We start from the raw sequence: 80,914 nt of genomic DNA on the forward strand, positions 1-80,914 counted from the left end.
TCCAGAGCCCCATCGCCTTCGAGCGAAAGGCCCGGGAAGTGAGCTAAACGCTCTCCACCAAAGCCGGGCAAGTCCAGGCTGACCCTGAGGTGACACGGAGCATTATGGCCAAGGCAACGACACCGGAGCAATGCCTGGAATGCGCGCGCCAGCGGATCGCCTGGCACAACTCGAACTGGAACACGCTTGGCTACGGCGTCTGGGCACTTCGTGCGAAGCTACCGGATGGTTTGTCGTCGGAACCGATCATAGGCTGGTGTGGCCTGACCTCTACATCGCACGGGTCGACGCCGGAAATCCTCTACGGCTTCGCGCGAAGCCATTGGGGTGGTGGACTGGCAACCGAGGCCGCACGCGCGACGATAGGCTGGGCCTTCGAACGCGCGATTTGTGACGGCATAGATGCGGTGATCTTCGGCCCTCTCAATCCGGGATCCTCCGCAGTCGTCGCCAAACTTGGCATGACGCGGACCGGCATGATGAAGTTCGAGGAGTTTCTACCCGACGAGCAACTTGGACGAGATGTTCTTGATTACGAAATCTGGCGGCTGGGAAATGGCGCCTGTCTGAGCTTTAGGTCGCTATTGTTCCAAGCACCATTCAAGGCCGGTCTTCTGGTGAGCGCCCGTGTTGCAGGCGAAGCCGCCACTCTGTCAGCCCTGCGGGATGCGGCACGCAGGCATCCTGATCGCGACGATACCGACGATGCCGAGATTGACCGCCTTGTTTCGGATGCGTTCGCGCGCGGTCTCAAGAACAGCGCGCTTGATGTTTTTCACATCTCCCGCTCGGACTGGAGCGAAGGACGAGGCAGACCGTAAGGGGTGCGGCTGAACACGAAATCCAGGCGTGTTCTCCGGGTAAAAGCAGGCATCAGGGCGACTTCAGGCTTTTTCCAGCTCAAACGCATCGTGGAGGGCCTGAACCGCAAGTTCCATGTACTTGCGGTCGATCAGCACCGAGACCTTGATCTCGGACGTGGCGATGACCTTGATGTTGATGTTCTCGGCGGCCAGCGCCTTGAACATCTTTGCAGCGATGCCCGACTGAGAGCGCATGCCAATGCCCACGACCGAAACCTTGGCGGTCTCGGTATCGACGACCAGATCATCGTAGTTGATCGACCCGGCAGCGCGGGCATCTTCCATCGCCTTCTTGGCGCGGGCGACCTGGTTCGTGGGGCAGGAGAAGGTCATGTCGGTCACCGCCATCGTGTGACCCTCATAGTTCTTTTCCGAGATGTTCTGGACGATCATGTCCACATTGATCCCGGCCTCGGCCAGCGGGCCGAAGATCGCGGCGGCGATGCCGGGGCGGTCCTCGACCGTCACCAGCGTGATCTTGGCTTCGTCGCGGCTATAGGCGACGCCAGAGACGGCTTTTGATTCCACGATTTCCTCCTCGTCGCAGACCAGGGTTCCGGAGTTTTCGTCGGTATCCTCGAACGAGGACAGGACCCGCAGGCGGACCTTGTAGCGCATCGCCAGTTCGACCGAGCGGGTCTGCAGGACCTTGGCACCCAGCGAGGCCAGTTCCAGCATTTCCTCGAATGCGATCTTCTCAAGCTTGCGGGCCTTCGAGGTGATGCGGGGATCGGTCGTATAGATCCCGTCCACATCGGTGTAGATGTCGCAGCGTTCCGCGTCAAAGGCCGCGGCGAAGGCGACGGCGGTGGTGTCCGAGCCACCCCGGCCGAGCGTGGTGATGCGGCCCTCTTCCGAGACGCCCTGAAAGCCCGCGACGACGGCAACCTTGAAGCCTTCGGCGAACTTGGCGTCGATATTCTCGCGCGGGATCGAAACGAAGCGGGCGGCCGAATGGGCCGAAGTCGTGTTGATCGGCACCTGCCAGCCCTGCCAGCTGCGGGCGGGCACGTCCATTTCCTGCAGGCGAAGCGCCATGAGACCGGCGGTCACGTTCTCACCGCTCGCCACTACGGCATCGTATTCGCGCGCGTCATAAAGGTGCGAGGTTTCCTCGACCCAGCCCACCAGCTCATTGGTCTTGCCGGACATGGCGGAGACGATGACGATCACGTCATAGCCACGCTCAACCTCGCGTTTGACCTTTTCGGCGGCATTGGCGATGCGGTCGAGATCGGCCACCGAGGTGCCGCCGAATTTCATCACGAGAAGCGGCATTCCGGCCCCCCTGTCGCGCCCGAGTCAAAGTCCGGCGCTTCTTATGCGGGCGGGGGGACGAGGGCAAGGGGCGATGGCGACCGCGCTACTCTTCGGCCAATGGCGGGTCGTCGGCCACGAGGCAGCAATGACTGATGCGCCAGCCATCGGCTTCGCGCCGAAGAATACTCAGCGATTTTCCGTCACCGGTCATGTCGCCTTCGGAATAAGTCACGAGGCACCAGCCGGTGTCACCCTCGCAGCCCGCCTCGATCACGGTCAGGGTCTTGCCGTTGCCGCCATCGCCGGTCCAGTCCCGGTGCAGCTCCTCGATGGCGGCCCGCCCCCGGGCCTCGGGCGCATAGGGCGAGAGAAGCCGGGCATCATCGGTGAAGCAGTCCGCGCAGCCCGCCGCGTCACCGGCGCGATAGGCCGATGCCATGCGGTCAAACAGGGCCTGCGCTTCGTCCTGAAATGCCATGCTTCACCGTCCTTTGCCCCAAGGTTTCAGAACGGGATAGCACGGCCTGCATAATCTTCAAAACAGCCGGTCGTGGCCGGGCTGAGCGCATCGAACCGGGCCATGAGGCCGCTGGCCGAGGTCTCCATGTCGATATCGGCGCCCGAACCGCCCATATCCGTGCGGACCCAGCCCGGATGGTAGATGCCGACGGCGATGCCGTCGGGTTTCAGGTCCACGGCCAGATTGCGGCCGAGATTGAGCGCCGCGGCCTTTGAGGCGCGGTAGATGTAGCTGCCGCCGGGCGCGCGGGTATCGGAGGCCATGATGGAAGAGAGGATGGCGATCCTGCCCTTTGCAATGCGCAGGTTCGGCAGCAATGCCTGCACGGTCAGGAACACCCCCGTGACATTGGCTGCGAAGGTGGCGGCCCACATGTCCGCAGGATAGCCCGAAGGCAGGGGCTGCCCCTTGTCGAGATAGACCCCGGCATTGCAGACGAGAAGGTCGAGCGGTGCGGGTCCGACCGCATCGGCCATCGCGCGCACGGAATCCGGATCGGTGACATCCAGCGGCAGGAGCCCGCCAGTCTTGCGTGCCGTGCCCGTGACCGCATCACCGCGCGCGCTGTAGGCATCGAAAAGCGCCCGTCCGATCCCCCGGTTCGCGCCGGTGATGAGAATACGCATGGTCGCCTCCACTTTCTGTCGGAAAATACTCTCGGGGGTGAGCCCCGGATTTTATCCGGGGCGAGGGGGCAGAAAGCCCCCTTACTGTCAGTTCGCCTTGCGCGCAGGCAGGAATGGCAGGGGGGCGACCGGGATGCCGTCCTCGATCAGGCTTTTCGCCTCTTCGATCTTCGCCTCGCCATAGATCGAGCGTTCGGGGGCATCACCTGCATGCATCGCGCGGGCCTCGGCGGCGAAGTTCAGGCCGACATAATCGGAATTCGCCTCGATCTGGCGGCGCATCTGGGCGACGGCCTCTTCCATCTTGTTGGCGGGTTTCGTGATCGTGGGCGCCTCGGGCTTCGCTGCCTTGCGCGCGGGCCGGACCGAGGGCGCCATCAGCGTCTTGGTCACCTTTCCCGATCCGCAGACCGCGCAGGCCACATGGCCGGCCGACTGGAGCCGGTCGAAGGCCTCGGCCGACTGGAACCAGCTTTCAAAGCCATGCCCATCGGCGCAGTTGAGCGTGTAGCGGATCATCGGGTCACCCTACGGAATCATCGCTCTATGTGGTCAGTTTACAGGAAAAATCAAGCTTTTCCGGGGCGCGGGCAGTTCAATTTCGTCGGATCGAAGCTGGCCAGAAGATCCTGCAATTCGGGTTCATCCACCCGGGCTGCCGCCTTTTTCGGCGAGAACCACTTGAGTTTTCGCTGGCCCTTTTCGGGGAAGTCGGAGACGAGCTTGGCGACTTCCATCGGAAAGACCGAGACGACGACCGGCTGCTTTGAGCCGTCATCCATCACTTTGTCATAGGTGAAAAGACCTGCGCAGTCGGGGCAGAGATAACCCTTGGCTCCAGCTTCCTCGAAGGCTTCGATTTCGGCCGCTTCGGCGTCGGTCTTGCCCTTCATCGGCCAGCCTTTGGGGATCACCCAGCGCCCGGTGTCGCGGCTGGTGATCAGAAGGATTCTGGCGCCTTCCTTTTTTGTCACCCTGTAGCAAAGGGCGGCGAACTGTGTCGCGGCCTTGCCCGAGGCATGGGTCTTGTCGTCGAGTTCTTTCATGGACTGCCCGGGGCCTGTTCGTTCCCCGGTCCCTTTGTCGAAACCTGCCATACATTCCCATTCTTTCGAGGGAACTGGGCCAAATTTAGCACGGAAAGTGGCGACATGCCAGTTTCAGGGCAAGGGGGTCTCGCCCGTGAGGATCGCGGCGAACTTGCCGCTGTCGATATTGCCGCCCGAAAGGATCAGGCCGACCCGTTTTCCGGCCATCCGGTCGCGTTCGGACATGAGCGCAGCGAGACCGGCCGCGCCGGCACCCTCGGCTACGTTGTGGGTGTCGGCGAAGTAGGAGCGGACGGCTTCGGCGATCCCGGTCTCGCTGACGGTGACAATGCGCGCCGCGCCGGGTCCGTAGATGGCAAGGGCCTCGGCCACGGGAACGCGCACCGCCATGCCATCGGCAAAGGTCGCGGCCGAGTTGGTGGCGACCGGGCGGCCCGCTTCGACGGAAAGCTTCGCGCCGGGGGCCGTCTCCGCCACGACGCCGATCGCTTCGAACGACAGCCCCAGCGCGTCACGTGCCGCGATCACACCGCAGATGCCCGAGCCACAGCCGATCGGTACGTAAACCGCATCGAGAGGCGGGGCGGCGCGGAAGAACTCCAAGCCATAGGTCGCGACACCGCGCACGAGTTCGCGGTGGAAGGGCGGCACGGGGAAGAGGCCCTCGGATGTCGCGACACGCATCGCTTCGTCCTTGGCCGCATCGAAATCCTCGCCATGCTCGCGCAGGTCGGCGCCAAAGGCCCGCATTGCCGCATTCTTCTCGACCGAGTTGCCGCGTGGCACATAGACTACCGCCCGCAGCCCGGCTCTTGTCGCGGCTCGCGCCTGTGCCTGCCCGTGATTGCCACGCGTCGCGGTGATGATGCCGGGGCAATCGGGATGGGCGCGTTTCAGCCAGTCTATGAAAGTGATCGCGCCGCGCGCCTTGAAAGCGCCGATGGGGCCGTGATTTTCGTGCTTCACCCAGACCTCGGCCCCGGTGCGGGCCGCAAGTTGCGGCCAGGCATATTGCGGGGTGGGCGCCATGTGGCGGTGGACAAGTTCCGCTGCGGCGTCGAGTTCGGGAAGGGTGAATTGCATGGTGACTCCGGTCAGCCCGCAAGGTCCGGCAGACCGATGGCGCGGGCGAGGTCGGTGTAGAAAGGATCAAGGCTGGCGTCCGCCGCAAGCCCGGCCAGAGCGCCGGTCGCGCGATGGGCAAGATCCGCCTGCCTGTCAGGAGCGGTGAGGCTCAGGATGGCCGCGGTCAGGTCCTCCGCCGTCTTCACCTCCACCGACCCGCCTGCCTGTCGCAGAGCGTCATAGGCCGGGGCGGAGTTTGCGGTGTGGGGACCGTGCAGGATCGCCGAGCCATGGGCGGCGGGTTCAAAGGGCGTGTGGCCGCCATGATCGACGAGTGAACCGCCGACAAGTGTCATGCCGGCCGCGGCGTACCAGCGGTCCATTTCGCCCATCGTGTCAGCGTGGTAGATGACCGTCACGGGTGTCGGCGCGTCACCCCGCGAACGGGTCGCGTGAGAGAGGCCGGACGCGGCGATCAGGCGCTCTACCTGATCCCGGCGGCGGGGATGGCGGGGGGCGAGGATGAGGCGCAGGTCAGGGCGTTCGGCATGGGCTTTGGCGAACGCCGTAAGAACGACTTCTTCCTCGCCCTCATGGGTCGAGGCAGCCAGGAGGGTCGTCGCGCGGGGGAAGGGCAGGCCCGCCTCAGCGTTTGCGGCTTTTGCGGCGGATTTCAGATTGGCGACGGGGCCGATGCGGTCGGACCGAAGACCAAGTGCGCGGAACCTTGCCTCGGAGGCCGCGTCCTGGGCCGAGAGGAAGTGGATGCTCTGCATGACCTGCCTGGCGAGGCCGGGCACGCGCCCCCAGTTCCGCGCGCTGCCGGCCGACATCCTGGCGCCAATGACGAAGACCGGTATGCCGCGCGCTGCGCAGGCGGTCAGCCGCTCGGGCCAGAGCTCGTTCTCGACGACGATCAGCGCAGCGGGGCGCATGGTGTCAAGGAAGCGGTGGACGGGGCCGGGCATGTCGACCGGCGCGAGGATCGCGTCGTGCCCCCAGTTCTGGGCCAGCGCCCGGGCGGTATCGCTGTTGGTGGTGATCAGAAGGCGCAGCTCCGGCGCGCGGGCCTTTAGCGTCTCGATTACTGTGCGCGCCGAAGTCAGTTCGCCATTCGAGGCGGCATGCAACCAGAGGAGCGGTCCAGCCCCGTCGCGCGCGGCCAGTCGCCCCATCCGTTCGGCATATGCAGTCCACCGGGCCGAGATGGCCAGCCGGAGCGCATAGGCGGAGAGCAGGATCCGGGCGAGGAGGCGGTAGAAAAACACGAGAGTGCCGGGTCAGTTGCGGTTGGCAGCGACCAGACCAGAAGGGGCGTGCTGAAGCAAGGGGGGCGGGTCCCGGCGGTTTAACGGGTGGACCGCATGTCCGGGCTCCTTCCTTTAGGGCTGTGGGTTCGGGCTTCGCCCCGGCTTGCGCCGGGGCGATCCGCCGGGGGCTTTGCCCCCGGACCCCCAGAGTATTTTCGGACAGAAAGTGAAGGGATCAGGTTCCGAGGATCGTCGGGAGTTTGAGCCCGTGTTCCCTCGCGCAGTCCTTTGCAATGTCATAGCCCGCGTCGGCATGGCGCCAGACGCCGGAAGCGGGGTCGTTCCAGAGAACGCGTTCGAGGCGTTTGGCGGCTTCGGGTGTTCCGTCGGCGACGATGACGACGCCTGAATGCTGGCTGAACCCCATGCCGACGCCGCCACCGTGATGGAGGCTGACCCAGGTGGCGCCCGAGGCGGTGTTGACGAGGGCGTTCAGGAGCGGCCAGTCGGAGACGGCGTCGGAGCCGTCCTTCATGGCCTCGGTCTCGCGGTTGGGGCTGGCGACGGAGCCGCTGTCGAGGTGGTCGCGGCCGATGACGATCGGGGCCTTGAGTTCACCACTTGCGACCATCTCGTTGAACATCAGCCCGGCGCGGTGCCGGTCGCCGAGGCCGATCCAGCAGATGCGGGCGGGGAGACCCTGAAAGGCGATGCGTTCGGCCGCCATGTCGAGCCAGCGGTGGAGGTGATGGTTCTCGGGGAAGAGTTTCTTCATCGCGGCATCGGTTTTCGCGATGTCCTCCGGGTCACCGGAAAGCGCCACCCAGCGGAAGGGGCCGATGCCCTTGCAGAAAAGGGGGCGGATATAGGCGGGGACGAAGCCGGGGAAGGCGAAGGCGTTGTGGAGTCCTTCTTCTTTGGCGACTTGCCGGATGTTGTTGCCATAGTCGACCGTGGGCACGCCTACCTCGTGGAATTCGACCATCGCGGCCACGTGTTTCTTCATCGACGCGCGGGCTTCGCGTTCGACGCGCTTCGGATCACTTTCCTGCGCCGCGCGCCATTCGGCGACGGTCCAGCCCAAGGGCAGATAGCCGTGGACCGGATCATGGGCCGAGGTCTGGTCGGTGACGATATCAGGACGCGGACCGCCTGCCTTCATGCGGGCGGCGAGTTCGGGAACGATATCGGCGGCGTTGCCGAGAAGGCCAACCGACTTCGCCTCGCCCGCCTTTGTCCATTTGTCGATCAGCGCGAGGGCCTCGTCGAGGGTGCGCGCCTTTTCGTCGAGGTACTTTGTGCGCAGTCGGAAATCGATCCGGGTTTCGTCGCATTCCACGGCGAGGCAGGAGGCGCCGGCGAAGACGGCGGCCAGCGGCTGGGCTCCGCCCATACCGCCGAGGCCTGCGGTGAGGATCCACTTGCCCTTCAGGTCGCCGCCATAGTGCTGGCGTCCGGCTTCGGCGAAGGTCTCATAAGTGCCCTGAACGATGCCCTGCGTGCCGATATAGATCCACGATCCGGCCGTCATCTGGCCGTACATCATCAAGCCCTTGCGATCGAGCTCGTTGAAATGTTCCCAGGTGGCCCAATGCGGCACAAGGTTGGAATTGGCGATGAGCACGCGGGGGGCATCGGCATGGGTCTTCACGACTGCGACGGGGCGGCCGGACTGGACCAGCAGGGTCTCATCCGCCTCAAGCTCTTTCAGGCTCGCGACGATGCGGTCGAAATCGCCCCATGACCGCGCGGCGCGGCCGATGCCGCCATAGACGACAAGCTCATGCGGGTTCTCGGCTACGTCCGGATGCAGGTTGTTCATCAGCATCCGGAGGGGGGCCTCCGTCAGCCAGCTCTTGGCGTTCAGCTCGGTGCCGGTGGGCGGGAAGATGTCGCGGGTGTTCTTGCGGTCGAGGTCGAGCATGTGGCCTCCTTCAGGTCAGCGCGTCGGAGCGGGCGAGGTGGTCGAGGTTTTTCAGGATCTTTGCGAGGACCGTGCGAGTGGGCGCGGCCGTGGCGGGGTCATAGGCCCATGGCGCGGCCTCAGTCGCCAGGTAGGCGCGCTGGGCGAGTTCCATCTGGATCGCGTGGATGCCGGTTTCGGGCTTGCCGTAGTGGCGTGTGGTCCAGCCACCCTTGAAGCGGCCATTGACAACGGCGTCCATGCCGTGAGCGTTCAGGCAGGGATCGGCGGTCAGGCATTGGACGCGGGCGGCGCAGGTCTGGCCGTCATTGGTGCCGATGGAGAAGACCGGGAGCGTGCCGTCGAAGAGGAAGGGGATGTTGGACCGGATCGAGTGGCAGTCGTAGAGGATCGCCACGCCGTGGCGGGCCTTCACCCGTTCGATCTCATCGGCCAATGCCGTGTGATAGGGCAGGTGGAAGGTGTCGCGGCGGGCGAGGATTTCGTCTTCGCCGGGTTCCTGCCCGTCCTCCCAGATCGGATTGCCGTCGAAATCGGTCACGGGGCAGAGGCCCGTCGTGTTCTGGCCGGGATAGAGAGAGAGGCCCGCCGGGTCGCGGTTGGCGTCGATGGCGTAGCGGTGGACATTGGAGCGGACCACTGTCGCACCGTCGAGGAGTCCATCATAGAGCCGTGTGATGTGCCAGTCGGTGTCGGCGAGCTTGCGGCCGTTGTCGTTCAGACGCGCGGTCAAAGAGTCGGGGAGCCAAGTCCCGCCATGGGGCTGGCCGAGGATGACAGGGCTGTCTCCCGTCGTGACGTCGAAGGTGTTCATGCCGCGACCCCGGGCAGGGTCATCGCAGTGGCTTCAGCGATTTCACCCGTGGCGATGAGGCGGGCGGCGGCTTCCAGATCGGGGGCGAGATAGCGGTCCTCGGCCAGCGGCGCGATCTCGGACCGCAGGCGGGAAAGGACGTTCTGGAGGGGTGCCGAGGTTTTCAGCGGCGCGCGGAATTCGATGCCCTGCGCGGCGCAAAGCAGTTCGACGCCCAGGATGCGGTTAAGGTTGTCGACCATGCGGCCAAGGCGGCGGGCGCCGTGGGCGGCCATGCTGACATGGTCCTCCTGATTGGCGCTGGTGGGCGTCGAATCCGTCACAGTCGGATGGGCGAGGTGCTTGTTCTCGCTCATAAGCGCGGCCGTCGTGACCTCGGCGATCATGTAGCCCGAATTCAGGCCGGGATCCGGGGTCAGGAACGGCGGCAGGTCATGGGACAGCGTCGGGTCGACCATCAGCGCGATGCGGCGTTGGGCGATGGCACCGATCTCGGCCAGCGCGAGCGCGATCATGTCGGCGGCGAAGCCCACGGGTTCGGCGTGGAAGTTGCCGCCCGAGACGATGAGGCCGGCCTCGGTCAGCACAAGGGGGTTGTCGGTGGCGGCATTGGCCTCCACCTCCAGCGTGCGGGCGGCCTGCCGCATGACGTCCATCGCGGCGCCCGTCACCTGCGGCTGGCAGCGGATGCAGTAGGGGTCCTGCACGCGCGTGTCGCCTTCGCGGTGGCTTTCGCGGATTTCCGAACCGTCGAGAAGCGCGCGGAGGAAAGCTGCGGATTCAATCTGGCCTGCATGGCCGCGGAGCGTATGGATCTCCTGTTGCAGCGGGGCGGTGGAGCCCATGATGGCGTCGGTCGAAAGTGCGGAGGTGACAAGTGCCGCCTGTGCTGCGCGCCAGCCGTCGAAGAGGCCCGCAAGTGCGAAGGCCGTGGAGAACTGGGTGCCGTTGATCAGCGCCAACCCCTCCTTTGGGCCAAGCACGACCGGCGTGAGGCCCGCGCGGGCAAGGGCCTCGGCGCCGGGCAGGGTTTCGCCGCCGAATTCCGCCTCGCCCGCGCCGATCATCACGGCGGTCATATGGGCGAGGGGCGCGAGGTCGCCGGAGGCGCCGACGGAGCCTTGCGCGGGGATGATCGGGGTGACACCCTTTTCCAGCATCCCTTCGATCAGTTCGATCACCTCCCACCGCACGCCGGATGCACCGCGCCCGAGTGAAAGGAGTTTCAGCGCCATCATCAGACGCGCATGGGCGCGTGGGATCGGCGCGCCGACACCGCAGCAATGGCTGAGGATCAGGTTGCGTTGCAGCGTCGCGGTGTCCTTCGGCGCGACCCGCACCGAGGCGAGTTTGCCGAAGCCTGTGTTGACGCCGTAAACGGGCACGTCCCCGGCGGCGGCCTTGGCGATTGCGGCGGCGGCGCGTTCCACGGCGGGTTTGGCCGCGCGGTCGAGCTTTGCGGAAAGCCCTTCGGTATAAAGCCGGGCAAGGTCGTCCAGCGTGACGGCGCCGGGCTTAAGCGAGAGGGATGTCAATCCAGCCTCCGATGATGCGCTGGTGCAGCGGGTTGAAGCCGAAGCGATAGCTGAGTTCGGCCGGGTGTTCGGCATTCCAGACGGCGAAATCGGCGCGGTGTTCAGGGGCGATCATGCCACGGTCGGTGAGTCCGAGGGTGCGCGCGGCGTTGCGCGTGGTGCCGGCCAGTGCTTCTTCCGGTGTCATACGGAAAAGCGTGCAGGCCATGTTCATCGCCAGAAGCAGCGAGTTCATCGGCGAGGAGCCGGGATTGAGGTCAGTCGCCACCGCCATCGGCACGCCGTACTTGCGGAAGAGGTCGATGGGCGGGACTTGCGTTTCGCGGATCGCGTAAAAGGCGCCGGGCAGGATCGTGGCGACGCTGCCGGCCCTGGCCATGGCCTGAACGCCGGGTTCGTCGAGATATTCCAGGTGATCCACCGACAGCGCACCGTAAGAGGCCGCCATCGCCGCACCGCCGAGATTGGAGAGTTGTTCGGCGTGGAGTTTAACGGGCAAGCCGAGCACCTTCGCGACGTCGAAGACACGGGCGATCTGGGCAGGGGTAAAGGCGATACCTTCGGAAAAGCCGTCAACCGCGTCGACCAGCCCTTCTTCATGCGCGGCCTTCAGCGCCGGGATGCAGACATCATCGAGGTAGTCATCGGCGCGGTCCTTGAACTCGGCTGGCACAGCATGGGCGCCGAGAAAGGTCGTATGAACCTCAACGGGTCGCAGCGCGGCCAGACGGCGCGCGGCGCGGAGCATCTTAAGCTCGGTGTCGATGTCGAGCCCGTAGCCGGACTTGATCTCCACCGTGGACACACCCTCGGCAATCAGCGTGTCAATCCGGGGCAGGGCGGCGGCGATCAGGTCTTCCTCGCTTGCCTCGCGTGTGGCGCGGACGGTGGAGATGATGCCGCCTCCGGCCTTCGCGACCTCTTCATAGCTCGCGCCGTTCAGCCGCATCTCGAACTCACCCGCACGGTTGCCGCCGTGGACGAGATGGGTGTGGCAGTCGATCAGCGCAGGGGTCACCAGCCGCCCGCCAAGGTCATGGCGCGGGTAGTGCGCGACGGCGGCGGGAATGTCGGTCTCCGGTCCCGTCCAGAGGATGCCGTCAGGGGTGACCGCGATGGCGGCCTCCTTGATCAGACCATAGGGCGCGTCACCCGCCATCGTCGCGGCGTGGCAGTTCACGAATAGTGCGTTCGGCTGGCGCATCTTGTCCTTCGGGGAAGAATTCGGTTGCTTCGATGCTTTGTACGGGAGTATGAGTTTTATGTCTAGACATAATGGAGCCCAGAAATGATTTTCGCGACGCGTGCGCTGCTGCCGGAGGGCTGGGCCGGAAATGTGCGGCTGGAGATCGTAGAGGGGCGCATTGCCTCGCTCGCGACCGGCGCGCCGCCCGAGGCCGGTGACACCCGCGTCGATACGCTGCTGCCCGCGCTGTCGAACCTCCATTCCCACAGCTTTCAGCGGGCAATGGCCGGGATGACAGAATACCGCGCGGCGGGGCGGGAAAGTTTCTGGACCTGGCGGGAACTGATGTACCGCTTCCTCAACCGACTGACGCCCGAACAGGTGGAGGCTATCGCGGCGATGGTGTTCCTGGAGATGCAGGAGGCGGGCTATGCGGCGGTGGGTGAGTTCCATTATGTCCACCACCAGCCGGGTGGCGCGCCCTATGATAACATCGCCGAACTCAGCACCCGCATCTTCGCGGCGGCAGAGGAGACGGGGATCGGGCTTACCCATCTGCCGGTGCTCTATACCTATGGCGGGGCAGGTGAGAGGCCGCTTGCGGGCGGGCAGCTCAGATTCGGCAATGATGTGGAGCGGTTCGGTTCACTGGTCACGGCGGCACGCGGTGCGGCAAAGGCGCTGCCTGAGGATACGCGCGTCGGCATCGCCCCGCATTCGCTGCGCGCCACGTCACCCGGCGATCTGGCAGCCGTCATGCCGCTGGCGGCGGGGGGACCCATTCATATCCATGTCGCCGAGCAGCCACAGGAAGTGGCCGATATTTCGGACTGGCTCGGGGCGCGGCCGGTGGAATGGCTTATGGCCAATGCGCCCCTTGGCCCGGACTGGTGCGCGATCCATGCGACCCATATGACGGCGGAGGAAACCGAGGGTCTCGCGCGGTCCGGCACGGTGGCGGGGCTTTGCCCGATCACCGAGGCCAATCTTGGCGACGGTCCGTTCAACGGGCCGGGCTGGCTGGCGGCGGGCGGGGCCTTTGGGGTCGGCTCGGATTCAAACGTCCGCATCTCGCTGGTCGAGGAGTTGCGGACATTGGAGTATTCCCAGCGGCTCAGGGACGTGCAGCGCAATGTGCTGGTGACGGGTCCGGGTTCGGTCGGTACCGCGCTTTATACCGGCGCGGCGGCGGGCGGTGCCCGGGCGCTGGGACGTGACGCCGGGGCGATTGCAACGGGGCATCTGGCCGATCTTGTCGCCATCGACAGCACCCACCCGGCGCTATGCGCGCTGAACGGGGCGCAGCTTCTCGACGGTCTGGTCTTTGCCGCGCCGGACGGGCTTGTCACCGACCTCTGGTCGGCGGGGCGGCATGCCGTCCAGGGCGGTCGGCATATCGCGCGGGATCGCGTGGTCCCGGCGTATCGCCGTGCGGTCGAGGAGTTGGTAGCAGGGCTTTAGTCGGAGGCCGCTTGAAGCGAGATGTAAAGACCGGTCGCGCCGGGCTCCGCTTTCGGCGCAGGCGATCCCGGGTCCAGCAACACGACTGCGCCCGGGCCAATCTCATCGTCTGGCAGACGGAACCGGCCGGAGAGACAAAAGAGGGCAGCGGTTTTACCTTCCTGCAGAGGGTGCGCGGCGTCCACCAGCCGCACCGCACCGTCGATCAGCGCCGGGTCGTAGATGAGGTTCAGATCGCGCACTTTGCCGCCGATCAGCCGGGCATGGACCGGCAGGCTGCCGGGAAACAGCACCGGGTCAAGCGGATGGGCGGCAATCGGCCCGCCGGGCGTTTCGAGAATCAGGCCCGCGCCTTCGATCACCGTGAGGATGCGGGCAAGGCCGGGGAAGGCGGAGAACGGCCCGTCAGAGGCGACCTCGGCCAGCGACAAACGCCAGTGCAGGTGGCCGTCGAATTCCACCCGCGCGATCTCAAACGTGACACCGCCGCCATTCTTCCAGGGCTGGCGGTGGAACTCTTCCGGCCGGATCACGATATGCACGATCTTTTCCTCAGGCAAAAAGCCGATATGCTTAAGCAAATAGGAAAGGCGACAAGAAGTCCATGAACGATACGCGGCGCCCCGATCTGACCAGCTACCGCGAGGTGAAGACCGAGATCCTGCGCCGGATCACCGAAGGCGACTGGGCGCCGGGAACGCTTCTGCCGGGTGAGGTGGAACTGGCCGAGGTGTTTGGCGTGGCCCGCGCAACCGTGAACCGGGCGATGCGGGAACTGACGGATGAGGGGCTTCTGGAGCGTCGCCGCAAGGCGGGAACACGCGTAAGACCGTCGCCCCGTCGGTCGGCCCGGTTCGAAATTCCGCTGGTGCGGGAAGAGATCGAGGCCACGGGTGCGCGGTATCGCTATGCGCTTCTGGGGCGCGAGGTGGTTCCCGCGCCGGACTGGCTGCGCGCGCGAATGGGGCTTGGAGGGGCGGCAAGAGTCCTGCACCTCTCCTGCTTGCATGCCGCTGATGGCGCGCCCTATCAGTTCGAGGATCGCTGGATAAACCTCGACGCCCTGCCGCGTGCAAAAGATGCGGATTTTTCGGCGGACGGCCCGAATGAGTGGTTGGTCAAGGCGGTGCCGTTTTCGGAGGTGGAGATCAGCTTTCTGGCGACCGCTGCGGACGCGCGCACGGCCGACTACCTGTCGATGAGCCCGGGCGAGCCGGTTTTTACCGTCGAGCGCACGACCTGGTGGGAGGGGCAGGCGATCACCCATGTGCGCCTTTATTTCGCACGCGGTCACCGGATGACGACCCGCTATTGACGATCCCCGGGCAGGGCGCGAGGGTGCCCGGAAACAGGGAGGGCACGATGGCGGTCACGGTGACGGAAGATATGGTCGCAGCCTATCGGCGCGACGGGGCGGTGCTCGTCAAGGGGCTCTGGTCCGACTGGGTCGATGTGATTGCGGCAGGGATTGAACGCAACATGGCCGAGCCGGGGCCTTATGCCGCCGAGAACCTGAAACCGGGTGAGGGTGGGCGGTTCTTCGACGATTACTGCAACTGGCAGCGTATCCCCGAGTTTCAGGAAGTGATCGCGAAGTCCGACGTGGCGGAGGTCGCGGCGCGGCTGATGGGGTCGGACACAGTGCAGATTTTTCACGACCATGTGCTGGTCAAGGAACCAGGCACGACCAAACCCACGCCCTGGCATCAGGACGGGCCCTATTATTTCGTTGGCGGGCAGCAGACCGTCAGCTTCTGGTCCCCGGTCGACCCGGTAAAGGAGGCGACGCTGCGGCTCGTCGCCGGATCGCATCTGTGGGACAAGGAAGTCCTGCCGACGCGATGGCTGTCGGAGGAAAACTTCTATCCCGATCCCGAGGCCTACATGCCGGTGCCCGATCCCGATGCCGAGGGTATGCGGGTGCTGGAATGGCAGATGGAACCGGGCGATGCGGTGGCCTTCGATTTCCGCACCCTGCACGGTGCGCGCGGCAATACCGCGACGGCGCGGCGGCGGGCGTTTTCGCTAAGGCTGGTCGGTGAGGATGCCCGTTATGTCGAACGTCCCGGCCGCACTTCGCCGCCCTTTCCGGGTCATGATATGAGGCCGGGAGAACGGTTGCGCGAAGACTGGTTTCCCTATCTGAAACGCGCCGACGCATGAGTGATGCCCGCACGCCGTTCGCCACCACCGGGTCGGGTGGGTTGGTCGAGCGGGTGGAACTGTCGGCAGGTGCCCTGCGGGTTGCAGTGCTGACCTATGGCGCGATCCTGCAGGATCTGCGGTTCGGCGATCTGCCCTACAGCCTGACGCTCGGCTCCGACCGGCTGGCGGATTACGAGGGCGCGATGCGTTGGCATGGTGCGCTGATCGCGCCGGTGGCCAACCGGCTGGGCGCGGGGCGGGCGTGGCTTCGGGGAAACGAGATTGTTCCGGAGCGTGCATCGGGGGATCGGCATCTGCTGCATTCCGGGGCCGCTGGTACGCATGCCAAGCTTTGGAGGGTCGAGGGCCTTGCTCCGGACCGCGTGACCCTTGCCGTTGATCTGGCGCATGGCGAGGGCGGCTTTCCCGGCAATCGCCAGGTTCGGGCGGAGTATTCCGTGACGCCCTCCTCCCTGCGGCTGCGGGTAACGGCGCGGACGGATCGCCCGACGCTCTTCAACGCGGCCAATCACAGCTACTGGAACCTCGACGGGTCGGAAAGCTGGGCGGGCCATCGGCTTCATGTCGCGGCGGACCGGGTTCTGGCCGTGACGGATGAGGTCGTGCCGACTGGTGAGATCCCGGCGGTTGCCGGGACGGCATTAGATTTCCGGGCAGCGCGAGACATTGCGCCGGGCGATCCGGCGCTCGATACATGTTTCTGCCTCTCTGACGAACGGCGGACCCTACGGCCGGTTCTTTGGCTGCGCGGACAGTCAGGGGTGACGATGCAGGTCGCCACGACAGAGCCCGGTGTGCAGGTCTATGACGGGCGCGATGCCGTTCGGCCGGGCCGGGCGGCCTATGAGGGTCTGGCCATCGAAGCGCAGGGATGGCCCGATGCGCCGAACCATCCCGGCTTTCCGTCGATTGAACTGATGCCCGGTGAGCCCGGCGAACAGATCACCGAATGGCGATTTGCCGGAGGCTGAAGGCGCTGGCCGGACACCCGTGCGGCCGGTAATGGACTTGGAGCAATCCAAGCGAAAGGTGCGAACCGATCGCCTGCGGTTTCAGAACCGCTCGCGGTAAAGCGACAGCATGCTTTGGACGCTGTGATCGGACGCGAATGCTTCAGGATGACGGTCGAGCATTTCGAGCACGAAATCGCGGCGCGCGCGGTCGGCTTCTTGTTCGGCTTCGGTTGCGGGCGGTGTTGCCGGGCGCGCTGTGCTGGAAAACCGCAGCCATCCGGCAAAATCAAAAAGTGGCGATGCTAAGGTGGTCATCTCGGGTTCTCCCCTGCGCTCGTTCTGTCCTGACGTTACCTCGCTCTCTATTTCGCTGGTATCGGTGCTGTCGTTGTGTTGTTCTTCATTTATGAAGAACGCTTTTCGCGACTGGTCTAATGTCCGCTACTTTCTCGCGGTCTTCCGCGAGGGTTCGACATTGGCCGCATCGCGCAAGCTGGGCGCGGCGCAGCCGACGGTCGCGCGGCGCATCGATGCGCTGGAGCGCGAATTGGGACTGGTCCTGTTCGAGCGCGAGACACGGGGGTTTCGCCCGACAGCACTGGCGCGGGCACTTTTGCCGCAGGCTGAGGCCATCGAGAAAGCGGCAGAGGGTTTTGAGGAAAAAGCCGCGGATCTGACGCGGTCACGGCCGATCCGCATCACAGCGCCGGGAGCCAATTTCTCGCCCCGCATGCAGCGGATAATCTACGATTTCACCGTGGCCAATCCCGGTGTCGGATTTGAGTTCATCCAGACGACGAAAGTTCTGGACCTTGCCGCCGGCGAGGCCGACGTTGCACTCAGGCTTACGACAAAGGCGCCCGAACCCGATCTTATCTGCCGCAAGATAAGCGTCGCACGATACGCGGTTTACGGATCGCGTGCCTACGCCGCAAAAAGGCGTTTGCCGATGAGCGAGGCCGATTTGAAGGGCCATCGCTTCGTGGTCTATCGGCCCGATCCGACGCCGCGTCCAAACGAAGCGTGGCTGCTGCAATTCATCACACCGGACCAGATCGTTGGCGCGTTTGCAGAGTTCGCTCTTATGCGGGAAGCGGTCACCAATGGACAGGGACTGGGCCTTCTGAACGTCAAGCATTCAGAACCGGACGACAACCTGATCCGCTGCTTCGATCCGGTCGAGGCGCTTACGCAGGATCACCTTCTGCTGGTGTCGCCGGAAGCGTACCGACGCCCGGAAGTGAAGAAGTTCATCAAGTTTTTTGCCCCGCGTTATGCGTCGATTTTCAAGTGATTGCAGCCGCGGCTAGCCATCGCCCCGTGTGACGCCGCGATACCAGGCGACGATCTTGGCGCGTTCCGCAGGCTCGATGAACGAGGCATTCGCGGGCGGCATGGCGTGGCTGACCCCGGCCTGAAGGTAAATCTCGCGCGCCTGCGTTGCGATCTGTTCGCGGGTTTCGAGGATCACGCCCTTCGGCGCCCATGGAATACCCTCGAAGAAGGGTTCCGAAGCGTGGCACATAGAGCAGCGGCCAAGGACGATGCTTTCGACCTCTTCGAAATCTCCCGCCGCCGCAAAGCGCTGGGCGGTGTGGCTGAGTTTCGCCTCGCCCTCGGCCTCGGCGCGGAAGAGGGGTGCGGTGGAGAGCCATGCGATGAGGAGGAAGAGCAGCACAGTCGCGATCCAGGTCCAGGTCGGGCTGCCTGCACGCGCATGCTGGGTGTTGAACCAGTGCCGGATCGTGACCCCCATCAGGAAGACGAGACTGGCGATCAGCCAGTTGTTCTCGGTGGCAAAGGCCAGCGGATAGTGGTTCGACAGCATCATGAAGATGACGGGCAGGGTCAGGTAGTTGTTGTGGGTCGAGCGCAGCTTGGCGATCTTGCCGTATTTCGGGTCGGGCGTGCGGCCGGCGATCAGGTCCGCGACCACGACCTTCTGGTTCGGGATAATCACCATGAACACGTTCGCCGACATGATCGTCGCGGTGATCGCGCCGAGGTGCAGAAGTGCCGCGCGGCCCGAAAAGACCTGCGTGTAGAACCACGCCAGCGCCACGAGGATGATGTAGAGGAGCACCATTAACGTGGTGGGACTCTCGCCGAGTTTCGACTTGCAGAGCGTGTCATAGATCAGCCAGCCCACCGCCAGCGAAGCGAGTGAGATGAGGATCGCCTGCCAGACCGGGATGTCGAGCACGTTTGGATCGACCAGATAAAGGTCGGCCCCGAGGTAGTAGACGAGGCACAGCAGCGCGAAGCCCGAAAGCCAGGTCGCATAGCTTTCCCATTTGAACCAGATCAGGTCGCCCGGCATCTTCTCGGGCGCCACGAGGTATTTCTGGATGTGGTAGAAGCCGCCGCCATGGACCTGCCATTCCTCGCCGTCCGCGCCGCTCTCCAGATTGCGGTCGCGGTGCAGACCAAGGTCGAGCGCGATGAAATAAAACGACGAGCCGATCCATGCGATCGCGGTGATCACATGTAGCCAGCGCACGGCGAATTCCAGCCAGTCGGCCAGCACGATGAAGTCGTACATCCCGCTCTCTCCCTCACGGTCCCAGTGCAGATGACGCTATACCGAAGCGCATTCCCCTGATAATCCTTAGAATAACTGAAAACTTTCAATCATTGCCGAATAATGTCGGGTGAGGGGACGGCGATGGCCTATGTGAACAATATCAAGATGTTCGTGCGGGTCTTCGAGCTTGGCTCCATGTCGGCAGCCGCGCGGGATCAGCGTACATCGCCGGCCGTCGCCTCGGCTCGGATCGCGGAACTGGAGAAACATCTCGGTGTCAGGCTGTTCAACCGCACGACGCGGCGCCTTCAGCCGACGGAGAACGGTCGGCTTTTCTATGAAGGCGCACGCAAGGTGCTGGAGGCGATCGACGATGCCGAAGCGGCGGTCATGGCCTCCACGCAGAACCTGCGGGGGACTGTGTTCGTTGCTGCGCCCCTGGGTGTGGGGCGCCGGTTCATCGCGCCGCATGTGCCGGAGTTCAAGGACGCCTATCCCCAGATCGACGTGCGCCTGCGCCTGTCGGACCGCAAGATCGACGTGATCGGCGAGGGGCTCGACATGGCGTTCCATCTCGGACTGCTGGAGGATTCGACACTGAAGATGCGTCTGATCGCCGAATGCCCGCGTATCCTTTGCGCGGCGCCTGCCTATATCGCGGCGCGGGGCGATCCGGAGACGGGCGAGCGGTTGATTGGCGAGAAGCACGACTGCCTGAACCTGCGCTTTCCCGGTGCGCCGGAATTCCAATGGGCCCTGCTGACACCGGACGGGCTGAAACGATTCGAGGTCGCGGGGCCATTCGAGACCGATGACGGCGATGTGCTGACCGGCTGGGCGCTCGACGGGCGCGGCATCGTGATGAAGCCGATATTTGAGGTCGCCGACTATCTGCGTGACGGTCGGCTGGTGCCGGTCGTGCGGGATACGCCGCCTGTGCCGGTGCAACTGACATGCCTGACGCAGCATCGCCGTTTGCGCGACCCAAAGATCCGCGCCTTCACCGATTTCATCATCGAGAAATGCCGTGCGGAACTGACCAAGGCGATGCAGGGGATCACGCTCACTGACCTTTCGGTCAAACCCACGTGAAACCGCCCGAATCCCGGTTGCTCACGCGCCCGCTCCGTTGAACTGTACGCTCCGTCCCAAAAGCCGGGACGATCCCGGAGGGCATGATGGACATTCTCAACGACATTCTCGATACGCTCGATCTGCGCGGTGCCCTCTATTTCCGTACCGATTTCACCGGACCCTGGGCGGTCAGGGTGCCGGAATTCGGGTCGGCCGCGCGTTTCCATCTGGTCATGCAGGGGCAGTTGCATGTGAAGACCGCTTGCGGGGCGGAACTGACGCTCGGTCCCGGTGATCTGGTCATGATCCCGAAGGGCTGGTCCCACGTGCTGGCCGATGCGCCGGGGCGGCGTGCGCCGGAGCTGGAGACGGTGTTGGAGGCCGTGGGCTATGACGGGCAGGGGGTTTTGCGCGTCGGTGACGGTGATCCCACAGCCTCGACCCAGATGCTCTGCGGCCATTTTACTTTCCGCGAACGGGCCGATCACCCGATCCTGCGGGCGCTGCCCGACCACATCCTGATCACTGCCGCGATGAGGCTTCGTGAGCCCCTGCTGGACGAAATGCTGCGGCTTGCAGCGCGCCGCGCCTTTGCCGACCGGCTGGGATCGGAGGCGGCGATCACGCGGCTCTCCGAGATCGTCTTCATCGAGGTGCTTCGCGCGGGGATCGGCCAGTCGCCCGAACTCATGGGCCTTATGGAGGCGTTCCGCGACCGGCAGATCGGCAAGGCGCTGGAACTGATCCACCGCGACCCCGACAAGGGCTGGACTGTGGAGAGCCTCGCCTCCGAGGTGGCGATGTCGCGCTCGCGCTTTGCCGAAAGGTTCAGCCAGCTCGTCGGGGTGGGGCCGATGACCTATCTTTCGGACTGGCGGCTGCAAAAGGCGCTGGCGCTGCTGGAACGCTCGCAGTCCACGGTGCAGGAAATTGCGGGCAAGGCGGGCTATTCGTCGCCCGCAGCCTTCACACGAGCCTTCGCCGGAAAGTTCGGGCTGGCACCCACGGAGTATCGCCGCCGGGCAGCCTGACCTGCTTACGTCAGCAGCAGCGCCGCGATTTCCTTCGCCCGCTCGGCGGCCTTCAGATCGCGCGAGACATGAGCCGTGGCCATTGCACCCTCGAACAAGATCTGCAGTTTCTGTCCGACATCCTTGGGATTGGACACCTTCGCCGCACGGGCAAGATCTTCGTAGAACGCGGCGACCAGCCGTTTGTGCGTTGCTGCGTGCTGGAAGACCGGGTTCATCACGCCGCCGGTTTCGGGATATTCGGCGGCGGCGGCAACGAATGGGCAGCCGAAGAAAGTGTCGGCCCTGATCCATTCGCCCAAGAGGTCGAAGGTCGCGAGGATCTTATCGCTTGGCGTGCCATTGGTGGCCTCTGCGCGGGTGCGGAGCGCATCGCGTTCCTCTTCATCGACAGCATCGAGCACAGCGACGATCAGGTCTTCTTTCGATTTGAAGTGGCGGTAAAGCGTTGTCTTCGCGACGCCCGTCTCGGCGACGATCTGGTCGATCCCGGTGGCGTGGCAGCCGTTGCGGTTGAACAACTCTTCCGCGACGGAAAGGATATGGGCCCGTATGTTGCTGCGCTTCACGTCTCTTCCTCTATCGCTACAGATTCGTTTCTGTCGGTTTCGTCGTCTGTTTGTAAACAACTACTTTTGGGAATAGAAAAAAGTCCAATAGTTTTCAGTAAAATACACGCGTTTGCGAGAAATGTTGACTTCGATACAGATCTGTATCATTAGATAAAACGATACCGACCTGTGTCTTCAATTCAGTAGGTCGGAACCTTATCAACCCTCTCGCCGGAGAGTGCATGATGCGCTTCAGATCGTTTTTTCGGAAAAGCCTCGTCGACGTGGTTGTCGTCATTGCCCTGTTCGCGATCGTCGAAACCGTGGCCTCTGTGATTCTGTTCTCGCGGCCGGCTTCGGCCGGTTCCACTCATGCTCTGTCGTCGATCTTTGCGGATCGTCCCGGAGTGTTTGCATCGGGTCCCGCAATACCCCCGTCCCCTTGATCGAGGGTCCCGAAGCGCTCAGGGTTTCTCTGTCGCGGGTTGCAGCAAGTTCCGCGACAGAGAAACCCTAACTTCAGGAGATCACGATGATCCGTCAAACCATGTTCGCCGTCGCGCTTGCGGCGGTTACCCCGGCTATTGCCCAAGACCAGATGAACGACCTTCAGATCGCCCACACCGCCTATACGGCAGGGCAGCTTGATATCCGCTATGCGCACCTCGCTCTGGCCATTTCCGAAAACGACGCCGTGCGCGCCTTTGCCGAGACGATGATCCGCGACCACACGGCGGTGAACGAGTCGGCTGTTGCGCTGATCACCGAACTGAACGTCACGCCCGAGGACAACGACCTGAGCCGCGCGCTGGTCGAGGGCGCTGCCGCCAAGCGGGCGGAATTCATGGCTTTGTCCGGCAATGACTTCGACTGTGCCTATGCCGCGAATGAGCTTGGCTACCATCAGGTCGTCAATCAGACGGTTGAGGGAAAGTTCATCCCATGGGCGACGGTTGAGCCGCTGAAGGCGCTTCTGTCGGATGCGCTGGTGACCTTCAAGGTGCATGAAGGCCATGCCGAAGAGATGGTCGCGGGGCTGCAATGCGCGTCCTGAGCGACGCAACCCGGCGCCGGTTCGGCCTCCTGATGGGGGCCGGGCTGGTGGCGCCTCTGGTGGTGCGGAAGGCCGCAGCACATGACGGGCCGCATATGATCGAAGCTGGGATCGAGGGCTTCGCCTTCGTTCCCGACCGGCTGGAGATCCGCGCGGGCGATACCGTGCGTTGGACCAACCACGACATCGCGCCCCATACAGCGACGGACAAGGCAGGCGGCTGGGATACCGGCCGGATCGCAAAGGGTGAGAGCGCCGAAGTCACTTTCGAAGCACCGGGTGCCTACACGGTCTTCTGTCGTTATCATCCGAACATGGTCGCCGAAATCGTGGTTGAAGCCACGTGACCTACGGAAAATCCCGCCCGGCAATGGGCGGGATCAGATCGCCCCGGACCAGCCGTGACAGGAGAGCGGGCATCGGCGGTATGTGCGACAGCGGCACCAGAAGATGATCGCGGATCAGAGGTGGGACGCTGCTGTCGGACTGATATTGCGGAGTCAATCCCCGGCTCATCGCCTGATAGAGGCGCACATGCCAGCGGCGCATGGCGCCGTATGCGGCCAGGGGGTTGTCGGCGTCCGAAGCGAGAGCCTCAGACAAGGCCAGTGCATCCAGAAGGGCCATGTTCGCGCCCTGCCCGAGCTGGGGCGAGGCACGGTGGGCGGCGTCCCCGATATGAACGATACCCTCACCCCACGACTGCCGGAGCGTTCCATGGGAATACCGGGCAGGCACCATGTCGTCGTGGTTCCGGATCGTTTCGAGGAACGGCGCGAAATCGGGCCAGAACGCTGTGACTTCCGCCTTCCAGTCCGCAAGCGGACGCTCGCGCCATGTCTGAAGATCGCGCCGCGGCAGCGACCAGAATATTGCGGCGAGTGGCCGGTCCTGTCCGGGCAGGTGGCCGAGCGGCATGATTCCGGCCATCTTTTCGGCGCGCAGATAGCGTTGACTGAGCCGGTCTGCCGGCAGGTTGGTCTTTGGCCACGGCACCGTACCCCAGATCGCACCATAGGGCAGCGGTTTTGCCGTGAGGGGCGAGAGTGCGGATCCCGCACCCGCCGCGTCGACCACCAGCGCGAAGGGGCCGAAGCGGCGACGATCCGTCGTCACCAGTTCGCGCCCGGACGTGCCCCCCGGTGCTTCGGCGATTGCAGCCGATGTCACGATCGGAACACCTTGTGCCCGCGTCGCCTCATGGAGCGCGTGAAAGAGGCTCGCCCGGTGAATGGCGAGCCCGAACAGATCGCCACCTTCCTGCCCATAGCGCACGTCGAGGATCGCCTTGCCGCTTCGCGCTTCGTGGCCAAGCATGCGCCAGATTGGCGCGCCATGCGTCCGGGCGGCGCTGCCCACGCCGATCCGGTCGAGAACGGCAAGGCCGACGGGCTGGATCACCAACCCCGACCCAACCGGGCGCGGCGCCTCGAACCGGTCGAAAATCGTGACCTTTGGGCCGCGGGAGGCGAGCAGGGCTGCCGCGGCCAGCCCGCCGATCCCCGCGCCGACGATGGCGATGGGGCCGCAGACGGTCACCGCAGCTTCGGGATGCCGCCCGGCAAGGTTTCGCGTTCGACGACGCCGTAACGCAGGCCGCGGCCGATCCGGTGGGCGAGGGCGGACCATGCCGCGGCGGTTTCGGGCCGGAGTTCGCGCTTCAGCACGGAATCGAAGAGCCCGAGCCAGGGGTCGAACATGCCGGGACGGACATTGCCGGCCCGCTGATGAACCTCAAGCGGATTGCCGTCATAGCTCCGCTCGTACAGGATCGCATTGCGCCAGAAGCCCGCGATCTTTGCCTCATGAGAGGTCCAGTCGGTGACATGAGCGGCGAAGACCGGGCCGAGCCCGGGGTGTTCGCGGATCGCCGCATAGAAGGTCGCGACGACGCGGTCGATTTCCTCCGGTGTCACCTCAAAACGCGGGGGCAATGTGGTCATCGCGGCTCCTTTCGCCCGATCCTTGCGGCACAGGCCGGGGCGATGCAAGCGACGGGATGCCGCGCCAACCGGAATGTGGCCCAAGGGCCTTGCGTTTGGAGATGTGGCGATGACCGGCTACCATGGCCGAAGGAGGACTTCCCGGGGTTACCTTCAGTATTTGGCGCGGCACCGGGAAATGCTGACGCCAAAGCAGAAGGGGAACGGCTATGACGGATATCTCAGTCATCGGATTGGGGGCGATGGGATCGGCGCTGGCGCGCGCGCAGTTGAAGGCGGGCCGGTCGGTCACGGTCTGGAACCGGAGCCCGGAAAAGGCGGCGCCGCTTGGGGCGGATGGCGCCGTCGTCGCCGACACTGCCGCCGAGGCCATCGCGGCGAGCCCGGTCACGATCACCTGCGTGAAGTCGCATCCCCAGACCATCGACGTGTTGCGAAACGCCTCGAACGCACTGCCGGGCAGGACAATCATCGAACTGTCGACCGGCGGTGCGGAGGAAGCCGAGGAACTGGCGCGGTTCCTTGAAGGCGCGGGCGCCGAATGGATGGTGGGCATCATCAACGCATACCCGCACATGATCGGTGGCGAAGAGACCGTGCTTTCGGTGGTCGGCACCGAGGCGCAGTGGAAGGCGCATGGCCCGATCATCAAGGCCATGGGCGGTGCGTCGGTCCATGTGGGTGATCAGGCGGGCATGCTCGCGGCTTTGTTTGCGGCCCTCTTCACCGTGCGTCAGGGCTTTATGTGGGGCATGATCTATGGCGCGCTGGCCTGCAATAAGGCGGGCATTACGATGCAGATGTTTTCCGATCTGGTGCCGATCTCGATGGGCATGATGAAGCCCTATTACGACTACTTCGCAACGACCGCGCCCGGCGCCAATTACGACGACCCACCCGCCACGATGCGCACCTATGCTGCGGCTTTGGAGGATGTGCTGTCGAGCTTCGAGGCGCTCGGCGCCCGCGATGAACTGCCGCGGCTTTTCGTCGACATGGCCCATAAGGGCATAGCGGCGGGGCTGGAGGACAAGGCGCTGACCGCTGTAATTGATGTTCTCGACAAAGACGGCCCTGACTGAACTCCAACGACCGATTCCGAACCGCCGCCTTCATTCGTCGTAAAGGCGGTTTTCTTCGTTGCCACGCATTGCCGCTTCCATATCGTCCAGTGACCGATCCAGCTTCGCGTGTTCGATCAGCGCCTCGGCATAGGTCGGAAGCCCTTCTCCCGACACCGCCTTTTCCGGTTGCCAAAGACCCGAGCGGATGACCGCCTTGCCGCAGTGATAGAACGCCTCCTCCACTCCGACGAGGATCGCGAATTCCGGCACCCGCCCGTTGATCGTCATCGTCTCGCGCAGGGCCAGGTCCCGCACGATCCGGGCGGAACCGTTGACCCGCACCACTTCGCGCCGGTTCGGCACCATGAACATCAGCGCGATGCGGCCCGTCTCGAGAATGTTGGCGAAGGTGTCGAATCGGTGGTTGCCGGGCCGGTCGGGAATCGCGAGTGTCTTTTCGTCCACGACCTTCACGAAGCCCGCCGGGTCCCCCTTCGGTGCAACATCGGCGTGGCCGTGGCGGTCATGGGTGCCGATCGTCACGAAGGGTGAACGCTCGATCCATGCCCGTACGAGCGGGTCGATATGGTCGATGATCTTGCCGGTCTGGGAGGCAAATTCGTCGGGGATGACCGCCCGGACCTCGTCCACGCTCGTGATGACGTCTGTGGGTTCGTAAGGGGTCATGCGGACACCTCCTTTACCTCCGGGCGTATGGGAATTATAGCACGGGCGCATGATGTGTCTGCACCACGGGATACGAATTACGAACCCGGCGCTCTGAGAAGAGACGCCGGGCAAAGGTGTTCGAGATTTCGCACCGCCCCTCGATCAGAATTGACCTTCCGAAGGACCGCCAGAAATGTGCGCCGATACGACAGACACGACCCCCGACTACCGTAACACCGTTTTCCTGCCCGAAACTGATTTCCCGATGCGTGCGGGGCTTCCGCAGCGCGAGCCGGAATGGCTTGCCCGCTGGGAAAGGATCGGCATCTATGACCGCCTGCGCGAAAAGCAGGGTCGTGCACCCTTCACGCTGCATGATGGACCGCCCTATGCCAACGGCCACCTTCATATCGGCCACGCGCTGAACAAGGTGCTGAAGGACATGGTTGTCCGCAGCCAGCAGATGATGGGCAAGGACGCCCGTTACGTGCCGGGCTGGGATTGCCACGGCCTGCCCATCGAATGGAAAATCGAGGAGCAGTACCGCCAGAAGGGCCTGAACAAGGACGACGTCGATGTCGTTGCCTTCCGCCAGGAATGCCGCAAGTTCGCCGAGGGCTGGATCGACATCCAGCGCGAGGAGTTCAAGCGCCTTGGCGTGACCGGCAACTGGCCCGATCCGTACCTGACGATGGACTACCACGCCGAGGCGGTCATCGCGGGCGAGTTCCTGAAATTCCTGATGAACGGCACGCTCTATCAGGGATCGAAGCCCGTGATGTGGTCGCCGGTCGAAAAGACCGCGCTCGCCGAGGCCGAGGTCGAGTATCACGACCATACGAGCCATACGATCTGGGTGCGGTTTCCGGTTCAGAGCTTAACGCAAAAGAGCTTGGTGCTTGTGCCTAAGCCTGGAGATGGTAATCGCCCGTTCCAGCTTCTCGAAAAAGCTTCAGTTGTAATCTGGACAACGACCCCTTGGACAATTCCGCAGAACCGTGCGGTCGCGTTTAACCCGGAACTCGCCTACTCTCTGTACGAGATCGAAGAAGTTCTTGAAGGCAGTAACTGTGAAGTCGGCGAGGTTGTCATCCTCTCGAGTTCTAGAGCGCAGGATGCGTTCGCGGCGGCAAAGGTGACAAAGGCTAGTGAGTTGGCGACTGTTACCGAGGGAACTCTTGAGGGCATGACCCTCGCCCACCCCCTCCGCGGCGTCGACGGCGCGAACGGCGAATGGGATTACGACGTTCCGATGCTGCCCGGCGACCACGTCACTGACGAAGCGGGCACCGGTTTTGTCCATACCGCCCCGAGCCATGGTGACGACGACTATCAGCTTGGCCTGAAATACGGGCTGCCCATGACCTACAACGTCATGGAGGATGGTTCTTACCGCAAGGATCTACCCATCTTCGGCGGTGAGGCGATCATCAATGCCGATGGCAAGGAAGGCCCGGCCAATGTCTCGGTGATCAAGAACCTCGCCTGGGCGGGTAAGCTTTTTGCCAAGGGCAAGGTCAAGCACAGCTACCCCCATAGCTGGCGCTCCAAGGCGCCGCTGATCTACCGCAACACGCCGCAATGGTTTGTGGCCATCGACGCAAAGCTTGACGACGGCATGGGCGACTATGGCGACACGATCCGCGCCCGCGCGCTCAAGTCAATCGACGAGTTGGTCACCTGGACACCGAAGACCGGCCGCAACCGCCTGCATTCGATGATCGAGGCGCGGCCCGACTGGGTTCTGTCGCGCCAGCGCGCCTGGGGTGTGCCGCTGACCTGTTTCGTGAAGAAGGGGGCAAAGCCCACCGACGAGGGCTTCCTCCTCCGCGATCCGGCCGTCAATGCCCGCATCGTCGCCGCCTTCGAGGAAGAGGGCGCGGACGTCTGGTACAAGGACGGGTTCAAGGCGCGGGTTCTGGGCAATGACTATGACCCCGAGGCCTATGAACAGGTCTTCGACGTTCTGGATGTCTGGTTCGATTCAGGCTCCACCCATGCCTTCGTCCTGCGCGACCGCAAAGACGGGACCAAGGACGGCATCGCCGATCTTTACCTTGAAGGCACCGACCAGCATCGGGGTTGGTTCCATTCGTCGATGCTGCAGGCCTGCGGCACCAAGGGCCGCGCGCCCTATCATGGCGTCCTGACCCATGGTTTCACGCTGGACGAGAAGGGCATGAAGATGTCCAAATCGCTCGGCAACACCATCGTGCCCGAGGAGGTCGTCAAACAATACGGCGCCGATATCCTCAGGCTCTGGGTGGCGCAGACCGACTATACGGTCGACCAGCGGATCGGGCCCGAGATTCTGAAGGGGACGGCGGACAGCTACCGCCGGTTGCGCAATACGATGCGCTTCCTGCTGGGCAACCTCGCCGGGTTCAGCGACGCTGAAAAGGTCGCGCCTGCCGGCATGCCGGAACTGGAACGCTGGGTGCTGCACCGTCTGGCCGAACTCGACCATACGGTTCGCAAGGGCTATGCGAAATACGATTTCCAAGGTGTGTTCCAGACCCTCTTCACCTTCTGCACCGTGGACCTGTCGGCCATCTATTTCGACATCCGCAAGGACGCGCTTTACTGTGATGCCGAAGGCAGCCTGACGCGCCGGTCGGCGCGGACGGTGCTGGATCTTCTCTTCCACCGGCTCGCAACATGGCTCGCGCCGATCCTCGTCTTCACGATGGAGGACGTGTGGCTGTCGCGCTTCCCCGGTGATGCGTCCTCGGTCCATCTGGAGGATATGCCTGAGACGCCGGGCGACTGGCTGGATGAACCGCTTGCCCAGAAATGGGAGAAGATCCGCCGCGTCCGCCGGGTGGTGACGGCGGCTTTGGAGGTGCAGCGCACCGCCAAGGTCATTGGTGCCTCGCTGGAAGCGGCCCCTGTGGTGCATGTCGAGGATGCCGACACGCTGAAGGCCCTGCAATCGGTGCCCTTCGCCGATATCTGCATCACCTCCGGTATCAGCCTGACCGGCGATCCGGTGCCGAACGAGGCGTTCCGCCTGCCCGAAGTGCCGGGCGTCGGCGTAGTGTTCGAAACCGCCGAGGGCGAGAAATGCCAGCGCTGCTGGAAGATCCTGCCCGATGTCGGATCGCACGGCCACGCGGGCACATGCCACCGCTGCGACGAGGCGCTTGGCTGACACGCGTCGGATATCCGGATCGGTCCTTCGGCCGGTCCGGATACCCCTTGAACCTGTGCCCGGACGGAGGCACCTTCATGCCATGCCAGACCTCAGTGTCGACACACCCTATGGCCGCCTGACTCTCACCGAGGAGAACGGCGAACTCGCGCGCGTCCGCTGGGGCGGCGAGGGCGGCGACAGGACCGATGTCCTCACCGACGCGGCGGCCCAGCTTGCGGACTACTTCGCCGGCAGCCGCCGGACCTTTGACCTGCCCATCGCCATCCGTCCGGGCCTTCAGGGCGAGGTCATGCGGGCGATGGTCGCCATCCCCTTCGGTGAAACGCGGACCTATGGCGATCTGGCCAAGGCGCTGGCTGTGCCCGCGCAGGCTATTGGACAGGCCTGTGGCGCCAACCCGATCCCGGTCATCGTGCCCTGCCATCGCATCCTCGGCGCGACCGGCTTGGGAGGGTTTTCCGCACCCGGCGGGGTCGAGACAAAGGTGGCGTTGCTCCGGCATGAGGGGGCAGCGTCCCTGCTTCTCTGACCGCCCGTTTCACCACTTCGGAACTTGGGCACCTGAAGCCGCTTTCGTAGGCAGCGCGCGGGTTTTGGCCGGGTCGGCTATGCTGCCGGTGACGTTCAACGTGATTGATGGCCCCTTCGTTTCGGCGACGGACGGCAGGAACCGGACGCTTTGCCGATACCTTGCCCGGGCTGGGCAACGTGATTGTTCGTCAGACGTCGCGCTCTTCCGTATACAGAAGGGCCCTTGCTCCAACGGCAACTTCACTCTGATCGAGTTCGGCGGTCATCCTTCATCCAGGAACCCGGCATCTGGGAACGCTTGGCCGATATGGTGACGTGACGCGTGGTACGGCGGCGCGCTGCCTCAAACTGGCTGGCGTTTCAAAGCGCCTCGCGCGGGATGTGACAGCGGATGGCGTGGCCGTGTCCGTCGTCCTGCCATGGCGGCGTCTCGGTGTCGCATTGCGGGCCGATCTTGCGCGGACAACGGCGCTGGAACGGGCAGCCGCGGGCCGGCGGCGACAGCTCCACGATGTCGGCGGCCGAGAGGGTGGGTACGGTGTCCGGGTCGGGTTCCAGCACCGCGCCGAGCAGGACCTCCGTATAGGGATGCGACGGTGCCGCATAGACAGCGGCGGCCGGCCCGATCTCGCAAAGACGTCCCTGATAAAGGACGGCGACACGGTCAGACAGGGCGCGCACCACTGCGAGGTCGTGACTGACGAAGACATAGGCCGTGTTGCGGCTGCGCCGGAGTTGATCGAGAAGATCGAGCACCGCCGCCTGAACCGAAACATCCAGCGCGGACGTCACCTCGTCGCACAGCACAAGGTCCGGTTCCGCTGCAAAGGCGCGGGCCACGGCAACGCGTTGCTTTTCCCCTCCTGACAACTGGCTCGGTAACCTGTCCATGTAATGAGCACCCAGACGAACGCTTTCCAGAAGGTCTTCGATACGCTGACGCAGCGCCTCTCCGGACAGGCCGAAGTAAAGCTTCAGCGGTTGCGCGAGGATCTCGGCGATGGTCTGGCGCGGGTTGAGACTTTCGTCAGGGTTCTGGAAGATAAGCTGCACGCGACGCAACTGATCGGGGCGGCGGGTATCGACGAGTGGCGGCAGCACCCCGTCGCCTGCCAGTTCGATGCGCCCGCCTGCAGGCGGCAACAGACCGGCCACCGCCTTCAGGATCGTGGATTTTCCTGATCCGCTTTCGCCGACAAGGCCAAGCGTTTCGCCCTTTTCCAGTTCGATGGTGATTCCGTCCACTGTTGGTGTCGTGGCAGGTTTTCGGCCAAGGATCTGATCGAGAAAACCCGGACGCGCATAGCTTATCGACAGATCGCCCAGCGACAGGATGGCGTCCTCGGCAATCACACGCGGATCGGCATCGGCAGGCGACCGGGTGGGCAGGCTGTCCGCCCGGTCGGCATGGTGGCACCTGACGCGGGCACCGGAGGGCACCGTCGCGAGCGCGGGGCGGGACGTGCGGCAAACGTCGGTTGCGATCGCGCAGCGGTCGACAAAGGCGCACCCGTCGCCGGCCTTCCCGGGCGGTGGCGGACGGCCTTCGAGCGCCATCGGCAGGCGCGCGTCCGTCAGTTTCGGAATCGACGCGAGCAGACCCCGTGCATAGGGATGTGCGGGATTGCGCAGGACCTCGCGCACCGGGCCTTCCAGCACGGCCTCCCCCGCATACATCACAACCACCCTGTCGCAGACCCGTGCAATGGCGCCAAGGTCGTGGCTGACATAGACCATCGCCATCCCGGTCTCGGCGGCAAGGTCGCGCAGAAGTTCAAGGATATGCGCCTGCGTTGTGACATCGAGGCCGGTCGTGGGCTCGTCGAGCAAGAGCGCCTCAGGTTCGCCCGCGAGAGCCATCGCGATCGCTGCGCGCTGCTGTTGACCGCCCGAAAGCTCGTGCGGATAGCGCCCTGCGATGGCCGAGGGATCGGGCAGGCGTACCTGCTCGAGCAACTGGACGACGCGGGCAGAATGTTCGGCTTCCGGAAGTTTGGAATGAAGCCTCAACGCCTCGGACAACTGCGCGCCGATCTTCAGCGTCGGGGTCAGGGACTGGCCGGAATTTTGCGGGATGAGTGCGAGGCGGCCACCGCGTATCCCCTCCAGTTCCTTTCGGCTCAGCGTGAACATGTCGAGACCGGCAAAGTGCGTCCCGCCGCCAATCACCCGCAGCCCCCGCTTCAGATAGCCCATCATGGCGAGTGCCAGCGTCGACTTGCCCGAACCGCTTTCCCCGACGAGGCCAAGGCTTTCGCCGCGCCGCACCGCGAGGTCGATGTTGCGCAATACGGGCAGCGTATGGCCAGCGCGGCCGGTAAAACCGACGGAAAGGTCACGGACCTGGATGAGGGGCTCTTTAGTCACCATATCCTTCATCACACCGGGGCTTTCTGTGCGCGGTCGATGCCAAGCGCCTTGGCCAGCGCGTCGGCTGTCAGATTGATGCCGATGATCAGCGAGGAGAGCCCGATTACCGGTGCCAGCACACCCCAGGGCGCGAAGGACATGAAGCCACGCGCATCGGCGATCATCAGCCCCCAGTCCGGTGTCGGTGGCGAGACGCCGAAGCCGAGGAACGACAGCGATGAGAAGGCGAGCAGCATCCAAGACCAGCGCATCGCGCCCTCGACGAGAAGCGCGTCGCGAACATTGGGCAGAAGCTCGCGCTGGATGATCGTCATGCGCCCGTGGCCCCGCGCCCGGGCGGCCTGAATAAAGTCGCGGGCGACCACATCATGGGTCGCCGCGCGGGCGATACGGATCACGGGAATGCCGTAGAAGAAGGCGAGCGTCGGGATCAGCACCTCGATCCCGGTGCCGAACGTGACGATCAGCACCAGCATCTTGAGAATCCACGGCAGCGACAGGAAGGCATCGACGACCCGCATCAGCACGTCGTCGAGCCGCCCGCCGACGAGCCCGAAAAAGATGCCAACGAACCCGCCCCAAAGCACGGCAATGGGCGTCGCGATGCCGGTGACAAGGATCGCCTCGCGACCGCCGAGAAGCGTGCGGCTGAACGTGTCACGGCCCAGATGGTCGGTGCCGAACCAATGGGCGCCGGACGGCGCCTGCATCATCAGGTTCGCATCCACCGCCTTGTAATCATAGGGCGCGAGCCACGGCCCGAAGATCGCGAGGAACAGGTGGAACGTCACCAGCGCGAGGCCGATCGCGCCCGAGGGCCGCGAAGTGATATCGGCGATCACGCCAAGGAAACGTGACGCGACGGAGGGACGGGCATTGGTGGATGCAACGGCCATCAGCCCTTCCTCATGTGCAATGTCCGCAGCCGGGGATTGGCGATCATGGTCAGAAGGTCGGCGGCGAGGTTCACGCCGACATAGACCGAGGCGATGATCAGGGCGATCGCCTGCGTCACCGGCAGGTCACGGTCAGAGATGGAGTCGATCATCATCCTGCCCAGACCCGGATAGTTGAACACAGTCTCGATCACGACGACACCGCCCAGAAGCCAGGCGATGGTCAGCGCCACGACGTTGATCGCGGGCAAAAGCGCATTGGGCAGGACATGCCGGAAGACGATGCGCCAGTACGGCACGCCCTTCAGTGTCGCCATCTGTGCGTAATCCGATGCCATCGCTTCGATCACCGAGGACCGCACCGTGCGCAGGATATGCGCGGTCATGACGAAGGTCAGGACCATCATCGGCAGGAAAATTTCCGGAAAGAATTCCGATATCGGGGCGTTGGCCGAGGTCAGGACAATGCCAGGTATCCAGCCAAGCCAGACCGAGAAGATCAGGATGAGGAGCGTGGCTGAAACAAATTCCGGGATCGTCATCGCACCGATCGCGATCGTGGAGATCGTCAGGTCGACCATCCGGTCGCGCCAGAGCGCGGCGACCACACCGAGAAAGAGCGCGAGCGGGATGCCTGCGAGCATGGCGCAGGAGGCGAGAAGCAGAGTGTTGCGAAGGCGATAGCCGACCAGTTCGGTGATCTGTTTCTGCCCATTGGCGGACACGCCGAGATCGCCGGTTACGGCACCGGCGGCCCATTCAAGATAGCGCTCGGTCGCGGGCCGGTTCAGTCCCAGTTCCTGTCGGCAGTTTTCCAGAAGCTGCCCCTGCGCCTCGCGTTCAAGGAAGGCCGTGCAGGCATCGCCCGGCAGGATTTCGACCCCGGCGAAGATGATGAGCGACACGAGAAAGACAGTGATCGCCCCCAGCGCCAGCCGCCGGATGAGCATTCTGAGCATCGGGATATCTCCGCATGACAAGGCCGGAGCGCGGTTCGACACGCCCCGGCCATTGAAGCTGTCAGGCCGTCATTCGTCCACGGTGATCTTGTACCAGCGGATCGACATGTTCTCGACCGGGTCGAGGTTCTTTACCCGCGACGTTGCACCGATGAGCTTGGTCACGTGATAGGGGATGAGCGTGCCTGCGGTTTCCTGCAGATGCTCCTGCGCCTTCACATAGATCGCCCTGCGCTTGTCGAAGTCGAGCTCGCGCCGCGCCTCCGCCAGCATAGCGTCGAAGCCGTCATCCTTGTAGTAGCTCTCGTTCCACTTGGCGGTCGAAAGGTAGATTTCGTGCAACGCCTGATCCGCCGGCCGCTCGTTCCAGCGGGTCATCACCGCGTCCTTTTTCATCCAGACTTCGGACCAGAAGCCGTCGGTCGGAACCTGCACGATGTTGACGCGGATGCCAGCCTCGGCTGCCTGCGCCTGATAGGCTTCGGCCATTGCCGGCCATGTCGCCTCCAGCGTCGCAACGTGGACATCGACGTCGATCCCGTCAGGGAAGCCCGCCTCTGCCAGAAGCGCCTTCGCACCTTCGATATCTTGCGGGCAAGACAGGTCGGCCCGGTACTGATCGGCAGGTCCGACCGGCGTATCGCAGGCGACGGTGCCGTTGCCGCCTTCAACCAGCGCAAGCAGACCGTCGCGGTCGGCGGCCATACGCATGGCTTTTCGGACTCGCGGATCGGAGAAGGGTTCCACATCCGTCCGGAAGACGATGCCGCGCCAGTTCCCGGTCGGGACTTCCTGAATGTAGAACTTGTCCGAGCCATCAAACATCACACGCTGCTGCGGGGTGATCCCGCTTTCCATGTCGATCTGACCGCCAAGCAGCGCCTGAAGCCGCGCCTGTGCGTCAGGAATGCCGATGATTTCCATCCGCTCGACGCCCGGCGGGCCTTCGAAGTAGTCCGTGTTGGCGACGACGACGGTCGTGCCCTGCGGATCGAATTTCTCCAGCTTAAAGGGGCCCGTTCCGATGCCCGTCGTCGCGATGGTGTCGCCCGAGCCATCGGGGATCATCCGCAGCCGGTAGTCCATGAGCTGGAGCGGCATGTCGGCAAAGGGCGTGTCGAGCGTCAGTTTCACCGTCATCGGATCGACGGCCTCGACTCCAGTAATCATCTTCACGGCCGAGCGGGCAGGGCTGTCGCCATCAGGGTCGAGTACCCGGTTCAGCGAATAAACCACATCGGCCGCATCGAAGTCCGATCCGTCATGGAACTTCACACCCTCGCGCAGCGTCAATGTCCAGACCGTCGCGTCCTCATTCGCCTCCCAGCTTGTTGCCAGATCAGGTGAAGGCTTGCCCTCCATGTCCGGCCGTACAAGGCGGCTCATCAGCTTCTCGGTGATCTGGAAGATGCGGCCCTTGGAAATCGGGTCGAGGCTTGACTGATCGCCGAAGCCATATTCATGCGCCTGCCGGAACGTGCCCTTCGGCTCGGCAAGTGCCGTTCCGGTCAGAGCAAGAGCGGCCACGCATGCCGATGCCAGTAGTCTTTTCATTCGGTCCTCCTCCCTGTTTTCGACCAGCCTTTCCGGCCAGCCACCGGACGCGCCGGTTTGGACGAATGCTCCCCGCCGCGCACCCAAGGTGACAAGCGACAAAAATCCGGATCATGGATAAAGAAAATGTCATGTGAAACGGATTGAAAGAGTATCAGCGGACAGCGTCGTTCCGGCAAATAGCATTCCTTCACCGAAGCATTTGCAAAAGCTATGGTCCGGGGCGAAACCGGCAATGTATGAAACGGCATGCAGACGGGTCAGATCAAAGCAGTGCTGTCCGGCGGGGGCGGCGTCACGCACGGGACCGACCCGGCGCTGGAGGCGTTCCTTGTTTCCCTGCTCGGCGACAGGCCCTGCATCGGCTATCTGGGAACCGCGAATGGGGACAACCCTGAAAGGCTCGATCGCGTGTACCGCCGCTTTGACAAGTTGGGCGCGGAGGTCAGGCACCTTCCGTTACGGGCTACGGCGGATGAGGCCGGGCAATGGGCGCGCGGTCTCGACGCAATCTATGTCGGTGGCGGTCAAACCGAACGGATGCTGCGAACCTGGCGCGAGACCGGGATCGACCGGGTTCTCAGCGATGCAGCCAAGCGTGGTATCGTCATGAGCGGTGTCAGCGCGGGTGCGGTTTGTTGGTTCGACTACGCATTTTGGGATGGGGCGGGAACGGGGTTCCGACCGCTTGAAGGCCTGGGTGTCATTGCTGGCAGTTGCTGCCCGCACTTCACGACCGAGCCGGAACGCGCGGCCGCCTATCGGGCGCATGTCGCGGATGGTCGAATCCCGGCGGGCTATGCGATCGGGGATGGTGCCGCGCTGGTCCTGTCGGGCGTGAACGTCGCCAAAGCCTGCATTGCCCGGCCGGGTTCAGGTGTCTGGAAAGCCGAGCGCGTGGCAGGCGATGCCCGGTTGACGCCGCTATCGTCAGCCTGACTGCATCGCGGCCGCCTCTGCCACGATCCAGTCGCAGACAGCCCGGATTTCAGGCGTCTGTCGCGCGTTGGGGCGGGTCAGAAGGTGATAGGCCCGCTCAGGATGCAGATCTGTTTCAAATGGCCGGGCCAGTCGCCCCGCATCGATATCCGATTGCATGAAGGGAAAAATCCCAAGTGCAACGCCCTGACCTTCGAGTGCGGCCTGCGCCACGACATTACTGTCGGTGACAATCGTTTCTTCGAGGAACTTCAGGCCCGGAACACCGGCCAGCTTCAGCCATACCTGCCACTCTCCACGGTCCTGCTGGTGAATGACCGGATAGCGGGCGAGATCGGCGGGGTCATTAAGCCCACCGAACCGTTCGATGAGCGTCGGCGCGGCAATCGGCGCATAGGTGATACGGAAGAGGGATCGCGCCTCAACTCCAGGCCAGTCGCCCACACCCCAGTCTATTGCAACCTGCGAGGGCATGCTTTCGATTCCGGTAATACGGGGGGCGTGCTGAAGAACGAGTTCGATCTTTGGGTTCTGCGCCCTGAACCTTCCCAGCCTCGGGATCAGCCAGCGTGCACCAAAGATAGGACCGACCGCTAGCGCGACCGACTTTGTCGGAGTCTGGATATGCGCATCGATCTCGTCCCGGATTTCGGAAAAGGCACGTGCAAGCACGCCCGCCAGCGAACGGCCGGCATCGGTCAGGACGACGGCGCGTGTTTTTCGCACGAAAAGCTGCACACCCCAGTCGCGTTCAAGCTGGCGGATCTGGTTGGACACGGTCGTGGCGCTGACGCAAAGCTCATCGGCTGCGTCTTTGAAACTCAATCGCCGTGCCGCCGCCTCGAAAGTGCGCAATGCAGTCAGCGGCAGGCGGCGGGTGGGAATGGCCACGTCAATCCTCCGTAGATGAAGCAAGATTATTTTATCCATGCGGGTTTGAATAGTCACTTGTCGCGATCCCGGACCGCAGGAAATGCTGGATGCAAATGATGCGCGTTCGGGGTCCGGGTTTTGCAGAACGATATTGCCGATAGCGAAATGAGGGCCGCGCGCCGCGCACGGCGAGGGCGCGACAGCGCACCGCGCGTGCGGGCATCGACCGAGGTTGACGGGGGCAGATACAAGCCGCTGTCGAACGCAGATATCGAACGGATCCATCTTGCCACGCTCGACATTCTCGCCAATGTCGGTATGTCGGAAGCCCCTGATATCGTGTCAGAAACCGTCGTCGCAGCGGGCGGCGCCATTGCGGCGGACGGGCGGCTTGTTTTCCCGCCCGCCCTGGTCACAGCAGCACTTGATGATCTCAACCGGCCCCTGACACTGCCCGCCCGCAATACTGCCGACGACCTGTGCCTGTCAGGCCGTCGGGTCTATGTCGGCTCGGGTGGCGCGGCTCCGTTGATTGTCGATCTGGAGACCGATACCTACCGGCCATCCACTCTCCGAGATCTCTTTGACGCCGCGCGCATGGTGGATGCTCTGGAAAACGTCCATTTCTTCTCACGCTCGGTCGTGGCGCGCGACGTGGAGGGGCTTGAGGCGCTCGACATCAACACGGCTTTTGCCTCGCTCGCCGGGACGTCGAAACATGTGATGGTCGCGGCGCACGATCCCGCGCATGTCCGTGCCATCGGGCGCATGTGCCACCTGATTGCCGGATCGGAGGAAGCGTTTCGGGCACGCCCCTTCCTGTCGCTGAACATCAACCATGTCGTACCGCCGCTGCGCTACTCTGAAGAGGCCTGCGCCGTCCTGGCGGAGGCTGTGCGGCAGGGTATCCCGGCCCATGTCAACACTTTCGGCCAGATGGGCGCGTCCAGCCCAGTGACGATCGCCGGTTGCGTCGCCCAGACCGTTGCTGAAACACTGGCGGGTGTGATCTTTGCCTGGGCGCTCGACCCATCCGCCAAGGTCGTGTTCGGGGTGCGACCCATGGTGACCGACCTGCGCACCGGCGGCATGGCTGGGGGTGCGGGGGAACAGGCTTTGCTGACCGCGGCGGTTGTGCAGATGGTTCAGCACTATGGCCTGCCGAATTCGACCATCGCTGGCGCGACCGACAGCAAGATATCCGACGCGCAGAGCGGCTATGAGAAATGCCTCTCGGTGAACCTCGCGGCGCAGACCGGCGCCAACATGATCACCCAGGCCTGCGGCATGCAGGCCGGGCTGATGGGATGTTCGTTCGAGAGCTATGTCATCGACAATGAGATGCTCGGGGCGATCCTTCGCTCTATGGCGCCGATCGAGGTCAGCGCAGCCACCCTGTCGCCCGAGATGATCGGCGAGGTCGTGCGCGGAGAGGGGCATTTCCTCGGCCATTCCGACACGCTTGCGCGGATGCAGACCGACTTTCTGTACCCCCGGCTCGCCGACCGGCGCGACCCTGAGGAATGGCAGGCGGCGGGTGCTCCGGAGATCCGGCAACCCGCGAAGGCGCGGGCCCGGGAAATTCTCGACACACACTTCCCCTCGCCGATACCGGCCGATATCGAGGCTGCGATCCGGGCAGAGTTCGATATTCGCCTTCCCGAAAGCACCATGAGGCCGAAATGAAGATCTCCATCATCGGCGCAGGCGCTATGGGGTCGGTCTATGCCGCGCTTTTCGCCGAGGCGGAGCACGACGTTGTTGTCGTAGACCCCTGGCGGGACCACGTGGACGCGATCAACCGCGATGGATTGCGGCTGTCGGGGGCAAGTGGCGACCGCATGATCCACGGAATTCGCGCTACGGGCGATGCGGCAGAGACCGAAGGGTCGGGATTGTTTGTCCTCGCCACAAAGGCGAGCGCCGTGGGCGAAGCCGCCCGGACGATCAAACCCCACGCAGGCGGCGCCGTAATCCTGACAATCCAGAATGGATTGGGTGCCGCCGAACGGATCGGCGCGCATATGGACACCACCAACGTGTTGCTCGGCGTCGCCGATGGGTTCGGGGCGTCGATGAAGGGGCCGGGTCACGCCCATCATAATGCGATGAAACTGATCCGCGTCGGCGAGATCGGTGGCGGGCTCACGCAGCGGTTGGAACATTTGGCTGGGATCTGGCGCGGCGCGGGGTTCAACGTGAAAGCGTATCCCGACATCCGCCAGCTGATCTGGGAAAAGTTCCTGTGCAATGTGACGTTCTCGGCCCCCTGCGCGGTCTTCGACCGGACGCTGGGCGAGTTGATGTCGGAGCCCGACCTTTGGGCTATCGCGACCGGTTGCACGAGAGAGGCGCATGAAGCGGGGATTGCCGAGGGCGTTGCATTCACCTTCGACGACCCTGTTGCCTATGTCACGGCGTTTGGTCAATCCATGCCCGAGGCGCGCCCCTCGCTGGCGCTTGACCACCGGGCGGGCAAACTCTCAGAAATCGACGCCATCAATGGGATGGTTCCTGTGGTGGCGGCCCGTCACGGGTTGACAGCCCCCTATAATCAGACGCTTTCCGCCGTCATCCGGGCGCGCGAAGCTGAATTCGGCAAGGTCGGGCCGTGACCTTGGAAATGCCGAAGGCCGCGGTAACACCAACGAGATCTAAACTGGAGTTCCGTGGTGCGCATCTCAGCCTCCCGGCAGATGACGCCACAGCGCGGCTTGAGGGCATTTTCCGGGCGCTCGGCTCCACCGAGCATATCGCAGAAGAGGTGGCGGCGCATCTTGTCGATGCGAATCTTTGTGGCGTCGAAAGTCATGGTGTCGTGCGCGCGCTGCAATATGCGGGACAGTTTCGTTCGGGCTACATGCGAGCAGGTGTCGAGCCCATTGTTAAGGAGAGTGGAGCAGGCAGGCGCGAGGTCGACGGACAGGGCGGAATCGGCATCCCGGCGATGCAGATGGCCTTTGACGAAGGGTGCAGGCTGGCGCGTGCAACGGGCGTTGCCGCGCTCGCCGTCAGGAATGTGGGTCACACGGGTCGGCACGGCGCCTTTGCCGAAGCGGCGGCAAATGAGGGGATGCTGACCTTCCTGATGGGCGGCGGCAACCGTCAGACCTGGCGGCAGGTCGCACCGCATGGTGGCCGCAAGGCGCTGTTGCCGACAAATCCGTGGTGCATCGGTATTCCGGGCGGGGCGCGGGGACCCGTCGTGCTCGATTTTGCGACGTCCAAAATCGCCGGTGGCTGGATATACGCGGCACACTCTGCGGGCGCTCTCTTGCCTGAGGGATGTGTGATCGACCGTGACGGCAACCCGACCCGCGATCCGGAGGATTATTTCGCTGGCGGCGCGATCCTGCCTTCTGGGGAACATAAGGGCTACGGCCTTGCTCTCATGGCGGAACTGATCGCCGAAGCAATGCTGGGCCCGGTGACCGCTGAGGCGAACTGGCTGCTGATCGTGATTGATGCGACGCGCTTTCGCGACACGCTCGGGATGGCCCGGACGGCAGAAGAAATCCTTGCCGAACTGCGTCACTGCCCGCCCGCGCCGGGGTTTTCCTCAGTGGATATTCCTGGCGAAAGGGAGCGTGCCCATCACGCGACGTCGAAAGGACGGATATCGGTGCCCGAAGCCACCTGGGCACAGATTGGCGATCTCGCCCGATCTCTCGGTCTTGCTTGGGAAGACCGAAATTCGACTGAGGCATATCCGCCCATGCCGGACGCGCCAGACATTACGAAGGAATAACGATGAAGATTGCGAGCTTCCTTTTCGAAGATGAACCCCAGTACGGGCTCGTCGATGGGGACAGATTGCATCCGGTATCCGGCAATTTCCGGCAGCGATTTCCGTCCTTGCGCGCGGTTCTTGCTGCCGGACGGCTGGACGAACTTTCCGCCGACGCGAGACGACAGAAGGCGCTTTCCTTCGAGGCGGTCACCTTTCTGCCACCGCTGCCGGATGCCGCGCGCGTGATCTGCGTCGGCATCAATTATCCCAAACGCTATCCGCTTGATGCGAATGTGGGTCGGCCGGAAAACATTATCCTGTTCGCGAAGCTGCCGGGAACCCTTCTTGGACACGGCGACACGCTGGACATCCCGCAAGGCGAGGCCGCAGAGACGTTTGACTATGAAGGCGAAATCGCCGTCGTTATCGGCCGACAGGGGCGTCACATTTCAGCCGATAAGGCGCACGAATACATTGCTGGCTTCACTGCCTTCAACGATGGTTCGGTGCGCGGGTGGCAGAAGCATTCTGTCCATGCCGGAAAGAACTTTGCCGGTTCCGGCGCCTGCGGCCCGTGGATTGTGACAGCCGATGAGATTGACGTGCCCGAGGCGATGACGGTGACAACGCGCCTCAATGGTCAGGTTGTCCAACACGCTCCGGCAACCGAGATGTTCTTCTCGATCCCCGAGGTCATCGCCTACGTCTCGCATCTGACGCCAATCGAACCCGGAGATATCATCGCGATGGGATCGCCGGACGGGTCCGGCGGCAGCCGGGTTCCTCCGCGATTCCTAAGGGATGGTGACGTATTGGAGATTGAAGTTTCGGGCGTCGGCACGCTCGTGAACAGGATCGGCACGGGACAGGAGAAAGTTGCTGCCGGATGGCAGACCGACATTGCCGGAAAGGGTTGCTGACCCTCACTCCCGATATATAGCCTTCTCAAATACATTCGACCGATGCATTCTGCTTTCGCAATTGAAACGAGGATCAGGATGAACATCCGTCAACTGGAAGCGTTCCGCGCGACCATGCAGTGCGGCTCAATCACCGCCGCGGCAGAGGCCCTGCACATTTCGCAGCCGAGCGTCAGCCGACTGATTGCCGATCTCGAACACTCCGTCGGTTTTGCGCTGTTTCTGAGAACCGGCCGGGGTCTGACACCAACAGACGAGGCGCATCGTTTCCATCAATCGGTCGAAGGCATGTTCATCGGCGTGTCTCGTCTGCGGGAAACGGCGGAAGCTATCCGCACTACGACCGGAGGTATGATCTCCATCGGCGTGATCCAGTCCATTGCCACGCTGGAGCTTCCCAAGGCCGTGCGTGCCATCCATGAGCGATATGACGATGCCCGCTTCATGATCCAGAGTCGCAATACTCCGGCGATCCTCGACGCGCTTCAGGCACATCAGCTCGACCTAGGTGTCGTCGGCCGACAGCCGCCCTATGTCGGGGTCGAAGTGATCGCCGAAACGGCGGCGCCCTATGTATGCCTTTTGCCCGAAGACCACCCGCTGCGCGATGCGCAAGGACCACTTGATCTTGAAGATCTGACTGAGACCGAGACATTCATTACCACGGGCGACGCTTACCCGGACGAGATGATGGGGATCGACCGGGCGCTGTTCCGCCGCCTGAAGGCGCGGTCGCGGATTTCAGCCGCGAACCTGCCCGTCGCTGCGGCTCTGGTCCGCGAAACCGGCGCGATCGCCATCGCGGATCCGTTCTCTGCCGAACAGGCCGTGCGCATGGGGGGCGTCGTGTTCAGACCGATCCGGCAGGCGTTGAGTTATCATATTGCCATCGTGTGTCGGGCACGCGACCGGTTACCGCGACCTGCGCGTGAGTTCGTCGAGGTCCTGAGCAAACAGATTCAGGAGCGCAGCGAAGCAGTCGCGCGATACGCGGAACGCTGAAGCGGCGAAGGAACCTCCATAGCTTTTTCGGATGATCGGTGCCGATTATTGCATTGGAGGCAATCCATGCGCGCATCTTAGACTTTGAAGCAGCGGATGCGGATGGATGGTCCTTCGTTAAGATGACAGGCTTCTCTGGCAAGGCAAAGGGATCGCGCATTCACTGCGCCGCCGACGCCCGCCGACTTGCTCAGCTGAGACTGCCAAGGCTTGTGTTTGATTTTGTTGACGGCGCAACCGGGCGCGAAGTCGGCGCGCACAAGAATGCGACGGCCTTCGACCAGATCGAGCTGACGCCTAGGGTCATGGTGCCGACAGATGGCCGCAATCTCTCGACGGAGATTTTCGGACGGACCTTCAACTGCCCATTCGGAATAGCCCCGATGGGCATGTGCAACCTCATCTGGCCCGGAGCGGATGGGATGCTTGCCCGCCTGGCAAAGAGCCGCGACATCCCGCTCGGCGTGTCGTTCGCCTCTTCCACCACGCTTGAAGAAATGCGGGATTGGGCAGGCCCCAATGCCTGGTTCCAGCTCTATGTGCAAGGTGAGGCGGATGCCGCCCTTGCCATGGCCGAACGCGCATCAAAAGCGGGCTACGAGGTGCTGGTCCTGACCGTCGATGTGCCGCAAGTGTCGCGCCGGGTCAGGGACCTGAACAACGGGTTCACTGTGCCTTTCCGGATCGGCGCGCGGCAGTTCCTCGATTTTGCGGCTCACCCTCGCTGGGCTCTGGCCACATTGCGGCACGGGTCGCCTGTGCCGCAGAATTTTCGGGGGAGCACAGGCTTTGATCGAACTGCAAGCCGCGCCGGAGCTGATTGGACCTTCCTGAAGCGTCTTCGTGACGCATGGCCGGGCACGCTTGTAGTCAAGGGCGTGATGTCGGCCGAAGATGCTCTGCGTATTCGCAACGCAGGGGCAGATGCTGTATGGGTGTCCAACCACGGCGGTCGGCAACTGGATGCGGCACCCCCGGCGATCTCGGTACTGCCCCACATCCGCAGAGCGGTCGGACCTGACTATCCGCTTATCTTCGACAGCGGAATCCGTCAGGGCGAGGATGTCGTCAGGGCGCTGGCGCTAGGCGCAAATTTTGTAATGCTCGGCCGACCCGTCCTCTATGCAATCGGCGCAGAGGGCGAAGCTGGCCTGACCGCTTATCTCGACGCGCTCCAAGACGAGCTAGAAATCGCGATGGCCCAGCTTGGCCTTTCGGATGTCAACCAGATCAACCGGGCAGTGATTGCCGATACTGATGAAACACCGTCTGATCGGGCACCAACAGGCCTAAAGCTCGCGGCGCGCACATAACAAGAAGAGGCAGCTTTGATGGCGACAGAGACGAAGCTGAGGGGGGGCGCGCTATTGGCGCGGGCGCTCAAGGAGAAGGGGGCGGAGCATGTCTTCACACTCGCCGGAGGGTTCTGCAACCCGGCGCTGGAAGGCTTCATGGAATGCCAGATGCCGGTCATCAACTGCCCGCACGAACAGGTCGCCGGACATCTTGCCGATGGACACACACGCATCACGCGGAAACCCGCGATCTGTCTGGTCGGGCCGGAAGGCTTCGCCAATGCCGTGCCCGCAATGCTCGAGGCGATGGGTGAACGCAGCCCGGTGATCTTCGTCACGGGGTCTTCGACGCTGAAACGGCAGGGTGCGGGCGGGTTCAAGGAAATCGACGACGTCGCGATCGCGGCACCCCTCTGCAAATACTCGGCCCGGATCACCGATGGCACCCGGATTGGTGAGTTCGTGGACCGCGCCTGGACGGCGGCAACCACGGGCTATCCCGGCCCGGTGCACCTGTCTCTGCCGGTCGACATAATGTTCTCGTCCTACCCGGAGGATGCAGGGCGCGAGGAACGCCCGTTCCGGCGCGACGCGCGTCCGTTGCCCCGGGCGTGGCCCGACCCGACCGGATTGGCGCGGGTTCTGGACTTTGTAGGAAGGGCCGAGCGGCCGGTGATCATCGGCGGCCACGGTGTCTGGTGGTCGCGCGGCGAGGCGAAACTTGCCGAGGTCGCGGCAAAACTCCGCATTCCGGTCTTCAACGTGCCTTATCACACAAAACTGTTGGGGGAAGACTGCGAGGCGATGATGGGTCTCGCTGATTTCCACCAGTACCACCCCTCCAAGCCAGCCATTCACGAGGCCGATCTGGTTCTTATGATCGGCGGACGGCTCGACAATCAGATGAACTTCGGCAATCCCCCCTTCTTTCCGGCTGGCCAGACGCTTATCTGCGTGAACGGAAGCCATGAGGAGCTTGAATACAACCGCGCCGCCGATGACGTCCTTTTGTCTGATCCCGGCGCCTTTCTGGAGGCACTGGCGGGCGTCGGGCGGTCATGGCCGGACTGGTTCGACCTGCAAAAGAAACGGCGCTCGGACTGGGTCTCTGAATGGTCGAACCACATCGCCGGTGAGACCCGCCAGGACGAGGCCGAAGGCAACAAGATGCACCCGCTTCAGATGTCACTCGACGTTCAGGCGGCGATGGCGGATGGCGACTGGCTGGTCTTCGATGGTGGCAATACGCATTTCTGGTCCGAGATCGCCGTCAACATAGCGGGTGCAAGGGGGCGACGGTTGGGCGGCATCCTGCATCCGGGCAATTATTCGCTGCTCGGCGTCGGCGTCAGCTTTGCGCTGTCGGCCAAGGCCACGCATCCCGACCGGAATGTGGTGCTGATCACCGGGGACGGCGCATTCCTGTCCGGCGGCCTGTCGATCGAGGCGGCATTTCAGGAACAGTTGCCGATCACGGTGGTGGTCGACAACAACGGCGGGCTCGACTGCATCAGCCAGCAGCAGGAACGGCTCTTCGCCTCGGGCAAGCATTTCGCCACGGATTTCCGCGACATTCCGTTTCATACGATGTTCGAGGGACTCGGTGGCCATGGTGAACTTGTGACCCGACGCTCGGAACTGGCCCCGGCACTGGCGCGGGCGATGGCGTCGGGCAAGACCGCCTGCGTCAACGTGAAATGCAGAGGTGTGATCAGTCCGATCGTGGCGGCCACGTCGGACAAGCGGGACAAGGCATCCATCGAATGACAGCCACGATTTCCACTCATGTTCTGAACGGGGCGGATGGCACCCATTCAAGCGGCGTCGCCGTTCGGCTGATCAATCTGACGACGGGCGCAACCCTCTTCGAAGAGAAGACCGATAGCGGCGGGCGACTGTCGCACCAGGTCGATTTGACTGGCCTCAACTCAATGGACCGCTACGAGCTGAGTTTCGCGACGCGCGCGGGAGCCATGGAGGAGATCGCACTGCGCTTCGTCATGCCAGATCCCGAGGGCCGCTACCACATGCCAGTGATCCTGTCGCCCAATGCCGCTTCCTTCTGGTGGTCTGTTCCGGAGTGATCCCATGACCGACGGTCTGAACTTCTCCCGCCGCCTGCGCCGCACACCCTATACCGGACGTGCCGAAGCCGCCGGGGTGCGCGGCTTTTCCGTCGTCAATCACATGCTGCTGCCCAAGGCCTACGCCCGGTCGGTCGAGGAGGATTACTGGCATCTGCGCGAGCATGTGCAGATCTGGGACGTTGCCTGCCAGAGGCAGGTTCAGATCGAAGGGCCGGACGCCACCCGGCTTGTGCAATGGATGACCCCGCGCGACATCGGGCGGGCGAAGGTCGGCGATTGCCTTTACGTACCGATTACCGACGAGTCTTCGGGACTGATCAACGACCCGGTTCTCCTGAAGCTCGCGGAGGACCGGTTCTGGCTCTCCATCGCAGACAGCGACCTCCTGCTCTACGCCAAGGGACTGGCGATCGGGCGCGGCATGAACGTCCGGATCGAGGAACCGGATGTATCGCCGCTCGCCGTTCAGGGGCCGAAGGCGGAGGCAGTGATGGCGGACCTCTTCGGCGAACACATCCGCGAGATCGGTTTCTTCAAGTTCGCCTGGGTCGAGTTCAAAGGCACGCGCCAACTGATCGCGCGGTCCGGCTATTCAAGGCAGGGCGGGTTCGAGATCTACCTGCAGGGCGCCCACTTTGGCCCCGCACTCTGGGACGCCATCTGGGAGGCGGGACAACTATACGACATCGCGCCAGGCTGCCCGAACCTTATCGAGCGGATCGAGGGTGGGCTGCTCTCTTACGGCAACGAGATGACACGCGAGAACAATCCGCTCGAGATCGGATTGAGCAAGTACTGCACACTTGACGAATCCATCGAGTATATAGGCCGGGATGCGCTTCAGCGCATTGCCGCCCAAGGCATTACCCGCAAAATTCGGGGTGTTGTTTTCGATGGTGGTCGCTGTCCGACCTGCGCGGAACCGTGGCCGTTGATGTCGGACGGTCGCCAGATTGGTCAAATCACGTCGGCAGTCTGGTCACCGAGGCGGGATGCGAACGTTTCACTGGCGATGGTAAATCACGGATTCTGGGACCATGGCCAGATGATTACGGTTCAGGTCAGCGATGGTTCACACCGAAATGGTTGGATCGCGAACCTTCCGATGTAAACACAACTGCGCAAGGCGCGGACCGGACCACTTTCAATTCGGATATCTTGTTCAGGCAACACGACGATCCGTGCCACGCCGTTTAGCTGTTCGACCTCCGGACCCGAATGGAGCCCGTACCATCCACCCGGGTGGAACGGACGTGCGGACGGCCGGAGCCGGAACTCAATCACAAAAATCGCGTAGAATCCTCCGCTGCACCTGCCCAGATTGTGGGTGCGCATAGTTTCACGGACTAGATACTTGATTTTGGTGGTGAGCCCGACAGGATTCGAACCTGTGACCCACTGATTAAAAGTCAGTTGCTCTACCAACTGAGCTACGGGCCCATCACAGGGCGCCTCTTTAGGAAGCTCGCCAGAGGCGGTCAAGAGCAAAAGCAAGCGCCACTGGCAAAAACCTTTGCCCGGGCGTATATGGCACGCCATGAAGGACAATCGCCCCTCTGACGGCCTTGCATTCATGAAGATGCATGGTGCCGGCAATGACTTCGTGGTCATCGACTCACGGGGGCGTTCGCCTGTGACCACGGCCGCACTGGCGGCGGCACTTGGCGACCGGCACCGGGGAGTGGGTTTCGACCAGCTGGCCGAGATTCGCGATGCAGATGGAGCCGACTTCGCTCTCGATTTCTGGAATTCAGATGGCAGCCGGGCGGGGGCGTGTGGTAATGCCTCGCGCTGCGTGGCCGATCACGTGATGGCGGGGCTAGGCCTCGATGCCGTCAGCTTCGTGACCGAGCGCGGGCGGCTGGGCGCGGTGCGCCGCGCCGACGGGCTGGTCAGCGTCAATATGGGTGCGCCGATCCTCGACTGGCAGGGTGTGCCGCTGGCTGAAGAAGCCGACCTTCTGCATTTGCCGGTTCCGGGCGATCCGGCGGCGGTTGGCATGGGCAATCCGCATTGCGTGTTCTTCGTCGCCGATGCCGAGGCAGTTGATCTTCCGAAAGAGGGTTCGGCGATGGAACACCATCCGCTGTTCCCGAAGGCAACGAATGTCGAATATGCGAGTGTGACCGGCACCGACCGCCTGCGCATGCGGGTCTGGGAACGCGGCGCGGGTATCACGCTGGCCTGCGGATCGGGCGCCTGCGCCACCGCCGTTGCGGCGCATCTGCGTGGCCTGACGGGCCGCCATGTGGTCCTCGATCTCGACGGCGGTACGCTGGAGATCGACTGGCGCGAGGATGGAGTCTGGATGACCGGCCCTGCGGCGCATGTGTTCGATGGCTGGCTGACGCCTGATTTCATCGCCGCCCATCCATGAAGCCACCGGTCTTTTCCACCCTCGGCTGCCGTCTCAACGCCTACGAGACGGAAGCGATGAAGGAACTGGCGGCGAAAGCCGGAATCGAGGGCGCGGTCGTGGTGAATACCTGCGCCGTGACGGCCGAAGCTGTGCGCAAGGCCAAGCAGGAGATCCGCAGGCTCCGCCGCGAAAATCCGGATGCGACGCTCATCGTGACCGGGTGCGCCGCGCAGACTGAACCTGAAACCTTCGCGGCCATGCCGGAGGTCACGAAGGTCGTCGGCAATACCGAGAAGATGCAGGCGCAAACATGGGCCGCGCTCCGGGCGCCCGATCTGATCGGCGAGACCGAGCGTGTCATGGTCGACGACATCATGTCCGTCACCGAAACCGCCGGGCATCTCATCGACGGTTTCGGCCGCCACCGCGCCTATGTGCAGGTCCAGAACGGCTGCGATCACCGCTGCACCTTCTGCATCATTCCTTACGGGCGCGGCAATTCCCGCTCCGTTCCTGCCGGGGTCGTGGTCGACCAGATCAAAAGGCTGGTGGACAAGGGGTTCCTCGAGGTTGTCCTGACCGGGGTTGACCTGACCTCATGGGGGGCAGACCTGCCCAGCCAGCCGCGCCTCGGCGATCTTGTCCTGCGCATCCTGCGGCTGGTGCCGGACCTCGCGCGGCTCCGCATCTCCTCGATCGATTCGATCGAAGCGGATGAGAACCTGATGCAGGCCATCGCGACCGAGCCGCGCCTGATGCCGCATCTTCACCTCTCGCTTCAGCACGGCGACGACCTGATCCTGAAGCGTATGAAGCGCCGCCACCTGCGCGATGACGCGATCCGTTTCTGCGAAGAGGCGCGGCGCCTTCGCCCCGACATGGTCTTCGGCGCCGATATCATCGCCGGTTTTCCGACCGAGACCGAGGCGATGTTCGACAATTCCCTGAAGCTTGTAGAGGATTGCGGCCTCACCTTCCTCCATGTCTTCCCCTATTCCCGGCGCGACGGCACGCCCGCCGCCCGCATGCCGCAGGTCAGGGGACCCGCTGTCAAGGACCGCGCGGCCCGCCTCCGCGCCGCAGGAGAGACGGCCCTTGCCCGCCACCTCGACGCACAACAGGGCCTGAGCCACTGCATCCTCACGGAAGGCCCCCGCCTAGGCCGGACCGAGCAATTCACCGAAGTTTCATTCGCCAGCGATCAACCGGAAGGCACGCTCGTCACAGCCACGATTATGGGCCATGACGGTATTCGGCTGACCGCCTGATTTAGGTCATCCCGGCTGATTTGAATCAGAATCACGCCTCCGGAAGCGTGTCACGATCTCCTTGGAAACCGGTCGCTCATAAGGGGGAGAGCATCATGTCTAGAGTTGCTGAAATCGTGTCCGTTATCACCGCACTTGGATTAACCGCCGGTATCGCGGCGGCGCAGGACGCAGAGATTGGGAAAACGCTCTACGATGATTATTGCGCGGCTTGCCACGGTGCAGGAGCGCAAGGTGACGGCGACATGGCCAATCTGATGACCATACCCGCACCGAACCTCACGCTTCTCGCGAACAACAACGATGGCGAATTTCCGATGCTGCAAGTGCTTCACATAATCGATGGTCGGACCGGAGTTCGTGCGCATGGCGGTGCCATGCCCGTCTTCGGCAAGGTGTTCGCTTCGAGTGAGATGGGACCTGCCAATCCTTACGGGTCCGTGCTTGAGGTTCGCGGACGCGTTCTGTCGCTTGCTATGTATCTGGAATCGCTTCAGAAATAGAACCATCACCAGAGAAACGCCTACCATTTCTCTGTTCTGCGCACATCCGGCGGTGGTAAGGCGAGTTTGCCGATGCCATTGCCGGATTCTGTACGCGTGTGCTGCTGAAATGCAAATTGCGGGTTCAGGACCTGCACATCACCTTGATGCCAGCTATGGTCGTTCTAGCGAGAAAACCGCTTTTGGGTCGCTAAGAGCGCGGCTCCGTCGTTGCGGGGTCGTCGCGTGAAAAAGCGGCGGGTCTTGGAGTGTGATTCAGATCAACCGCGCCTCATATCTCGCCGCTAGCATCTGCCCATGGAGACGCGCATCCTTGGGGAGAAGCTCATGAAGAATACAAAAGGGATGACTGTTGCTTGCCTGGCATTCGCGGTTTTGGGTGGCGGGAATGCTGCAGGACAAAGTGCTGACGTCGGACATGACATCTATACCCAGTATTGCGCGACCTGTCATGGCGAAGCAGCCGATGGCCGGGGACCGCTTACAGAGTTGATGACAGTTAAGGTTGCGGATCTTACGCAACTCGCGGCCAACAACGATGGCGAGTTTCCCATGCTGAAGGTGATCCATATCATTGATGGGCGGACCGGATTACGCGGGCATGGCGGGCCCATGCCGACTTATGGCCGGATATTCACCGAAGAGACGGCGGGGCAAGTCGGAAACTACGGTGCGGTTCTGGCGACCCGAGGTCGGATCCTGTCGCTCGCGATGTATCTCGAGTCGATCCAGAAGTAGCCCGACCCGCAGCGGCGCTGGTCGCCGCTGCGTTCGCCTTTGACACATCAGGCGGCAAGACTTTCGCGGGTTCGCCCGATCATCATCGCCGCCTCTGCCGCTTCGCGCCCTTTCTGAACGAAATGCGCGCGGTAGATCGCGTTGTGATGCGCCGTTTCCTGATACTGATGTGGGGTCAGCGAGACCGAGAGGACGGGAACGCCGGTATCGAGCCCGGCGCGCATCAGCCCGTCCACCACCGCCTGGGCCACGAAATCGTGCCGGTAGATGCCGCCATCGACGACGAAGGCCGCAGCGGCTACCGCCGCGTAACGGCCAGAACCCGCAAGATCGCGTGCCAGAAGCGGCATTTCGAAGGCGCCGGGCACGTCGAAAACGTCGATCCGGTCGGCGGGAATGACCTCGCTGAACCCGACCAGCGCCTGATCGACGATATCGGCATGCCAGTTGGCCTTGATGAAAGCATAACGGGTGTGTGTCATCTGGTGATCTCCTTTCGTGAACGACACGTCACCCAAGGCGATCACGGGCGAGAACCGCCCCCGAAGGGCGGCTCGCGCACGTTCTCTTCCATCCGGACTGTCACCGTCGGCCCCGGCCTCTCACCGGGTCTGCTGACCCCCAGCTTTCGCCGGGGCGCTCGCGGGCTCGGGGTTTCCCCCATACCGCCGGTGGGGAATTGCACCCCGCCCTGAGAACGAGGTGCAGCTTGCCAGAGCCCGGGACCATCGACAAGGGCGTCATCCCTTGGCGCAGGCCATGATTGCGGTCGCGTCCGGTTCTTCACAAAGATCGAGAAATATTACGAGCGGCACCCGGCACGGTCGCCGCAGCGCGTCCACGGTGCCGGACATGACGGTGATTCGCCCCCTCGCCGCAAGCGACGCGATCCGGCTCCTGCTGAGGCCGAGCCCCTCGGCCAGAATCCGATCCCGGCGCGGTACAACCGTCCCCGCCGGGTCGAGCCGGATCGTCAGCATGGGCGTAGCCGCAGGGTCAGAGGCAACGATCCTCCGGCGGACCGACACGCCGTCCGCCTCGTCTATTTGTCGGGTGAACCGGCGCAGGGTGCTGCGATCCCGGGCGAGATGCTGCAGCACCTCCGGGTCGTTGGACTGGAACGCCTGCAACTGGCCGGGTGGCAGTGCATCGGCTCTCCGGCGTTCAAAGACCGGCCGGTTCCAGGTGGCGTCGCAGGTTTCGCAGCGATAGATGAGCCAGCCGTCAAGCAATCGCCCGTTGGCGTTGAGCCGCGCCTTGCCGGAGAACGCAAACGCGCGTTGCGCGCCGCAGGCGGCGCAACGCAGCCAGGGCCGTGGGGCGGCGCCGGGCAGCACGGTCCAGTGGACCGTAAGATGAAGGGACATTCCGTCGATACCTTCCGCAAAGAAGCGCATCGGACTTGAAAGGACGCGGGCAGGCGGTGCGAATAGCGGGAAGAGACGGGACCATACCCCTGCATTGGAGATGCGGGGTCATCGACAGCCGGACCGGTCTCAGTCAGCCACCCGATAAGCGCATAAGTCCCGCGCCGGATCGGCAGGGGAGGGCAGGTGAAGCCTGTTGAGACCGGGCGTTACGACGGCAAGTCGAGCCTCGCGGGTTGTCGCTCTTCCAGGCAATGGAATAGCAAATAGCTTCACTCCGATAAAGACGTTCTGGTCAGAGAGCGGGCTTGACATCAGCGGTGGGCTTCTCATCTCCTGAAAGGGCGCGGCCCGAACGACCGCACCCGAGGAGGGAGGCTCCGATGCCACTGCCACTTGCCCCTGTCGCTGGGTTTGCCATCCGCTACGGCACCGTGGCGCTTGTCGCCTACGGCGTTCGCAAGGCGCTGCGTAAGGGCCGCACCGACCAGCGCGCTGAGGACGCGCTGGACGACATGGATGAAGGCGTCGCGGTGCACCGTCCGGGTGATCGCGGCCAGACCAACGCCGCCGCCCGGTTCCGCCGGGTGATCCGCTGGGACGATACGGCCATTGAAATCGACGCGGCCGCGCTTGGCCGTTTCCGGGTGCGGAAAGTGTAAGGAAACAGAATGCGGCTCTATCATTCGCCGACGACGCCTTACGGGCGCAAGGTCATAGTGCTTCTTCACGAAACCGGGCAGGCAGGCGATGTGGAGGTCATATCCTCTGGCGGCACTCCTCTTGATCCGGGCAACCAGCCACTTGGGGTCAATCCTCTGGGTAAGATCCCCGCGCTAGAACCCGGCGACGGGACTGCGATCTACGACAGCCGGGTCATCTGCCGCTATCTCGATGAACGGGCAGGCGGCAAACTCTACCCACCCGCGCCGCACCTGTGGCAGACCCTGACGCTTGAGGCGACAGCAGACGGTATTCTGGAAGCTGCCCTGCTCATGGTCTACGAATCGCGGCTGAGGCCCGAGGACATCCGGTTCCAGCCATGGGTCGAAGGCCAATGGGCCAAGATCGCCCGCGCGCTCGATGCGCTGGAGGATCGGTGGATGGACCACTTGAACGGTCCCCTGGACATGGGCCAGATCGCGGTGGCCTGCGCGCTCGGTTATCTCGACTTCCGCCACGGTGCCCGCAACTGGCGGGAAGGACGGGCGGAACTGTCGACATGGTATAATGCCTTCTCGCGGCGTCCGTCCATGAAGGCGACCGAGCCCGCCGGGTGAGCCTGCCACTTGCGCCGTTCCTGACGGTCTGGGCGGTGCTGGCGCTGAACATCGCCTCGCCGGGGCCGAACGTATTGAACACGATCACCACCGCCATGGGATCGGGCCGCGCGGCCGGGCTCGCATCGGCCGCCGCTGTGGCGGTGGGGGTCGGGATCTGGTGTGTCGGCATGACATTTGGCATGGCGGCACTCTTCCTCGCTTTGCCTTCTACACGCGCGATCCTGACGCTGATCGCCATTTGCCTGCTTCTGTGGTTCGCAACACGCTATCTGTGCGCGGCGTGGCAAGGCTGGCGCGGCAACGGCAAGAAGCTGGCCGGTCGATCGGGATTGTCGCTTCGCGCCTCGTTCCTGCGGTCGCTTTCGGTGAATGCGCTCAATCCCAAGGCGCTGACCACCTGGGTGTTGATTCTCACGCTCTTTCCCGTGGCCCGCGCCGGGGCGGGAGATATCGCGTTGCTTTGCGCCGGGGCGTCTGCCATCGCCTTCGCCATACACGCTGCCTACGCCGTCACTTTTTCTACGGCCCCAGCTGCGCGCGCTTACCTGAAGGCCGCACCCGCCATCAACGCCACAGTCGGCCTCTTTTTCACCGGGTTCGCGATCAAGCTGGCAGTGGGTCTTTTGTCCTGATTGCTTCAGAACCAGATATCGGCAACGCACTTGCCATCCGGCGGCAGGTCGTCGAACGTCGTGAGCCCATCGAAGCGCTGAAGGGGAATCGCCGCAACCGTTTCGGGCTCTGATAGCCGAACATTGACCGCGATGCGGCGGCGGCCGTCAGCACCGGGTTTGCGACCTCGCCAATGGGTGACGCAGCCGCAGGTCAGACAGAAATGAAAGGAAAGATCGCCGCCGGGACGTTCGTAGCCCCTATGCGTCCGCGGCATTGCATGCACCACCACGCCCTCGTTTTCATATCCATAGATCCAGAGGGTGCCATAGCGCTGACAGGCCGTGCAATTGCAGGCTGTGGCGGCGCCCGGCTGGCCCTCATAGGTCCACCGCACGGCGCCGCAATGGCATGACCCTTCGAGCATGATCGCTCCTTTGTCACGACGCGCGGACAGTGACCGCCATCAGAGCACGGCCGACCCGTCTCTCAAACACAAAAGCGCAGGGAATCACCTTGGGTTGCCCCTATCGGCACCTTTCTGCCCGTGACTTTTTCGCCGCCACTCTGCGTCTACAGTGTCGCAGAGCCCCTGATGCGCCCGATTGTCCGCTGGACGGGCTTGAATTTGGCCGCTAATAACCGCCCGGGAAGGCTGCGGGCAACTGCGGCCCATTCGTCGCAGGACCGGCCCGCCGGTCGAAGAAGGGAGAAAGTTTCGTGTCCCAAGCTGAAGACCACGCAGGCACCCGGAGGGATTTCCTCTATTATGCCACCGCTGGCGCCGGGGCGGTCGCGGGCGGCGCCGCCGTCTGGACCCTCGTCGATCAGATGAATCCATCCGCCGATGTTCAGGCGCTGTCGTCGATCTTCGTCGACATCTCGGGCGTCGAGGTGGGCACGCAGCTGACCGTCAAATGGCGCGGCAAGCCGGTTTTCATCCGCCGTCGCACCCAGGAAGAGATTGACGCGGCCCGCGCGGTTCCGCTGGCCGATCTGGTCGATCCGGCAGCCGAGAATGCCAACAAGGGCGCCGAGGCCGATGCGTCGGACGAAAACCGCACTTTGGACGAAGCCGGCGAATGGCTGGTGATGATGGGCGTCTGCACCCATCTGGGTTGTGTGCCGCTGGGCGACGGTGCGGGTGATTTCGGCGGCTGGTTCTGCCCCTGCCACGGCTCGCACTACGACACTGCCGGCCGGATCCGCAAAGGTCCTGCGCCGACCAACCTGCCGGTGCCGGTCGCGGCCTTCACCGACGAAACCACGATCAAGCTGGGCTGAGGGGGCTAGAAAATGGCTGGTATTCCGCACGACCATTATGAGCCCAAGACGGGCTTTGAGCAGTGGCTTCACCGCCGCCTGCCGATCGTGAGCCTGGCTTACGACACGTTGATGATCCCGACACCGAAGAACCTGAACTGGTGGTGGATCTGGGGCATCGTCCTTGCTTTCTGCCTTGTTCTGCAGATCGCGACCGGCATCGTCCTCGCGATGCACTACACGCCGCATGTCGATCAGGCCTTCAAGTCGGTCGAACATATCATGCGCGACGTGAATGGCGGCCACATGCTGCGCTACATTCACGCGAACGGCGCGTCCTTGTTCTTCCTTGCCGTTTATATCCACATCTTCCGCGGCCTCTTCTACGGCTCGTACAAGGCCCCGCGGGAAATCACCTGGATCGTCGGCATCCTGATCTTTGTCGCCATGATGGGCACCGCCTTCATGGGCTATGTGCTTCCCTGGGGCCAGATGTCGTTCTGGGGAGCCACGGTTATCACCGGCCTCTTCGGCGCGATCCCGGGCATCGGTGAGCCGATCCAGACCTGGCTTCTGGGCGGACCGGCGGTGGACAATGCCACGCTGAACCGCTTCTTCTCGCTGCACTACCTCCTGCCCTTCGTGATCGCGGCGCTGGTCGCCGTCCACATCTGGGCCTTCCACACCACGGGCAACAACAACCCGACCGGTGTTGAGGTGCGTCGTGGTTCGAAAGCGGAAGCCGAGAAGGACACGCTGCCCTTCTGGCCCTATTTCGTGATGAAAGACCTCTTCGCGCTGGGCGTGGTTCTGGTCGTCTTCTTCGCCATCGTCGGCTTCATGCCGAACTACCTTGGCCATCCCGACAACTACATCGAGGCGAACCCGCTGGCGACGCCCGCGCATATCGTGCCGGAATGGTACTTCCTGCCCTTCTACGCGATCCTGCGCGCCTTTACCTCGGATGTCTGGGTCGTGATGCTGACGAACTGGGTGACCTTCGGCATCGTTGACGCCAAGTTCTTCGGCGTGCTGGCGATGTTCGGTGCGATCGCGGTCATGGCCATCGTGCCGTGGCTCGACACCTCGAACGTGCGTTCTGGTCAGTACCGGCCGATGTTCCGCTGGTGGTTCTACCTGCTGATCGTCGACTTCGTCGTTCTGATGTGGTGCGGCGCGATGCCGGCCGAGCCGCCCTACTCGATCATCTCGCTGATCGGGGCCGCCTACTGGTTCGCCTATTTCCTCGTGATCCTGCCGCTTCTGGGCGTGATCGAGAAGCCGACAACCCCGCCGGCGACGATCGAGGATGACTTCAACGCGCATTACGGCGCAAAAAGCACTCCGGCCGAGTGAGCGGAAAGGATTGATTGAGATGCTGAGAAAAATCGCAATCGCGGCCGTTTCCGTCCTCGCCCTGTCGGGCGCGGCCTTTGCGGCCGGTGGCGGAGAGCAGCATATCGAGGATGTGGACTTCTCGTTTGAAGGCCCGTTCGGGAAATATGACGAGCACCAGCTGCAGCGTGGCCTGCAGGTCTATACCGAGGTCTGCTCGGCCTGCCACGGCATGAAGTTCGTGCCGATCCGGTCGCTCTCGGACGAAGGCGGCCCGCATCTGCCGGAAGACCAGGTGCGCGCCTACGCCAAGCAGTTCACCGCCATCGACAGGGATACGGGCGAAGAGCGTGAGGCAACGCCGAACGACTTCTTCCCGAAATCCGCGCTGGAGAACGCGCCGGACCTGAGCCTGATGGCCAAGGCCCGTGCCGGGTTCCACGGGCCCTATGGCTCGGGGATCAATCAGTTCTTCAAGGGCATCGGTGGGGCGGAATACATCTATTCGATCCTTACCGGCTATACCGGCCATGAGATCGAACAGGTCGGCACGACGTTCTATGAGAACACCGCCTTCCCAGGCGGCCTGATCGCGATGAACCCGCCCTTGTCGGATGGCCAAGTCGAATATGCCGATGGGCATGAAGCGACAGTCCATCATATGGCCGAGGACGTGTCTGCTTTCCTGATGTGGGCGGCCGAGCCGAAGATGATGGCGCGCAAGCAGGTCGGCTTTGTCGGCGTGCTGTTCCTCGGGCTGCTGACGGTGCTTCTGTACCTTACCAACAAGCGGATCTGGGCGCCCCACAAGGGCAAGAAACAGGCCTGATCACCGGAGCCGGGGGCGCTGCCCCCGGAACATTTCGGGCAAGATGAAGATAGGACGCGCCTTTCGGGGCGCGTTTTTCTTTTGCGGGGAAGGTTACCGCACCTTCAGGACGATCTTGCCAATATGTCCCGAGCTTTCGATGCGCCGGTGCGCCTCGGCGGCCTGATCGAGCGGGAATTCCGAATCCATCACTGGTGCGAGGCGTCCGCCTTCGATCAGGGGCCAGACATGGGCGCGGAGTTCCGCCGCGATCCTTGCCTTGGCGAGGTCACTTTGAGGCCTGAGCGTGGAGCCGGTGATGGTCTGGCGCTTCATCATCATCGGCGCGAAGTTGATCTCGGCCTTCGGGCCTTGCAGGAAGGCGATCTGAACCAGCCGCCCGTCCTCGGCCAGCGCCCTCAGGTTGCGCGCGATATAGTCGCCACCGACCATGTCGAGGATCACATCCGCGCCGCCCTCCGCCTTCACGATTTCGACGAAATCCTCCTCGCGGTAGTTGATGGCCCGCTCAGCGCCGAGGTCCTTGCAGGTCGCGCATTTCTCGGCCGAGCCCGCGGTGGTGAAGACACGTGCACCAAGGGCCGCGGCGATCTGGATCGCCGTCGTGCCGATGCCGGAGGACCCGCCATGGACGAGGAAGACCTCGCCCGCCTTGAGGCCGCCGCGGATGAAGACATTGGACCAGACCGTGTAGCAGGTCTCGGGCAGGCAGGCGGCCTCGCGCAGATTCATGCCCTTCGGGATCGGCAAAGCATGGGCGGCCGGGGTCACGACATATTCGGCATAGCCGCCGCCGGGCAGGAGCGCGCAGGCCTCGTCGCCGACCGTCCAGCCGGACACATCCGGACCCAAGGCCGCGACCCGGCCCGAAGCCTCCAGCCCCGGCAGGGGCGAGGCGGAGGGCGGCGGGGCATAGGCGCCCGCGCGTTGCAGCGCGTCGGGCCGGTTGACGCCTGCCCAGTGGACCTCGATCAGGATCTGGCCGGGGCCCGGTGCGGGTACGGGCACCTCGACCGGGGTCAGCACCTCCGGCCCACCCGGTTTGGATATTTCGATCGCCCGCATCGTCTCTGGCAGCGTCATGCGCCCTCCTTGCCCGTCATCCGTCCCGGCAGGTCGTCGGGTGCGCCGGATGGAGCCCGAACCCGCTCAAGTACCTTCATCGGTCCGGCCAGAACCCGACCCAGAACCGGATTGTCCCGCACCTGCGCCTTGAACTTCTCGAACCGCATCACATCCTCGATCCGGCGGTCGAGGAACTCCCATGTCGCCGTATGCCCCTCGCTGTCGTCGCCCATCCAGTAGAGGACGACCGAGGAATAGACCGCAGAGAGTGTCGCGCGTTTGGAATACCAGTTGATGTCGTCCGACGTATCGCCAAGGGCGCGCCAGATCGCATCCACCGTGCCCCATACAAGCGAGGCGCCTGTCGCGGCATTCTGCGGCAACGCGAAGAGCGCCGCGCCGCGTCGCACGAGTTCCCGGTCCGCCCCTTCAAGGCGCAGCCGGACGGCCAAAGCCACGCGGTCGCGGAATCGCAGCGTGGCGAGATCTTGGCCCTGAAGCGCGGCCAACATCGCCGCGTCGTCTGCCTTGTGATAGGCAACCGCAAGGTCGAGCGCAGCGCGCGGGAAGATGGCGCGGGCAAGATCGGGGGAGATGCCGGTATCCTCGCAGGCCGCACGGAACGTGGCGTCGGACCAGCCGTCGAAGACCGCGTGGTCAAGGGCGGCCGCCATCAGCCGTTCCTTCGCCAAACCGATATCGAAGCCCTTGTTTTCCATGACATGCCTCCGCCCATCACCCCATAGACAAAAGCCGGGGCCTTTGCTATAGGGGCGCCTCCTGCAACTGATTGCAACTCTAACTTAGGAAGGTGGTGACAACCACATGCAGGTCAGCGTTCGCGACAACAACGTCGAACAGGCGCTTCGTGCTCTGAAGAAAAAACTTCAGCGCGAAGGGGTTTTCCGTGAAATGAAGCTCAAGCAGCATTTCGAGAAACCCTCCGTCAAGAAAGCGCGCGAGAAGGCCGAGGCCATCCGCCGTGCCCGCAAACTGGCACGCAAGAAGGCCCAGCGCGAAGGCGCTCTCTGAGGCGACTGGAACAGCTGGCGGGGGCAACCCCGCAAAGACGATCAACCCCCGCGGCTTGCCACGGGGGTTTTTCATTTTCGCATCAGATAGAAATAGGGGCACCGGGTGGCGCCCCTTCAAATTCAGTCGCGGCGTGTCAACCGAGCGAGGCGTCCAGCGCCTTGACAACAGCGTCGCCCATTTCGCTTGTCGAGACGGGCTTGCCACCCTCCGGCCCCATCAGGTCGGCCGTGCGCAGACCCGAGGCCAGAACCGCCTCGATGGCGCCTTCCAGCCGGTCGGCTTCGGTTCCCTGATCGAAGGAATAGCGCAAAGCCATCGCGAAGGAGAGGATGCAGGCGATCGGGTTCGCCTTTCCTTGGCCAGCAATGTCGGGGGCCGAGCCATGGACGGGTTCATAAAGCGCCTTGGGGCGGCCATTGGCCATCGGCGCGCCGAGCGAGGCGGAGGGCAGCATGCCCAGAGAGCCGGTCAGCATCGCGGCACAGTCCGAAAGGATGTCGCCGAAGAGGTTGTCGGTGACGATCACGTCGAACTGCTTCGGCCAACGGCAGAGCTGCATCGCGCCGGCGTCGGCATACATGTGGGAAAGTTCGACCTCGGGGTATTCCTCGTCATGCACCTTCTGCACGACCTCGCGCCAGAGGATGCCCGATTCCATCACATTGGCCTTCTCCATTGAGCAGACCTTGTTGTTCCGCCGCTTCGCGAGTTCAAAGGCCGACCGCGCGACGCGGGCAATCTCGGATTCAGTGTATCGCTGGGTGTTGATGCCCACGCGCTCATTGCCTTCGGTGAAGATGCCACGCGGTTCGCCGAAATAGACGCCCGAGGTCAGTTCGCGGACGATCATGATGTCGAGACCCGCCACCACATCGCGCTTGAGCGACGAGAAGTCGGCCAGCGCGTCGAAGCACTGGGCCGGGCGCAGGTTGGAGAAGAGGTCCATTTCTTTGCGGATGCGCAGCAGGCCGCGCTCAGGCTTTACCGCGAAATCCAGGTTGTCGTATTTCGGCCCGCCAACCGCACCCAGCAGGACCGCGTCCGCCGCCTGCGCCTTGGCCAGCGCCTCGTTCGTCAGGGGTACGCCATGGGCGTCATAGGCCGCGCCGCCGATCAGGTCTTCTGTGACATCGAATTTGAGCCCGCGTTTCGCGCCGAACCAGTCGATGATCTTGCGGACCTCGGCCATGACTTCGGGGCCGATCCCGTCGCCGGGCAGGATGAGGATGGAAGGATTGGCCACGTCGGGGCTCCTTAGCCGTTGAATTGGATCAAGGGCTCGCCTAGCCAATGCCCGCCGCAGGGTCAAGCAAAGGGCGCGTGCCATGCTCGAATTTCGCGCGTTTTTTTAGATATCCCGATACCGTGTTATACTGAAATGGGAGCGCGTCGGTCATCCGCGACGTATTCAAACAAGAAGACGCGGATCGGCAAAGTTCGAGGCGGTATTTCAACTGGGATCTGGCTTGTCGAGCGGAACAAGCGGAACCAGGAGGATGAGATGAACTCGACAAAGACCGTACTTTCCGGCGCGGCTGTATTTGTTTTCGGGATACTCGTCGGACAAATCAATATCGCAACCGTGGCGGCGCAGGAGGCCTATCCGACGGATAATGTCGGCATCGGAATCACGCAGTTGGGCGTAGTGCCCGAGGACTCCATGATCCGGCAAATTGGTACCGATGGCTATTTCCTGCAATTGCGTCTGGCGACGCTGGAACCCGGTGGTCATGTCGCCCGGCACCAGCACGACAAACGCCCGGGTCTGGTCTACACTCTGGAAGGCTCTTGGACAGAAGGGCGATCGGATGGCGAAACCGAATACCCTGCTGGACAGGAAATCGCCCTCGTCGAAGCCGCCGATACGGATCACTGGTTTTACAACAGAGGCGATGAGCCGGTAACGGTAATAATTTGCGACATGGGGCTCGCCCAATAGCAAAGGCGCGACGTACAAATATGTCGTTCAGATGAGTTGGTTGCCCGAAGTCTCGGACGCGCGGGTTTGTCGTGTCGCAAAATCCGGTCTTTGTTGGCACTCCGGCTCACTGCGCTTCTATATCGACCCAGACGAGGCGGTGGCGCGAAGCAGCCTCTACCGTCGGTGCGCTGATGCTGTCCGGTTTGGGCCACCATATGCCCGACCCAACGATCCGAAGATCGGCGGAGGGCAGAACGTAGTCCACACGGAGATTGCCGGGGCCCGGGTCGTCGGGCCAGTCAGCGGTGTCGAGCGATGGGTCGCCGCGATGTGCCTTGTTCGCCCCCCCCTGACGGGTCGCCTGCGTGCCGCCGACGCTGTTCGGCAGCGGGTCGTGAAAGCGTAGGTCGGACAGCAGCGACAAGAGCGCCTCGGGCCGTCCATCGCCATCGACCGGGTCTAGATTGGCGTCGCCAAGCAGGACCATCGGCGGCTCGGGGGTAGGGGCGCTTAGCGCTCCGTCAAGAAGCCGAGTCCAGAACGCAGCCTCATCGTGGTTACGTCTGCCGTTGCGGTCTTCCGGCCCGTCAAAGACCGGCGGCGTGGCATACCAGCAGAGAAGCGTCAGCCGCGCGCCGTCAGGCATAACGATCGGCACTGCCCAATGTCCCGTCGTCGACAGGCGTTGAATCTCCATCACCTCTTCCGTCAGGCCCGCCCCACCGATCAGTGCGCCGGGCAGGTCGCGCCAGAGGGTATCCGAATAGTCGGCGACGTCCTCCTCGACGATGGGCAGGCGTGACAGGATTGCCATTCCATCCGCCCCCGCGAAACGCCCGTAGCCCTGAGCGTCGCCGGGCCCGCCGGTTTTGCCATCGCCGTCGAGGTCCAGACCTGTAGCCCGGCCGGTATTCGGCCGAAGAGCAAAGCGGTAGGGGTATTCGGCGTCCAAAGCCGAGAGCCGGTCGGCCAGGGCCGCAAGGGCCAGACCATCGAGATCGTAGTCGAACCCGGTCAGGAGGATAACGTCAGGCGCCGCGCCCGCGATCACGTCCGTGACCGCCATCACCTGCTTGTCCTTGCCCGACAGGATGTCGCGCAGCAAGAGACCGGGTCCTTTGCGGTTCAGATCGACATTGTAGGTGGCGATGCGCAGCGTTTCAGCGGCCGACGGTCCCGCCGCCAGCAGGGCTGCCAGGATCAGGCCGGCACCAGCTCCGCGTCGGACGATGCCGCGCTGCTGCGCTTGCGCTTCTCTGCAATCATGCCCGCAATCCGGCCCATCGCGATGCCGCGCATGAAGAGGGAAGCAGGAAGGAAAGCCCATGCGGTCATCATCCAGATCAGCGTTTGCGGGCTTTCCAGCGTCACCGGCGAAAAGGCGAGTGACGCGAGTTTGACCGCGGCAGGGATAATGAACGGCAGAAGGAAGCCGAGTGCAATGTTGAACCGCGAATCCCGTTGAAGGCGACTGACCACATCGCCGCCGGTCGTCGGATCGAAGGTCGGCAGGTTGATCCAGACATTGAAGCTGCCCATACGGTTGGGCCAGCCAATGAGCCGCATGGAGATCACGAAGAAAATCAGCGTGAGGAGCGATATGACATAGGCAATACCCGATGTCGTGCGCACGAGGATCATGTGTTCAAGGCTCATCCCGTCGGGAAGCATCAGCACAACCAGCCGGACCGGGCTGTAGGGCACGTCGATAACGGCACCGATACGGTTGCCGATGGCCTCGACAAAGGTGGTCAGGGTCGTCGGGGCGGCCTGGCCGCGCACGATGGTCGACAGGACCAGAACGGTCACGAACAGCGACAGGAAGCGCAGGCGGTTGAAGGGAGGTGCGTCTCGGAACTCCACAAGGCCGGGATAGGTGGAGGCATATTCGAAGAAGGTGAGCGCGGCGGCAAAGAGCGCGACCAGCGCCACAATCTGGGTCGTATCGGACGACACACCGGGAAGCATGAGCGACGGCGTTGCGATCAGCACAACGATCAGCAATGCCCTGACAACCGCTCCGGTGAGCTGCGAAAACACGTCCCTATTCCCCTCGCATGGCCGGAACCGGTTCATTGCCGAATCTCTGGTCCAACGCGGGCTCGCCATCAGCGGCGAACTGCCTCATCGTGACCGAGCATGCGCGCAATTCCGCCTCCCCATCAACTTTGGGTTAAGGTTAATGCTGGCAATAAGGCGTTTTCGTGGAAGAACTGGTGCGGCTTTGCATCAATTTCTGCGCAAAATTCCGCCGAATGACCTAACGGAAAGGGCCGCCCGGCAGGGGCGGCCCAATATATTGTGGTTTGAATTGTGTCAGACCCAAGGCCGAGCCTGAGCTGCCTCATTTTCGAACCGGTCGATGGCAGGCGCTTTTTCGAGCGTCAGGCCGATGTCATCGAGGCCATTCAGGAGGCAGTGCTTGCGGAACGAATCGACTTCGAATCCAAAGCTTTGCCCGTCGGAGGTGGTCACGGTCTGCGCCTCAAGATCCACCGTCATCCGGGCGTTCGCGCCCTTGCGGGCATCTTCCATCAGGATATCGACCTGCTCTTGCGGCAGGACGATCGGCAGGATGCCGTTCTTGAAGCAGTTGTTGAAGAAGATGTCGGCGAAGCTCGTGGAGATGACGCAGCGGATGCCGAAATCGAGAAGCGCCCAGGGGGCGTGTTCGCGGCTTGATCCGCAGCCGAAATTGTCACCGGCCACAAGGATCTCGGCATTGCGGTAGGCAGGCTGGTTCAGCACGAAGTCCGGAATTTCCTTGCCGTCCTGGGTAAAGCGCATCTCGTCAAAGAGATTGGCGCCAAGACCGGACCGCTTGATCGTCTTCAGGAACTGCTTGGGGATGATCATGTCGGTGTCGATATTGACCAAGGGCATCGGCGCAGCGATCCCGGTCAGGGTGGTGAACTTGTCCATCGGTTCTGGTCCTTATTCGGTGGCGGGCACCCGTCCCGTTTCGGTATGGCCTGCGTATGGCATCCGTCGGGACAGGGCGCGCGCTGTCATACCGTTTCGTTCATCATCTCGCGCACATCGGTCAGGTGACCGGTGACCGCCGCCGCCGCCGCCATTGCGGGGCTCATCAGGTGGGTGCGTCCGCCCCGGCCCTGACGGCCCTCGAAGTTGCGGTTGGACGTGGCTGCGCAGCGTTCACCCGGCGAGAGCTGGTCGGGGTTCATCGCCAGACACATCGAGCAGCCCGCGAGCCGCCATTCGAAGCCTGCGTCGAGGAAGATCTGCGCCAGCCCCTCTTCCTCGGCCTGCGCCCGCACAAGGCCTGAGCCCGGCACGACCATGGCCCGCATGCCGTCCTTGATCTTCTTGCCCTTCAGGATTGCCGCCGCGGCCCGCAGATCCTCGATCCGGCCATTGGTGCAGGAGCCGATGAAGACCGTGTCGATCTTGATGTCGGTGAGCTTCTGCCCCGGCTTCAGGCCCATATAGTCAAGCGAGCGCTGCGCCGCCTCGACCTTGCCGCCCTTGAAATCCTCGGGGTTCGGCACCGTACCGGTGATCGGCAGCACGTCCTCGGGCGAGGTCCCCCAGGTTACGACCGGGGCGATATCCTCGCCCTTCAAGGTCACGACCTTGTCGAAATGCGCGCCCTCGTCGGTCTTGAGCGTTTTCCACCAGGTCATCGCCGCTTCCCACTGCGCGCCCTTGGGCGCGTGGGGGCGGCCCTTCACATATTCGAAGGTCTTCTCATCCGGCGCGATCAGGCCCGCGCGGGCGCCGCCCTCGATCGCCATGTTGCAGACGGTCATGCGGCCTTCCATCGAAAGGTCGCGGATCGCCTCGCCGCAATATTCGATGACATAGCCGGTGCCGCCGGCGGTGCCGGTCGCGCCGATCACCGACAGCGTGATGTCCTTGGCGGTCACGCCCGGACGCAGCTTGCCGGTGATCTCCACCTTCATGTTCTTAGACTTCTTCTGGATCAGCGTTTGCGTCGCCAGAACATGCTCCACCTCGGACGTCCCGATTCCGTGGGCGAGTGCCCCGAAGGCGCCGTGGGTCGCGGTGTGGCTGTCGCCGCAGACCACGGTCATGCCCGGCAGGGTCCAGCCCTGTTCGGGACCGACGATATGAACGATGCCCTGACGGATGTCGGAGACGGGATAGTAATGCACGCCGAATTCCTTGGCGTTCTTGTCGAGCGCCTCGACCTGAATGCGGCTTTCCTCAGTCATGGTCGCGGCATTGGCCCGGTCGAGCGTGGTGGGCACGTTGTGGTCGGGCACCGCGATGGTCTTTTCAGGTGCGCGCACGGTGCGGCCGGTCATGCGCAGGCCTTCGAAGGCCTGAGGCGACGTCACCTCATGCACGAGGTGGCGGTCGATATACAGAAGGCAGGTGCCATCGTCCTGGGTATCGACGACATGGGCATCCCAGATCTTGTCATAGAGGGTCTTGGGGGACATCGGTCCTCTCCGGTTTTGTGGAATCCAAAAGGCGACAGGAAGGGGTCCCGATCAAAGTCGGGCCAGCACCGTCATCGTCGCGCCGAAGAACCGCCAGGGCAGACGCGCACGATCATCCATGTCGAAAATCCGTTTCATGGCGTTGCAGATACACCGCCGCCCTGAGTCCCGCAAGGCCGACAACATTCCGCGCCGCGACTGCGCGCGTCGCCCGAACATGCCGGATCAGGTGATTGCTTCCAGCCGTTCCTTTGACATTTCGCCCGGCACGATGGTGATCGGGATCGGCAGGCTTCCCGAATTCTTCGACATCTGCGTCACCAGGGGCCCCGGGCCACCCTTTTCGGTGCCCGCGCCGAGAACGAGAACGCCGATCTCGGGGTCTTCGTTGACCTGGGCGAAGATCTCGTTCATCGCCTCGCCCTCACGGATCACCAGTTCCGGCTCGATCCCCTGCCGGTCGCGCATCCATTTTGCGAAAACCTCGTAATGCGCCTCAATCCGTTCGCGCGCCTCGGCGCGCATGATGTCGGCCACGCCGATCCAGTGCTGAAACTCCTCGGGCGGGATCACCGAAAGAATCGTCACCCCCGCACCGGTATGCGCGGCACGAAGTGCTGCATAGCGCATCGCATTCAGGCATTCGCGGCTGTCATCGAGAACCACAAGAAACTTACGCATGAAACTCCCCCGTCAGGCCGCGCGATCATGGCGTGTCATGCCGCCCGAGGCAATCCTTGGCGTGACCGGCGATCCCAACCTTCACGGGGGCTTCGCTCGGGGCGACACTGGTGTTATGCCGGATATATGGTCAAGGCGACCGGCGTATCGTCAGGAAAAAACATGCCGCAAGCCACGGCGAACACATCCGGATGCACTGAAAAGGTGCTGGTTGTCGGGGGAACCGGGCGGCTTGGCGGGTTGCTTCGGCTGGCCTGGGCGCGCCGGGGCCGAGAAGGGCTGATCTGGCAATCGCGGAGCGGAGGCGGGGATGCCGTTTTCGACCCTCTCTCTGATCCGGTCGGATACGCGCGGGCCGCCACCGGCGCCGATGTCATCATCAATCTCGCGGGAACGACCGGAGGCGATCCTGCCGTGCTGGCGCAAAATCGTGATCTGGCGCTCGCTGCGGTCGCGGCGGCACAGGCGACGGGTGTGCCCCATGTTTTTCTGTCGTCCAGCGCAGCTGTCTACGGACGCGGTTTAACGGGTACCCACGAAGATGCCGAAGTCGCGCCGGTTTCGCCCTATGGCCGGGCCAAGCGGGATATGGAGGAAGCCGTCCTAGACCGTGCCGTTGCTCTCGGCGTCACCTGTCTCAGAATCGGCAATGTTGCCGGGGCGGACCAGTTGCTGGGGCAGCAACATTCCGACGGGCCGCAGATGCTCGATATCTGCGCTGACGGGAGGGGCCCGCGGCGCAGCTATGTCGGCCCGCAAGCGCTTGCCGCGATGATTGACCGGATGATCGGCGCGGTCCGCGCTGGCCGCCGTCTGCCGGATCGGCTCAACGTCGCGCTTGAAGGGGCGGTGAGCATGGATAGCTTGCTGGAGGCTGACGGCAGGGTTTGGGCACCGCGCCCAGCACAAGCGATGACGATTGCCGACCTTTGTCTCGACACGACACTGCTGGGGCGGGTCATTGGTCGGCCTGCGCGGGCCGATGCAGGTGCGATTGTCGCCGATCTGAGAGAACTGATGCCGCGGGAGCACGCGCGCCCGGCCGGTCTGCGGAGCCGGGCATGACGGTCTGGAAACGGGTATTCGACCTGCTCCTGGTGCTGCTGCTTCTGCCGGTGTTCTGCGCGATAGCGGCTGTGGTCGCTTTCTTGGTTTTCGTTCTGGACGGCCGCCCAATTCTCTACGGCGCGGAACGGATGCAGACGCCGACCCGCGCTTTTACGCTCTGGAAGTTCCGGACCATGCGCGCGGTCGCCAAAGATTCAGGTGTATCCGGCGGCGACAAGGAAAGCAGGGTCACACCGCTGGGCCGCATTTTGCGACGTCTTCGCCTGGATGAACTGCCACAATTGTTCAATATTTTGTCGGGCGATATGAGCTTCGTCGGCCCTCGTCCACCGCTGAGGGTTTATGTCGAGGCGTTCCCTGGGCTCTATGCCGACGTTTTGCGGGCGCGACCCGGCGTAACGGGCCTTGCCTCTGTCCTCTATCACCGGCGTGAAGAAAAGCTCCTCGCCGCGTGCAGAACCGCCGCCGAAACCGATCATGTCTATCGCACACGCTGCATCCCGATCAAAGCCCGCCTCGACATCCGCTATCTGCGGCACCGGTCGCTGTGTCTCGATCTTGTCGTATTGGGCAGAACCATCCGGTCGGTCGTTGAGGCGCTGATCGAGTTCCGGGTCGTCCGGTAGCCGGGTGGATATTCGCCGATAGTTTGATCAACGGTATCTGGCCCTTGCCGACAGTCGCGGGAACGGCGAAGAAAGGGGCGGCGGGACTCAACCATAGGCCGAGTTCCGCGGGTTCAAACTAATGAGCAGTCAATGGTACGGATGAAGAAAGCATGACGTGGGCCAGGCTCGTGTTGTCGCTGACACCTGCCCGCAAGCGGGCGGTGTTCATCGCGGCAGATATGGCGATGATCCCGGTTGCCTATGTGTGTGCTTTCGCAGTTTTCAACAGTACATTTGCGCCGCTCAAGGAGGTCGCGCACAACGCCACGCTTCTGCTGATGCTGTGTTCAGTTGCCCCGTTGCTGTCCATCGGACTCGGTGTCCCGGACTTTCGCCTCAAGGATCTTGGTCGCCCGGTTGTCGGGCGGCTTGCGGTATTCTCCGCTCTGCTTGGTTATGTGGCCTATGTATTTGCCTCGGTTGGCGAGCTTGGTATCCGCCCCGGCTATCATATCGTGTTCAGCCTGACCTATCTTGCGCTGATCGGGGGCTGCCGGGTCGTCATGCTTCACCTTCTGCTTTCGATTTATCGTAAAAGTGCATCCGTAACGCGGGTACTGATCTATGGCGCGGGCCAGGCCGGCATGGCGCTTGCTGCGTCCTTGCGTGGACGCGACGACATCTTTCCCGTTGCTTTTGTCGATGACAATGCGGCCCTCAACGGATTGGTCGTGGCGGGTCTGCCTGTCTTTCCGGGCAGGTCGCTCGACGAGGTTGCAGTCCGGCTGCGGGCCAGTCGGGCGATCCTCGCGATGCCTTCAGCTTCCGCACATCGGCAGAGTTTTCTGTCGCGTCGACTGAAGCGGCTTGGTCTTGAGGTGCAGACTGTTCCCGCTTTCTCACAACTTATAGGCGATGAGGGGCTGGTCGAACGGTTGGTGCCGGTCTGCGTGCAATCCCTGATGAGCCGTGACGCGGTCGAAGGTCCGGCATTGGCTGCGGAATGTCGCGCGTACCGTGGAGCCAGCGTTCTGGTGACCGGCGCCGGAGGGACGATCGGTCTGGAACTGTGCCGTCAGGTCCTGGCTTGCGGACCCCGCACGCTTGTCCTTTTCGAGTTGAACGAGTTGGCCCTTTATGCGGCCGAGCGGGAAATGCAGCTCTTATCTGACGGCGCCGTCGAGGTCGTGCCCGTTCTGGGATCGGTCTGCGATGCCACCCTTGTGGCAAGAACGCTTCGGTCGCAGGCTGTCGATACCGTTCTGCACGCCGCTGCCTACAAACACGTCCCGTTGGTCGAACTGAATCCGGCTGCGGGCCTTGCCAATAATACGTTGGGCACCGCGACGATGGCGCAATGTGCGCGGGATGCCGGGGTCGGGCGTTTCGTTCTGATTTCTTCGGATAAGGCGGTTCGCCCGGTCAACGTCATGGGCATGTCCAAACGTCTTGCCGAATTGGTGGTTCAGGACCTTGCTACCCGTTGCGGGCAGACCCGGTTCTCGATTGTCCGCTTCGGCAATGTCCTGGGATCATCGGGCTCGGTCCTGCCGCTCTTTCAGGACCAGATCGCAAGCGGTGGTCCCGTCACCCTGACGGATGAGCATGTCTCACGGTATTTCATGACCATCGAGGAGGCTGTCGGCCTGGTGCTTCGGGCAGGCAGTTTTGGTAAAGGTGGTGAGGTCTTCGTCCTCGACATGGGCGAACCTGTACGTATCCTTGATCTTGCGCGGCGGTTGATCCTTGCTTCGGGCCATTCCGTTCGCGATGCGGATAATCCGGACGGAGACATCGAAATCGTGACGACCGGCCTGCGCCCGGGGGAAAAGCTTCATGAAGAATTGACGGTGTCGGACAAGATATCCGGCACAGCGCATCCCAAGATCGCGGTCGTACACGAACCCATTCTGTCCGAAATCGAGATGGCTGCGGTCCTGAGGGATTTGCGCGAGGCGCTGCATGCCGACGATGACACCGCCCTTTGCACTGCTGCGCGCTACTGGGTCCACGAGCGCGATGTAGCGGTTCCGGAGCGGAGATCGGAACGGTTTCCCACAGGTGCAGCACCAATAGCGGCGAACTAGGCAACGCCCGGTTCGTCTCCTAGCGCCAACATGATCCACCGATCGCGCATGTCTTGAGGGTGCGGCGTGCTTGATACGTCAGCCAATCTCAATTGTTGTCACCACTGGTCTTCGGCCCGGCGAGACGCCGCACGAGGTGCCGTTAGCTGACGGGAATGTCTTAACCATTGCGAATTCCCATATGGCTAAGACGGCTCTGCCGACATCATGGAGCGGCGCCTGCGCGCAATGCACGCGACATTCGAATCGCATTCGTGGTGGCGGACGTAACGGCCGGGATTGATACACCATGACCCAAGCTTCTGGACTCAGATGCTGAGAGGTGACAGATGTGGTGCGAACGAAATCGGTTAGTTGCTAAGCATGTTTGGTAAAAGTCGGCGCAGCTCGTCCGCCTTTCACTTTGCCAAACTGGCCTTTCTGGCGCCAGCTTGGCTGGCAGGTTTGGCGCCTGCTATGGGGAACGAATCCAGATTTGAGCTCGGCGTAACGTGCCGCCACGGCGGCGTCTCTGGATATGTGTCGGCCGAGCTTTGTACCCTATTTCAGGATCGGCTCGCCCTTGCATTTCCTCGCCACAGGATCGTGCCAGACCCCAGCAAGGGAGAAATAGACTGTAGCGCCGATCTTATCATTCTTCGGTCCGGATCGTCCCGGACCGAGGCCCAGATCATCTGGCGGACGAAAACGGAAAGTATGGTTGGACCGCTGCTTGGCACGGCGGTCGCTGACAAAGATATTGATACCAATGATCTCGCGCTTTTTTTTGACTTGTTGATTGTCCAGACACCCCCGCCGGAAGGATTTTTGAAATAGCGCTGGTGGAAGTGGCGTTTCTTTCGCACTCGGGACGCTGTTAGTCCGATGTGAAGGTTCTTGGAGCAAAGTGCGCCTGCCCCATTGTCCAGGGCGGGATGAAGACACGTGACAAATCTTATACATACCGGGACATTTCTGGGTGCGCCGCTGATATTTCCCGTTGGCGCCAGCGAGATCACTACGACCGGTTCAGGTTCGTCCTTGCGGGTGGCCATCGTCGATTACGGTGTTGGAGTAACGACCGTGTTCAACGTCGTCTCCGGTGCGATCGGTAGTGTTGTTGGGCAAAGCAGCCACTCCAATGCGCGCACCGCTATCTCGACCGGTGGTTTTAGCGGAACGGTTCTGACCGATACAGTGACGGCCGTTCTCGCCGGCGGCCCAGGCGGATCCGTCTCCGCCTACCTAACCGCCGGGGCTAATTTCGACCAGAAGGTCGAGCTTGCATCGCTCGCAATCGGTGGGCAGACATTCCTGTTCGCAGCCGCGTGCGGCGGATCCGGGTTCTCTGTCCTCAATGTGCAATCGGGCGCCAGTCTGACGCTGGTCGCGGATGTGGCCGATACGGTCTATACCTATGCGTCCGGCATAGCGTCGCTCGCGACCGTACAGATTGGCACGCGGAGTTTTGTCTTTTGCGGCTCTGCAACAGAAAGCGGCATTAGCGTTTATGAAGTGGCATCGAACGGGACTCTCAGCACGGTCGATTCAGTCGGGACAGGTCAGCTTGTTTCGACGGAAGGGGTAACGGACCTTGCGATCGCAAGTGTCGACGGCGTGTCCTATCTTGTTGGTGCCTCTGCAGTAAGTTCAAGTCTGACGGTCTTCGAAATAGCAGCAGATGGCTATCTGACGCCGGTCGATCACGTGGTGGACGATCTGGCGACACGGTTCCAAGGTGTGTCTGTCATGGACGTGGCCACCGTGAGCGGCCGCGTTTACGTCGTCGCGGCGGGAAGCGATGGCGGTCTGACGCTTTTGACGCTGCTGCCGGGCGGGCAACTATTGCACCTGCAAAGCCTCGCTGACACTGCAACATCCGTACTGTCAAACATCTCAGCAATACGCATCGTCCCGGTTGGACCTGAGCTTCAGGTATTCGTCACCTCGGCCAGCGAGGCAGGAATGTCGATGTTCCGGATCGATCTCTCGAGTTTGGGAGTAACGATGACCGGATCGATCACCCAACTGACCGGGACATCGAAGGATGATGTGCTCGTCCAGGTTTCCGGAAACGCTATCCTGTCGGGGGGAGCCGGTGCTGATGTGCTTCGCGACGGCACCGGAGCGGACCAGCTTCATGGCGGGGCAGGGGCCGACACCTTCATTTTGGTCGCCGATGGGGTCGCCGATGTCATCATGGATTTTGAGCTTGGAAAGGACCGGATCGACCTGTCGTTGCTACCCTATCTGCGCAACGTGAACCAGCTCACCATCACGCCGATCGCGGGCGGGGCGACGATCCTTTATGGAAGCGAGCTACTGACCGTTCTAACCGTTGATGGCCGATCACTGACGGTTCAGGATTTTTCGACCTTCGATCTCTTGAATCTGACGCGGTTTCCGGTTGCCCGCGCAACGCCAAGAGCAGTTTGGCATGGAACGGCGCTCGACGACACGCTCTTGGGAACATCGGACGATGAGTTGTTCGTCGGGCTTGAAGGCAATGACGTCTTTGTCGGCGGAGGTGGCGCTGATGAGTTCGACGGAGGATCGGGATTTGATATCGTGGATTACTCCACTGAAATTGCGCCTGTCACGATCGACCTGATGTCGCTGCCTCAGAATGCGGGGGCGGCGCCAGGAGATATTTTCGTGTCGATCGAGGGGGTCATCGGAACATCGGGAAACGACATCGTCCGTACCGACAATGCGCACAATCAGCTTTGGGGCGGAGACGGCCATGACTTTCTTGATGGCCGGGGTGGTCACGACACGATCTGCGGCGGACTCGGCAACGACTCGATACTCGGGCGAGATGGGGACGACGTGCTCAATGGCGACGACGGGAACGACATCATCTCAGGTTCCCTGGGTAACGATCTCATCTATGGCGGCGGCGGAAATGATGAAATCGGCGGAGGTGATGGAACGGACACGATCTATGGCGGTTCGGGCAACGACGTGATCGGTTCCGGTTCAGGCCGTGATCTGATCGACTGCGGGCTTGGCAATGACATCGCTAGCGGAGGCTGGGGGCACGACACTCTTTTCGGCGGACCGGGGAAAGATAATCTCGCGGGTAGCTACGACAACGACTTAGTAACCGGAGAGGCGGGTGACGACAGTCTAGGTGGCGGCGACGGCGACGACACCTTGGACGGGGGGAGCGGGAACGACCTTATCGGTGGCGGGCCGGGAAACGACTTAATACTTGGCGGCGATGGTGACGATTTTCTGGGTGGCGCAGACGGGGACGATCAGATGTTCGGTGGCGCCGGCAACGATACGCTGAACGCCGGCGCTGGGAACGATGAACTCGACGGTGGGATAGGTGCGGACACATTCGTGTTCGCAGAATACGCGAGTGGCGAGGTTGACATAATCGTAGGCTTTGAGGATGGCCTGGATATGTTGCGGTTCCTCAATCTGCCGGGGACAAGTGCTGCTGATAAATTTACGGCACTGACGATCGAGATTGTCTGGGACGGATCGGAATACGTTGCCGAAGCGAGCTATGTCGGACACGCGATCCGGCTTCCCGGAATCGGGCCCGGGCAACTCGATTTTGATGATTTCGTTTTCTTCTAGAATTCGATTCTATTAGGCGAGTTTTGGTTTTGCCGCGCTGGTAAACGGTGGTCGGGCGCGAATATTTGAACTATAATTTGGTCTAATTCCATTTGTAGGTGATGAATGACCGTTTTCGGCAAGCAGGTTCGCGACGCCGCAAGCTCTGTTGTGCCAACGGCATGTCATGTCGTTATCGTTATGGCCATTCGCGATGGCAGAAGCTGTTTGCCGCAGCAACTTGAAAGTATCCGCGCCCAGAGCCATCGAGATTGGTCGCTGATTGCAAGTGATGATGGATCGAGCGACGGCAGCGACGACATCGTTGCCAACTTTGCGTCCCGGATCGCGGAGAATGCGGTGCTAAGGCTTCAGGGACCCTGTCGTGGCTACGCTGAAAACTTCCTGTCTATCCTGCGCAGGCTTCCGAAAGATCAGTTCTGGATCGCATTCTCCGATCAGGATGACGTATGGAAACCTGATCGACTAGAACGCGGTATCCTGGCCTTGCGCAATCTGCCTGAGAATGTTCCTGCGCTTTATTGCGGTCGGACGTGGATTACCGATCATGACTTAAAACCGCTGCGCTTGTCGGCCGCGCGACCTCGCCCTCCAAGTTTTCGCAACGCACTTGTTCAGAACATTGCAGCTGGCAATACAATTCTTCTGAATCCTGCCGCATCCCGCCTTGTCCGCGACGCAGCGCATGAGGCTGGCGAGGTTATTGCTCACGACTGGTGGACATATCAGCTCGTAACAGGTGCAGGCGGCACAGTGGTGCACGACGATGAGCCAACGGTGCTCTATCGTCAGCATGAAGCGAACCAGATCGGGGCGAATGACGACTTCCGAGCACGTCTACGCCGGGTTCACATGATTCTGTCGGGTGAATACCGGCGCTGGAACGATGTTAATTGCGCTGCCCTGAATGCGTCTGCCCATCGCTTGACAGCAGAGCATCGTTCGATACTTGCCGATTTTGACGCTATACGAAGCGCATCCCTCTTTCGTCGGTTAAACGGGGTGGCGCGGCTGGGCCTTTACCGACAGTCGCGACTAAGCACCGCCGCAATTTGGGTATCAGCGATCCTGCGTCGCCTTTGATGCGAAGCTATTGTGCTGGAGCCTCGACATCAAAACCAAAGGTCGCCTTAAGTTGCTGTGCCTGCCGGTCAAACAGTTCCGTCACGAGAGCCCGACGTTCCACCGTCTTGCCGTCATCCGGTAGACCGGTCTTTTTGAAAGCCTCGCGAAACATCTCTCGGACATTGTCTGGCGCGATCGATCGGTCAGCGATGGCATGGGCAATGCGATCGCAGTCCTCCATGCGTAATGATGGATTTGTCACGTCTCGCGGGACTCTCCAGTCGATTTCCGCAGCATTGAGAAACGGTTCAAGGGAGGGCCGGATGGCCGTGTGACGAGCGATTATGGGGCGCTTCGGTGCCACCTGTTTCGCCCATTCAACAAGAAAACCCGCCGTGTTTATCACCTTGCGGCGCGCCTGTGCAAAATTCGCAAAATCCTGCCCGTCATATGCCTCGCGCTTTGCGAGGTATGTCTCGAAGTACTGTTTCATGAACTGAGAATAGTCGCCGAAGACAACATCGCTGAATGGGCGCAGAAATGCGAGGACTATGAGATCGGTTCCCGTTCCCACCACAAATCTGGTGAGTGCTTCTCCGCTTTCCGGACGTGACAGCAGGTCCTCGTGAGAAAGGATCACAGTATCTGCGTTTTCAAACATTGCTTCGAACACCGAGGAATCGAGCTTGCCGATTTCAGCAGCGTTGCCTGGATGCTTGTCGCCGTTATGTGGGTAGTTGACGCCTGCAGCCGAAAGGCTGGCGCTGTTGCGCAGCATGACGCGCTGGAGATACGTTGATCCGCATTTCGGTGCACCGATGTGAAGGACGACCCTGCGGCTCATGGGTGATCAACCTGAACAAGACGCCGATTTAGTTCGAGGGAAATCTTTGAAACGACCTCATCGAGCGGATCGCCGATCCGGCGCAAATCGATCTGCCTTTCTTCCTCGCTGACTGGACCACTATTCCAGGCCTTGCGCAGCGCGGCCACCAACGATTCGACCGATGCATCGGCTGAAACAATAGACGGACAAAGGACGCTGAGATCCTTGGTCGCGAAGCCGTTGGTAACCACGCGCGCGCCAGCTGCGGCCATCTCGATTGGCGGGTGGCTGGGATGGGGAGACAACATGAGTGAAAGGCCCACATCTATTTCAGACAAGTAATTGGGATACGCGTCCCAAGGTATCTTCCCAAGACTTTTTAGAATGATTGAATTTGGGAGCCGTACGGAGTTGTGTTTCAGCCCGATGGAGACGAGTTCGACGTCGTCGTCCCTAAGCCCTTCTTCCTCTATGAATTTTGCCAGTACCTCGATTGCCATGGAGAACATGTTTCGCGGCACTTCCGGGCGACCGTAGAGTGCAAGCCTGCGCCGAGTTGACCGCAATGTTGACGCAGAGTGCGCGAAACGCGTCACGTCAATCGAGGGGTGGAAGACCCAAGCGTCGGGCGTTGCAAACGCGAAACCCTGTTCAGCGAAGTGGTCGCGTAGAAGCGTCGTATTGAAAATGGGGCGGAAGTCCATTTCGTAGCTCGCCTTGGCGTCGGCGAATTCACTGCCCCACGCATAAAATGCCGGTTCGTAGTCTTGAATGAGATACAAAAACTGCGACTGGTGAAATCCATGGCTTCGTATGGCCTTTTGGGCGACGTATGCCGTCCACCATGCCGTCGCAATGAATGCATCGTCGCGATGCATTTCGATTGTCCGACGGGTCACGCCGCATACCAGCGTGATCCGCTCGGCTGATCCATTGGCGCATGTACGCTCCTGCAGACGTGCCAGAATGAAGTCGCGGGAAACACCGGTTGATGAAATCGGAAGATCGGTCGCTACGAAACGGACGTCATGCCCACGTTCTGCCAGTCCCAAGCCAATGTCGATCGCTGTGACAATACCAGCGAATATCTCGGTTGGATTGAGCGTTGGGACGAGTACATTGACAGCTGGGCGGTCGGACGAGAACTCAGGTTGCCACCTAAGCAGTTTGCGCTGGTCAATGATACCGGTATACGAGGATGCGACACGCTCAGGTGACTGCTCGCTGCGGCGGTCGCCGGGAGGTAGGCCCGGCGATAAACTGTAGAGCCGGTTGTCGAAACTCGTGACCGCCTCGGTGAGGCCGTCGCCAAGTGCGCGGCGGACGGACCAAACGACGCGGCCTGTGGCGATCACGGAGAATGTCGCGGCCGTGAGCGCGAGATCACGATGACCCGCCAATAGGAGTCTGACGGCATCCAGACCATGCGCCCCGGCTCCTCTAAGCCGATTCAGGTATGGCTTCAGCGGCAATAGCTTTTCGCCGTCGCCCTCGGCTTCTTTCGCCGCGATTACCTCGTGCATGCGCAGAACGACCGATTTTGCGAGATATCGTGCCAGCCCGTAAGAGGCAGCCTCGCGCCGCAGCCAAGTCAGTGACGGCTGAAAAAAAGCTGAACCGCTGCTTCGATCCACGGCGCCGATTGCGTTCGTTCCGTGCTGACGGTAGTCGACCAACGGTTCGTCGATGAGATGCACGCCGCCCGAGCAGTGAGCTATCAATCCCAACCAGAGATCATGATAAAAATGGACGCCGCTTTGCGCGGGCAGCGGAAGGGCGATTTCAACTAGCCGTCGGCGCATCAGGACCGTCATGCCGGTGACCGTGTTACGATAAAGGGAATCTCTCAGCCTCGGCCTCTTCTGGCGCTTTTCATAAGCGAACATGGAAGGGTGCAGAACTTCATCATCCTGACCTATGAGACGGGCATCGCTGTGCACGAGATCGGCGTTACTTTCCCGTATCGCCGTGACGCCTTTTGACAATCGGTCCCGCCGCCAGATGTCGTCCTGATCGCTCAACGCGAAAAGTGTATCCGGGCCGGAAAAGCTCAAAGCCTCCTGAAGGCCGACTTCAAATGCACGTACGGCATCGAGCGGTGCCGGTGGCACGAGTATCCGGTAGTTGAGCCCCGCCGTGTCTGCCAGTGTTCGGACAAGTAGTTCCGACGTTTGGTCGGCAATGACGAACAGCACATTGACATCCAAATGGTCCTGTTTCGCGATGGACCCGATCTGTTTTTGGAGGAATGTCTCATGCGGCCGAAACACAGCCATGACGACGCAGACAGTCGGTGAGGTAAGATCACAGGTCAATGCAAAGCTCTGTACAGACAGGCGAGGGTAAAGAGGTTCCTATTGCAACAACAAGACCTAGTGCAACCAGCGAGTTTACTGACGGCTCCTCAAGACGCGACGCATCGCCGATCCGGTCGCAATTTCCAGCTGTGCCATTTTATTGTCAAAAAGGGTGGATAGCGTCGCCGAGATTCCGCCTTGGACCTTAACTGTTGCGCGAATGGATACGAATTTGCCGAATAACCTCTCATCATTGCAAATGGCGCCCCTTTCCTCGACGGCGCCTCAAACGACACCGATGTCCGGCTTCCTCCCTTCCGCGCAGTTCGTCGAAGTTGGCGATGCCGCCGCGAACACAAGCACTAGTTACACGATGTCGGTCGGCGATACGTTCAGCGGGGCTGTGAGTGGGTCCGGCGATGTCGACTGGGTTCGCGTCAATCTGGTCGCGGGTCAGACATATGTGTTCACTGTCTGGGGTACCGGCGGTGAGACGGCCGGATTGGATGACACAATACTCTCGCTGTACAACAGTTCCGGCACGCTGATCAGCGTCAATGACGACGTGCAGCCGGCCGTCGGAAACCTCTTTTCGCAGATCACTTACACGCCGACGACGAGCGGCACCTACTATCTGGGTGCTGCCGCCTTCGGGAGCGAGACCGGGACCTACACCCTGCAGGCGGCAACCAACGTCTACACGTTGGATCAGGTCGTGACGCAGCTGACCGATTTCGGCTGGGGGATTCCGGTGCCGATTGCACATGATGAGCGCACCGGCGACACAATGACCGTTAACCTGACCGCCCTGACAGCAGCGGGCCAGCAGCTTGCGACATGGGCGCTTGAGGCGTGGACGGTCGCCACCGGCATCACGTTCGTGCAAGGCACCACCGGCGCCGATATCATTTTCGACGACAACCAGTCCGGCGCCTTCGCAGGCCCGACTAGTTACAGCCCGATCACCGGTACAATCTTTCAGGCCTCTGTAAATGTGTCTACGAACTGGCTGGCGTCGTATGGCACGACGCTCGACAGCTACTCGTTCCTGACTTACCTGCACGAGATCGGTCACGCGCTTGGGCTTGTCCATGCCGGCGCATACAACGGGACTGCCAGCTTCCCGTCCAGCGCGACGTTCCTGAACGACAGCTACCAGATGACGGTGATGTCGTATTTCAGTGTGGCCGACAACACCTACATCAGCGGCACTGACGCGAGCCCGGTAACGCCGATGATCGCAGACATCGCGGCTGTGGAGTATCTCTACGGAACGACTGCGGCAGCCCATGCGGGTGATACGACCTGGGGTGCGAACTCTAACGTTGGTGGATATCTCGGGACGTTGTTTGGTTATCTTTTCGATGGTGTAACCCGCAATCCTTCGGTTTATGGGGGCGGCCCGGTGTCGCTCACCGTACATGACAGCAGCGGATCGGACACAATCGACCTGAGCACAACGACTGCCGCGAACCGGGTCGATCTGGCTGAGGAAGCAATATCAGATGTTGCAGGACTGTTCGGCAACATGGTCATCGCGCGGGGGACGGTGATCGAGAATCTTCTGTCCGGGTCCGGCAATGACACTTTGTCAGGCAACGCGGTTGCGAATCGCATCGAAGCCGGGTCCGGGCATGACGTTGTCCGGGGATTCGACGGCAACGACCGCCTGGATGGTGAGGACGGCAACGACACGATCATGGGCGGGATCGGCAATGACGCGATCCTCGGTCGTGCTGGCAACGATCTGCTTTACGGCGAGAACGGCAATGACAACATCGCGGCCTCGGACGGCAATGACACGGTCTATGGCGG

General features: G+C 62.6%; 76 protein-coding genes, 1 tRNA gene, 1 pseudogene and 1 riboswitch. Of the genes and pseudogenes, 42 read left to right on the top strand and 36 right to left on the bottom strand.

The genetic code is table 11. The features are described 5' to 3' along the window. Nucleotides 1-83: 83 nt before the first annotated feature. Nucleotides 84-821: pseudogene (locus tag QKW60_RS20155) on the top strand (GNAT family N-acetyltransferase); the annotation flags it as partial. Between the two features lie 63 nt (nt 822-884). Here QKW60_RS20155 and QKW60_RS20160 read toward each other — a convergent pair. From QKW60_RS20160 to hutI, 11 genes are all read right to left on the bottom strand, one after another. Next, nucleotides 885-2,141 (bottom strand): aspartate kinase, encoded by a 1,257-nt coding sequence (locus tag QKW60_RS20160; protein WP_282371414.1) that lies wholly within the window; start codon nt 2,139-2,141, stop codon nt 885-887. A gap of 85 nt (nt 2,142-2,226) precedes the next feature. Beyond that, complete coding sequence (locus tag QKW60_RS20165; protein ID WP_282371415.1) at nt 2,227-2,601, bottom strand: YybH family protein; 375 nt, start codon at nt 2,599-2,601, stop codon at nt 2,227-2,229. Between the two features lie 26 nt (nt 2,602-2,627). Then, nucleotides 2,628-3,269 carry an SDR family oxidoreductase gene (locus QKW60_RS20170; protein ID WP_282371416.1) on the bottom strand — a complete coding sequence of 214 codons (642 nt, stop codon included), beginning with the start codon at nt 3,267-3,269 and terminating at the stop codon, nt 2,628-2,630. A gap of 87 nt (nt 3,270-3,356) precedes the next feature. After that, on the bottom strand, nt 3,357-3,788 hold the full coding sequence (locus QKW60_RS20175) for a DUF1178 family protein (protein WP_282371417.1): 432 nt from the start codon (nt 3,786-3,788) through the stop codon (nt 3,357-3,359). Between the two features lie 50 nt (nt 3,789-3,838). Further along, the gene (locus QKW60_RS20180) at nt 3,839-4,315 is read right to left on the bottom strand and encodes an NUDIX hydrolase (RefSeq protein ID WP_282371418.1); all 477 of its coding nucleotides are present in this window, start codon (nt 4,313-4,315) and stop codon (nt 3,839-3,841) included. A gap of 114 nt (nt 4,316-4,429) precedes the next feature. Next, nucleotides 4,430-5,401 carry a threonine dehydratase gene (locus tag QKW60_RS20185; RefSeq protein WP_282371419.1) on the bottom strand — a complete coding sequence of 324 codons (972 nt, stop codon included), beginning with the start codon at nt 5,399-5,401 and terminating at the stop codon, nt 4,430-4,432. Nucleotides 5,402-5,412: 11 nt separating this feature from the next. After that, on the bottom strand, nt 5,413-6,651 hold the full coding sequence (locus tag QKW60_RS20190) for a 3-deoxy-D-manno-octulosonic acid transferase (protein ID WP_282371421.1): 1,239 nt from the start codon (nt 6,649-6,651) through the stop codon (nt 5,413-5,415). A gap of 217 nt (nt 6,652-6,868) precedes the next feature. Further along, nucleotides 6,869-8,557, bottom strand: coding sequence for a urocanate hydratase (gene hutU, locus QKW60_RS20195; RefSeq protein WP_282371423.1), 1,689 nt, complete (start codon nt 8,555-8,557; stop codon nt 6,869-6,871). 10 nt (nt 8,558-8,567) lie between these two features. Continuing rightward, nucleotides 8,568-9,371 (bottom strand): N-formylglutamate deformylase, encoded by an 804-nt coding sequence (gene hutG, locus QKW60_RS20200; RefSeq protein ID WP_282371425.1) that lies wholly within the window; start codon nt 9,369-9,371, stop codon nt 8,568-8,570. After that, entirely contained in the window at nt 9,368-10,906 is a 1,539-nt protein-coding gene (hutH, locus tag QKW60_RS20205; protein WP_282371427.1) for a histidine ammonia-lyase, read from the bottom strand. Before hutH ends, hutG begins: the two co-directional genes overlap by 4 nt. After that, the gene (gene hutI, locus QKW60_RS20210; RefSeq protein WP_282371428.1) at nt 10,887-12,110 is read right to left on the bottom strand and encodes an imidazolonepropionase; all 1,224 of its coding nucleotides are present in this window, start codon (nt 12,108-12,110) and stop codon (nt 10,887-10,889) included. Before hutI ends, hutH begins: the two co-directional genes overlap by 20 nt. 84 nt (nt 12,111-12,194) lie before the next feature. Here hutI and QKW60_RS20215 point away from each other — a divergent pair, with 84 nt between their 5' ends. After that, nucleotides 12,195-13,553: a formimidoylglutamate deiminase gene (locus QKW60_RS20215; protein ID WP_282371429.1), complete on the top strand. Its 1,359-nt coding sequence runs from the start codon at nt 12,195-12,197 to the stop codon at nt 13,551-13,553. Here the strand turns inward: QKW60_RS20215 and QKW60_RS20220 are convergent. Beyond that, complete coding sequence (locus QKW60_RS20220) at nt 13,550-14,095, bottom strand: HutD/Ves family protein (RefSeq protein ID WP_282371431.1); 546 nt, start codon at nt 14,093-14,095, stop codon at nt 13,550-13,552. The two genes, QKW60_RS20215 and QKW60_RS20220, sit on opposite strands and share 4 nt — an antisense overlap. A gap of 62 nt (nt 14,096-14,157) precedes the next feature. On the opposite strand from QKW60_RS20220, the gene QKW60_RS20225 reads away from it, so the two are divergent. The 4 genes from QKW60_RS20225 (at nt 14,158) to QKW60_RS20240 (ending at nt 17,966) form a co-directional block, all read left to right on the top strand. Then, on the top strand, nt 14,158-14,868 hold the full coding sequence (locus QKW60_RS20225; RefSeq protein WP_282371433.1) for a GntR family transcriptional regulator: 711 nt from the start codon (nt 14,158-14,160) through the stop codon (nt 14,866-14,868). Nucleotides 14,869-14,915: 47 nt separating this feature from the next. Then, on the top strand, nt 14,916-15,716 hold the full coding sequence (locus QKW60_RS20230) for a phytanoyl-CoA dioxygenase family protein (protein ID WP_282371435.1): 801 nt from the start codon (nt 14,916-14,918) through the stop codon (nt 15,714-15,716). Further along, a complete protein-coding gene (locus QKW60_RS20235) occupies nt 15,713-16,690 on the top strand; it encodes an aldose epimerase family protein (protein WP_282371437.1) in 978 nt (325 codons plus the stop codon). The genes QKW60_RS20230 and QKW60_RS20235 overlap by 4 nt, the downstream gene beginning before the upstream one ends. A gap of 238 nt (nt 16,691-16,928) precedes the next feature. Further along, nucleotides 16,929-17,966 carry a LysR family transcriptional regulator gene (locus QKW60_RS20240; RefSeq protein ID WP_282371439.1) on the top strand — a complete coding sequence of 346 codons (1,038 nt, stop codon included), beginning with the start codon at nt 16,929-16,931 and terminating at the stop codon, nt 17,964-17,966. A gap of 12 nt (nt 17,967-17,978) precedes the next feature. On the opposite strand, the gene QKW60_RS20245 is transcribed toward QKW60_RS20240, so the two are convergent. Continuing rightward, entirely contained in the window at nt 17,979-19,214 is a 1,236-nt protein-coding gene (locus tag QKW60_RS20245) for a urate hydroxylase PuuD (RefSeq protein ID WP_282371441.1), read from the bottom strand. Between the two features lie 123 nt (nt 19,215-19,337). On the opposite strand from QKW60_RS20245, the gene QKW60_RS20250 reads away from it, so the two are divergent. Beyond that, nucleotides 19,338-20,288, top strand: coding sequence for a LysR family transcriptional regulator (locus QKW60_RS20250; protein ID WP_282371443.1), 951 nt, complete (start codon nt 19,338-19,340; stop codon nt 20,286-20,288). Nucleotides 20,289-20,374: 86 nt separating this feature from the next. Then, nucleotides 20,375-21,301: an AraC family transcriptional regulator gene (locus QKW60_RS20255; protein WP_282371445.1), complete on the top strand. Its 927-nt coding sequence runs from the start codon at nt 20,375-20,377 to the stop codon at nt 21,299-21,301. A gap of 5 nt (nt 21,302-21,306) precedes the next feature. Here QKW60_RS20255 and QKW60_RS20260 read toward each other — a convergent pair whose 3' ends face one another. Then, complete coding sequence (locus QKW60_RS20260; protein WP_282371447.1) at nt 21,307-21,870, bottom strand: TetR/AcrR family transcriptional regulator; 564 nt, start codon at nt 21,868-21,870, stop codon at nt 21,307-21,309. 514 nt (nt 21,871-22,384) lie between these two features. Between QKW60_RS20260 and QKW60_RS20265 the strand changes: the two genes are divergently transcribed. Together QKW60_RS20265 and QKW60_RS20270 are read left to right on the top strand one after the other, a co-directional pair. Continuing rightward, nucleotides 22,385-22,906, top strand: coding sequence for a DUF4142 domain-containing protein (locus tag QKW60_RS20265; protein WP_282371448.1), 522 nt, complete (start codon nt 22,385-22,387; stop codon nt 22,904-22,906). Beyond that, nucleotides 22,894-23,253: a cupredoxin domain-containing protein gene (locus QKW60_RS20270; protein WP_282371449.1), complete on the top strand. Its 360-nt coding sequence runs from the start codon at nt 22,894-22,896 to the stop codon at nt 23,251-23,253. Before QKW60_RS20265 ends, QKW60_RS20270 begins: the two co-directional genes overlap by 13 nt. Before the next feature lies 1 nt (nt 23,254). Here the strand turns inward: QKW60_RS20270 and QKW60_RS20275 are convergent, their stop codons facing one another. Together QKW60_RS20275 and QKW60_RS20280 are read right to left on the bottom strand one after the other, a co-directional pair. Further along, nucleotides 23,255-24,445: an FAD-dependent oxidoreductase gene (locus QKW60_RS20275; protein WP_282371451.1), complete on the bottom strand. Its 1,191-nt coding sequence runs from the start codon at nt 24,443-24,445 to the stop codon at nt 23,255-23,257. After that, entirely contained in the window at nt 24,442-24,849 is a 408-nt protein-coding gene (locus QKW60_RS20280) for a group III truncated hemoglobin (RefSeq protein WP_282371453.1), read from the bottom strand. The genes QKW60_RS20275 and QKW60_RS20280 overlap by 4 nt, the downstream gene beginning before the upstream one ends. A 209-nt stretch (nt 24,850-25,058) precedes the next feature. On the opposite strand from QKW60_RS20280, the gene QKW60_RS20285 reads away from it, so the two are divergent. Continuing rightward, nucleotides 25,059-25,931, top strand: a complete 873-nt coding sequence (locus QKW60_RS20285) for an NAD(P)-dependent oxidoreductase (RefSeq protein WP_282371455.1) — start codon at nt 25,059-25,061, stop codon at nt 25,929-25,931. 30 nt (nt 25,932-25,961) lie between these two features. Here QKW60_RS20285 and QKW60_RS20290 read toward each other — a convergent pair whose 3' ends face one another. Next, entirely contained in the window at nt 25,962-26,600 is a 639-nt protein-coding gene (locus QKW60_RS20290; RefSeq protein WP_282371457.1) for an MSMEG_1061 family FMN-dependent PPOX-type flavoprotein, read from the bottom strand. A gap of 175 nt (nt 26,601-26,775) precedes the next feature. Here QKW60_RS20290 and ileS point away from each other — a divergent pair, with 175 nt between their 5' ends. Both ileS and QKW60_RS20300 read left to right on the top strand, forming a co-directional pair. Next, nucleotides 26,776-29,733, top strand: a complete 2,958-nt coding sequence (gene ileS, locus QKW60_RS20295) for an isoleucine--tRNA ligase (protein WP_282371459.1) — start codon at nt 26,776-26,778, stop codon at nt 29,731-29,733. Between the two features lie 82 nt (nt 29,734-29,815). Beyond that, on the top strand, nt 29,816-30,265 hold the full coding sequence (locus QKW60_RS20300) for a methylated-DNA--[protein]-cysteine S-methyltransferase (protein ID WP_282371461.1): 450 nt from the start codon (nt 29,816-29,818) through the stop codon (nt 30,263-30,265). 362 nt (nt 30,266-30,627) lie between these two features. Here QKW60_RS20300 and QKW60_RS20305 read toward each other — a convergent pair whose 3' ends face one another. The 4 genes from QKW60_RS20305 to QKW60_RS20320 all read right to left on the bottom strand — a co-directional run bounded on the left by QKW60_RS20305 (nt 30,628) and on the right by QKW60_RS20320 (nt 36,046). Then, the gene (locus QKW60_RS20305; RefSeq protein WP_282371462.1) at nt 30,628-32,634 is read right to left on the bottom strand and encodes a dipeptide ABC transporter ATP-binding protein; all 2,007 of its coding nucleotides are present in this window, start codon (nt 32,632-32,634) and stop codon (nt 30,628-30,630) included. Nucleotides 32,635-32,645: 11 nt separating this feature from the next. Beyond that, nucleotides 32,646-33,533 (bottom strand): ABC transporter permease, encoded by an 888-nt coding sequence (locus QKW60_RS20310; protein WP_282371463.1) that lies wholly within the window; start codon nt 33,531-33,533, stop codon nt 32,646-32,648. After that, nucleotides 33,533-34,492, bottom strand: coding sequence for an ABC transporter permease (locus tag QKW60_RS20315; protein WP_282371464.1), 960 nt, complete (start codon nt 34,490-34,492; stop codon nt 33,533-33,535). Before QKW60_RS20315 ends, QKW60_RS20310 begins: the two co-directional genes overlap by 1 nt. 69 nt (nt 34,493-34,561) lie before the next feature. Then, nucleotides 34,562-36,046 (bottom strand): ABC transporter substrate-binding protein, encoded by a 1,485-nt coding sequence (locus QKW60_RS20320; protein WP_282371465.1) that lies wholly within the window; start codon nt 36,044-36,046, stop codon nt 34,562-34,564. Nucleotides 36,047-36,295: 249 nt separating this feature from the next. On the opposite strand from QKW60_RS20320, the gene QKW60_RS20325 reads away from it, so the two are divergent. Continuing rightward, nucleotides 36,296-36,985, top strand: coding sequence for a Type 1 glutamine amidotransferase-like domain-containing protein (locus QKW60_RS20325; RefSeq protein WP_282371466.1), 690 nt, complete (start codon nt 36,296-36,298; stop codon nt 36,983-36,985). Here the strand turns inward: QKW60_RS20325 and QKW60_RS20330 are convergent. After that, complete coding sequence (locus QKW60_RS20330) at nt 36,977-37,876, bottom strand: LysR substrate-binding domain-containing protein (protein ID WP_282371467.1); 900 nt, start codon at nt 37,874-37,876, stop codon at nt 36,977-36,979. The genes QKW60_RS20325 and QKW60_RS20330 overlap by 9 nt on opposite strands. A gap of 147 nt (nt 37,877-38,023) precedes the next feature. On the opposite strand from QKW60_RS20330, the gene QKW60_RS20335 reads away from it, so the two are divergent. The 9 genes from QKW60_RS20335 to QKW60_RS20375 all read left to right on the top strand — a co-directional run bounded on the left by QKW60_RS20335 (nt 38,024) and on the right by QKW60_RS20375 (nt 48,003). Continuing rightward, nucleotides 38,024-39,544, top strand: coding sequence for a trimethylamine methyltransferase family protein (locus QKW60_RS20335; protein WP_282371468.1), 1,521 nt, complete (start codon nt 38,024-38,026; stop codon nt 39,542-39,544). Continuing rightward, the gene (locus tag QKW60_RS20340) at nt 39,541-40,473 is read left to right on the top strand and encodes a ketopantoate reductase family protein (protein WP_282371470.1); all 933 of its coding nucleotides are present in this window, start codon (nt 39,541-39,543) and stop codon (nt 40,471-40,473) included. Before QKW60_RS20335 ends, QKW60_RS20340 begins: the two co-directional genes overlap by 4 nt. Before the next feature lie 8 nt (nt 40,474-40,481). Beyond that, nucleotides 40,482-41,606: an Ldh family oxidoreductase gene (locus QKW60_RS20345; RefSeq protein WP_282371472.1), complete on the top strand. Its 1,125-nt coding sequence runs from the start codon at nt 40,482-40,484 to the stop codon at nt 41,604-41,606. 2 nt (nt 41,607-41,608) lie between these two features. After that, the gene (locus tag QKW60_RS20350) at nt 41,609-42,508 is read left to right on the top strand and encodes a fumarylacetoacetate hydrolase family protein (protein ID WP_282371474.1); all 900 of its coding nucleotides are present in this window, start codon (nt 41,609-41,611) and stop codon (nt 42,506-42,508) included. A gap of 78 nt (nt 42,509-42,586) precedes the next feature. Next, a complete protein-coding gene (locus QKW60_RS20355; RefSeq protein ID WP_282371476.1) occupies nt 42,587-43,510 on the top strand; it encodes a LysR family transcriptional regulator in 924 nt (307 codons plus the stop codon). Nucleotides 43,511-43,632: 122 nt separating this feature from the next. Then, nucleotides 43,633-44,823 (top strand): alpha-hydroxy acid oxidase, encoded by a 1,191-nt coding sequence (locus QKW60_RS20360; RefSeq protein ID WP_282371478.1) that lies wholly within the window; start codon nt 43,633-43,635, stop codon nt 44,821-44,823. Nucleotides 44,824-44,841: 18 nt separating this feature from the next. Next, nucleotides 44,842-46,572 carry a thiamine pyrophosphate-binding protein gene (locus QKW60_RS20365; protein WP_282371480.1) on the top strand — a complete coding sequence of 577 codons (1,731 nt, stop codon included), beginning with the start codon at nt 44,842-44,844 and terminating at the stop codon, nt 46,570-46,572. After that, nucleotides 46,569-46,889, top strand: coding sequence for a hydroxyisourate hydrolase (locus QKW60_RS20370; protein WP_282371481.1), 321 nt, complete (start codon nt 46,569-46,571; stop codon nt 46,887-46,889). The genes QKW60_RS20365 and QKW60_RS20370 overlap by 4 nt, the downstream gene beginning before the upstream one ends. Nucleotides 46,890-46,893: 4 nt before the next feature. Then, nucleotides 46,894-48,003, top strand: coding sequence for a dimethylsulfoniopropionate demethylase (locus tag QKW60_RS20375; RefSeq protein ID WP_282371482.1), 1,110 nt, complete (start codon nt 46,894-46,896; stop codon nt 48,001-48,003). Nucleotides 48,004-48,256: 253 nt separating this feature from the next. On the opposite strand, the gene QKW60_RS20380 is transcribed toward QKW60_RS20375, so the two are convergent. After that, nucleotides 48,257-48,332 (bottom strand) — tRNA-Lys (locus tag QKW60_RS20380). A gap of 97 nt (nt 48,333-48,429) precedes the next feature. Between QKW60_RS20380 and dapF the strand changes: the two genes are divergently transcribed. From dapF to QKW60_RS20400, 4 genes are all read left to right on the top strand, one after another. Further along, on the top strand, nt 48,430-49,269 hold the full coding sequence (gene dapF / locus QKW60_RS20385) for a diaminopimelate epimerase (protein ID WP_282371483.1): 840 nt from the start codon (nt 48,430-48,432) through the stop codon (nt 49,267-49,269). After that, nucleotides 49,266-50,519: a tRNA (N(6)-L-threonylcarbamoyladenosine(37)-C(2))-methylthiotransferase MtaB gene (gene mtaB / locus QKW60_RS20390; protein ID WP_282371484.1), complete on the top strand. Its 1,254-nt coding sequence runs from the start codon at nt 49,266-49,268 to the stop codon at nt 50,517-50,519. The genes dapF and mtaB overlap by 4 nt, the downstream gene beginning before the upstream one ends. A 95-nt stretch (nt 50,520-50,614) precedes the next feature. After that, the gene (locus QKW60_RS20395) at nt 50,615-51,022 is read left to right on the top strand and encodes a c-type cytochrome (protein ID WP_282371485.1); all 408 of its coding nucleotides are present in this window, start codon (nt 50,615-50,617) and stop codon (nt 51,020-51,022) included. Nucleotides 51,023-51,349: 327 nt separating this feature from the next. Then, complete coding sequence (locus QKW60_RS20400) at nt 51,350-51,760, top strand: c-type cytochrome (protein ID WP_282371486.1); 411 nt, start codon at nt 51,350-51,352, stop codon at nt 51,758-51,760. A gap of 47 nt (nt 51,761-51,807) precedes the next feature. Here the strand turns inward: QKW60_RS20400 and QKW60_RS20405 are convergent, their stop codons facing one another. Further along, the gene (locus tag QKW60_RS20405; protein ID WP_282371488.1) at nt 51,808-52,242 is read right to left on the bottom strand and encodes a 6,7-dimethyl-8-ribityllumazine synthase; all 435 of its coding nucleotides are present in this window, start codon (nt 52,240-52,242) and stop codon (nt 51,808-51,810) included. A 76-nt stretch (nt 52,243-52,318) separates the two neighbouring features. Further along, a riboswitch (FMN riboswitch) is annotated at nt 52,319-52,463 on the bottom strand. A gap of 37 nt (nt 52,464-52,500) precedes the next feature. Beyond that, nucleotides 52,501-53,127 carry a DUF1062 domain-containing protein gene (locus QKW60_RS20410; RefSeq protein ID WP_282371490.1) on the bottom strand — a complete coding sequence of 209 codons (627 nt, stop codon included), beginning with the start codon at nt 53,125-53,127 and terminating at the stop codon, nt 52,501-52,503. Nucleotides 53,128-53,510: 383 nt separating this feature from the next. Between QKW60_RS20410 and QKW60_RS20415 the strand changes: the two genes are divergently transcribed. Genes QKW60_RS20415 through QKW60_RS20425 form a run of 3 tightly spaced genes read left to right on the top strand, consistent with a single transcriptional unit; the run spans nt 53,511 to nt 55,042 of the window. Continuing rightward, on the top strand, nt 53,511-53,789 hold the full coding sequence (locus tag QKW60_RS20415) for a hypothetical protein (protein ID WP_282371492.1): 279 nt from the start codon (nt 53,511-53,513) through the stop codon (nt 53,787-53,789). Between the two features lie 9 nt (nt 53,790-53,798). Next, nucleotides 53,799-54,407, top strand: a complete 609-nt coding sequence (locus QKW60_RS20420) for a glutathione S-transferase (protein ID WP_282371493.1) — start codon at nt 53,799-53,801, stop codon at nt 54,405-54,407. Beyond that, entirely contained in the window at nt 54,404-55,042 is a 639-nt protein-coding gene (locus QKW60_RS20425; RefSeq protein ID WP_282371494.1) for a LysE family translocator, read from the top strand. The genes QKW60_RS20420 and QKW60_RS20425 overlap by 4 nt, the downstream gene beginning before the upstream one ends. Nucleotides 55,043-55,047: 5 nt before the next feature. On the opposite strand, the gene QKW60_RS20430 is transcribed toward QKW60_RS20425, so the two are convergent. Further along, nucleotides 55,048-55,449 (bottom strand): GFA family protein, encoded by a 402-nt coding sequence (locus QKW60_RS20430; protein ID WP_282371496.1) that lies wholly within the window; start codon nt 55,447-55,449, stop codon nt 55,048-55,050. Between the two features lie 293 nt (nt 55,450-55,742). Here QKW60_RS20430 and petA point away from each other — a divergent pair, with 293 nt between their 5' ends. From petA to QKW60_RS20445, 3 genes are read left to right on the top strand one after another with little or no spacing between them, the layout of a single operon-like run. Further along, nucleotides 55,743-56,306 carry a ubiquinol-cytochrome c reductase iron-sulfur subunit gene (petA, locus tag QKW60_RS20435; protein ID WP_282371498.1) on the top strand — a complete coding sequence of 188 codons (564 nt, stop codon included), beginning with the start codon at nt 55,743-55,745 and terminating at the stop codon, nt 56,304-56,306. Nucleotides 56,307-56,318: 12 nt separating this feature from the next. Beyond that, entirely contained in the window at nt 56,319-57,641 is a 1,323-nt protein-coding gene (gene petB, locus QKW60_RS20440) for a cytochrome b (RefSeq protein WP_282371500.1), read from the top strand. Nucleotides 57,642-57,660: 19 nt separating this feature from the next. Continuing rightward, nucleotides 57,661-58,449, top strand: coding sequence for a cytochrome c1 (locus QKW60_RS20445; protein ID WP_282371502.1), 789 nt, complete (start codon nt 57,661-57,663; stop codon nt 58,447-58,449). Between the two features lie 93 nt (nt 58,450-58,542). Here QKW60_RS20445 and QKW60_RS20450 read toward each other — a convergent pair whose 3' ends face one another. Both QKW60_RS20450 and QKW60_RS20455 read right to left on the bottom strand, forming a co-directional pair. Continuing rightward, nucleotides 58,543-59,532 (bottom strand): NAD(P)H-quinone oxidoreductase, encoded by a 990-nt coding sequence (locus QKW60_RS20450; protein WP_282371504.1) that lies wholly within the window; start codon nt 59,530-59,532, stop codon nt 58,543-58,545. Beyond that, complete coding sequence (locus QKW60_RS20455; protein WP_282371506.1) at nt 59,529-60,233, bottom strand: COQ9 family protein; 705 nt, start codon at nt 60,231-60,233, stop codon at nt 59,529-59,531. The genes QKW60_RS20450 and QKW60_RS20455 overlap by 4 nt, the downstream gene beginning before the upstream one ends. 106 nt (nt 60,234-60,339) lie before the next feature. Between QKW60_RS20455 and rpsU the strand changes: the two genes are divergently transcribed. Further along, the gene (gene rpsU, locus QKW60_RS20460; protein ID WP_010398727.1) at nt 60,340-60,546 is read left to right on the top strand and encodes a 30S ribosomal protein S21; all 207 of its coding nucleotides are present in this window, start codon (nt 60,340-60,342) and stop codon (nt 60,544-60,546) included. Between the two features lie 136 nt (nt 60,547-60,682). On the opposite strand, the gene leuB is transcribed toward rpsU, so the two are convergent. Further along, the gene (gene leuB, locus QKW60_RS20465; RefSeq protein ID WP_282371518.1) at nt 60,683-61,792 is read right to left on the bottom strand and encodes a 3-isopropylmalate dehydrogenase; all 1,110 of its coding nucleotides are present in this window, start codon (nt 61,790-61,792) and stop codon (nt 60,683-60,685) included. 258 nt (nt 61,793-62,050) lie between these two features. Here leuB and QKW60_RS20470 point away from each other — a divergent pair, with 258 nt between their 5' ends. Further along, nucleotides 62,051-62,488, top strand: coding sequence for a cupin domain-containing protein (locus QKW60_RS20470; protein WP_282371520.1), 438 nt, complete (start codon nt 62,051-62,053; stop codon nt 62,486-62,488). A gap of 106 nt (nt 62,489-62,594) precedes the next feature. Here QKW60_RS20470 and QKW60_RS20475 read toward each other — a convergent pair whose 3' ends face one another. From QKW60_RS20475 to QKW60_RS20495, 5 genes are all read right to left on the bottom strand, one after another. Continuing rightward, the gene (locus QKW60_RS20475; RefSeq protein WP_282371538.1) at nt 62,595-63,701 is read right to left on the bottom strand and encodes an endonuclease/exonuclease/phosphatase family protein; all 1,107 of its coding nucleotides are present in this window, start codon (nt 63,699-63,701) and stop codon (nt 62,595-62,597) included. Further along, complete coding sequence (locus QKW60_RS20480) at nt 63,671-64,510, bottom strand: hypothetical protein (RefSeq protein WP_282371521.1); 840 nt, start codon at nt 64,508-64,510, stop codon at nt 63,671-63,673. Before QKW60_RS20480 ends, QKW60_RS20475 begins: the two co-directional genes overlap by 31 nt. Nucleotides 64,511-64,786: 276 nt before the next feature. Beyond that, nucleotides 64,787-65,392 carry a 3-isopropylmalate dehydratase small subunit gene (gene leuD / locus QKW60_RS20485; protein ID WP_263741407.1) on the bottom strand — a complete coding sequence of 202 codons (606 nt, stop codon included), beginning with the start codon at nt 65,390-65,392 and terminating at the stop codon, nt 64,787-64,789. Between the two features lie 86 nt (nt 65,393-65,478). Next, nucleotides 65,479-66,897: a 3-isopropylmalate dehydratase large subunit gene (leuC, locus tag QKW60_RS20490; protein ID WP_282371522.1), complete on the bottom strand. Its 1,419-nt coding sequence runs from the start codon at nt 66,895-66,897 to the stop codon at nt 65,479-65,481. Between the two features lie 225 nt (nt 66,898-67,122). Continuing rightward, a complete protein-coding gene (locus QKW60_RS20495; RefSeq protein ID WP_263741409.1) occupies nt 67,123-67,578 on the bottom strand; it encodes a universal stress protein in 456 nt (151 codons plus the stop codon). 162 nt (nt 67,579-67,740) lie between these two features. Here QKW60_RS20495 and QKW60_RS20500 point away from each other — a divergent pair, with 162 nt between their 5' ends. From QKW60_RS20500 to QKW60_RS20525, 6 genes are all read left to right on the top strand, one after another. After that, nucleotides 67,741-68,643, top strand: coding sequence for an NAD-dependent epimerase/dehydratase family protein (locus QKW60_RS20500; protein WP_282371525.1), 903 nt, complete (start codon nt 67,741-67,743; stop codon nt 68,641-68,643). Further along, complete coding sequence (locus QKW60_RS20505) at nt 68,640-69,272, top strand: sugar transferase (protein WP_282371526.1); 633 nt, start codon at nt 68,640-68,642, stop codon at nt 69,270-69,272. The genes QKW60_RS20500 and QKW60_RS20505 overlap by 4 nt, the downstream gene beginning before the upstream one ends. A gap of 152 nt (nt 69,273-69,424) precedes the next feature. After that, complete coding sequence (locus QKW60_RS20510; RefSeq protein WP_282371527.1) at nt 69,425-71,341, top strand: polysaccharide biosynthesis protein; 1,917 nt, start codon at nt 69,425-69,427, stop codon at nt 71,339-71,341. Nucleotides 71,342-71,704: 363 nt separating this feature from the next. Further along, a complete protein-coding gene (locus tag QKW60_RS20515; RefSeq protein ID WP_282371528.1) occupies nt 71,705-72,157 on the top strand; it encodes a hypothetical protein in 453 nt (150 codons plus the stop codon). A 108-nt stretch (nt 72,158-72,265) separates the two neighbouring features. Further along, nucleotides 72,266-74,911, top strand: a complete 2,646-nt coding sequence (locus QKW60_RS20520; RefSeq protein ID WP_282371529.1) for a calcium-binding protein — start codon at nt 72,266-72,268, stop codon at nt 74,909-74,911. Between the two features lie 105 nt (nt 74,912-75,016). After that, nucleotides 75,017-75,994, top strand: a complete 978-nt coding sequence (locus QKW60_RS20525) for a glycosyltransferase (RefSeq protein ID WP_282371531.1) — start codon at nt 75,017-75,019, stop codon at nt 75,992-75,994. A gap of 7 nt (nt 75,995-76,001) precedes the next feature. Here the strand turns inward: QKW60_RS20525 and QKW60_RS20530 are convergent, their stop codons facing one another. Together QKW60_RS20530 and QKW60_RS20535 are read right to left on the bottom strand one after the other, a co-directional pair. Continuing rightward, nucleotides 76,002-76,820 (bottom strand): hypothetical protein, encoded by an 819-nt coding sequence (locus QKW60_RS20530; protein ID WP_282371532.1) that lies wholly within the window; start codon nt 76,818-76,820, stop codon nt 76,002-76,004. Continuing rightward, nucleotides 76,817-79,117 carry a rhamnosyltransferase WsaF family glycosyltransferase gene (locus QKW60_RS20535; protein ID WP_282371534.1) on the bottom strand — a complete coding sequence of 767 codons (2,301 nt, stop codon included), beginning with the start codon at nt 79,115-79,117 and terminating at the stop codon, nt 76,817-76,819. The genes QKW60_RS20530 and QKW60_RS20535 overlap by 4 nt, the downstream gene beginning before the upstream one ends. A gap of 280 nt (nt 79,118-79,397) precedes the next feature. Here QKW60_RS20535 and QKW60_RS20540 point away from each other — a divergent pair. Next, on the top strand, nt 79,398-80,914 hold a 1,517-nt coding region (locus QKW60_RS20540), incomplete at its 3' end, for a M10 family metallopeptidase C-terminal domain-containing protein (RefSeq protein WP_282371536.1).

It is taken from the genome of Albidovulum aestuarii (assembly GCF_029961185.1).
GTDB classification, from domain to species: Bacteria; Pseudomonadota; Alphaproteobacteria; order Rhodobacterales; family Rhodobacteraceae; genus Albidovulum; species Albidovulum aestuarii.

Bases quoted from the DNA above. Each gene is read 5' to 3' on its own strand.
- QKW60_RS20160 (WP_282371414.1), bottom strand. From the start codon at position 2,141: ATGCCGCTTCTCGTGATGAAATTCGGCGGCACCTCGGTGGCCGATCTC.
- QKW60_RS20165 (WP_282371415.1), bottom strand. From the start codon at position 2,601: ATGGCATTTCAGGACGAAGCGCAGGCCCTGTTTGACCGCATGGCATCG.
- QKW60_RS20170 (WP_282371416.1), bottom strand. From the start codon at position 3,269: ATGCGTATTCTCATCACCGGCGCGAACCGGGGGATCGGACGGGCGCTT.
- QKW60_RS20175 (WP_282371417.1), bottom strand. From the start codon at position 3,788: ATGATCCGCTACACGCTCAACTGCGCCGATGGGCATGGCTTTGAAAGC.
- QKW60_RS20180 (WP_282371418.1), bottom strand. From the start codon at position 4,315: ATGAAAGAACTCGACGACAAGACCCATGCCTCGGGCAAGGCCGCGACA.
- QKW60_RS20185 (WP_282371419.1), bottom strand. From the start codon at position 5,401: ATGCAATTCACCCTTCCCGAACTCGACGCCGCAGCGGAACTTGTCCAC.
- hutU (WP_282371423.1), bottom strand. From the start codon at position 8,557: ATGCTCGACCTCGACCGCAAGAACACCCGCGACATCTTCCCGCCCACC.
- hutG (WP_282371425.1), bottom strand. From the start codon at position 9,371: ATGAACACCTTCGACGTCACGACGGGAGACAGCCCTGTCATCCTCGGC.
- hutI (WP_282371428.1), bottom strand. From the start codon at position 12,110: ATGCGCCAGCCGAACGCACTATTCGTGAACTGCCACGCCGCGACGATG.
- QKW60_RS20215 (WP_282371429.1), top strand. From the start codon at position 12,195: ATGATTTTCGCGACGCGTGCGCTGCTGCCGGAGGGCTGGGCCGGAAAT.
- QKW60_RS20225 (WP_282371433.1), top strand. From the start codon at position 14,158: ATGAACGATACGCGGCGCCCCGATCTGACCAGCTACCGCGAGGTGAAG.
- QKW60_RS20230 (WP_282371435.1), top strand. From the start codon at position 14,916: ATGGCGGTCACGGTGACGGAAGATATGGTCGCAGCCTATCGGCGCGAC.
- QKW60_RS20235 (WP_282371437.1), top strand. From the start codon at position 15,713: ATGAGTGATGCCCGCACGCCGTTCGCCACCACCGGGTCGGGTGGGTTG.
- QKW60_RS20245 (WP_282371441.1), bottom strand. From the start codon at position 19,214: ATGTACGACTTCATCGTGCTGGCCGACTGGCTGGAATTCGCCGTGCGC.
- QKW60_RS20250 (WP_282371443.1), top strand. From the start codon at position 19,338: ATGGCCTATGTGAACAATATCAAGATGTTCGTGCGGGTCTTCGAGCTT.
- QKW60_RS20255 (WP_282371445.1), top strand. From the start codon at position 20,375: ATGGACATTCTCAACGACATTCTCGATACGCTCGATCTGCGCGGTGCC.
- QKW60_RS20265 (WP_282371448.1), top strand. From the start codon at position 22,385: ATGATCCGTCAAACCATGTTCGCCGTCGCGCTTGCGGCGGTTACCCCG.
- QKW60_RS20270 (WP_282371449.1), top strand. From the start codon at position 22,894: ATGCGCGTCCTGAGCGACGCAACCCGGCGCCGGTTCGGCCTCCTGATG.
- QKW60_RS20280 (WP_282371453.1), bottom strand. From the start codon at position 24,849: ATGACCACATTGCCCCCGCGTTTTGAGGTGACACCGGAGGAAATCGAC.
- QKW60_RS20285 (WP_282371455.1), top strand. From the start codon at position 25,059: ATGACGGATATCTCAGTCATCGGATTGGGGGCGATGGGATCGGCGCTG.
- QKW60_RS20290 (WP_282371457.1), bottom strand. From the start codon at position 26,600: ATGACCCCTTACGAACCCACAGACGTCATCACGAGCGTGGACGAGGTC.
- ileS (WP_282371459.1), top strand. From the start codon at position 26,776: ATGTGCGCCGATACGACAGACACGACCCCCGACTACCGTAACACCGTT.
- QKW60_RS20300 (WP_282371461.1), top strand. From the start codon at position 29,816: ATGCCAGACCTCAGTGTCGACACACCCTATGGCCGCCTGACTCTCACC.
- QKW60_RS20310 (WP_282371463.1), bottom strand. From the start codon at position 33,533: ATGGCCGTTGCATCCACCAATGCCCGTCCCTCCGTCGCGTCACGTTTC.
- QKW60_RS20315 (WP_282371464.1), bottom strand. From the start codon at position 34,492: ATGCTCAGAATGCTCATCCGGCGGCTGGCGCTGGGGGCGATCACTGTC.
- QKW60_RS20320 (WP_282371465.1), bottom strand. From the start codon at position 36,046: ATGAAAAGACTACTGGCATCGGCATGCGTGGCCGCTCTTGCTCTGACC.
- QKW60_RS20325 (WP_282371466.1), top strand. From the start codon at position 36,296: ATGCAGACGGGTCAGATCAAAGCAGTGCTGTCCGGCGGGGGCGGCGTC.
- QKW60_RS20335 (WP_282371468.1), top strand. From the start codon at position 38,024: ATGAGGGCCGCGCGCCGCGCACGGCGAGGGCGCGACAGCGCACCGCGC.
- QKW60_RS20340 (WP_282371470.1), top strand. From the start codon at position 39,541: ATGAAGATCTCCATCATCGGCGCAGGCGCTATGGGGTCGGTCTATGCC.
- QKW60_RS20345 (WP_282371472.1), top strand. From the start codon at position 40,482: ATGCCGAAGGCCGCGGTAACACCAACGAGATCTAAACTGGAGTTCCGT.
- QKW60_RS20350 (WP_282371474.1), top strand. From the start codon at position 41,609: ATGAAGATTGCGAGCTTCCTTTTCGAAGATGAACCCCAGTACGGGCTC.
- QKW60_RS20355 (WP_282371476.1), top strand. From the start codon at position 42,587: ATGAACATCCGTCAACTGGAAGCGTTCCGCGCGACCATGCAGTGCGGC.
- QKW60_RS20360 (WP_282371478.1), top strand. From the start codon at position 43,633: ATGACAGGCTTCTCTGGCAAGGCAAAGGGATCGCGCATTCACTGCGCC.
- QKW60_RS20365 (WP_282371480.1), top strand. From the start codon at position 44,842: ATGGCGACAGAGACGAAGCTGAGGGGGGGCGCGCTATTGGCGCGGGCG.
- QKW60_RS20370 (WP_282371481.1), top strand. From the start codon at position 46,569: ATGACAGCCACGATTTCCACTCATGTTCTGAACGGGGCGGATGGCACC.
- QKW60_RS20375 (WP_282371482.1), top strand. From the start codon at position 46,894: ATGACCGACGGTCTGAACTTCTCCCGCCGCCTGCGCCGCACACCCTAT.
- dapF (WP_282371483.1), top strand. From the start codon at position 48,430: ATGAAGGACAATCGCCCCTCTGACGGCCTTGCATTCATGAAGATGCAT.
- mtaB (WP_282371484.1), top strand. From the start codon at position 49,266: ATGAAGCCACCGGTCTTTTCCACCCTCGGCTGCCGTCTCAACGCCTAC.
- QKW60_RS20395 (WP_282371485.1), top strand. From the start codon at position 50,615: ATGTCTAGAGTTGCTGAAATCGTGTCCGTTATCACCGCACTTGGATTA.
- QKW60_RS20400 (WP_282371486.1), top strand. From the start codon at position 51,350: ATGAAGAATACAAAAGGGATGACTGTTGCTTGCCTGGCATTCGCGGTT.
- QKW60_RS20405 (WP_282371488.1), bottom strand. From the start codon at position 52,242: ATGACACACACCCGTTATGCTTTCATCAAGGCCAACTGGCATGCCGAT.
- QKW60_RS20410 (WP_282371490.1), bottom strand. From the start codon at position 53,127: ATGTCCCTTCATCTTACGGTCCACTGGACCGTGCTGCCCGGCGCCGCC.
- QKW60_RS20415 (WP_282371492.1), top strand. From the start codon at position 53,511: ATGCCACTGCCACTTGCCCCTGTCGCTGGGTTTGCCATCCGCTACGGC.
- QKW60_RS20420 (WP_282371493.1), top strand. From the start codon at position 53,799: ATGCGGCTCTATCATTCGCCGACGACGCCTTACGGGCGCAAGGTCATA.
- QKW60_RS20430 (WP_282371496.1), bottom strand. From the start codon at position 55,449: ATGCTCGAAGGGTCATGCCATTGCGGCGCCGTGCGGTGGACCTATGAG.
- petB (WP_282371500.1), top strand. From the start codon at position 56,319: ATGGCTGGTATTCCGCACGACCATTATGAGCCCAAGACGGGCTTTGAG.
- QKW60_RS20445 (WP_282371502.1), top strand. From the start codon at position 57,661: ATGCTGAGAAAAATCGCAATCGCGGCCGTTTCCGTCCTCGCCCTGTCG.
- QKW60_RS20450 (WP_282371504.1), bottom strand. From the start codon at position 59,532: ATGACGCTGCCAGAGACGATGCGGGCGATCGAAATATCCAAACCGGGT.
- QKW60_RS20455 (WP_282371506.1), bottom strand. From the start codon at position 60,233: ATGGAAAACAAGGGCTTCGATATCGGTTTGGCGAAGGAACGGCTGATG.
- rpsU (WP_010398727.1), top strand. From the start codon at position 60,340: ATGCAGGTCAGCGTTCGCGACAACAACGTCGAACAGGCGCTTCGTGCT.
- QKW60_RS20470 (WP_282371520.1), top strand. From the start codon at position 62,051: ATGAACTCGACAAAGACCGTACTTTCCGGCGCGGCTGTATTTGTTTTC.
- leuD (WP_263741407.1), bottom strand. From the start codon at position 65,392: ATGGACAAGTTCACCACCCTGACCGGGATCGCTGCGCCGATGCCCTTG.
- leuC (WP_282371522.1), bottom strand. From the start codon at position 66,897: ATGTCCCCCAAGACCCTCTATGACAAGATCTGGGATGCCCATGTCGTC.
- QKW60_RS20495 (WP_263741409.1), bottom strand. From the start codon at position 67,578: ATGCGTAAGTTTCTTGTGGTTCTCGATGACAGCCGCGAATGCCTGAAT.
- QKW60_RS20500 (WP_282371525.1), top strand. From the start codon at position 67,741: ATGCCGCAAGCCACGGCGAACACATCCGGATGCACTGAAAAGGTGCTG.
- QKW60_RS20505 (WP_282371526.1), top strand. From the start codon at position 68,640: ATGACGGTCTGGAAACGGGTATTCGACCTGCTCCTGGTGCTGCTGCTT.
- QKW60_RS20510 (WP_282371527.1), top strand. From the start codon at position 69,425: ATGACGTGGGCCAGGCTCGTGTTGTCGCTGACACCTGCCCGCAAGCGG.
- QKW60_RS20515 (WP_282371528.1), top strand. From the start codon at position 71,705: ATGTTTGGTAAAAGTCGGCGCAGCTCGTCCGCCTTTCACTTTGCCAAA.
- QKW60_RS20525 (WP_282371531.1), top strand. From the start codon at position 75,017: ATGACCGTTTTCGGCAAGCAGGTTCGCGACGCCGCAAGCTCTGTTGTG.
- QKW60_RS20530 (WP_282371532.1), bottom strand. From the start codon at position 76,820: ATGAGCCGCAGGGTCGTCCTTCACATCGGTGCACCGAAATGCGGATCA.